A 111761-nucleotide genomic window follows, 5' to 3' on the forward strand; every position below is an offset into this window, starting at 1 on the left:
CTCCTACCTCCTACGCCGACCGGGCACACCCGTAAAATCGAGCTCAGCGCATAGCGACAAGCGCCATTTGTAACTGCGGCCAGAGTTTCAGACCCGTCCTACATCTATCCAATGCCCTTTGATATAGCGTCCGCATCGCTTTCAAAGATGGAACACGGACGCTCATGGCTCGAAAAACAGACATACCTCGGGTTCAAAACCCACCGTCAGGCGACGGGCACCACATCACCAGCCGCTACATGACCGCCACTGAACTGGCAGAGCGCGAAGCCAGACTAAAATCCCATGACGACATGCTGGCCCGGCAGCAGGCGTATGAAGACCGTTTTGTCAGACAGCCTCAACAGCCAGGTCAATCCAGCGTCAAGGGTTGCGTGTTCGCCAAAAGCTGCAACCTCCCCGACGGCGTAATCAACCACGACAATCCAACCGGGTTTGTCCCGGTCGAGAAATTGACCGACTACGGAAAATTCTCGCTTTTAGGTGGCCGTGAAAGGGATGAAGCAGGAAACATACCTCTCAAAAAAATCAGTGGTAGCGCATTACCTCGCTCATTCGGAACACTGATTTTAGGTGGCGTAGGAGCTGCTGGCTCCGGGGCGGCTGCAAGCGGGTGCGGGGGTAGTGACGACTGGTGTTGTTGCTGGCGCTTTGGCGGGAATCGTTGCGTTGCTCTGGCCATCGACGCTCGGGGACAGTTCCCTGTATTCGGAAGAACAGCTCAAATCACTCAAAGAAGGTCGCACCCGAGTTCGCCTGCATATTGACCACTACACTATGACTCTAGCGGTGCTGATGTCGCCGGAATGAATAGGTTGCGAGCTTGTTAGGCTAGCCGGGCCTCGTTGGCCCGAACGGGCGACCTCTCAAATCACGCCACTTCATACCACAGCTTAGCTGGCAAGCGATGACTCGAAAGCAAAATGAATTGAACACAACCCCTCTCCTCCCCGCCGGCGAGGTCAGCCAAGTGCTGACAGACGTCGCATTCGGCATACGCACTATGACTAGCCACTGTCGCAGTTGATTGGCTGGATGCTTCACACCAAAGACTCGAGTTCGAGCACCTGATCTCGTCGAGGCGAGACCAAGTTACCAACAGCTCATGCACACACAAGCTTTAGCCAAGCGGGATAAGCACTCTCAGTACGACCTTTGGTAGCTGCCTCAACACAGCCGGCCAGGCTAGCGAAGTGGACGGGGCGACCGACAAGACCGGGTGCATAATGAGCAAATTTCGCAGAGTTGGTCATCACGTTCTTGGCCGTCGGGGGGATCACTGGCTCACCAAGCATGCACCAACAAGTGTCATTCACAATCTGGGCGCCGAATCGCTCGACCTCGGCTACATAGCCGTTTTGTATCGCCTGTTCGTATATAGCACGCCCACACGTAATGACCATTGCTGTACCAGGAGCCTTTACCAAGCTTTTGCACAGTTTCGCCAGGGTCTGGAATTCAGTCAGTGAGAAATGCGGGTTGCCCAACGACACGATATCAACGCGTGGTTCGCTTGCGCTATTCAGGCTGTTCCAACTTTGAAGCAGGTCGACCGGAGCAATAGTCAGCACTTCTAGACCGGAGCCCAAAAGATCGGGTTTATCGGTAACCAATGCTTCTGGCGTTACGCCCGCGATATGAAATAGCGGAGCTCCTGATGTCGTGCCGAAAGCTGCTGAGAAAGCTTTCAAATTATCCAGGCTTGGAGCCGCGCCTTCTAGCCCAAACACAACGGGGATACGCTTCCCTGCCAGCAAGCCGACGTGATAACCAAGTAGAGGATAAAAAGCATCGTCTAGCTCATCAGGTAAAGTCACTTGGATTTTCAACTGAGGCTTCCGGTGTTCATCTAAATGACATCCGGAAAGGGGTGCTCGCCCAGTGATTGCGATGCAGATATCCAAGTAATCTGGGTACTTCAATGTCCGGGCCGCAAGAACACTATTCGCATACACGACCGCGTTGGACTCAGCCCAGACAATTTGCTCCCCCGCTTTAGGCGCCGATTCGAGCAGGTACGGCGCGCAGGTGTAACTCATGCGCGCCCCCATTGCCATGTAGGCACTTCCCACAGCGCTCGCAGGCTCGCCGAATTCTGGATCTACACCGAGAGTCCTCCATCGACGCTGATCGACGGAAATCGAGTTAAGCGTCGTAGGAACAACAACCTTGGCACCCCACTCGACCAACTGCTCTGCGAATTTCAGGCTTGCAGGCCCAGTGTAAATGCATCCATCAATATGAGCTTGGGTGACATTGATGAGTTCAGAGGCACCTTGTAAATCGGCCATCCTCAAGACCACCTGCATAGCAACCTGGGCAGCTTTGCCTTGATCACCTGCTAGCATTTTTCGATCTTGTTCTGAAAGAGCGATTGGGTATGCAGAAAAGTCGAGCGTACCGTTGGGCTTGCTGGGCATAAAGCCATCTTGGGGCAGGCTACTGAGTGTCCTTACAGACTCGTCGCTAACACGTGCATAGGAGCTACCACGAAGGGATGCGAACGCTTCCTTACCAATGCTGATCACGGGTAATGAGCGGTCATAGATCATCTCCGCCAGCAATACTCCAAGTGTCAGGATCTCATCCACCTCTGCAAGGATAAGTGCTGCAGGCGCATGGCCGGAGCTGATGAGTTCCATCATCACACTGCTTCCAGTGCAAGACCCTCGCCCAGAGGGAATCGCCAGGACACGACCTGCTAAGTTCTTCCCTGCGAGCGGGTGATGCTGGTCGATTACGTCTCCAGTGAATGAATTGACTCCTCCCCAGAAGCTAAGCCCTACGTCAGCGAAAAGCAGTTCGCCCTCCGCAGAGCCGCCAACCAGGCTAAGGCCTGGGAGAATCTTATCCTCGTTCGTCATCAGTAACCTCGGCACTCAACGTTACCTTCGGCGCCCAATCGGACGCCGAAGGCTGTCATTTAGCTGTTTTTAGAGTTGACCGGCTGCACGGTAAAGGAGCGCTTAATTTTGTAGAGCGTACCCTCGCACAGCCACTTATCAAAATTGTCTGCATTTCACCAGAGCTCTCCATGTCACGAAGCGCCTGGTTGACCGCATCAAGCAAGGCAGGCTCGCCCTTCTTCACCCCGATGCTCCAGAACTCATGACCAATGGGTGGGTTCAACACAGCATATTTGCTAGCGTCAGCGCCTAGCCGGCTGATTAGCTTCTGAGTGGCTTCCTCGGAGGTACTAAACGCTTCCACCTTACCTTGGACAAGAACGGTGAAGGCAGTGGAAATATCGTCGTAACCGACAGGTTTGGCGCTAGGTAGCTTTTCTCGGATGAATGGTTCGCTGTTGAATGCGCCAGTGCTTGATCGTCGTTACTGTCCTGTGTACGGTTCTGTGAGCAGCCGAGGGGTGAGACTCCCTTCGGCTGACTCGACTCCGCGATTCGCGTAAAGGCGTAGCGGCCAGTGCTCAACTTTACAGCTTGGTCGAGACCGCCAAAGCCAACCGCCAGAAGCCCTATGTGTGGCCGCGCCACGCACTTGAACGCCTGCCACAGGCAACCTCGGTTGTAGATTACGAAGCCTTACTACCTTGGAACTGCTCGCCCGCATCGCCTCGCTAAGCGCGCCGCATATTCTTGAACAGGAAGGGTTCATGGAGCGCTCTCAAAGGAACTCAAGTCCCGTATGATAGATATTTCAACTCTTCCCATTGAGGTGAGCGCCCGACACTACGAAGCCAATCCAAGGCCGCATAGCCGCTCCCGCACATCTGCGCAACATCCAACATTGATCCACGAGCTTTGTCGTATACCAAAGATTTCCATTCGATAAATCCTCTGCAATATAGGTAATCGAATACGCTGGAACAGTTGCTTCGTTCAACCGAGCGAAAAGTCAATTGTTCGAACGCCTCCAACATATCCCCATTGCTCGGAAAAGCGAAGCGCTTTTCGTCTGCGCGAATGGAGCTCACATCGACATCCTTAGTAGGGATATTCATATACCGATTACGCGGGTATGTTAAAATAAACTCACTTCAAAAAACCGCAAAATTACTACCCTATCGCAAACAAGTCACAAGACCAGAGCAAATAGGATAGTAATTAGGCGGCGGCAAGAAAACAAGCCGATCATTCAATCACAAATACGCCATAAAATGGCGACTTGCAAATCAGACAAGGTTTTGTCGCAGAGGAAACCTTTCATTCATCACGCGCGCACCAATATAAAATTCGCGCATCTTCTCACAATGATCAACAAGCTCTTCCTTGCCTGTAAGCTTTGCTACGGAACAAAGATTTTTGTAAATATCACTTACTGGAGACTCGAATCTCAGCTGAATCTCCGTTAGGTTAACCATGATTTGCTCTGCGTCGTCTTTTTCACGGAATCGCTCGGACAGAAACTCCAAATAGTCGTCGAGATCTTCTGACTCCAAATGTGAACGAGCGACAAGCGCAGGAGTCACAGTTTCATCATGGATCGATTTATCTTTGAAAATGAGGGAGTAGTGCGGATTAGATATGTCTGCGTATTGAAAGTCGATACTTAAAATTCGACGATTGTCGGATGCTAGATTGATTGCACTATGGGGCACTGAGGACTCAAGAATCCAGATATCCCCCTTACGCATCCTGAATACCCCGAAATTTTCTTCGGTATGATAAGAGTCGAGGCATGTTTCAAGAGGAATTAAGATTCGAACATACCGATCTTTGTCTTCTGATAACTCCAGAAAATCCGTGTGCGGTACAACCAGCCCGTTCACCAGATTCCGCACACGTGCCATGCGCATATGCTCCGTATCGAAATACTCTTCAATGATCTTGCTAAGATACGAAGTTGCAGTCCCGATTTGGGTTCTGACTGCAGGATAATCATAATCGCTATATGTCGTATCTGTCCACTCCCCCGTACTATTCCACAAAGAGTGGTTGATCCAAGTGCCGGAGCTGAACTCATCATACTGTTCTTTAATGATGGGTAACTCGGAGAGGATCTGAAGATCTTTTTTTAGTAGTTCATTGTCAAACTTTATGCGTCCCACGAGACGGGTTCTGCTCGCCATTTTCACATCCTTTGATTGTAAAGTTCCAAAACAATGTTTTGAAAGCATATCAACTCCTTGACATTATGCGCCTGGAGCTCTGACTCCAAGGGAGACGATGCACCACGGATCATCTGGATCATCTCCCGAGAACTATAATTACTTAGCCCTTGAGCTACAGGCCTATCCGCATGATCACGAACCTGGATCATTTCGTTGCAATTGAAATTGCCGAGAACATCCAAAACCCCACGAGATGAAATACCGCCACCTCTCATCTCAAAGGCTTTCGCCGCTTCAGCATCAAGCACTAAGGTGCCTCGTGTTACTAGATGCCCCGCGAGCCATTGTTTACGTTTTATCAACCGTTTGACACCGGGCAACAACTCAATCCCAGCGGCAAGTCCTGTTCGAACACTATCCAGGACATTGGCAGCATCTCCAGATACAACACTCGTTACACCACCTGAGAGAGCGAACATTTTTGCGGCTTTAATTTTGTTTAATAATTTTTTTTGATATCGCTCACTCACTCCGCCGACAAACCTCAACAAACTTTCGTCATCTGCAGAAGAGATTTTGATGCAGTTTTCCACCGATAACGCGAAAGAGCCTCTCGAATGGATAGTCTGTCGATCAGTGATAATAATGAGCCGATCCGCGCCCATCATATTTGCGACCAGGGCCGCAATCATATCGTTATCGCCGAATCGAATCTCCTCCGTACTGACGGTATCGTTCTCATTAAGAATTGGAACCACTCGCAAATCCAGCAAGGTTTGAAGTGTATTCTTGATATTCATATAACGCTGACGATTTGCAAAATCTTCGTGTATCAACAATATCTGCGCGGCTTGGATGCCAACAAGTTGGAAACTCGTTTCAAACTCCTGGACTAACCCTGTTTGACCAATAGCCGCTGCCGCCTGCAGGTGAGGCATATTAATGGGCCTATCCCCCCAACCCAATCGCCGCAATCCCTCAATGATCGCCCCCGGAGAAACGAGAACAATCTCCAGCCCTTGTTGATGCAGTTGAGCAATTTCCTTAACCCATCGCGTGAGCGCTTCACTTTTCCCGGCGATCATGGAGCTATCTATTTTGATAACCCAACGAGTCACGCATCCCTTAGCATTTTGAGATTGGTTACTTTCCATTGAAGCCTCATACATCAAAAAACCAATACACATCGTTAGACCGAGATGTTCATTGGAGATCAGCGAGGTATTGATTGTGACTCAACAGGCTTCTCTAACGTAGGGACTCGTTTTTTGGACAAGACGAGGGTAAAAACAATACCTGCAATTAACCCCCAGAGTGCTGAGCCTAATCCTAAGAAGGACATACCTGACACCGTCACCAGGAATGTAATGACGGAAGACTCTCGATGGTTTTCATCTGACAATGACACTGTAAGGCTCGACACAAGTGTGCCAAGCAGAGCCAGCCCTGCAAGGGTCGTTGTAAGCCCATCCGGCAACCGCGCAAAAAGTGCGACGACGGATGCACCAAATGCGCCAATGCAAAGATACCCCAGTCCACAGACAACACCCGATATGTATCTCCGTTTGGGGTCTACGTGACACTCAGAACTCGCACACATAGCACCCACGATTGCTGCCGGATTGATACCCGAGTTCCCAAAGAGAGCAAGCGGAATTGACATTAGGCCGCTGGTGCCAACCACTGATTTCGGCGATATGTCATAACCAGCACTTCGCAAAATATGGATGGAGGTCGCGTGCTGGGTAAGCGCTAAGAGAAATAGTGGAACTCCCAATCCAATTAGCGAGTCGAGTGAGAAACTTGGGAGGGTGAGAACCGGCTGCACAAGAGTAAGATTCACATCGTGCATTTGAAAGCTTGCGCCTGGCAAAGTGAGGAGCACGCCGGCTAGTAATGCCAGAGCGACGGCATAACGAGGAATCAACCGACGGCAAACGACGTAGGCGACAATTACTGGGAAAACGACCGCCGGAGACGACTGAAGCGATAAGAATATCTTCGCGCAGAATGCGAAGAGAACACCAGCAATCATCGCGGAAAGCAGGTGCTGCGGCAAATACGATACCAGCCGGGTGAACAAGCCCGAAATGCCCAATAGGGCAACAACGATGCCGGTCACCAGATAACATCCAATCACATCGCCGAAGGGAAATTGAGCGAGTCCTGTGATCAAGAGCGCAACACCAGGTGTTGACCACGCGCCAATGACCGGCATTTTATAACGTATGCTGAGCCACAGTCCAAGCGCCCCAGCGCCGATCGAAACCGCCCATATCCAAGTAGATAACAAATCATATGAGAGTTGCCCAGCTTGCGCCGCCTGGACAACGATTAAAACAGGCCCGCTATAGGTCGCCAACAACGCAATTAGACCGGCGATGGCAGCTGACGCAGAAAAATCCTTGCGAATTCTAGATATCATTTCATTCCTTGAAATATCGTGTTGTCGCTCTCAGCGCTTGACTCTATATGATGGAACGCCAAAAAGATACAAGTCGGCATCATAATAGTCGCGGCAGATATAGGGCTGTGGGAGATTTTTTCTGAGTCTCAGCATGCCCTCCTCGCATTGATAATGGGCTCCACCGCCCCAGAATAGCAAGATTTTTAACATGTCAGCGGTGATACGAGGCCCGTCCTAGACGCCCACCGACCTGCTCTGGCGTGCCTAGCCAGTTAGGAATGTGCGCAAACAAAAACGTTCGGCGGGGCCCGTCTCACAATTGGCCTCATCGAGCTTCATTCGACGAGCGAGATAAAGCGCCAAGCCTTGGTCGCGCCGGACTACAGCTCAATTTCGCAGGGGAGCCCTATCCGCTATAGAAAAGGCTCGCAAGGGCATTTTGTACTCAAACCAAAATCACTCGGTCAGCCAGGACTCGACGGTGTCGGAACCGTATTTCGCTTTCCAATCTTTCAGAGTTTTGTGGTTGCCGCCTTTGGTTTCGACAACTTCACCGCTGTGCGGATTTTTGTAGACCTTCACCTGACGCGGTTTGCGAGTCGTTGATTTGAACTCAGCAACGGGTGCGCGACGACCGGCCTGTGGATCAAGCAGGTTGATCACGTTCTTCAAGCTGTAGCCGTACTCACCAAGCAAAGCACGCAATTTGCTCTCAAATTCCATTTCTTTTTTCAGGCCGGAATCGCTTTTCATGGACTCAAGCTCCGCCAATTGGGCGGCCAATTGCTGTTCGAGTTTGCGGTATTCAGCCAGACGAGACATCGGTCATTTCCTTCAATTTGGATAACACGTAGTGTAGGGCACATAATAGATCGTTTTACAACCCCAAATCTCTTTGGAGTTGCTCCTCTTGGATCTCCTCAGTTGCATGCCCACCCTTCACCAGATACCACTGGAGCTGAGAGCGTAGGTGGTCTTTGAGTCGAGACCTCAGTTCAAGGTAACCAGGAACATCAACACAGGATTCAGGATGAAGCCCTCGTTGCCGCAGCACTGCACGCAGTACCTGAACACCTAGCGGGCCAATGTCGGAGGTATGCAATCGCACTAGAGGATCAAATCCAGGACGCCTCTTGAAGCTATCCACAATTCGCTGGATTAACGCTTCAAACGTTTTGGCATCGCATGTTTGCTGAACCGATAGCCACACTTCAGATTCGAGTTCACTGTCCATTCACAGCTCTCTCCTCGCCCACCAGGAGCTCCCATCCAGATGTTGTCCGACATGGGTATTTTTTCAAAAAAATAGCTCGTTGTTTGAAATCAAACCTGAAAGCAGCGGCTTACGCCGCACAGGGGCGATTTTGCTATGCCCATTGGGCAGCCACACCGCAGCGTCAGCAGGATAAATCGAAGGAAAAAGGCCAGAGGCAGAAGCACTGCAAAAGCAAAAACCAACACCGTTTCCCCAGCAGGAACGGCGGAAGGAGGAGCGCCGAGATCGCTGCTTTTCTGTTGCTCTCAAATTAAAAGATCCGTCGCTCAAAAATTTTTTCAAGGGGTCTTCTGAAAAAATATTTTTGTTGACGCGACTGGTTGGTGAATCCCATCTGGTCAGCTACCTATTCAGCCTCACAACAATCACTGCCTTTTTTCCACAGGTGCCTCGCTCGCACAAATCTGAGACCGCTAATTCACTGCAGACTGTTAGCATTAGCAGCGTTGTTCGAAAGTGTATGTGAAGAAAGTGCCGGGGAAGACTTGATGGATACGGAACTGAAAATCCTATGGCAACGGGAGCGTAATCGACGCGAAGCATTATGGGAGCTGGAGCGCATACGCCCAGGCGCCGGCGAAGCCAAACCGTACTTGGCGTTGCTCAACGATATTGATTACCAGGATCGCATTAGCCCAATCGGCGAGACTGGCTCGATGACAATTGAAGAGCTGCGTGAATCCGTCCTCGAAACTCCGTTTGAGGGAACGGATGGCTATCCGTTCGTGATAGTCCTTGACCAACACATCCCCCAGCCTTGGAGGGCAAGGTTTGAAGCTGCCTGCATGCTTTCTACTCGCTTGCGCGAGGGGGCCTATGCCAGTGATTGGCGCCGTTTTTTACGACTGTGGCAGCGGGAGATGGAGCACCTTTCTGCGCACAGGGCGGCTATATCCGTGTGATTAGAATTGATTCGAACCGATCGTATCGGAGTTGCTTTTAGGCATTGCGGGCGCTTTGGGTTGGCGGGAGATGGACTGAAGAAGCTGCACGTTGGGATTCCTCTGAAAGCCCGTATTGATCACGTATCCTGACAGTCGACTCGTCCGCTATTGCGGGTTGTGCGCTCGACTATCACGCCTCTTGCAATGCCCCTTCTCCCCCGACTTGCGACGAGAAAGCAGATCCTATGACAGGTATGAACGACGCTTCAGTCGTGCCTGCCTATATTCTGAGTTAATTACGAGCCAAAGTAAGAAACAAAAGCCTAGTGAGCCTATGACATCCATGCTGAACTGGTCAGCTTGAAAGGCTCCTCTCTGCCCCATCTGCTCAAGCTCCCAGCCAAGTGATCCCCCAATGTAAATCATTGCAATCGCTGCCGCCCACTGGGCTATGTAGACTGAGCGGAAGACATTCAGGATTCGTTTTCGTAGCTTGATGAACCAATGCTGGCGCAACCAAGTTTTTTTGAATGGCACCCTTTTCGAAAACTTTGAAATGACCGCTACAAGAAAAACAAAAAGAGCCACTGCCGACATTGCACTCAGCCAGTGCTCTACCAGACTCTGCTGCCCAAACCCGAGCTGCTTGAACACATCATTGAGCTCAACATTCAAACGGAATCGACTCACGAGTGCTAGCGCGCCGGCCCCTATACCTACGATCCCTGCAAAAGCAAAAAGCTTGATCGGAAATCCTGATCGTCCCATGTCTCCCCCTTATAACCCTGATGTTTGTGGAGCGCAGCTTTCAAAAAGCTCATTGCCCTTTTGGCAACACGCTACGAGCAAAATAATGCTTCCACTTAGAGCTTTGTGCGAGCGATTCACGTGTATTTTCCACTGACTCTCTCTCCTCAAGCACTTTCTCGTGTCAGGAATAATGATTCAGCTGACTCAAGATACGGGGAAGAACTCTCAACTTCATGACAGCGGGCAAGCTCGCGTGCTTTCGGGAGCCCCGACCGGCCAGGATGTACAGCTTGTCTTTGCTCTCAAAAAAGAAATCGTTAGCAGGAAGTAGATCAATCACATCAACTCCCACCTGCGAAACGTGTCTTCGAGACACCTGAGCGGAATCATCGGTGACTCGCTAAATCAAAACCAGAAATCACCCTCCCAACACATAAAAACCCCGCCATTTCTTCTAACAGAGATGGTGGGGGTCGCCATTTCAGCCCCCACCCAACAAATCAATCTTCCCGCGTCAGCACTTCCAGCAATTCAATCTCGAAAATCAGATTCGAATTCGGCGTAATCGCCCCCATCGACCGCTCGCCGTAGGCCAGGTGCGCCGGCACCAGCAGCTTGCGTTTACCGCCAACCTGCATGCCCATGATTCCCTGGTCCCAGCCCTTGATCACCCGCCCCGTGCCAATCACACACTGGAAAGGTTTACCCCGGCTGTAGGAAGAATCGAATTCGGTGCCGTCTTCCAGCCAACCTCGATATTGGGTGGTGATCAGTGCGCCTTTGACGGCGGCTTTGCCGTCGCCCACTTCAAGGTCGATTACCTGCAACTCATCATTCATGACATTCACTCTATCTGTGCGCCTGCCCCGAGCGGGCTTGATGGGCGCCGTTTTCCCAGAAATGCAGGCCATTGGCAACCGTTTCGCTCTGTATCCGGCAGTGGTCGTGAACTAATATACCCGCCACCTCCCCCACGGTTTGATACACCATGAGCGCAATTCCTCAATGAGTCAGCTCTGGATCGATATCACCATCGGCTCACTGACCTTTGCGCTGATCATCGCGCTGATCTGGCGCGATCGTTCGTTGCAAAAGCAGTTGGCCGAGTGCCGCGCGCTGATCGACAGCCTCACCGAGGGACAAAGTATCCACCAGGAAGGCGATGCCGAACGCTTCAAACGCAGCCAATACTTCGCCCGCATCGGCACCTGGGACTGGGAAGTCGATACCGACAAGCTGTATTGGTCGGATGCAATCTACGGGATGTTCGGGTTCAAGATCGGCGAGGTGACGCCCTCCTACGCCCTGTTCTGCGCCTGCGTACACCCGGACGACCGGGTCAAGGTCCGCGCCGGTGAATTGCGTTGTCTGGAAACTGGCGAAAACCACGACGAGGAATACCGCGTGGTCTGGCCGGATGGCAGCATCCGCTGGCTGCGGGAGACCGGCAATGTGGTCAAGAATGAGCATGACGCAACGATCAAGATGATGGGCGTGGTGCGCGACATCACCGAAGAAAAAGCCTCCGCCAGTTACCTGCAACACCTGGCCCATTACGACCCGTTGACCGGTCTGCCCAATCGACTGGTGCTCGAAGAACGCCTGTCCGATGCGCTGGAACATGCCCGCCTCAGCGCCACGCGGGTGGCATTGGTGTTTGTCGACCTCAATGGGTTCAAGGCGATCAACGACCACTACGGCCATGCGGCCGGCGACCGCGTGCTGGTCACCACTGCGACACGCCTGAAGAAAATCCTGCGTTCAACCGACACCGTCGCCCGGATCGGTGGCGACGAGTTCGTGGTCATCCTCCAAGGCCTTCCCCAAGGCAACAGCCTGCAAGACGAAGCCCGCAGCATCTGCCAGAAAATCTTCATCGAACTCGCACCGCCGGTGACCATCGGCAACGACCAGCGCCACATCGGCAGCAGCCTTGGGGTCGCGGTGTTCCCGGACCATGCGCCGAGCATGGACCGGTTGATTCATATTGCCGATCTGGCGATGTATGAGGCCAAGCGCAGCGGGAATAATCAGTATCGGTTGGGGAACATCAGCCCGATACGCGTTCACAGCGAATAGCCTTGGGCAAACGCCGAATCTCTGGAGGTCGGCAACATTGATCCGCTTCATGCATCAATACATACCAACTATGCAATTAACATATTGATGTCCCTGTTCCACTATCCACCCCAATAAGAACCGTGCACCGCGTCCAGGCAGTGCACGTCATAAAAGCGGTGGAGTACACGTCAATGACAGCATCAATCCATTCCGGTCGCTCCCGGACCAGTGCGATTTTCCGAGTGACCTCGGGCAACTTCCTCGAGCAATTCGATTTCTTCCTTTTCGGCTTCTATGCCACGCAGATCGCTGCCGTATTTTTCCCTGCCAGCAGCGAGTTTGCGTCCCTGATGATGACGTTCGCGGTGTTCGGCGCGGGCTTCCTGATGCGTCCGTTGGGCGCCGTGATACTGGGCGCTTACATCGATGATGTGGGGCGCCGCAAAGGGCTGATCGTCACCCTGTCGATCATGGCCAGCGGTACGATTCTGATTGTGCTGGTGCCCGGATACGAAACCATCGGGCTGTTTGCCCCGGCCATCGTGCTGATCGGCCGATTGTTGCAAGGCTTCTCGGCCGGTGCGGAACTGGGCGGTGTATCGGTGTACCTCGCGGAGATCGCCACTCCCGGCAACAAAGGTTTCTTCACCAGTTGGCAATCAGCGAGCCAGCAAGTGGCGATCATCGTCGCGGCGGCTTTGGGCTATGGTCTGAACCAATGGATGGCGCCGACGATGATTGCCGATTGGGGATGGCGGATTCCGTTTTTCGTCGGCTGCATGATCGTGCCTTTCATCTTCTTCCTGCGCCGTAACCTGGAAGAAACCGAAGAGTTCGCCGCCCGTAAACATCGGCCAGGCATGGGCGACGTGTTCCGTACCCTGGGGCAGAACTGGGTCATCGTGTTCGCCGGGATGATGATGGTCGCCCTGACCACTACCGCGTTCTATCTGATCACCGTGTACGCGCCAACCTTCGGCAAAACCGTGCTGCACCTCAATACCTCCGATGCACTGTTGGTGACCTTGCTGGTGGGCGTTTCGAATTTTTTCTGGTTGCCGATTGGCGGCGCGCTTTCAGATCGCATCGGTCGTCGCCCGGTACTGATCGCCATGGCGTTGCTGACGTTGGCCACGGCCTACCCAGCGCTGACTTATCTGGTGCAAGCACCGAGCTTCATCAACATGCTGTTGGTGCTGCTGTGGCTGTCGTTCATTTATGGCTTGTACAACGGCGCAATGATCGCCGCGCTGACGGAGATCATGCCGGTCGAGGTTCGGGTCGCAGGTTTCTCCTTGGCTTATAGCCTGGCGACGGCGGTGTTCGGCGGTTTCACACCGGCCATATCGACCTTCCTGATCCAGTACACCGGCGATAAGGCCGCACCCGGTTACTGGATGAGTTTCGCCGCGTTCTGTGCCCTGTGCGCGACGCTGTTTCTCTATCGCCGTGCCTCTGGCCGCCTGCAACCGGCCGTGTCGTGAACCACCCAACCTCTAACTGCGAGAGCTATTTGATGAAAAGGTTTTTCAACTTTACCGCCCTGGCCCTGGTGGCCAGTCTCGGTCTGAGTTCGATCGCCCAGGCTGAAGAAATCCGTGTAATGACGTCCGGTGGTTTCACGGCGGCCTACAAAATCCTCGGTCCGAAATTCGCCGAGTCTAGCGGCAACACCCTGGACACCGCCCTCGGTCCATCCATGGGGAAAGCCCCGGAAGCGATTCCCAATCGTCTGGCCCGCGGTGAGAAAGCCGACGTGGTCATCATGGTCGGTTATGCCCTCGACGACCTGATCAAGCAAGGCAAAGTCGATCCCGCTTCACGGGTCGAACTGGCGGATTCGCGGATCGGCATGGTGGTGCGTGAAGGCGCGCCGAAGCCGGACATCAGCTCGGTGGAAGGCCTGAAAAAAACCCTGCTCGACGCCAAGTCAGTCGCCTACTCCGACAGTGCCAGCGGCGTGTATATCGAGGATCAACTGTTCAAGCGTCTGGGCATCGAAAACCAGCTCAAACCCAAATCGAAGATGATCCCGAAAATCCCGGTGGGCTCGGTGGTTGCCACCGGCGATTATCAACTGGGCTTCCAGCAGGTCAGCGAATTGCTACCGGTGCCTGGGGTGAGTTTTGTGGCGAAAATTCCGGAATCGGTGCAATCGGTCACCCGTTTCGCCGCCGGTATTCCGGTCAATGCGCAACACCCGGCCGAGGCCAAGGCGCTGCTTGAGTACCTGGCCTCCAGCGCAGCCCAGCCGGACGTAAAAGCGACGGGGCTGGACTCAGTCAGCCACTGACCGAAGGTTGCTGGACTTTCATTTCCACCACCAGGCGCTCCAACGCCAATGCCGCCGGGGTTAACGTACGACCCCGGCGCTTGATCAAACCAACACTGCGCATTACCTGCGGATCGGTCAACGGTACCCGCGTCAGGATCGGATGATCCGCCGCCGGCATCGCCATCAACGGCACGGCAGCCACGCCCAACCCGGCCTCCACCAGACCGATCATGGTTGTCACATGACGGGTTTCGCAGATGCTCGGCCGCTGCGGCACCACGCCAGCCAGCGCTTGATCCAGCAAAAAGCGATTGCCCGAAGTCTTGTCCAGCGAGATGTAATCCTGCTGATAAAACTCATCCCACGTCACGCTGCTGCGTCCCGCAAGGGGGTGATCTCGTCTGCACGCCACCACATAACCTTCCTGCACCAGCGGCTCGAATTCGACTTCGGCCTCCAGGGTGCCCATGAAGCTCAGGCCAAAGTCCGCTTCACCGTTGACCACGGCACTCAATACCTCGTGAGCACTGGAGTCGAGCACCTTGACCTTGATCCGCGGAAATTGCCGATGGTAGTGGGCGATCACGCGCGGCATGAAGTAGTAGGCCGCCGACGGCACACAGGCGACGGTGACATGCCCGAGCCGGGTCGAGGCGACTTCGCTGATGCCCAGTAGCGCCACGTCCAGGTCATCCAGCAGGCGCTCGACGCTGGGCATGAAACCACGCCCGGCCTGAGTCAGGCTGACCCGGCGAGTCGTGCGCTCGAATAATTTCACGCCCAGAGCGTCTTCGAGCTTTTCGATCCGCCGGCTGAGGGCTGGTTGGGAGATGCGTACGGTGTCCRCAGCCTTGCGAAAGCTGCCCTGCTCCACCACGGCGCGAAAGGCTTGCAGATCGTTAAGGTCGAAGTTGATGGCCATGGTACGCACTCGGGAACGAACAGATTGATCAGCTTATCCTATGAATGTCACTAATTGATGCTAAATGTAACGACATCTTGGGTGCCTGCAAAACTGCCATCGCGAGGCCCAAACATTTTCGTTCATGGCTGACGCATCCGGCTCCAGCCTTTATCCTTATCGCCCCCGCCGTATCGAGTTTTTGGAGTTTCGCATGCCCCACGAAGGCAACCTGTTACAAGCCGCTGTCGTCTTTTTGTTCGCAGCGGTGCTCGCCGTTCCCTTGGCCAAGCGCCTGCAACTGGGGGCGGTGCTCGGCTATCTGTTTGCCGGGGTGATCATCGGGCCGTCGGTGCTGGGTTTGATCGGTAATCCACAAAGCGTCAGCCACATCTCCGAACTCGGGGTGGTGTTGTTGCTGTTCATCATCGGCCTCGAGCTGTCGCCGCGTCGTTTGTGGGTGATGCGCAAATCGGTGTTCGGCGTGGGCCTGGCGCAGGTGCTGTTGACCGGTTCGGTGATTGGCGTGCTGGCGTTGTTCGCGTTTGGCCAGTCCCTGAACAGTGCCATCGTGTTGGGCTTGGGCCTGGCGTTGTCGTCCACCGCGTTTGGCTTGCAAAGCCTGGCCGAGCGCAAGGAACTGACCAGCCCCCATGGGCGGTTGGCGTTCGCGATTTTGCTGTTCCAGGACATCGCCGCGATCCCGTTGATCGCGATGGTGCCGTTGCTGGCCGGCGGTGATCACACCAGCAGCGCGGCCGAAGATTTGAACCATGGCTTGCGGGTGCTGGGCAGCATCGCGGTGGTGGTGATCGGCGGGCGTTATCTGTTGCGTCCGGTGTTTCGCGTGGTGGCCAAGACCGGTCTGCCGGAGGTGTCCACCGCCACCGCGTTGCTGGTGGTGATCGGTACGGCGTGGCTGATGGACCTGGTGGGCGTGTCCATGGCACTCGGTGCGTTCCTCGCCGGCCTGCTGCTGGCGGATTCCGAATACCGTCACGAGCTGGAGGCGCAGATCGAGCCGTTCAAAGGCCTGCTGCTGGGGCTGTTTTTCATCAGCGTCGGTATGGGTGCCAACTTGAGTCTGCTGCTCAGTGCGCCGGTCGTGGTGCTGGGGCTGACCCTGCTGCTGATCGCCATCAAGCTGCCGCTGCTGTTTGTGGTCGGTCGACTGGCCGGGGGCTTGGGCAAGGTTAATGCGATTCGTTTGGGGATCGTGCTGGCGGCCGGTGGTGAATTTGCCTTTGTGGTGTTCAAGATCGGTCGGGATCAGGGCTTGTTCGAGCCGCGCCTGTACGACTTGCTGGTGCTGACCATCACCCTGTCGATGGCGCTGACGCCGCTGTTGCTGCTGGCCTGCGCACGCCTGGTCAAACCCAAGGTGCAACCGGTGGAGGTGCCACAGAAGTTCCGTGAAATCGACGCCGATACGCCCCGCGTGGTCATTGCCGGCATGGGCCGTATGGGGCAGATCGTGGCGCGGATTCTGCGGGCGCAGAACATCAAGTTCATCGCCCTCGACACCTCGGTGGAAACCATCGAACTGTCCCGCAGTTTCGGCGGTGTGCCGGTGTTCTATGGCGACCCGATGCGCCCGGAAATTCTCAGCGCGGCCAAGGTCGAGCAAGCGGAGTTCTTTGTGATCGCCACCGATGATCCAGACACCAACATCAAGACGGCCGAGGTGGTGCACAAGCTGTATCCGCACATCAAAATCATCGCCCGCGCCCGTAACCGTCAGCATGTACACCGTTTGGTGGATGTCGGGGCGCAGGCGGTGCGGGAAACCTATTACTCCAGCCTGGAAATGACCCGTCGTACCTTGGTTGGACTCGGGCTGACCCAAGCCCAGGCGGATGCGCGGATCAAGCGCTTTACCCATCACGACGAACAGGTGCTGGAGGCTCAGCACGCGGTGTATGACGATGCGGCCAAGGTGATGCAGACGGCCCAGGAAGCGCGGGCGGAACTGGCGAAGTTGTTTGAGTCGGATCAGCTGGAGGAGCAAGCGGGTAAGGTTTGAGGTGACGGTGATGGCCTCTTCGCGAGCAAGCCCGCTCCCACATTGACCGAGTCAGCCGCACATTTTGTGGCTGACATAGACCCAATGTGGGAGCGGGCTTGCTCGCGAAAAACGATAACGCGGTATCCAGGCAAACCCGAATTATCGCTGACGCTCGTTGACACCCGCACCAAAGCCCTTGGGCAGCATGCGCGTGAGCGTGTTGTCGCGAACCCAGTAGTGATGGACCAACCCCGCCGCCGCGTGCAAACCGATCAGCCAGTAGCCGGCACTGCCGAGCCACTCATGCCAATGCTTGAATTGCTTGGCCAGCACCGGATCAACCGCCACCGGCGCCGGCAGGAAAAACTCGAAATACGGCATCGACTTGCCCCCGGCGGCCAGCATCAACCAGGCCAATAGCGGCGTTGCGATCATCAGCACATACAACGCCAGGTGCATGAGGTGCGAGGCGCCGGTCTGCCAGGTGGGCAGGGCCGGAGTAATCGGTGGCCGGGGTGTGAGGCGCCCGAGCAAGCGAACCCAGACCAAGGCAAAAATGCTCAATCCGAATAAGCCGTGAAGCCCCAGGAAAAGGCCCCTCGAATCACTTCCACGGGGCAGTAGCCCTTTGATCTCGATGCAGCCATAAACGCCGACGAACAGCGCCAGCATCAGCCAGTGCAAGGTGATCGAGAGTTTTCCATACCGGTGTACTGCTGAATCTCGGGTCATACAGGGCCTCATGAAGATCAGTGGTGGCTGCCGATTCATTTCGTGCAGCCTGGATCCGGTTGCGTCGAACCGACCGGCGCCACCCTGCCCGTCCAGCCTTAAGACAATCTGAAGATAGCCTTCAGACTTCGTTAAGAATCACCTTCGATACTCCTCCCAAACTGACTCGGGGAGGCGTTCTTACCCATGCACGATTTTGACTGGAACATCCCTCTGCCCCTGCACTTCGGCCAAGCCGAAACCCCGCAGATGAGCCTGGCCAGGGCCTTGCCGGACGATGCCCAGCGCCCCGTCTTCGAAGCATTTATCCAGCAGCGGTTTCGCAAGGCCCACGGCGCCGATATCCGCCATTTCATGCCGCAACTGTTCGGCATGAGCGATGAGTCCGGCACGCTGTGTGCGGTAGCCGGCTTACGACTGGCCAGTACCGAACCCTTGTTTCTGGAGCGTTACCTGGACGAGGCGATCGATCCGCTGATCAGCGCCGCTGCCGGCCAACCGGTGGACCGGGCCGGGATTGTCGAGGTCGGTAACCTCGCCGCCAGCGATACCGGCAGCGCGCGACTGAGCATCATCGCCATCACCTACCTGTTGGCCATGGGCGGGCTGGAATGGGTGGCGTTCACCGGCAATATCGGGCTGGTGAACAGTTTCCATCGCCTGGGCTTGAAGCCGGTGACGCTGTGTGCCGCCGACCCCGAGCGGCTGGGAGAGGACCGTCACCACTGGGGCAGTTATTACGAGAGCCAGCCATGGGTGCACGTCGGCAACATCCGCGCCGGTTTCATTCATCTGCGCAACATCGGCCTGTTCAATCGCCTGGGGCTGCCAACGTCCCTTGAGGAGTCCAGCCATGTCGCCTGAAATGGAGCGTTTCAAACAAACCCTGCGCCATCACGCCGAACACAAAGGCAACGCCGTCGCCCTGTGGGGCGATCAGTTGAAACTCGACTACGCCACGCTGTACGCCGAGGTCACGGATCGCCAACAGCGTCTTCGTGATGAGCACGTCAAAGTGGTCGCGCTGGCTCTGGACAACGGCACCGAGGCAATGCTCTGGGACCTGGCCATCCTGTTCGAAGGCCTGACCTGCCTGACATTGCCGCCCTTCTTCAGCCCGGCACAACGCATCCATTGCCTGGAACAGAGCCAGGCCGAACTGATGATTGCCGAGCCGGAACTGGAAGCTGAACTGCAAGGGGCCGGTTATGAACACGCAGGGGAATTCTGGCGCCGTCCCTTCAGCGGTCCGAACCGGATACCCGAAGGCACCGCCAAACTGACCTTCACCTCAGGCACCACCGGCACGCCCAAAGGCGTGTGCCTGAGCGCCGAAAGCCTTTTGCGGGTGGCCCGTGAGCTGGATCAGGCAAGCAAACCCACCGATCCACGGCACCACCTGGCGTTGCTGCCCCTGGCGATTCTGCTGGAAAACCTCGGCTGTTATGCCGCGCTGTATGCCGGCGCGACCCTGAGCGTGCCTAGCCAGAAAACCCTGGGCATTCAGGGGGCCAGCGGTGTCGATGTGCCGCGCTTGTTGGGGTGTCTGGCCTCCCGCGCGCCCGAGAGCTTGATCCTGGTGCCACAGTTGCTGCTGATGCTGGTCAGCGCCGCCGAGCAAAAAGCGTTCAACCCCCAATCGTTGCGGTTCGCCGCCGTGGGCGGTGCGCGGGTCAGCGAAGAGTTACTGCATCGTGCCCAACGCATCGGCATGCCGGTGTACGAGGGTTACGGATTGTCGGAATGCGCGTCGGTGGTGTGCCTCAATCGCCCGGGAGCACACCGCCCCGGCAGCGTCGGCCGGCCCCTGCCCCATGTCGAAATTCGCCTGGCCGACGACGGCGAAGTGCTGGTCAAGGGCTCGACCCTGCTCGGCTATCTGGGGCAAGCGCCCTACCACGATGAATGGTGGCCGACCGGCGATCTCGGCGAGTTCGACCCGGAAGGTTTTCTCTACCTCAACGGGCGCAAGAAGCATCAGTTCATCACCAGTTTCGGCCGCAACGTCAACCCGGAATGGGTCGAGGCCGAACTCACCCAGCGTCGCCACATCGCCCAGGCGTTCGTCTACGGCGAAGCGATGCCGAGCAACCACGCCCTGCTCTGGCCCCATCGACCGGACTGCACCGATGAAGAGCTGGCCACCGCCGTGGCCCTGGCCAATGAGGCCTTGCCCGATTACGCCCAGGTTCATCACTGGACCCGTCTCGATCAACCGTTCACCCCCGCCAACGGCTTGCTGACCGCCAATGGCCGACCACGCCGCGACGCCATCTTCGAGCGTTACCGGGCGCAGCTCACCGAATCCGTTATTTCCGAGGAATCTGCACCATGAGTTTTTTCGACACGCTGCAAGAAGCCACCTATCAAGAACGCCACGAGCTGTTCAATCTGCCGATCATCCGCGATGCCCTTGAGGGCAACGTTAGCCTGGACAGCTACCGTGCCTTCCTCACCCAGGCCTACTACCATGTGCGCCATACCGTGCCGTTGATGATGGCGTGCGGCGCACGTCTGCCGCAGCGTCTGGAATGGTTGCGCAAAGCGGTGTGCGAGTACATCGAGGACGAATACGGCCATGAACAGTGGGTGCTCGACGACATCGCAGCCTGTGGCGGCGACAAAGACGCCGTGCGTGACGGCCGTCCATCGCTGCCAATCGAGTTGATGATCAGCTTCCTCTACGACCTGATCGCCCGGGACAACCCGGTGGGCCTGTTCGGCATGGTCAACGTGCTGGAAGGCACCAGCATTGCCCTGGCCACCCACGCGGCCGGCAGCATCCGCGAACGCCTGGCGCTGCCGGAAACCGCCTTCAGCTACCTCAGTTCCCACGGCTCGCTGGATATCGAACACATGCAGACCTACCGCCGCTTGATGAACATGCTCGAAGACCCGGCCGATCAGGCCGCGGTGATTCATGCCTCGAAGGTCGTGTACAAGCTCTACACCGACATGTTCCGCGGCCTGCCGCGTGATGGGGAGAATCTGCATGCGCCCGTCTGAGGCTCGCGTGGTATTGACCGGAGCCAGTGGCGGTATCGGCCTGGCCATCGCCAGCACCCTGTGTGCCAGTGGCGCCCATGTATTGGCCGTGGCCCGGCATCGGGAGTCGCTGGAGCCCTTGCTCGAACGCTACCCGGAGCAGCTGCACTGGGTCGGTGCGGACCTGACCCTGCCCGACGACCGGCGCAACGTGCTGGCCGCGGCCGAAGCCATCGGCGGCATCAACCTGCTGATCAATGCCGCGGGCGTCAATCACTTCGCCATGCTCGAACAGCTCGATGACAGCGAGGTCAACGCCATGCTGGCAGTGAACGTCGGCGCACCGATCTGCCTGACCAAGTTGTTGCTGCCGCTGCTCAAGCAGGCCGAGAGTGCCATGGTGGTGAACGTCGGTTCGACCTACGGCTCCATCGGCTACCCCGGTTACGCCAGCTATTGCGCCACCAAGTTTGCCCTGCGCGGTTTCTCCGAAGCCCTGCGCCGGGAACTGGCCGATACCCGGATCAACGTGCTCTACGTCGCCCCCCGAGCGACCCGCACCAGCATGAACAGTGCGGCGGCCCAAGCGCTGAACGATGCGCTCAAAGCCAATGTCGACGACCCGCAAACCGTTGCCTCGGCGGTCATCCACGCCATTGCCGGTGACCGTCGCGACTTGTACCTGGGCTGGCCGGAACGCTTTTTCGTGCGCCTGAACAGTCTGTTGCCGCATCTGGTGGACCGTGGCTTGCGCAAACAATTGCCGCTGATCCGTCGCCTGAGTCAGAAGCCCGATAAGGAGAGCCTCAAACCATGAAGAAAATCCTCACCTGCTTGTTGCTCGCCGTGCTGAGCCAAAGCGTCTGGGCGCTGGAAGCCGCCGATCAGCAGCGCCTCAATGTCATTCAACAAAACTGGGCGCACATCCAGTACGAATTGCCCGCCGAACAGCGCAGCGCCGCCTTCGAAAAACTCGCAGCCCAGGCCTCGGCGTTCACTCGGGAACGCCAGTCCCTGGCCGAAGCGTGGATCTGGTCCGGTATCGTCACCAGCAGTTGGGCCGGCGCCCAGGGTGGCCTCGGTGCCCTGAGCAAGGCCAAGGCGGCCAAGGTCGATCTGGAAAAAGCTCTGGCCATTGACCCCAAGGCCCTGCAAGGCTCGGCCTACACCAGCCTCGCGGCGCTGTACGATCGGGTGCCCGGCTGGCCTATCGGTTTCGGCGACGCCGACAAGGCCGAAAAACTGTTGAAGCAGGCCCTGGACCTGAACCCGACCGGCATCGACAGCCTGTACTTCTGGGGTGATCACCTTTACCGTCAAAAGCGCTATGGTGAAGCTCGGGACGCGCTACAAAAAGCCCTGCACGCCGCGCCCCGTCCTGGCCGGGAAAGCGCCGACGCCGGGCGTCGCAAAGAGATCGAAGCATTACTGGGTGACGTGAACAAGAAACTCGACTGACAGGAGTCCCGTGTGCGCTTATTACTGATCGAGGATGACGTGGCCCTTGGCGAGGGTATTCATCAGGCCCTGGGCCGTGAGGGTTACACCGTCGACTGGCTGCAGGACGGCAGCAACGCCTTGCATTCACTGCTCAGCGAAACCTTCGATGTGGCGGTGCTCGACCTCGGCCTGCCGCGCATGGACGGTCTGGAAGTGTTGCGTCGCTTGCGTGACAGCGGCTCGAACCTGCCGGTGCTGATCCTCACCTCCCGGGATGCCACTGAAGACCGCATCGCCGGGCTGGATGCCGGCGCCGACGATTACCTGGTCAAACCCTTCGATCTGGCCGAGCTCAAGGCCCGCCTGCGGGCCTTGTTGCGCCGCAGTGCCGGTCGCGCGCAAGTGCTGATCGAACACGCCGGCATCAGCCTGAACCCCGGCACCCAGCAAGTCAGCTATCAGGGCGAACCGGTGGCGCTGACGCCCAAGGAATATCAACTGCTCCACGAATTGCTCTCGCCTCCGGGCCGGGTCATGACCCGCGACCACCTGATGCAACTGCTTTACGGCTGGAACGAAGAAGCCGAAAGCAACACCCTGGAGGTGCATATCCATCACCTGCGCAAGAAGTTCTCCACCGACCTGATCCGCACCATTCGTGGGGTGGGTTATCTGGTGGAGGAACGTCGATGACTTCGATCCGGCGTCGCACCCTGACGCTGATCATCGGCCTGATGCTGACGGGGTTGGCAATCCTCAGCGTGTTCAACCTGCACGACAGCAATCACGAAATCGCCGAAGTCTACGACGCCCAACTGGCGCAGAACGCCCGGCTGCTGCAGGGTGTGATGCGCATGCCGCTGGCCAGCCATGAACACGCCGAACTGTATCAGGCATTCAACAAGGCCTTGAGTGAAGCGGTGCCGGGCGTCGATGGTCACCCCTATGAAGGCAAAATTGCCTTTCAGGTGTGGAATAACAAAGGCGAAGTGCTGGTGCACACCGCCAGCGCCCCCTCCTTCACCGTGCCGCCGACGACACATGGTTTCAGCGATGTGGTGGATTTGAGCAGCCGTCATTGGCGGGTGTTCATGCTCGAAGACAAGCAGAATGACCTGCGCATCTGGGTCGGTGAACGGGACGATGTGCGTGCAGACCTGGTCGACCGGATCGTGCGTCACACGCTGTGGCCCAATGTGCTGGGCAGCCTGATTCTGGCGGCCATGGTCTGGCTGGCCATTGGCTGGGGGCTCAAACCCCTGGCCGATATGGCGGCAACGTTGCGGGCACGGCACAGCGGTTCTCTGGAGCCGTTGCAACTGACCCCGTTGCCCAGCGAACTGGAACCGATGCAAGCGGCGCTCAATCGGATGCTCGCGCAAATTCAAGAGGTGCTGGGTCGTGAGCGGCGCTTCATCGCCGACGCCGCCCACGAATTGCGTACACCGCTGGCCGTGTTGCGGGTGCACGCGCAAAACCTGCTGGAGGCCGGCACGGAACAGGAACGTCGTGAGTCCCTGGCGTTTCTGATTGCCGGGGTCGACCGCGCCAGCCGTCTGGTCAATCAATTGCTGACCATGGCGCGTCTCGAACCCAAGGCCGTGGTGCCGGTGCTGCACAACATCGACTTGAGTGAAACCGTGCGCGCCAGCTTGGCCCAGCTCACACCCTGGCTACTGAGCAGAAACCTGGAACTGGCTTTCGACGCCGAGGACCGGCCTTTCAAAGTCCTCGCCGATGCCGGCGCCATCGATATTGCCCTGAACAACCTGGTCACCAACGCGGCGAATTTTTCACCGGAGCATGGCGTCATCACCGTGCAACTGAGCCAGGACGACGGGTTCTACAACTTGAGCGTCCAGGACCAGGGACCGGGCATCGACGAAGCGGATCGCGCACGGTTATTCGAACGCTTCTACAGCCGTGGAAATACCGGGGGCGCGGGCCTGGGGCTGGCCATCGTCAACACCATCGCAACGCGGCTGGGTGGGCGGATTACTCTGGTCAATCCGCCGGAAGGCGGGTTGCGGGCGACGCTGTCGATTCCTGTTGACCAGCACCATTGAACACTCTGTGGCGAGGGAGCTTGCTCCCGCTGGACCGCGCAGCGGCCCCAAAAAAGGGACCGCTGCACAGCCCAGCGTCAGTTACCCACTCACCACCGCAAGCGGCGCCTACTTGGGCAGATCAATCTTATCCAGCACCCGGTTCGCGGTGATCTCCGCCACCATGATGCTGTTTGAAATGCCCAGCAGGGCGTAGCGCGACTCACCCTCCAGATGATCCACCAACTGATGGACCATCACATCGACTGAGGCCAGTGTTTCGACCAGAAAAACCGCCAGGGTTTCGGCCGTCGCCTCTGGGGCCACGGCAAACAATTTGCTGGGTTTACGCGTGGTGGCTTTGATGTCGGCGTTCGACGGGAAGTGGAAGTCGAGAGCGCGTTCGGCGGCCTCATTGAGCTTCTTTGAATCGGGTTCGTACGGGGAGACCGGATCGGCGTCCGGCGGATTGGGTGTGACCTTGAACATAAGCTGGCTTCTCTGATTGGGTGCCACCCTCCTGCGACTAAACGAGAGGGAGGCAGCTGTACGCAGGTTAGTCGACCGGGGAAGCTAGCAAAGCCGGCGCGCCCGAAGGCGCCCTGCGCACAACCACCATCAAGTGCAGGCATGGGAATGCCCGACTGACAAGAACTTGTGCACCTTGCTTATAACCCCGGGCGACTAAACCCGATCACTGATGGGCAGTGACGGGAATCAAGTTACCGAGCGGGCCCAAGGCGCACAAGCCGGCGGATTCTGTCTTACGTGTAGGGGGTGGCGCAAGGCGTTGTAGCCTTTGGATGGTAACGGCAAGCTTCATTTAAACGATCGCGATTTTTCTTGTTTAAACGGGCTTTCCCAGCAACAACTCCTGCTCACGCTCACACAACCCCACCACGTAATCCCACAACACCCGCAGCCGCACCGACTTGTGCAGCTCGCGCCGCGTACTGATCCAATAGCTGCGCTGGATGCTTTCGTCCGGCAGCAACGACACCAGTTCAGGATCGGCGCTGGCCATGTAGCACGGTAGCACGGCGATCCCCAGGCCCGAGCGTGCGGCCTGTTGTTGGGCGATGACGCTGGTGCTGTGAAACACCACCTGGGGGTTGCGGCAAAAGCTGTTGAGGAACATCAGTTCCTGGCTGAACAACAAGTCGTCGACGTAGCCGATCCACGCATGGCGGCCGAGGTCTTCGCGGCTGCGTAGTGGTGGCGAGCGGTCCAGATAGGCCTGGCTGGCGTAGAGCGCCAGTCGATAGTCGGTGAGTTTGCGGGTGACCAGCATGTCGGCGGCCGGGCGTTCCAGGTGAATGCTGATCTCCGCTTCACGGTTGAGGATGCTGACGAAGCGCGGCACCGCCACCAGTTCCACTTCCAGCCCCGGGTAGCGTTCGAACAAGCCGTTCATGCGGCTGGCGAGGAACATGATGCCCAACCCCTCCGTCACCCCGACGCGGATCTTGCCCAGCGGCGCGGTGGATTGGGTGATTTCTTCCTGGGCCAGCAACGCGACGTTTTCCATGGCCTCGGCATGCTTGAGCAGCGCTTCGCCGGCCGGGGTCAATTCGTAGCCTTGGGCATGCTGGACGAACAGCGCGGTGCCGAGGCTTTTTTCGATGGCCTCGATGTGCCGGGCCACGGTGGCGTGGGTGGTGTTCAAGCGGCGGGCGGCGGTCAGCAAACGGCCGCTGCGCTGCAATTCGAGAAAAAACCGCAGGTCATTCCAGTCGAACATGAACCATCCTTGAGGCGATGCCGTTAACCACACTGTTTAAAAACGCACAGCGGCTGCGTAAAAACTAACATTCTTTTAACGAAAGCTAACAACTAGGATGACCGACAACAAGAACAACAATACGAGGTCAGGGATGCAGACTTCCCTTGATGAATACGACTACATCGTGGTCGGCGCCGGGCCGGCCGGGTGTTTGCTGGCCAATCGACTGTCGGCCAACCCGCAACACCGGGTGTTGCTGCTCGAAGCCGGCGGCCGCGACAACTACCCGTGGATTCACATCCCCGTGGGTTACCTGTTCTGCATCGGCAACCCGCGCACCGACTGGTGTTTCAAGACCGAGTCGCAACCGGGCCTGCAAGGCCGTGCCCTGAGCTACCCGCGCGGCAAGGTGCTTGGCGGCTGTTCCTCGATCAACGGCATGATCTACATGCGCGGCCAGGCTGGCGACTACGATGGCTGGGCGGCCGAGGGTAATCCTGGCTGGGGCTGGCAAGACGTGCTGCCGCTGTTCAAACAGAGCGAAAACCATTTTGCCGGCGATTCTGAATTTCACGGTGCCGCCGGCGAATGGCGGATCGAGCGGCAACGCCTGTCGTGGCCGATTCTCGATGCCTTCCGCACCGCTGCCGAACAAAGCGGCATTGCCAGCATCGATGACTTCAACCAGGGCGACAACGAAGGCTGCGGCTATTTCCAGGTCAACCAGAAAGCCGGGGTGCGCTGGAATGCGGCCAAGGCGTTCCTCAAACCGATCCGCCACCGTGCCAATCTCACAGTGCTGACCGATGTTGAAGTCGACCGCGTGCTGCTGGAAAACGGCCGTGCCTCGGCGATCAGCGCCCGTTGGCAAGATCAGGCGAAAACCTTCAAGGCGCGCAAGGAAATCATCCTGTGTGCCGGCTCCGTCGGTTCACCCGGCATCCTCCAGCGTTCCGGCATCGGCCCTCGCCCGCTGTTGCAACAACTCGGCATCGGCGTTGCCCACGAACTGCCCGGCGTGGGCGGCAACCTGCAGGATCACCTGCAACTGCGGCTGATCTACAAACTGGAAAACGCCCGCACCCTGAACCAGATCGCCGGCACGCTGTGGGGCAAGATGGGCATGGGCCTGCGTTATCTGTATGACCGCAGCGGCCCATTGTCCATGGCCCCAAGCCAACTCGGCGCCTTCGCCCGTTCGGGGCCGGAACAGACCTCGGCGAACCTCGAATACCACGTGCAACCCCTGTCGCTGGAGCGCTTTGGCGAACCGCTGCACGCCTTCCCCGCCTTCACCGCGTCGGTCTGCGATCTGCGTCCGCAAAGCCGTGGCCGCATAGACATTCGCTCCGCCGACCCGCGGGAAGCGCCGCTGATTCAGCCCAACTACTTGAGCCATCCCGAAGACTTGCGAGTGGCAGCCGATGCGATCCGCCTGACTCGTCGCATCGTTCGCGCCCCCGCCCTGCAAGCGTTCAAACCGGTGGAATACCTGCCCGGCGACAGCTTGCAGAGCGAAGAACAATTGCACGAAGCCGCCGCCCGGATTGGCACCACCATTTTCCACCCGGTGGGCACCTGCCGGATGGGCAACGATGCGGACGCGGTAGTCGACGCTGAGCTCCGCGTGCATGGCATCCCCGGCCTGCGCATCGCCGACGCCTCGATCATGCCGCGCATCACCTCGGGCAACACCTGCTCGCCGACGCTGATGATCGCCGAGAAAGCTGCGCAACTGATCCTCGAAACAACCGCAAGGAGTTTTGCCCCTGACGAAAAAGCACTGACCGCAGTCTCTTGAGCAAAGGAATAGCGGCACCCGCCCACAAGGCTGGCGTCGACAGTGGAACAACAAAAACAATCACTGTGAGGGATACCGATATGTCAGAACATGTTCAGCCCCTGGAAGCCGTCCGCAGCGCGGGCACCAGTCAGGAAACCCAGAAAGTCATCTTCGCCTCGTCCCTGGGGACGGTGTTCGAGTGGTACGACTTTTTCCTCTACGGCGCCCTCGCGGCGGTCATCAGCAAACAGTTCTTCGCCGGGGTCAACGACACCACGGCGTTCATCTTCGCGCTGATGGCCTTCGCCGCCGGCTTCATCGTGCGCCCGTTCGGTGCGTTGGTGTTCGGACGGTTGGGGGACATGATCGGGCGTAAATACACGTTCCTCGCAACCATCGTCCTCATGGGCCTGGCGACGTTCTGCGTCGGTTTGCTGCCGACCTACGCGAGCATCGGCATCGCTGCGCCGATCATCCTCGTGGTGCTGCGCATGCTCCAGGGCCTGGCGCTGGGTGGTGAGTACGGCGGCGCTGCCACTTACGTCGCCGAACACGCACCGATCGGCAAGCGCGGCTTCCACACCAGCTGGATTCAATCCACCGCTACCCTCGGCTTGCTGCTGTCGCTGCTGGTGGTGCTCGCCTGCCGTTACTTCACCGGCGACCAGTTTGAAGTCTGGGGCTGGCGCATCCCGTTCCTGTTTTCGATCGTGCTGCTGGGCATTTCCACCTGGATTCGCCTGAGCCTGCACGAGTCGCCTGCGTTCGTGAAAATGAAAGAGGAAGGCAAACTCTGCAAGTCGCCACTGCGCGACTCCTTCGGCAAATGGGAAAACCTTAAAGTGGTGCTGATCGCCCTGTTCAGCATCAACGCCGGGCAAGCGGTGACCTTCTATGCCGCGCAGTTCTACGTGCTGTTCTTCCTCACGCAATTCCTGAAAATGGACCCGGCCCTGGCCAACAGTCTGCTGATTGTCAGCGTGATCATTGGCGCACCGTTCTTCATCTTTTTTGGCTGGCTGTCGGACAAGGTCGGACGCAAACCGGTGCTGATGATCGGCCTGCTGCTGGCGACTGCACTGTACTTTCCGATCTTCAAGTCCATCGCCCACTACGCCAACCCAGCCATCGACCAGGCCAGCCGCCAGGCACCGATCACCGTACTGGCCGACCCGGCCACTTGCACCTTCCAGTTCGACCCGGTAGGCAAGGCGAAATTTGATAGCCCGTGCGACAAGGTCAAAACCTTCCTGGTCAAACAAGGCCTGCCCTACAACAGCGAAGCGGCCCCGGCTGGCAGCGGTGTGCAGGTGAGCGTCGGTGACGTGAAGCTCGACGGCTTTGACGAAGCCGCCCTGCGCGGCGCAGTGACCCTGGCCGGGTATCCGTCAAAAGCCGATATCCAGCTGATCAACAAACCGATGATCGTGGTACTGATCGTCGCGCTGATCATCATCTCCGCCATGTGCTACGGCCCGCTGGCGGCGCTGATGGTCGAACTGTTCCCGACCCGCATTCGCTACACCTCGATGTCCCTGCCCTATCACATCGGCAACGGCTGGTTTGGTGGGTTCCTGCCGACGGTGTCGTTTGCCCTGGTGGTGTACACCGGGGATATTTTCTACGGGCTGTGGTACCCGGTGGTGATTACCGGGGTGAGCCTGGTGGTGGGGATGATGTGTTTGCGGGAGACGAAAAACGTGGACCTCGATAAAAACTGAGCGCTAACGGGAGGTTAGTTTGTGGCGAGGGTGCAAGCCCCCTCGCTACAAAATGCTTTCTGCACATCAGGTCTTGAGCACCTCAAACGTCACTTCGTCAGGATAGAACGCCACATACCCGCCAATTTGCTCGACGGACACCTTGGGGTGCTCATAACTCCACACCGCATTGGCACTTTCATGCCCGGGGATTTGCAGGCTGTAGTAGCTGGCATCGCCCTTGTACGGGCAATAGCTGGTGTGGTCGGTGCGGGCGAAATACTGTTCGGCGATATCCTCCCGCGGGATGTAGTACACCGGAGGATAATTGGTCTCATGCATGACCAGCGCCCGAGTGGACGACGCCACTTGAATGCCATGGAACTTCACCACCACGCAGCCGGGTTGGGGGACGATGGAGATGGGACTACCGGCACCTGGGACTTTCATGAAGTAGGTTCCTCTGTTGCTGTTGTGCGGTTTCCGCGCCCCAACAGGTATACCCCATGTTCCGCTATCGCAAGCACTTCACAGCCGAACGGAGCGTGCTTCAGTCGCTGGATTGACCGCTGTCATCAACGGCAACAGCTCAAGCTGTACATCCATACAGATAAAGATTGCTCCATCGCTCATCACCCGCCATTCTGTGCACCTCTCGAACACTGATCGACGATGGTGGTTATGCGGCTGTACCTCTGTGAAAAACCTTCCCAAGCCAAAGACATCGCGGCCGTGCTGGGCGCCAGGCGTCGGGGCGACGGCTGCTGGCTGGGAACGGACGTCACGGTGACCTGGTGCATCGGCCACCTGCTGGAAACCGCGCCGCCAGATGCCTACGACGCGCGTTACAAGCGTTGGGTGCTGGCGGATCTGCCGATCATTCCCGAAAAATGGAAAATGACCGTCAAGCCGCGCACGGCCAGCCAGTACAAGGCAGTCAAACGCCTGCTCGGCGAGGCCAGTGAACTGGTGATTGCCACCGACGCCGACCGTGAGGGCGAGATGATCGCCCGGGAACTGGTGGAGCATTGCCGTTATCGCGGGCCGATCCAGCGGCTGTGGTTGTCGGCGCTGGACGATGCGTCGATCCGCAAGGCGCTGGCGGCGCTCAAGCCGGGGGCCGAGACGTTCAGCCTCTATCATTCGGCGTTGGGGCGCTCCCGGGCCGACTGGTTGATCGGGATGAACATGAGTCGGCTGTTCACCCTGCTGGGGCGTCAGTCCGGCTATCAGGGCGTGTTGCCGGTCGGTCGGGTGCAGACGCCGACTTTGCGCCTGGTGGTGGATCGCGACCGCAGCATTGCCAATTTCGTCCCGGTGGCCTACTGGGCCATCGACGTGCAACTGCTGCACGATGGCACTGCGTTCACTGCCCAGTGGCGCGCGGCGTCCGATGCTTGTGACGATCAGGATCGCTGCCTGAACCAGGCGCTGGCCCAGCAGGCGGCTGCGGCCATTGGCAACGCGGCGAGCGCTCGGGTGATCAAGCTACGTACCGAGCGCATGCGCGAAGTCGCGCCGCTGCCGTTCGACCTGGGTACTTTGCAGGAAGTCTGCTCGAAAAAACTCGGGCTCGGCGCCCAGGAAACCCTCGATATCGCCCAGGCCCTGTATGAAACCCATAAAGTCATCACCTACCCGCGCAGCGACTGCGGCTACCTGCCCCTGAGTCAGCACAGCGAAGCGCCGGGTATTCTGGCGGCGCTCCGGCAAGCCGATCCGGCCCTGAACGCCTTGCACGATTATCTGGAGCCACAACGCCGCTCGCGGGCCTGGAACGATGCCAAGGTCAGCGCGCACCACGGCATCATTCCGACCGCCGCGGCGAAGAATCTCGACCGACTGGTGGGCAAACAACGGGCGGTCTACACCCTGATTCGTGCGCGTTACCTGGCGCAGTTCCTGCCCAATCATGAATACGACCGCACCCAGGCCGACTTCGACTGTGCCGGTGAAGCCTTGCGCGCCGTGGGCAAGCAGATTGTCGAGCCCGGCTGGAAACGCGCCCTGCCCGAAGCCCTCGCGCCTGCCAAGGGCCGCGAAGCACCGGCACCGCAAACACTGCCGACATTGGCCGAAGGGCGTGACTGCGCGGTGGCTGACGTGAAACTCAAGGACCTCTGGACCCAGCCGCCCAAGCCATTCACCGAAGGCGATCTGATCAAGGCAATGAAGAATGTTGCCAAACTGGTGGAAGATCCGCTGCTCAAGCAAAAGCTCAAGGACACCACCGGCATCGGCACCGAAGCCACACGCGCCTCGATCATCCAGGGCCTGCTCGACCGCGGTTATCTGATCAAGAACGGCAAGGCCCTGGCCGCGACGCCGGCGGCTTTCAGCCTGATCGATGCGGTGCCGCGCGCGATTGCCGACCCCGGCACCACGGCAATCTGGGAACAGGCGCTGGACATGGTGCAGAGCGGTGAAATGAGCCTGGAAGAATTCGTCACCAAACAGGCCGCGTGGATGAGCAAGCAAGTGGCGCGCTGCGCCGGCCTGAACCTGACCATCAGCGGGCCGGCAAGCCCGGCCGGGCGTGGCGCCACACCGTGGAAAAACAAACGCAAACCCGCCAAACGCAAGCCTTCGACTGGCACCAAGCGCGCGGCGAAACCGGCGGGCAAGGTTTGAAGGCAGCGAATCGAAATGGTCTAGTGTTCTTCAATGTCAGTTAAGACACGGAAGGTACGACCATGGCGACAATCAGGAGCCAGCCCTCGATAGAACTGCACGCCGCCCAGCGCGACGAACTGGAAACCATCGAAAACCTGATGCAGTTCTACATGTACGATTTCAGCGAATGGCTGCCGCTGAAGCTCGGGGAGAATGGTTTCTTCAACATCCAGCCCAGACTGGACTACTGGCGCAACCCGGCAACCCGGCCGTTTCTGATCAAGGTCAACGGCGAGCTGGCGGGCTTCGTGACCGTGGATAACGAAACCCATATCGTCGGCGCCGAGTACAACATCGGCTACTTTTTTGTCAGTCGACGCTTTCGTGGCCAAGGTGTCGCGAAGTTTGTCGTCTCTGCCCTCTTGAGCCGTTTCCCCGGTCAATGGCAGATTTTCCACATCGATGCCAACCAGCCTGCGCGGCTGTTCTGGGCCAGGGTGATGCCCGATCTCACGGGCGGAGCGTTCACCGTGCATCAGCTGCCGATTGACGGTTATCCATGCACCGTTTACCGCTTTGAAAGATCGCAGCCTTCGGCGACGCCTCCGGGGCTGGGGTAAGCGCTGCCAAAGACTCCAAGCGCTGGCCACGCTGACTTTCTAATTCCAAAACCACTTTGTCCGACAATATGTAGTGAATAAAAATAATCACTACAAAACCGTTGACGCCTCCGATTTGCCCTTGCATGATGCAGACGTCTCCCCGATCGGGAGTACAGGCAACACGTTTGAGCAAGTTCGTCTGACCGCCGAGCTGTTTTTCCCGGATACACGCTGCCCACAAGGCAGATTGAAGAAGCTGACCTGGCCTGAACGTCCAGTACAAGGGCGAGAAACGCTGGCGATCAATCCTCATGAAGCTTGTGGCCGACCCTGAAAACGTCGGCAGTGGCCTCCAGGTTTTCGCTGCTTCTCTTCGTTGTGACGCTATTGCGTAGCAGTTATTCAACACGACTACATGCAACAGATGCGCGACCCCGTCGTATTGACGGTCGACCGCTGACGTCCTGGTTTCGGTGCCAGGGATCAACTAACCGATGGGCTACCTGTATTAGCGAATCAACTTTGAAAGATCACCAAATGGTCAAGGGGCTTACAATGAATCTGAACAATCAACCTACTATCGATGAACTGGCTCGCTTGTTCGCTGCGCAAAAAGACAGCCATGACAGCCATATTCTGTGGATCAGCAAATCGGGCCAGGTCCATATCGACTGCCTGTCGCCCCATGCCCACGAAGAAGAGTTCGACAAGAACAACCAGAACCTGCTGGCCCGCATGAAGATGTACCGTCGCGGCCAGGGCTATGTCGGCAAGAAAGCCGCGGCCGACAAGGACTTCATCGGTAATGTGCTGCAAACGCTGACACAGGCGTGGGCCTCGCTGCAGAACCAGAATGAAGTTCGGGTGATTGATCGGTTGTACTGATCTCTCCCGAACACAAGAAGGCCCCGCTCGTTTATCGAGCGGGGCCTTTTTTTGTTTCTTGTTTTTGCACCTCTAACTTCGCACCGGGTCAAAAGAACAGGGCTATGGTTAACAGTGCGCTGGACATCGGTTTATCCGCTGGAGGTCTGCGATGAAAACAACCCTGACATTCATGCTACTGGCATTGGCGAGTGCAGCCCATGCGAACAGTCTCCCCGGCATTCCCGCCTTCGATGTGGACTGTCCCGGGAAAATCATGGTCCACGCCGACCAGGATGGTCCGGTGATGATCAACAGCAAAGAAGCCCAGACCAAAATGATCAATGATCGCCTTTTCGAGGCCAAGGGGCCGGATGTGACGATCTCGATCAGCATCGCGGATGACGACACGGTAGCCGTGACCTATACCAGCAAGAAAGCCGGCAATGGCATCTGCCAGTCGGTGGATGATTGATTCACACGCTGGTGCTGCCGGCCATCACCAGGTTCGCGAACGCCACAGACGCGGCACTGTGATAGTTGTTCTTCCTGCGTAGCAATGCCGCGGCGCGCCGGGGTGCCTCGCCCTGTAATTCAATCCGGCGCAATGCCCGTTCCGCCGTGGCGATGGGCTCCGGGAGGATGGTGGCCATCGGCGTGTGGCGAATGACCTCCAGCAACGTACTCACCGAATTCACCTCGATCGCCACCTTGGGCGTGRTGTTCTGCTGCCGAAAATACTCGTCGATCAAGGACCGGGTGACGAAGTCCGGGGTCAGCAACGCGAACTGCAGTTGCGCCACCTCCTCTGGCGACAGCGGATTCTGGCGTTCATACAATGGATGGCCGTGCCCGACCATCAGCCCCAAGGTCTCGACAAACGCCGGCAGGCACTCAATGTCGGGGCTCCTCACCGGGGTAAAGGCAATGGCAATGTCCAGCGAGTCATCGAGCAGCCCCGCCTCGATGTCATCCATCGACAACTCGAAAATATCCAGGTGGATGTTCGGAAATTTCGCTCCATAGTCGCGCACCAGCGGCCCCACCAGATACGCCATGAAGGTGGGCGTCATGGCCAGTCGCAAGGTGCCGCGAGACAAGTCCTTCACGTCATGCAGCGCGCGTTTGCCCGCTTCCAGTTCCACCAGCACCCGCCGGGCGCATTCGATATAGACCTGCCCCGCGTCGGTCGCTCTGACCGTGCGTGAGGTGCGGTCGAACAGGCTGACACCCAGGGTTTCCTCCAATTGCCGGATCTGCTGGGACAGTGTCGGTTGGGAGACGTGCAACGCCTCGGCGGCGCGGGTGAAGCCGCCGTGGTCGGCGACCGCCAGCAGGTAGCGCAAATGTCGGAGCAGCATGGGGGCTCATCATCTATAGGCAAGGCTTATGCAAAGCATTGTATATCGATCTTGGACGCTATGGATCAATCAACCGAAGATGGCTCCACTTTCCAGCCACAACCGATAGGAGTCACACCATGCAACAGTCCCACGCTTACCAGGACCCAAGTCTGACCCTGACCACTTCGATCCTCGATGCCAAGGCGCGCAAGAATCTGTCCTGGCAGGATCTGACCGACGGCACCGGCCTGGGTCTGGCCTACGTCACCGCCGCCCTTCTCGGCCAGCATCCACTGCCGGAAGCCGCCGCCAGAGTGATCGGCGAAAAACTCGAGCTGGACGCCGACACCGTGGCCCGCCTGCAAATCATCCCGCTGCGCGGCAGCCTGTCGGGTGTTCCGACCGACCCGACCATCTACCGTTTCTACGAAATGATCCAGATCTACGGCACCACGCTCAAAGCCCTGGTTCACGAGCAGTTCGGCGACGGCATCATCAGCGCGATCAACTTCAAGCTTGACCTGAAAAAAGTCGAAGACCCGGAAGGCGGCTCCCGTGCCGTGATTACCCTGGACGGCAAATTCCTGCCGCTGCGTCCTTTCTAAAACAACCGCTCAGCACCCCATGTAGCAGCAGCCTCGCAGGCTCGGCAGCTGCTACGCCCCCTCATTCATTGCAAGGAAATCCGCCATGAAAGCGCTCATCGAAGGTTTATTGAAGTTTCAGAAAGAAGCGTTTGCGCAACGTACCGACCTGTTCAAACACCTGGCCACCACCCAGCATCCCGGCACCTTGTTCATCACCTGTTCCGACAGCCGCGTGGTACCGGAACTGCTGACCCAGCAAGAGCCCGGCGAACTGTTCGTGGTACGTAATGCCGGCAATATCGTGCCCTCTTACAGCCCGCATCCGGGCGGCGTGTCGGCCACGGTGGAATATGCGGTCGCGGTATTGGGCGTGACGGATATCGTGATCTGCGGGCATTCGGACTGTGGCGCCATGACCGCCATTGCCCAGTGCAAATGCATGGATCACCTGCCCGCCGTCAGCGGCTGGTTGCAGCACGCCGAGTCGGCCAAGGTGATCAACGAATCCCGCCCTCATGCCAGCGACGCGGACAAGGTCAGTTCGATGGTGCGGGAAAACGTCATCGCTCAACTGGCGAATATCCAGACCCACCCGAGCGTGCGCCTGGCCCTGGAAAAAGGCCTGTTGAACCTGCATGGCTGGGTCTATGACATCGAAACCGGCTCGGTCGATGCCCTGGATGCCGGCAGTCACAGCTTCGTGTCGCTGGCCGAACACCCCGGCACTTGCGCCGTGCATGGCAAAACGGTCGAAGCCGCCTGAACCTCAAGGTGTCGACCGCACAAGCTACAGCAGGCTTGGCAAAGTGGACAGGCGCGCTACTGCGCCCGTCCTCGTTTCCCGGCCGGGAATGTGACACTCACACGATCGCCCTGGTTATTTGTCGTCCGTCTTGGCTGACGATTGTGGCCGACGTTCAGGTGTGTCTTCAGCGTTGGGCGCTTCTGGAAAACTGCCAGGGGTGAACACATGAGTGAGCAATTCGCTGGCATCGATGTTGACGACACCAGGAACCGAACGGGCCAGAGCAACAGCCTGCTCACACTGTCTATGGGTATTCACACGACCGCTCAATGCCACCGTGCCCGCATGGGTTTTGACATGGACATTCAGGCCAAGGGTGGTATCGGCCAATGCCAGGGCCGACTTTATCCGGGTGGTAATCCACGTGTCGTGAACGACCGTTTCCAGACCATGGGAGTAATGTTGGAAGTCATGAAGTTTCATGGCGCAATCCTCTCACACGTAATCAGATGCGCTGCCCGTCCCCGCGCAGGCACGGACACACAATAAGTATAGTGCGCGCCGTTGTCTGCGGCCGGGGGCTCCTGATGAGCGACGAAAATCCTGTGGGAGCGTGGCTTAACTTATCGCTGTCAGCGTTTGACCGACAGATCCACCTGGGTCATGCGGCTGCGGATCGTGAACACGCCATCACCCGAGAGAATCGCGCTGCGTGCAAACAGACGCCCGCTCTCCCAGTTCGAAAGCCCCAGTTCCGGCTTGTTCAGCGCGTACTGTCCGTCGACCCAGCGGGTGATCCCGTTGCCGACAAAAGGCGCGTTGACCGCGTTGTAGAAACGCGCCTGCGCCTGGGCATCTTCACTGATCAGCGACACGGTGAATTGCGGGCTGTAGCGGTTGAACAAGGCAATGGCCTGATCCAGATCGTCGACGATCTTCAGGCTGACTTCCGGGGTTTCTTCCCATTCCCACTCGCGGCCCAATTGGTCCTCGGGCAACGGTTCGGCCTGTGCTTCGGTCTGATAGCCTTCGGCGCGGTACACCTCGACGCTCGCGGTGCGCCAATCGCTCGGCAAATGCTGCTCGCTGCCCTCGACGATGTGCAGTTTGCAGCCCTGGCCCCGCGCGGTGCCGGCCTGTTGCAGTGCATCGAGAAACAGCGGCACCAGTTCGGCTGCTCGGTCGCGGTGGATCAGGCAAACGTTCAAGGTGTTGCAGACTTTGCGGTCCAGCGAATTGCGCACCACGGCGGCGAAGCGCTGGGCATCGGCATCTTTATTCGCGATCAGCCAGGCGCCACCGGTGCCGTGCAGGCTGACGGCGGTGCCGGCCTGTTGCGCGATGCTGCCCAACTGGCTGACCGCACGCCCCGAACCACGGGCCACGGCCAGCGACAGGCGCCGGTCGGCGAACATTGCCCAGCCGGCGGCGTGATTGACGCTTTCGACCAGCGACACTGCACCGCTCGGCAACCCGGCATCGGCCAGCGCCGGATTCAATGCATGGGTGACGATGGCCTGGGCGGTGCCCAACGCGTCGCTGCCAATGCGCAGCACCGCGGTGTTACCGGTACGCAATACACCGGCGGCGTCGGCGAAGACATTCGGCCGGCCTTCGAACACAAAAGCGACGATGCCCAGCGGCGAAACCACCTGCTCGACTTTCCAGCCGTCGTGCTCGACGCAGCTCACGACTTGGCCGCGGGTGGCCGGTGCATCGCGCCAGGCCCGTAGGCCGGCAATCATGTCGCGGCGCATACGCTCATCGGCCAGCAATCTTGTGGTGGAACGCCCGCGCGCCTTGGCCCGCTCGATGTCGGCCAGGTTGGCGGCCGCAATCAAGGCCCAGCACTCCGGGGTTTCCAGGCGTTGCGCGAAGCGATCGAAGAACTCGCTGATGGCGTGATCCGAAACGCTGGACATTGCGGCAAACGCCGCTTCGGCGCGCTCGATGGCGATCGTCGCCGCTTGCTGATCCACCACAGGGATCAGCAACAACTCGCCGCTGACCTGCTCCACCAGCAAATGGTCGCCGGGCTGAAAGCGCGCCGCCAGTTCGGGGCTGACGACCGTGACACGATTACCGGCAAATGGGATCGGCGTGCCAGCGACTAGACGTTCGAGCGCAAGAGACATGAAGCGGTTTCACCATGCAGGGGACGGTCGGAAAATGTATAGGAAAATCCGTGGAGCGTCATTCACCGGGACGCGGTGGTGGTTACTTTTTCGCAAGTCGAAATACGTCCTGCTCCAGTCCATTGCTACCTTGTTTACGCTTGTCCGAATTCACGTCATAAACCACCAGCAACAAGGGCTCTTCTACGCCATCGGTGCCTATAAAGGTCATCCCTTCGGCATGATCGCAGCCTTTATCTTCTCCTTGCCCGTAAGGAACCTCTAGGACCGACGTCAATTGTTCGCTGAAAACGAAACCTTCATCTGCTGGCCTGGCGCCGTCGCGCCATCGAAATACAGTGACGGGCCCGTCGAGGTCCATCGTCGGTCCAGCCAGGACCAACATATCGTCACCATCGAGGCATAAGTCCCTGACGCCGAGTCCATTCAGCTGGAAAAAATGCTTTCGATACTTTCGCCCACCCGGCCCGATTTTCTTCAGCCTCAGTGTGTGAGCAACCTTGGGATGGTCTTCGGGTTCGACCTCCAGAATGATTGCCCATCCCCGCAGCACAGGTCCTCGCAACCCGATAAAAACACGCTTGCCGTTGACCTCGAGGCCTTCGGTATCGAACCCGTTGTCCTTGCCGGGAATGTGCAGGAATGCCCCAACATGTTCGTCGTCCTTGAGTTCATCGAGCAATTCGTTACCCAGTTGATTGCCGGCCAATTGAGCGGCGACTCGATCATCGCTGGTGCTGCTCTTCACCAAAGTGAACGTCCCGTTTTCTTCGACCAGCGGAATCCGGGCCAGGAGAAAACGATTGCCATCACGGCTGACAATGGCCAGACGTTCGGCGTTTTTCTTCAGGGACTTGGTGCTATCGGGCTTTTTCCGTTTCAGGCTGTGAGAGCCCACGATCCAGAGATACCCTGTGTCGCGGTCGTAACTCATGCCTTCCAGGTCGGCTTCAACGTCTTCTTTGCCAACGTCCGGCATGACCGGCAGCGTCAACAGGGATGCCAACGGGAACCGCTTCTGCTGATCAAACAGAAATTCGCCCGGGCTGGCGCGCTCGCGCTGGGTGAAACGTTCAAGGCTCAAGGATTCATCATTGGCGACCCACAGGGTATTGCCGACCTGCACCACGGCAGACAACCCGTCGCGCAAATGAGCGTCCGCCTCATTGAAGACGAGAAGCGCGGAACCGAACTTCATCATGGAATCACCCGCGCCTCCACCCGATCGGGTGAGCAGTCAAAAGATCTACTTCACGTTAGCGACCACCCGGTGCAAGTCAAGGAGCGCCATCAGAACACCGACCAGCCAATCCGCTGGCTCAACAACTCCAGCGCCGCCATGCCAGCGAGCGAGTTGCCGGCAGCGTTCAATTCCGGGGACCAGACGCACACCGTGAATTGCCCCGGCACCACCGCGACGATGCCCCCGCCCACGCCGCTCTTGCCCGGCAGACCGACGCGATAGGCAAAGTTGCCCGCTTCGTCGTACAGCCCGCTGGTGGCCATGATCGAGTTGACTTGTTGGGTCTGGCGGGCGCTGAGGATCTGTGCGCCGCTGTGTTTGCAGAAACCGTCGTTGGCCAGGAAGCAGAACGCCCGGGCCAGGTCCACGCAACTCATGCGCAACGCGCAATGGCTGAAGTAGCTGCGCAGCACCGCTTCGACATCGTTATGGAAGTTGCCGAACGACTGCATCAGATACGCCATGGCCGCGTTACGCGCGCGGTGCTGGTATTCGGACTCAGCGACCTTGCCGTCCACCATGATGTTCGGGTTGCCGGACAAGCGCCGGACAAAATCGCGCATCGACAGCGCTGGAGCGGCAAAGCGCGATTGATTGATGTCGCAGATCACCAGCGCACCGGCATTGATGAAGGGATTGCGCGGGCGCCCGCGCTCGAATTCCAGCTGCACCAGCGAGTTGAACGGCTGGCCGGACGGCTCGTGGCCCAGGCGTTCCCAAATCGCTTCGCCGGAGTGTTCGATGGCCTGCACCAGGCTGAACACCTTGGAAATACTCTGCACCGAGAACGGCGTGTCGGCGTCCCCCGCGCAAAACAACTCGCCATCATTGCCATACACGGCAATGCCCAATTGATTGCCCGGTACCTCGCCGAGGGCGGGAATGTAGTCAGCCACTTTGCCCTGACCGATCAACGGTCGGACTGCGTCAAGGATCTCGTTCAACAGCGCTTGCATGCCGGGTTCCGAAGTCTCGCCCCATGGGATTGCGGGGACACTGTCGCTAGACGCCGCTGGGCGGCGCTGAATCACAGTTTTGTATGGGAATGTATTTGTCACGGTCCGGGATACACCAACTTGCACCCGGCGGCGTTTCAGACATATCGCCAATACAGCTGATTGCAACACTTCTGGCGTCCGCTGACTACCGGTAGACACTCGCAATGAATGCCCGGAGACCAAAACCATGACCACCTCTCTCTCATCAGCCGTCCAGGGCCTGCACCTGAACCTCGACCGCGTCGGCAACTGGATCGCGCCCCTCACCCTGCGGCTGTTTCTGGCCTGGGAGTTTTTCGAGTCAGGCCTGGAAAAATGGAACGGCCAGAACTGGTTCGCCGATATCCAGGACCGCTTCCCGTTTCCCTTCAACCACGTTCCCGCCACGCTGAACTGGGAACTGGCGATGTGGGCCGAGCTGATCTGCGCCCTTACCTTACTGGCAGGCCTCGGGACACGGCTCTCGGCGATTATTCTAGTGGTGGTCACAGTCGTCGCGACCGCTGCCGTCCACTGGCCGGCCGATTGGTCTACATTGAGTGAACTTGCCCAGGGTTATGCCATCAGCAACAAGGGCCACGGCAACTTCAAACTGCCGTTGATCTACCTCGTAGCCCTCATGCCGTTGTTGTTCTCGGGGGCCGGCAAACTCAGCATGGACGCGTTGTTGGCTCGACTCTTCTGGCGGCGCAGTCACCGCTGAGACGCCAGCGTCTCGATACCCCATCCAACTTGTGTAAAGGAGCCATCATGAGCGTAACCAGCCAATGGATCGAAATCAGCAGCCCCGAAGGCACCTTCGGCGCTTACCTGGCCATCCCCCACACCCGTAAAGGGCCGGGGATCGTACTGATTCAGGAAATCTTCGGGGTCAACGAACACATTCGCTCGGTTGCCGAGCAATACGCCGCCGATGGCTATCTGGTCATAGCGCCGGATCTGTTCTGGCGCCACGGCCACCGTATCGAACTGGGCTACGACGAAGCCGGCTGGAAACGCGCCGTCGAATTGATGAACGCCACCGACCGCTATAAAGCCCAGGCTGACATCAAACTGGCCATCGATACCCTGAAGACACATACCGGGCTGGACGGCAGGATCGCCTCCATCGGTTTCTGCTTCGGCGGCATGCTGTCGTACAACACCGCAGCCAACGGTTTCGTCGACGTGGCGATCGCCTATTACGGCGGCGGCATACAGAACCAACTGGATCGGGCCGGTGAAATCAAAGTGCCGCTGCTGATGCACTTCGGCGAACAGGACAGCCACATCCCCATCGACGCCGTGAAGCAAATCGCCGAGCGTTTCGAGTTCAACGACGACGTCGATATCGAGGTGTATCCGGGGGCCGAACATGGCTTCAACTGCTCGCACCGTGACAGCTACAACCAACGGGCTGCGGCCGAGGCGCATGGCAATACGTTGATCTTTTTAAGTCAGAACCTTTGATGGCCGGGGTTGGCGCTATCAATAATCGGTGAGTATTCAACCCGGAAACCAGCATGGACAACCTCGCAAAACCCACGCCAGCCTCGATGCGTATCCCCTCCACGGTCTGGGCCCTGGGTTTCGTCAGCCTGTTCATGGACCTGTCTTCCGAGCTGGTGCATAGCCTGCTGCCGGTGTTTCTGGTCACCACTTTGGGCGCCAGCGCCTTGACCGTCGGGGTGATCGAAGGCATCGCCGAGGCGACTGCGATGGTGGTCAAGATATTCTCCGGCGCCATCAGCGACTTTATCGGCCGGCGCAAAGGCCTGCTGTTGATGGGCTACGGTCTGGCGGCGTTGTCGAAGCCGCTGTTTCCCCTCGCGCACTCGGTTGATGTGGTATTTACCGCGCGGTTTCTGGATCGCATCGGCAAAGGCATTCGTGGCGCGCCGCGCGATGCGCTGGTCGCCGATGTCGCCCCGGCCGAAATTCGTGGTGCCTGCTTCGGCTTGCGCCAGTCGATGGACACCGTGGGGGCGATTCTGGGTCCGGTTCTGGCGATCGTGCTGATGCTCTGGCTCGGGCAGATCCATCTGGTGTTGTGGTTTGCGGTGATCCCGGCGGTGATATCGGTGGCGCTGATTGTCGGTGGCGTCAAAGAACCGACCGATGTCGCCGGGAAACACACCTTTCGCTCGCCTATCCACTGGAAGGTACTGCGGGAGTTTTCCCGGGGTTACTGGTGGGTGGTGATCGTCGGCGGGCTCTTCACGCTGGCCCGTTTCAGCGAGGCCTTTCTGGTCTTGAAAGCGCAGCAGACAGGTCTGACGGCCACTTGGGTGCCGATGGTGATGGTGGTCATGTCGCTGTTGTATGCGGTGTCCGCCTACCCTGCCGGCTGGCTGTCCGACCGGATCAGCCGCACCAAGTTGCTGTGTGTCGGCATGGGGCTGCTGATCCTGGCGGACCTGCTGCTGGCGCAAGCGGATTCAATCATGACCATGATGGCGGGCGTGGCCTTGTGGGGTCTGCATATGGGGTTCAGCCAGGGCATTCTCGCGACGCTGATCGCCGACACCGCGCCCGAACATCTCAGGGGCACGGCGTTCGGCCTGTTCAATCTGATCAGCGGCGTGTGCCTGTTGATCGCCAGCGTACTGGCTGGCGCGCTATGGGAAACCTCGGGTTCCGCCAGCACTTTCATCGCCGGGGCGGTGCTGGCGGCCGCGGCGCTGTTGTTGCTTGTGCTGCGCAAGTCCTAGTCCGCGATCGCGGCGAACCCGCGTTGCAAATCCTCAATCAACGCGTCGACATCTTCCAGGCCAATGTGCAACCGCAGTACCGGGTTCAATGCGCGATCTGCCGCACTGTTGCGATCCTGGGTGTCGGCGACGGTGACCAGGCTTTCATAGCCGCCCCAGGACGCGCCCAGACCAAACACCTGCAACGCATCGATGAAGCGCTCTACGTACGTAGCGTCGGCATCGCGCAGTTCGAAGGACAGTAAACCGTTACTGCCCGTGAAGTCCCGCCGCCACAGTGCGTGATGGGGATGATCGGTCAGCGCCGGATGGAATACCCGTTTCACCTGCGGTTGCGCTTGTAGCCAATGAGCGATTTCCAGGGCCTGGCGTTCGTGGACCTCCAGGCGTGGCGCCAGGGTTCGGGCGCCGCGCAGCACCAGCCAGGCGTCGTCAGGGCTGACGGCGATGCCAAAGGTGTCGCTCATGGACGCCAGCGGCTGCCAGACCTCTTGCCGGGTACAGACGCTGCCCATGACCACATCGCTGTGGCCACACAGATACTTGGTCAACGCTATGATCGAGATGTCCGCGCCCAGGGTCAGCGGCCGGTACAGGTAGCCCGAGCCCCAGGTGTTATCGACGGCCAACAGGGTGCCCCGTGGTTTGCACAATGCGGCGATGGCCGGCAGGTCGCAGAGTTCATACAGCAGCGAGCCGGGCACTTCGGTGTAGACCATTTTGGTGTTGGCTTGCAGTTGCGCTTGCAGCCCGCTGCCGTCAGGCGCGAAGTAGCTGACCTGGATGCCGAACGGCCCAAGCAGCTCCCGGGCCAGACGCCGCACGGGTGCATACACCGCGTCGGTGATCAGCACATGATCGCCGGGCCGCAGGTAGGCCAGGAACGTCTGCGCCACCGCCGCCAGTCCGGTGCCGAACAGTCGGGTGCGGTAACCGCCCTCCAGCTCCGTCACCAGGTCTTCCAAGGCAAAAGCGGTCGGATTGCCCCGGGCGCCATAGCTCAGCACCCGTTCGCGATCACGACGAGCACGGGCATCGCGCATTTGCGCCAGGTTGTCGAACAGCACCGTGCTCAAACGAGTCACGGGCACGTTGACACCTCGACTGCCACTGCCCTTTTCGGTACGCGCCGCCTGCACCAGACGGGTACGCACCCGCGCATCACGAGTCGCTTGAGACGGCGCGCGCAGCGGTTTCAGGCTGGCGATTTCGTCTGCGCTCATTTGCGCCAACAGGCCGATTTCCCAGGCCAGGTACTGACGCGCCGCGTCCTTGTTACCGGCGTGGCGATCATGGGTAAAGAACAGAAAATCGATGCACTGCTGATCGGGCGGCGTGTTGGCATCCTCTTGCACGGCAAACCCCGCGGTACGCCAGGCGTCGACGCCACCGTCCAACAGCCGGGTTTGCGCACGCTGAACATCGGACAATTCCAGCGCCGCGAACGCTGCCAGCTGCGGGTCATCGGCCAGCAACACCAGAGGTCGCTGTTCACCGGCCACTTCACTTGCCAGCAACGAACGGATCGACCAGCGCGAGCCGGCGATATGGCCTTTGCGGAAGGTCATGCTCGGGCGCAGGTCAATCAATGCCACCGCGCTGTCCTTCAACGCATCGGCCAGGGCCTGCGCAGTGATCACGGGCAATGTTTCGTGAACGGATACCTCAAGCGCGGGCAATGCCAGACCGCTACTCACCCCACCTTCCAGCACATAAGCTTCATGCCCCAACTGCCGAAGCCAACTGGCAACGATCGGCGCCCGTATGCCATCGCTGTCGAACAGCACCAACCGCGCCTGACGTAAGCCGATATACAGATCGGTAGACTGAATCAACTGCCCGCCCGGCGTGTGTTGCGCACCGGGCAAACTGCCGGCGACAAACTCCTCGGCGGTGCGCACATCGCACAAAAACAAACTGCGTGCGGCCTCCCCGGCCCACTGCTCGACCTGCGCCGCCGCAACCGTTTTTACCCCGGCCCGTGCGGCCAGTTGTGCCGCGGCGAGGCGTTGTTGCGGCAAGGTCTTGGATGACACCTCATCGGCGTAGCGGCGGGTGCTGCCATGTTCCAGCCGGAAATCTTCCAGGTACCAGCCCTGCGTACCGTTTTCCAAGGCGTAGACCGGGTTCTTCAACCCCAGATTGATCAGGGTCTGGGCGCCAATAATGCTGCGGGTTCGACCGGCGCAATTGACCACGATCGGCGTGCTGTCATCCGGCACCAGATCCTGTACGCGATAGCCCAGTTCGCCATTCGGGCAGCAGACAGAACCGGGGATGGTCATCTTGCGGTATTCGTCGAACGGCCGACCGTCCAGCACCACCAGCGGCTCGCCCCGGGCTTGCCATTCAGCCAGCTGCCTGGCGGTGACATGCGGCGTATCACTGGTCTCTTCCACCAATTCGCCAAAGGCTTTGGACGGCACATGCACACCCGCGAACAGTTGCAGGCCTGCCGCCTGCCAGGCATCGGCACCGCCGTCGAGAATATGCACGCGGCTGTACCCCAGCGCCTGCAAACGCCGAGCAGAACGCGCCGCGACGTCCCCGCCGTTCTGGTCATAAATCACCAGCCGCACCTGAGGATTCGGCGCCAGGCGTCGGACCTCCAGCTCCAGGCGACTGTAGGGCAGGTTCACCCCGTGAAACAGGTGGGCTTCGCCATATTGGCCGTGCTCACGCACATCAAACAGGGCAATTTCCTGCCCGTCGAACAGCCATTGCTGCAGTTGCCCTGGGGTTACGGTCCGATTCATGCGTAGGCCTTGATCGACGGCGCCATTTGCGAGGCGTTGTAATTGAGGATGCGCCCGTCGGCCTCGACCCCGTAACGGCCGTTGAGCGACTCCAGCGGCAAGCCGTACAGGTGAAAATGCAGGGTCGGCTGCTCGCCTTCGACACGGATGCCATGCAGGTCCTCACCGAGAAACGAGATCGACGTGCCGGGTTGCACGATCACTTCCTTTTCCAGGTGCAACGTGGTGAACCCAGGCTCGCGGCCCTCGTCATCACGGGCGTAGACGTAGTTGATTTCCTGGCCTTCGATGGCGCTGATGATCGCCCAGGTTTCGTGGTTGTGCGGGATCGTACTTTTACCCGGCAGCAATGAGTTGAGGTACAGCGTCGGCGTGTCGCCATCGTCGTTGAGGCGGTAGCGGAACGCGGTGCTGCCCTGCCCCGGCACGGGCGCCGGGAACGCGTCGAAATTAAACAGATCACGGCGCTCGGCCAGGGTTTCGAGCAAGGCGACGATCTCCGTCAACGCGGCGCGGTCAACGCCACGCTGATGGATGACGCGGATTTTCTTGAGGAAATCCTCGATGACGACGGCACGGTTATCGGTACTCATGAACAGACTCCTCGGTATTAGACGGACAGGCTGTAGCGGCTCAGGTTGCTCAACAGATACGGATCGTTGGCGACACGGGGACGGCGTCCCGGATCGCCCAAGGCGTGACGCAGGAACTCCTGGGTCCGCTCGCTGGTGGGGTGCTGGAAAATCTGCTCAGCACTGCCGTGTTCAACGATCACGCCGTTTTCGGTGAAGTAGACGATGTCGCTGATCTCTTCGGCGAAGCGCATTTCGTGGGTCACCAGCACGCAGGTCATGCCCTCTTCAGTCAGCTCGCGAATCACCGTCAGCACCTCGCCAACGGTTTCCGGGTCGAGGGCAGAAGTCACCTCATCGAACAGAATCAGTTCCGGGCGCATGGCCAACGCACGGGCGATCGCCACCCGCTGTTGCTGACCGCCGGAAAGTTGCCCCGGATAAGCATCGGCCTTGTGCTCCATGCGCACCTTGGCCAGCAAGGCGCGGGCATCTTTCTCGGCCTCGGCGCGGTTGCGCCCCAGCACTTTGCGGGGGGCGATCACCAGGTTCTCCAGCACCGACAAATGCGGGAACAGGTTGTACTGCTGGAACACAAACCCCACACGCTTGCGCAATTCGATACGCTGGCTTTCCTGGGCCAGGCTGTGAACCTCGGTGGCGCCGACGCGGATGCTCCCGTGCTGGGGCTGCAACAGGCCGGTGATGCAGCGCAGGATCGTCGACTTGCCGGAGCCGGACGGGCCGATGATCGACACGGCCTGACCACGGTGCACGTCGAGGTCGATGCCCTTGAGCACCGGGTTGCTGCCAAATGACAGGTGCAGGTCGCGCAGGCTGACCAGAGGCTCGGCGACGGTTTCAGTAGAAGGCATAACGTCGCTCCAGGCGTTGGGTGAGTCGGGAAATCGGGTAGCAATAAGCAAAGAACAGCACCAACAGGCTCAGGTAAATCACCACGGTGAAGCCGGTGAGGTTCACCGTGTTGCTGGCGATTTGCGCGGTGTCGATCACATCATGCACGCCCACTAAAGACGCCAGTGCGGTGCCCATGGTGATCACCGCGTAGAGGTTCATCCACGGCGGCAACATGCGCTTGAAGCACTGCGGCAGGATGATCGAACGAAAAATCTGCCCGCGAGTGAAGGCCAGGGATCGCGCCGCTTCCCATTGGGTACTGGGGATCGAGGCGACGGCGCCACGGAAGATCTCCGCAACGTTGGCGCTCGCCGGCAACGCCAGGCCAATCGTGACCTTGACCCAGTCCGGGAACGGGACATAAGTGCTGCCGATGTGGATCTCGAACGGGAACACATAGGTAGTGAAATAGATCAGCACCAGCCACGGCGCGTTGCGAAAAATCTGCACCCAGATCCGCGCCGGCAAGCGCAGCAGCCACAACGGCGACAACGCCAGGGCACCGACCAACAACCCCAACAGCGAGCCCAGCCCGATCGCCACCAGACTGATCAGAATGTTCTGGCCAAACCCGACGACCAAGGCCGGCGACCATTGCAGCAAAGCCTTGAGTACCGGGCTGTGCGGCGCGAAATACACCAGCCAGAACACGGCCCCCGCCAACAGCAGCAACTTGCCGACATGCCGACGCGGCCAGGCCAGCGGCGCGGTGACGGACGATTCAATGGCCATAGCCGGGCATCCTCAGGCGCGCTTCGAGCAGGCGCCCCACACAATTGACGGTAAAACTCAGCAGGCCAAAAAACGTCAGGATCAGAATCATCAGCTCCAACACGTTATCGCTCTGGGTCCAGATCATGATCGCCGCGTAGGTGATGTCGCCGACGGCAATGGCCGAGGCGACGGCGGTCATTTTCACCAGGTCGATCAGGTTGTTGATCAGCGACGGCAAGGCAAAACGCAAGGCCAGTGGCAGTTGCACATTCCACAACAACTGGCGGCTGCTGAACGCCAGCGAACTGGCCGCCTCCATTGTCACCGCCGGCACGGCTTCGATGCCGGCGCGCAAGGCTTCGGCATGGAACGCGCCTTTGTGCAGCGAAATCACGATCACCACCCAGGCGAACGGCGTCAGCGGGTTGGCTGCGCCGACGGCCTGGGTCAGCAGCATGTTCAGCACCAGGAACGCGCAATACAGCTGCACCAGCGTTGGCGTGTTGCGGGTGACTTCGACAAACACCCGCGCAGGTTTTGCCAGCCAGGGTTTGCCCGAGGTCAACATCGCCGCCAAGCCGACACCCGCCAGCAGGCTGCCGACGATGGTGAGCAGGCACAGCAGCACCGTCGTCAGCGCACCCTGCTCCAGGGTTCCGCGCTGATAAGCGTCCAGCAGAAAGCTGTAGTTCAGGCCGAACCCGGCGGCCCAGTGGACGAACAGTTCCATCCGGTGATTCCTTGAACGACCGCCGAGCCAGCCGACGGTCTAGTGAAACGATGAAGTGAACCGCTCACGCGCCGTTGGCCTGGAACTGTTTCTGCAACTCCACCAAGGCCGGTGACGCGGGCGTGATGCGGTTGCGGGTCTGGGCGTCGATCAGCCAGCCGCTGCGATGCAGTTCCTTGACGATGGGGTCGAGTCGGGCCTGGGTATCGCGTTCGCCAGGTCGGGTCCAGATCACCGAAGGGGCCGGGTTGAGTTCCGGACTCAGCGCGCGATAGCCCTGCCATTCGGCGTTGTCGGCGATCAACGGGTTGATCAGCGTGGCGTCATGCACCGCCGCGACGCAGTTGTTGCCACGTAGCGCGAGCAAGGATTCCGACGAGCTCTTGAACGCCTTGATCTCCACGCCCAGCTCGGTGAGCGGCTTGATGTAGCTACTGCCCTGGGAGGTGCAGACGGGCTGGCCCTTGAGGTCTTCCCAACGGCTGATCTTGCTGTCCTTGAGCAGCGCCGCGGTACCGCCGACACGGTAGAACGGCGTCGGCACAAAACCGAGGATCTCACCGCGTTCGGCGGTCCACTCCATGTTGGCGATCAGCAAATCCACTTTGCCCTGCTGCAAAAACTGCACGCGGTTGGCGGGCAATACCGGCACCAGTTGCACCTCGGCGCCCAACTGCCGACCGAGTTCCTGAGCGAGGTCGACATTCAAGCCCCGTGGTTTCTGAGTACCCGGATCGATACTGCCGAAGGGGCCGCCGGACAGTACGACCCCCACCGTCAGCACATGCCGTTGCTGGATCTTGTCCAGCGTGGCATCAGCCTGAGCCCCGGCACTGGTAGCCAATGAGATCAAGGCGCCCAGCATCACAGGCAACCATCGTTTTACAGGTGAGCGCTCAAGCAACATGGATTTCCCCTCATGGATGATCGGCGTTCCCCGACCTGATGAGGCGGCATCCTAGGTACAGTCCTGAAGTAACGGAAATTCAAATATCTAATATCGTTATAACTTGCTGTGTTTTCTCCAAGTAACAACCCTTACGACTCCCGTATTTACTGACACTCTCGACCAAAACACTAAAATTTCGCCAAAAACACATAAACAAATGTAATGTTTATGTTTGCAGCCTTGATATAAAAACAGCCCCGGGAATGGCCATGTCGACCTCACCTACCCTCGATCTCGAATTACTGCGCACCTTCATTGCCGTGGTCGATCACCACAGTTTTGCCGAGGCCGGCGCGCAACTGGCCCGCACACAATCGTCGGTCACCCAGCACATGCAACGCCTGGAACAACAAGTGGGGGTGAATCTGTTCGAGAAGCGCGGGCGTCAGAAGCAACTGACTGAAGCCGGTTTACAGCTGTTGCGTCATGCGCGGCAGATGCTCTCGCTCAACGACGATGCGCTGAATTCCCTGCGCGAAAGCAACTTGAGCGGCGTGCTGCGGATCGGCTCGCCCCACGACATCGCCGACACCATCCTGCCGCCGATCCTCAGCCACATCGCCCGCTCGGCCCCGCGCTTGCGCCTGGAGATCGATGTCGGCCGCAGCCCGTTTCTGATGGACGACCTGCACCGAGGCAAGGTCGACATGGTGATCTCCACCCGTGAAGACCCGACGCTCGAAGGCTTCGCCTTGCGCACCTCGCCGGTGTGGTGGATCTGCTCGGCACAGTACATTCATACACCGGAAGAACCCTTGCCGCTGATTCTGGTGGATGAACCGAGTATCTATCGTCGCTACGCCCTGGAGGCGCTGGAACGCGCCAACATTCCATGGCGCCAGGCGTACCTGGCGTCGAACCTGATCGGCATCAAAGCCGCAACGCGTGCCGGGCTGGGCGTCACGCCCAGAAGCATGGAAATGCTCGGCCCGGACATGCGCGTGCTCGGCGAAAACGATGGCCTGCCACGGTTGCCGGACGTGACCTACCACTTGTGGATTCGGCCCAACACCGTGAACCCGCTGGTGCGTCGGGCCTATGAGTTGATCAGGAGTAGTCGGGGGCTTTGACGCGGCCACTCATAAGAACCAAAGAGTATTAATAAATACAAAATCAGTATTTATGGTTATAAAAATATCCGCGTACTCTCAGCTCATCCCGTCATTCATCACCACAGTGAAGTGCCCCATGAATCCGACTGACAACCTCATCGACTTCGCCAGCTACCGCAAACGCAAACAGGCTCAACAACGGGCACGGGCCATGTGGGAAATGTACGCACGCAACGCCGGCCTGCAGGCTTTTCAGTGGGTCCAGGCCGCCCAATCGACCGAGACCCGTCACGCGTGAACGCGCAGCAACCCTCGCGTTTTCTGGTGAGCGCGGACGAACCCGTGACGGACTTGAATAACCTCGAACAACTGGAAGAAGAGCCGATCTGCGAGCGGGTCGCGCAGAACCTGCAACGGCTGCGGGGCAAGCGTCATCTGTCCCTCGACGCTCTGGCCCGGCAATGCGGCGTGAGTCGGGCGATGCTGGCGCAGATCGAATCCGGACGCAGCGTGCCGTCGATCAAAGTGCTGTGCAAAATTGCCAAAGGCTTGAAGGTTTCGGTGGCGGCGTTTCTCGAGCACCGGGCTTTCGAAGGTGTGGCCGTGCTGTCGGCGAGCCAGAGCAAACGCCTGGTCAGCGCCAGTGGCACCTTCGTCAGCCGCGCGCTGTTTCCGTTCGACGTGGCACGCCAATCGGAATTCTACGAACTGCGTTTGAGCCCGTTGGGCGAAGACCACTCCGAGGGCCATGGCCCGGGTGTGCAGGAGAACCTGGTGGTGTCGCAGGGCGTACTGGAAATCAGCGTCAACGATGAACGCTACCTGCTATCCACCGGCGACTCGATCCTGTTCTACGCCGACCAGCCCCACCGCTATCGCAACCCCGCCGACAGTGAGGCCGTGGCTTATCTGGTGGTGACCTACCCGGAACGCCTGGACTAATCCCCCTGAAGCCCGCTCCCACAGGGATTTGGGCTCGACGCGGGGCTGGAATGAAAAAGCCCCCGCAACCATCAGGTCGCGGGGGCTTTTAAATGTCTGCTGCCAGGGATCAGCAGGTGCAGCACATCATTGGCATGCCGTTGCAGCTCATCATCATCGGCATGCTGCAATCGTTCATCATTTTCATCATCAGGGCGCAGCAGCTTTTCATCATGTCCATGTTCATGCCGGCCATCGGCATGATTTTGCACATCATGCCGTCGGCCATCATGGTGCATTCCATCACGCACTTCATCGACGGCATCGGCATACCCATCATGGGCATGCCCATCGTAGGCATAGCCATCATCATGTTCATCATCGGCATGGCCATGCCTGCCTGAGACATGCACATCATGCTCATGTTGCCGCAGTGCATCATCATCGGCATGCCGCAGTTCATCATCATCTGCATCATTTCAGCGCTGTTCTTGAACATCGCCATGTCCATGCCAGCGGCCGGCATCATTTTGCACATCATGCCGTCGTCCATCATTTCGCAGCTCATGGTCGCCATCATCATCGGCATACCCATCATCGGCATGTTGGCGTTCATCATCGGCATTGGCATCTGCATGGCGTTCATCATGGTGTAACTCCCTAAGCGATTCGATAGTTGGACGAAGCTGATGGGGGCGGATTCTAAGGACTGGCGAAGGGACGACAAGATGATGGCCGAGCAGCAGAAATTGATGTTGAAACCGCTTTAGTGCCGTGGCGGGGACGCCGTTGTCTGCTGTAGCGCCCCTATGGAATTCATCGCATACAGAATCAAAGCGAAGACGTGGTTTTATCGGTTATGGATATTCGACCCAGCGCTATATAAAGAACCGAAAGAAATAATCGATCTAAACAGCGCAGAGTTTTTTACCCGTGCCAGGAGCTAGCAAGGCTTGTGCATTCGCAACCAGGCCTGCTGGCGCTGTTGCGGTCAGGAGCATGCAGCAGTACACCGACCTGACCCGCGAGCTGTTCTTTGAGAACAATAATGTCAAACGATTCAAAACCCTTGTTTCGATGAGCAACGTGAAGCTGGGTTTGAATATCCCGTTGGGGCGCTGAATAACCTACGGTGCAGTGGAAGCGTCAGCGACCAAGACTATCCGCCAATCTCTTGGCCTGTTGAGCCGCAACCTCACGCGCGCTGAGGTCAACCTCTTCCCCCAGGATGGTTTTCTCAACAATCACCGAGTGCACATCCGTCACGCCGATAAATTTCAACCAGGCTTCCACATAGGGCTTCTGGAAGTCGAAGCGCTCTGCCGAGGTGATCGACTGCGCCGAAAAATCCAGGCCGCGGGCATACATCACGACGGCGGTTTTGTTGTGCAGCATGCCTTCCAGACCGCGCTCCGGATCGAAGCTGAACAGGATGTCTTTCTGCGACACCAGGTCGATGAAGTGCTTGAGTTTGTACGGGATGCTGAAATTCCACAGTGGCACGGACATCACCAGCACATCCGCGCTGTGCAGGTGCGCGGCCAGATCTTTCAAGGTGTTCCAGGCGTCTTGTTGTGCCGGGGTCAAGGGCGTGCCATTGAGTCCGGCGTATTTGGCCTCCATGGCCAGATCATTGAACTCCGGCAACGCCATGTTCCAAAGGTCGAGGGTGATGATTTCGGTGTCCGGGGTGTTTTCCTGATAGCGCGCAATGAAGCCGCGGGCGACCTCAAGGGAGGCCGAGCGCTGTTTGCGCGGGGAACATTCGATATGCAGAAGAGTAGTCATGGCACGCCTCGGGTGATGTGTGATGGGTGACGGCAAACATTGCAACATAGTTTTATATGGAATATAAATCGTAAATAAACAAGCCATTAATCACATATCAAACTATGTTCGATGCTCTGCTACTCAAGACATTTGTCACGGTCGTCGATGAAGAAGGCTTCAGCCGTGCAGCCGAGAAGCTGCACCTGACCCAGTCCGCGGTCAGTGGGCACGTGCGGCGACTGGAAGAACAGATTGGTAAACCCCTGTTGAGGCGTACCACCCGTTCCCAACAACTGACGCCCGATGGCGAACGCCTGGTGGCTTATGCACGCACCATCCTCGCGCTGAACCGTGATGCCTGGGCAGAACTGACGCGCACGCCGTTTCACGGGCGACTGCGGATCGGGGTATCCGAAGATTTTGTCGAGTCGCGATTAATGCGCACTTTTCAGGATTTCGCGGCGCAGTACCCGGGGATGGAGATCGACGTGCAGGTGGGCATTCCGGGCACGTTGCTGGCCTTGATGAAGCAAGGGCATCTGGAGCTGGTCATCGGCTCGCTGTGCGAAACCAGCGACACGGGGCTGCTGCTATGGCAAGAACCGCTGGTGTGGGCCTGGTCGGTGCAGCCCGTCACCCAGTTACCGATCCCGTTGCCGCTGGCCCTGTTCCCCGAGCCGTGCCCTTATCGCGAGGAGGCCCTGACACAACTGGCTCGGGCGGGGATCGCCCAACGAACGGCGATGTTGTGCAGCAGCACGGCCGGATTGCGAGCCGCGGCGCTTGCTGGCTTCGCGGTAGCGCCCATGCCAGTCAGCCAGTTGGGGCAAGGACTGGCGGTTCTTGGTGCGGAACAAGGATTGCCGGATTTGCCGGATGCGCAGTTTCGGTTGTTCAGCGCTCCTGAAGCGGATCAGGCGATTGTGGCAGCGGTCACTCAACTCATTGTGGAGTATTGCTCTACGCGCAGGGCTTAAGAATCATACCTTGTTGACCCCGTTACTCACTGCTCAGGGAGAGCACCATGTCTGTAGAAATCCAGCTTTCGGAAAATGCGACTGAAGAAGAGCGACTAGGCATTTTGACCCCATTGCTGGCCCATAACCTGGCCAACGGTGGCGACGACGCCTATGAAACTTTTGCTCTGTTGCTACGAGACGCTGACAGTAACGAAGTTATTGGTGGGCTGTACGGCAAGATCTCTTATCGATGGTTGCTCATCGACCTTGTCAGCGTTCCCGAGTCAATGCGCGGTCAGGGTATCGGAGAACGGCTAATGCGCATGGCTGAAGAAGTCGCGCAGAAAAAACACTGCATTGGTATCTGGCTGGAGACCTTCAGTTTTCAGGCTCCCGGTTTTTATCGAAAACTGGGTTACTCCGAATTCGGACGCCTGGCAGACTATCCACCAGGACATACCCGGCTCTATTACCAGAAGTCGTTGTGCTGACCGCGTTTTCGATCCAGGGCCGATAGCTGCGCTTCGTAGCGGACGGCTATCGGCCAAAAGCGAACCTTAACGATCATGAATCAGTCTTCACCTTCATGCGCTCATTTGCCAATCCGGTGCCGTGCAGCTACTGTCAGCTTCATGAATCAGCCACGAATTGCCTTGACCACGACTACCACGACCGCCAGAGGCGGGTCGTGAGAGGTGTCGTGAGCCAATAACACACGAACTTCAAAGGCCCGCCAGCGATGGATAGGGCCTTTTCTTTTGCCCTTGTGTCGCTGGTCCAAACGCAAGGAAAAGCACTATGTATGCACTCTTGATTCTCGATATGCAGGTTGGGTTGTTTCATGGCCCGGAAAAACCATGGGCTGGCGAAGCGCTGCTAGACACGTTGAATAACCTGTTGAGTAAAGCCCGGCGTGCAGGTGCGCCGATTTTTCTCGCACGCCATATTGGTCCACCTGGTTCGCCTATCGAGTCCGGAAGTCCGTTGACGCAACTGGTGCAGGAACTGGAGCTACAGGGTGACGAAGTGATCTTCGAGAAAAGCCGACCCAACGCCTTCACCAAGACTGCTCTGGCCGATCAGCTACGAGCTTGTGGCGCTCAGGGCGTGGTCATTACCGGAATGAAGACCCAATACTGTGTCGACAGCACCTGCCGCGCTGCACGGGATTTTGGATTCGATGCTGTGCTCATCGCCGATGGCCACACCTGCAACAGCACCCCTGCGCTGAAGGCTGAAGAGATTGTCGCTCATCACAATGCGACTCTGGCGGGACCATTCTGTCGCGTCGTATATGCTGAGGACTGGTGTTTCTAACCGCCATCGACAGACCGGCCCGAGTCAGGGCCGATCTGCCCGTTTTGGGTCGACAGCAGTCGTCGCCGAGTGGCAACGGTCGTGGCCCGCCCCTATCGCCCTCCTGCTGCGCCCTCTTCACGCTCACACCTGATCCATAGCCTCGACCACTCCCTGATCCTCACCCAGAAACCCGCCGCTTTGATGCTGCCACAGCCGCGCATAGATGCCGTTCTTCCCGAGCAATTCGGTGTGGGTGCCCTGCTCGATGATGCGTCCGTTGTCCATCACGATGAGCCGGTCCATGGCCGCAATGGTGGACAGCCGATGGGCGATGGCGATCACAGTCTTGCCCTGCATCATTTCATCGAGGCTTTCCTGTATGGCGACTTCGACTTCCGAGTCCAGCGCACTGGTGGCCTCGTCAAGAAGCAGGATCGGGGCATTCTTGAGCATCACCCGGGCAATCGCGACGCGTTGGCGCTGGCCGCCCGACAGCTTGATGCCGCGCTCACCCACAAGGGTGTCGTAACCGGTATGGCCTTGCCGGTCGCTCAGTTGGCTGATGAACTCATCGGCCTGGGCATTGGCCGCGGCGCTGCGGATTTGCGCGTCGGTCGCATCGGGGCGGCCGTAGGCGATGTTGTCGCGAATGGAACGGTGCAGCAGAGAGGTATCCTGCGTGACCATACCGATGGAGCCGCGCAGGCTGTCTTGCGTCACTTTTGCGATGTTCTGGCCGTCGATGCGAATCTCCCCGCTGTCGACGTCATAAAAGCGCAGCAGCAAGTTGATAAGCGTGGATTTTCCGGCGCCAGAGCGGCCAACCAGACCGATCTTTTCGCCCGGACGGATGTGCAGGCTCAGGCCATCGAGCACCTGACGTTCGCCATTGTAGTTGAAGCTCACCTTATCGAAGGTGACCGCGCCGCCGGAGGTCACGAGCACGCCCGCGTCCGGCGCATCCTGCACCTTTGGGCCGCGGGTAAGGGTTGCCATGCCATCCTGCACGGTGCCTATGCTCTCGAACAGCGAGGTCATTTGCCACATGATCCAGTGCGACATGCCATTGATGCGCAGCGCCATGGCGGTGATTGCCGCCACGGCACCTGCGCCGACCTCACCCTGGTGCCATAGCCATAAGGCATACCCCCCCGCCGCCATGATCAACGCCACCACCAATGCCTGATTGACGATCTCGAACTGGCTTACCAGGCGCATCTGGCGAAAGCCGGTTTGTTTGAAATCCTCCATCGCTGCACGCGCGAAATGCGCTTCACGATTGGAGTGGGAGAACAGCTTCACCGTCGTGATGTTCGTGTAGGCGTCTGAGATACGCCCGGTCATCATCGACCGCGCATTGGCCTGTTCCTGCCCGACTTTCCCCAGGCGAGGCACGAAGTACCACATGGCCAGCCCGAACAACACGACCCAGGCAATAAAAGGCAGCATCAGTTTCAGGGCGAAGCCGCCGGCCAGTGCGATGATCGCGATGAAATACACCCCGATCCCGGGTACGATCTCGATAAGGGTGAATAGCATGTCGCGCACCGCTAGCGCAGTCTGCATCACCTTGGTAGTGACCCGGCCGGAAAACTCATCGGAAAAAAACGAAAGGCTTTGCCGCAGCATCAAGCGATGGAAGTCCCAGCGCAGCCGCAACGGCAAGTTAATCGCCAATATCTGGTGCTGCACCATGGTGCGCAACGCCACCAGCCCGACACTGGTCACCATTACGATGCCCATGCCCCACAACACGCGACTTTCCTGCGCAGCCGCTTCACCGCCTGCCTGCCAGGTCGAGAGCAGGTCCACGACCTGCCCGAGGAAGGAAAATAGCCAGGCTTCGTAAATCGACACACCGGCACTGAGCAGCGCAAACACAAGGATGTAACCGCGGGCTCCCCGCGTGCAGGCCCACAGGAAGCGAGCCAGGCCGTCGGGTGGCGGTGGTACCTCGTCAGGAGGAAAGGGATCGAGCTTTCGTTCAAACGCACGAAGCATGGTGTTCTCCAAAACGATCAAGTTGAGGAGATTCTGCCATTGAACGGTTGCTTTGAGGGGGTTGTGAAGTCAGAGGTATGGCGCTTAGGCAGGTCGCGCTGAGGATTGGGCTGCCGGGGGCGGCCTCTTATACGTTGCCAGAGATCCGGTCGGCAGGGATAAATTTGCCGGTATCGAAGAGGGCTGGCCAAGACCGGACGTTCATCTAAGGACCGTTTTCTACCTGTCACAGTCGGGAGAAAACGACCCATAGCAGGTGGTCAACGAGGTGCGAAATCACGTCTGTCCGCCAGGTCTTGAAACGCACGGGGCCGCACAATCAGTCCGACGCGGTGGCAACAAGTGCTCCGCTCACCAGCAGGCCAGATGTCTCTCGATCAACCTCGCCACTTCGGCTGCGTGAGTAAAGCCCAGACTGTGATCGGCGCCAGGGAAAACGTGTAGTTCAGCACGGGGTAACAGTTGAGCAAGGCGCTGGCCGACGCGAACGGGGCTGATCGGATCAGAATCTCCCCAGAGGAGCAGAACTGGCATGCGCAACTCTATCAACTGGAGCGTAAGGTCGGTGCGGTCGTACAGAAACCAACTCGGCAGTGTCGGGTTGGCGGCAGCAAAATCCGGGCGCCAGTCATGCGCGCCCAGAGCAGACATATCTACCCCGCCAGAGGTGACGGTCAGCGTCAGGTGCGTGATCAGCTCAGGGCGTTCAAGCGCTGCAAGCACAGCGACTATGCCGCCCATGGACTGTGCCACCAGCGCTGTGGGCCGGTCGATCTCGGCCAGCACGCGAGCCACCAGATCATCCATGCCAGTCACGCCAGGCAAGGGTGGAGTGTCTCCAAAGCCGGGCCAGCCGATATGGACCTGCTGCGCCGGGTGGGTCAAGCACTCAGCAACCGGATGCCAAAACCGGGTGTTACCTGAGGCTCCGGGCAGGAAGAGGAGTTTGGCGGGGGATGCGATCACAGGTTCGGTCCTTGAAGGTGGGATTGAAAGAGAGTCAGCAGGAGGGAAAAATGGATGCTACGAGGTTCGATAACCAATTCGAAACGAGAGCCGCCGGTAGAGAAGGGCAACTCGCGACCCAAAGCTGCCCTTCGCAGGGGGCAGATAGCGGCCAAAAGCAGTCAAATGCCTCAAACCTGTCTTGAATAGGTGGACAGCGGCACTCGACACCCAGGGTTCTGTAGAGACACCCGCACTCGTACGCGATGAGGTACAAGCATGTTGACGCCGACACCGAATTGACCCACGTGCCGAGGCAAGACTGACCCATCTCCAGACCTGCACAAATCCAGCACAGTCAATGATTCGCGAGGAGTCAGACTTGATCAGTGAAATCTCGGCAACGGGGGCAATTTGGCGTCGGCGCGAATATCCGGGTATTCTCAGCTAATATGATTCCGAAAAACGGCTTTTCTCAATTTCTGCGATTTATGTTCTCGGGCCGTTACTGATGGCAGTTGCTGAAACGACATCGTGAAAAATTATCTTTGGAGAAACTTTCAGCAAGGACTCGAAACACTTGATTTTGTTTTGCACAGACTCAGAATTCATGTGAGTTTCCCAAGCAGCCTTATCTTCATAGTATTCGTAGAGAACGAACGTGTCTGTCTCTACTTGGGGGCGTTGAACAGCGTAAAAAAGAGTACCTGGCTCATGTTCTGCTAACGCAACTAAAGATCGCAAGAGGCTTTCGAGTTCTTCGGATCGTCCTTGATCCGCTTGAAGCTCCACTAACAATACAAACATGATGTAATTCCTAAAAATTATGGACTCAGTGTTCCTAGGATGCCGGCTTTTCGGAGCGGGGTATTGTAAAAATGCGTCTTGGTGCGTGCGACTCGTAAGTGCTGGTACGGTGCAAGGCCCACTCGGCGCTGAAAATCATGAATGAAATGTGCCTGATCATAGTAACCACACGCTAGAGCTCTATCTATTGTCTCGGCTGAAGGCTCAAGCATCAAACTCCGGATAGTCTGCTGAAATCGACTGAGACATTTGGTTTCGTTGGGAGATTGGCCGGAGAACATTTTCCATCGACGCTCAAGTTGTCGACGCCCCAAACTTAGTGTGCTGGCAAGCGATTCAATCGATATTGTTGAACACCCCCGATAGAGCGTGGTCATGGCTTGTTCGACGAGCAAGTCTGTTGATGGTCTTAGATGATCGGCCAAAAAAGACTGGATAAGTGCGATTCTTTCTTGGCGATCAATAGCATAGGATAAATGCCGGAGCAGTTTTGTGCCCGCCCTCCCCCAAATGTCTTCAACGGAGAGCTGGCAATCCGCTAATTCGTTTGCCGGGATATCTGTAAAACGTTGCAGCATGCCAATCTTAAAACGGACAGCGATAAAACCAATACCTGAGATGGGCGAGAGATTGATGGGCCTGCTGCGAATGCAGAACAGGTGACCGGGACTGACTGTGAAAGAGCAATCCTCTTTGGCTTTTATCCGAAATGGCTCCCCATAATGAAAATACAACTCCGCCCCCGTGCCCGGGAGCAATGTCGGGAGGTGGACGACTTCCGGTGACTCACTCTCCCACCCCCAGAGGCGATCAATGAACGGGCGAAGTCTCAAAGCCGGATATTGATTGAAAATATTCATTAGGAAAACCCTGAAAAGGCCCGATTTTTACACAATCGCAGGGCCTGTATGCCGCATCGTTACTGGATTTCATTTTTTGAAAACCAGTCTTCGCGAGAAAACTATGGCCGACTTTTTCAACAGAATCGGCCGTTAACTTCCCCTCATGAAAGGCAGCTTTGGGTTGTGGATTTCTACCCTTCGCGAAAGGCAACAACCGGCAAGTAGCGGTCGCATTCGACAGGTGAACTTCTGAGCCCCTCGCTCAGATATGCAGCCAAGCCAGCGAACCCAACATGACGCCAACACCCGCGGCCCCAAACGAGAGCCGCTTGAGCCATTCCTTACGCGTCAGCAAGGTAATGGCCGCCAGTGAAATTGCTATTTGAATCGCTGTCATTGCCTGGGCCCAGCGGTGATGCTGATGCAACGCCTGCTCTGACTTCTCGTCCCACTCTCTTGCCCTTTGTTCGAATGCTTCAGCCTTCTTGCGCGCCTCCTCCTTCTGTTCCCCGTACCGCCGCGCCTCAGCAACATAATGGGCGGAGTCCAGCCCAGGGAGATGGCTTGCCAGATCCGACAGGTTCTGCCGGCTGGACTTGGCCTGGTAATAATTCCACTCGTTGGCGGCTTCGGTTTTCTGGATAGCGGCGTTGTTTTTGTCCATGGCCGCCTCATTCTCCGTTGAGCCGGCCTGATAGCTCATCAGGGCGCCGACGGTCGCCATGACGGCTGTCATCACCGCAATCTTGCTGGCAAAGCTGTCGCCCTGTGCATGCGCATGATGGGTGGTGTGCTCAATGTGTTGCTCGTGTGGGCTGGGGACTTCGAACTCTGCAGGCATGGGTGTCGATCTTGGAGGCGTTAGTGGAGATGGACAGCATTATGAATTGTCCCTGATTCTTTGGACACAATTGACTGGCAGCCAGTGGTCCAAAGTGTGTAAAAAGCCCCTGATCTCGATAACGCTGTGCAAGACTCTTATTTCGATGGACGTTGAGGTCACAAGCGACCTTAGCTCTTAGTACATCTCACCCGTGACGGTCACCGTCCACAGGACTCGCGAGGAAACACATGATCGATGGTTCCGCCGTTTTGACAGTCTTTTTGGTCTACTTGGCCGGCGTCGTTATCCCCGGGCCAAATTTCGTTGCGGTGGTCCATAAAGCGGTGGCTGCTACGCGGTCAGAAGCTCTGGCTTTGGTCGCGGGCATCGTACTGGTCAACTTGTTCTGGTCCACCTGTGCAATTGCAGGTCTCGGGGTTGTATTTGCTGCGCTCCCTTGGGCTGCGCTTGTTGTAAAGGTTCTGGGCGCCGCCTCCCTGATGTGGTTCGGATTCCGACTGCTGATCAACGCAGGGAAGAATGCGCTTGGCCCGCTAAATGATGCCATCGCCGGCAGTTGCCGGCAGTCCTTCATTCAGGGTGTGGTTACCAATATTGGCAACCCCAAGTCCATGGCTTTCTATGCCGCTGTCTTTTCAGCCGCAGCCCCCGCCCACGTTTCGCCAGGCACGTTTTTGTCGATGCTGGCAGTTGTCGTGGTGGTTTCAATGACCTGGTATGGAATGGTCGCAATCGCTCTTTCGCAACCCAAGATCGCTGCCGGGTATCAAGGGAGGAAAAAAGCAATTGATCGACTGTGCGGTGGGTTGATTTTGTCTTTGGGGGTTCGCCAGCTGGTTTAGCAATCCTCTCCTTTATCCGAGAAGAAGGAGACACACTTCGCGATGTCTTTCCCGCTCCCCTCCCCGGCTGCGTACAGTTCTTCTCGATGGGTCAGGGCCTGGAGCCCGCGTCCATTTCGCAGGCCCGCGTCAGCGCTTGCGTATCGATATACTCCCGGATGTTCGTCAGCTTTCCATTTCGCACGGTAATGGCGAAGACCCAATCGTCCTCCCACGTTTTATTCGTGGCTTTGATTCTCCCCTTGGCGAAGCCGACGACCAGAACCCGGTCACCCTGCGCCACGTATTCGTGGAACTCCATGACAGAGGTTTCCATCTTTTCGGAAGCCTTCTGAAGCAGATCTTCCAATCCCGCGTGCCCGCGATGCGTGCCAGCCAGCGGCCAGTCCTCGCCCGGAATGATCCATTCAATATCTTCGGAAGTCAGCGCCGTTAGACCTCGCCTATCGCTGCGGCCCATTGCTGTAAAGAAGTCCTTAACAACCTGAACATTCTTTTGTGTGTTCATCGAAATCTCTCCACTTCTCTCGCATCTGATCGCGTCCGGTCTAATCAGATACCTTGTGGACCTGCCGGTGAGGAGCGTGGTGTCGGAGACTCAGCCGATATCGACTTTCAAGGCGATGTCCCAAGTACCGGCGCCGTTTTTCGCCAGGCCGATCATCATCAGGCCGAGCGCCTCGAGCGTCTGGGCCATGTGCAGGCCACCAACATCCAACGGACGCAGCCCGAGACTTTCGATGAACGTCGAGACGCGTGCCTTGGCCTGCGGATCGTCGGCGGCAATGAACGCATCGAAGGGGCCTCCCTTGGCAAGGACGTGGCCGAAAAGGGTGTTGAATGCCTTCACGACATGCGCGCTGGCGGGGGCGATCCTGGCGATCTCCTGCGCACCGGAACTGCCGGCGGGAGAGACGAGGCCCGTGAGGTCCGGCGAGGCCGTGTTGGTGATGTCGATGATCACCTTGCCGTCGAGCGCGTCCCCGTAATCGGCCACCACCGAGGCCGCACCGGTGTAAGGCACGGCGAGGATGACGATGTCGCCGGCGGGCGCGGCCCCATAGGTTCCTGTGGTCGCTCCTGCTGCGAGCTTGTCGACCAGCGCCTGCGCCTTGGCGGGGTCGCGGCTGATAACCTCGACGGTGTGTCCAGCTTTGGCGGTACGACCGGCGATGGCCGCGGCCATGACTCCTGAACCGATGATGCTGATAGTGCTCATGTGTAATCTCCAAATGAGTTGGGGTCTTGCCCGCAGTCTCTGAACGGGCTTCCCCCGGTTAATATCCCGTGGGTGCCGGGCTCGTTGCGACCCGGCGAACAGCCTCAGCTCACTCAGGCGACAGGAAAGTAGTGGCCGTTGTCCATATCGGCAAACAGGCCGGGCTGCGTTGGTGTCCAGCCGAGCATCCGGCGCGTGATATCGTTCGACGCCGGGGTATCCAGCGTCACCAGGTTCGCGAGGAAGCCGAAGAAACCCGGCCCCATCATTACGTCCGCAGGAATGGGCACGACGGGAAGGTTCAGACGGCTGCCAATGGCCTGCGCGATCTCGCGGTACGGGATCGCCCCTTCAGCAACCGCATGCCAGGATCTGCCAGCGGGCCCCTTCTCCAGCGCCAGGCGGAACAGGGTAGCGAGGTCGCGGGCATGCACTGCCGCCCACCGGTTGGAGCCGTCACCGGGGTAGCCAACAACGCCCTTTTCCTTTGCTTGCCCGATGAGGACCTGAAGGAATCCGGCCTTGTCGGTTGAGCTGTGCATGATTTCAGAAATGCGCACGACCGAAGACCGCACGCCCCGCTCTGCGAGACCGATGACGGTAAGCTCCACGATGTTACGAACCCGCAGGGAGCCCTTATATTGATCGCCAGCCGGAGAAAGAGCCGGATCCTCCTCGGTCGCCGGTCGGCTCTGGAGCGGCCCAGGAACCGGCCAACCCTCGTTAGTCGGCGAACCGATGCTTCCCGACACGACCAGCGGCTTCCCCGTTCCAGCCAGTGCATCACCGTATGCGTGCATGATCTGAACCTCCGCTGCGGCAACAGCGTCGATCCCGCCGACCGCAAGCAGGTCTTGTCGGTGCGCGACATGGATCACGCCGTCGGCGGCTGCAGCCGCCTCCTTGAGCCCCTCGAGATCATCGAGATCACCGCGACGCACCTTTGCGCCGAGCGCAGTGATCGCCTGCGCCGCACTGTCCGACCGGGCCAAAGCGGTGACCTCGTGGCCGGCGGCGATGAGGTCGGAGATGATGTACGGACCGGAATGGCCGGTCCCGCCAGTAACGAAAACGCGCATGTTGGTGTTCCTTGTAAGTGAGATAAAAAAATGGTGCTGCGGGTGCGGTCAGCCGAGAAGGCTGACGCCGATTGAGAAGTGGGTGTGCTTGACGGAGTGGGCGATGAGGCCCAGCGAAAGCAGGCAGGCGTGCTCCAGCGTTCGCGCCATGGGCAGCGGCCCGATGTCCATCGGACGTAATCCGAGGCTCTCGATGAATGCCCAGACGCGTGCCTTCGCCTGCGCGTCGTCTCCAGCGATGAACACGTCCAACGGGTGGCCCTCGACAGGACCGGCAGCCAGGACGTGGGAGAAGTGGGTGTTGAACGCCTTGATGACTTCGGCGTCGGCTGGGGCTGCTTTGGCGATTTCCTGCGCGCCGAAACTATTCTCAGGGGTCACAAAGCTTGTGAAGTCGGGGGCGACGGGGTTGGTGATGTCGACAAGAAGCTTGCCTGCCAATTCTTCGCCGTACTGCTTCACCACGTCGAGAGCGGCTGAATAGGGAACCGCCAGGATGACAATATCCCCGGCCGGCGCGGCGCCGAACGTTCCTGTCGTCGCGCCGGCTCCGATCTGCTCGGCCAGCGCCCGCGCCTTGGCGGCGTCACGACTCATCACCTCCACGGTGTGTCCGGCTTTGGCGGCAAGGCCGCCGATCGCTGCGGCCATGCCACCTGAGCCGATGATGCTGATAGTGCTCATGTGCAGTTTCCTTACAGATATGGGTTGATCATTCAAGGACTGCCGACACGATCCGGCGACCGCATTCAACGTACGAGCCATGCTGGTCTCTTCACTTGCAAAAAGCAAGTGACTTGCGAGAATTTACTTGCGCTATGCAAGCAATATTAAGATCCAGCCATGAAAACACCCTCTAAAGAAGACGTTCGGTCCCATTGCGCAGCGAACTATGGCGTGGAGATTTTCGGCGACCGGTGGTCGCTCTTGATCATAGGGGTTGGTGGTTCGATTAAGTCGAAGCCCCAGGTAGGTCAACGAAGAGGTGAAGGCGCTGGTCCGCAATGGCGGATGTATCTTTCCCGAGATTAAGGAATGAACCAGACGGCAAGCAAAAACGAGATCAGAAACCTCGCGACCAGAATGGCCTTGTCCAAGCCACCTGGTCGACTGCTACTACCTACCTTCCTTCGTCCCACTTGACTGGCGAACATGAAGACGGCGTCGTGACCTGTCAGGGCTTCACGAACCGATAGGCGAAGCGATCGGTCTCGCCCTTGATGGCGGGATCGAACGCCTTGATCGAGTGCGGATCGTCCTTGTTCGCGAGCAGGGTGCTTTCCGCGTCCAGTACGAAGCCGGCCGCTTCCACCTCCTCGCGAACGGATGCGGGCTCAATCCGATGCAGCGACTGGGCATCGCTGGTGCCCGCTCCGACGGCGGCGGCGTGGTCGATGATGACGTAGGACCCGCCAGGCTTCAGCTGCTCATAGACGGCTCGATTGAAGTCGGCGGCCGTGGCGCCCCTGGCCTGCATCAGCGCGGTGTGGAGATCGTGGTAGAACAGGTGCAGCCACAGGACATCCGCGGGTTGCGTGGCCTCCGGCATCGCGGCAAGGTCGGCGGAGACGGCTTCGACATTCTCCCGGCCCGGCTCTTTCGCGAGCGTCTGCATGCTGCCGAGCGGATCGTTCTTGAAGTGGGCGACTTCGGCCGGCACGAAGCTGTAGACCCGCCCTTCGGGTCCCACGGTGTCAGAGAACAGACGGGTCCAATCGCCGTCGCCTGGGTAAACGTCGATGACGGTGGAGCCTGCATCGACGCGTGCGAACCGGAGCAACTCGGATAGCTTGGTTGTGTCGTACATGGGGATCTCCTTTACGGCTGGGTATTCGGCGAGCGCGCGCGCCTTGGCAGCGTCACGACTCATCACCTCGACGGTGTGTCCGGCTTTGGCGGCAAGGCCGCCGATTGATGCGGCCATGTGTAGTTTCCTTGCAGATATGGGGTTGATCATTCAAGGACTAGCGGCGCGTTCCGGCGACTGTCCTAGCCATGCTGGTCGCTTCACTTGCAAAGCGCAAGCGAATTACATGAATTTACTTGCACCATGCAAGCGATGTTAAGATCCAGCCATGAAAACCACATCTAAAGAAGATATTCGGTCCCATTGCGCAGTGAACTATGGCGTGGAGATCTTCGGCGACCGGTGGTCGCTCTTGATCATTCGCGACATCGTTTTTGCTGGTAAGAAGACGTATGGCCAGTTCCTGAAGTCGGAAGAAGGAATCGCGTCCAATGTCCTTGCTTCCCGCCTTGCCTTTCTTGAGGGACAAGGAGTTCTCTCGAAGGCACCCAACCCCGACGACAGGCGCAAGGATTTCTACACGCTGACAGAGAAAGGCCTGGACCTCATTCCCATCGTGCTCAACATCGTCCTTTGGAGCGCGAAGCACGATTCGAAGTCATACGCACGGGACCTCGAGGAATTCGTGACCCGATTAACTCAAAACCCCACGCAGGTGAGCGAAGAGTTGAAGGCGCTGGTCCGCAGTGGCGGATGCATGTTTCCTGAGAGCAAGGGATGAGCTAGACGCAAGCGCGCCCTGGCACATTGCACGAACCATGTGCACACACCCCCGGCTAAAAGATGCAGCGAATGGCGGGGCCGATGTCCGAAACAGTTCTGGAAGGCGCCATTAGGGTTTTACCTACCCCAGCGGCTGTTCAGGGTCGATTTCAGCCGGTTGGCAATGGCCGAGGGCTTCCTCTGGCCTTCGCGCTTGAGCGGGCGCCTGTATCTCATAAATGCGGGGCATCTGTGTCTATCGAAAGGATCACTGGATGGGTACGGTTCACAGACACCCTTTCATTGATGAGGCAACCATGTACCTAACCGCTATGCCCTTTGGTACGACCGATTGGTCGACTGTCGAACCTCTGGAGTATGTTGGACAGACGGGTACCGCCTATTGGCGAACCTGCCAGTTTGGTTCGACGCGTGTGCGGATGGTTGAATACAGTCCTGGCTATCTGGCCGATCACTGGTGCTGGAGAGGTCATATCCTGTTGTGCCTGGAAGGCGAGTTGCACACGGAGTTGGAGGATGGTCGTCAGTTCACACTCACCGCGGGGATGAGCTATCAGGTGGGCAGCAACGCTGAGGGGCATCGATCTTTCAGCACTACGGGTGCCAAGTTGTTCATAGTGGATTAACGCTGGAATTGAAGCCAGAAGCCGACACTAGATAACAAACCTCAAAGAGGCCGAACAATGAGGTCGTCGGCTATTTAAGCCGCGGAGCCCTAGAACTTTTCTCTATTTATCGGTCTATGTGGACAGGCACATCCTCGGTAAGCGCGACCTCGCAGGCTTCCCGCAGTCAGATGGCCACACGTCCATTGTCAATCAGAGGTTGTCTTCGCTCATGAAATTCCATGACCCACGGATGGTGCTCTTCGGCCTGTTCGCGCTCGCGGCAGTGGGCTCCGCATCAGCAACACAAATGAAGACCTCAACCCCTGTTTTCGCAACTGAAGTGGCAGCCGTTCAGGCTCCGGTCGAGGCCGCCGGCAACCCTTGGCCAACCTTGGCCAGTATGGCTGGCAAACAGCCAGGCCCCTTGCTGGCCCATGACGACCGATACTGGCATGACGGCCGTTGGCACGATCGTAGAGACGATTGGCGCCGAGACGAATGGCGTAGAGAACAGTGGCGTAGAGAGCAAGTCCGTCGAGAAACTGAACGCCATCGTTATTGGGAGCGCCACGATGATCGGCCCATGCGGCACCGCTACGAGGACGATCACCGCTACTATCGTCGCTAGGCTGGGAATAGAGCTCGATGATGCCTTGGGAATGGCGGAACAAACGGAAGTCTGACCATTCAATGCGACGGTCGAAGCTGGACCGTCGCGCCCCGCCAGAAGACACTCGGAAACTCAACCGTGTACCAGATAGGCTCCCAACGGAACCCGATGCCGTAGCTTCTTGCATTTGCCCGGTGGGGGCTGATGCCCGGGCGGGCGATCAGGAAACCAGATTCGGCATTTACCCGGAGGCGGCCAATGGCCGCGGGGAATCTCAACGCCATCGTACGTGGGCACTGGCTCGGCGGAAGCCGATTGCAATTCTCCTTCGGGCATTGTGCGAGCGAAGTTGCCAGCAGCGCGCCCAGTATCCGCAGCGGCTTGTTCAGCAGCGGCCATTTCTGCTTCGCGGAGCCTTTGGGCCTCCTCTTCGAGCCCCTTCTGTACTGCAACCTGGTCCTCTTTGGCGTTGGGTGAGGTGCTCGAAGCGTTAGCCTGCTGCGCCGCCTGGATCAATTGGAAGTTGCGGTTGCGTAACGCTACGTTGCTACCGACTCTCATGTTCGAGCGCACCGCCAACGTTTCTGCCTGCTGGTACTGCCCCTGCTGAAGACGCAACACACCGAGATAATGCAGCGTCGCGGGATTATTCGGCTGGATATGCAGGGCACGCTCCAGCGTGGCAGCGGCTTGGTCCAACTGGCCATCTCCATACTGCCGCGAGGCGGTTTCGATCAAGGTGGTTGATGCGCTGTTACTTTGCGAGGGCGCCCTTCGCTCGGCAGCAACCGAACAAAGCGACGCGACGGCGCAGAACGCCAGGATAAGACCCGGCAGAAAATTCTTGGTTGGCATCAGGGGGYGGACTCGGCTGATCTCGGACGGCACTGTCGTAAAACAGGCCACCAGCACTGCTCGGCATCTGCGACACAGGGCCCCCATTGACCTGACCTGTACCCTGAAGTTCCCGCCACAACGGCCACCGCGGATGGAATCCGCAGGCCATCGCACCGGTATCAATTTTTACCTGAAATTTTAAGCTGGTATCATTCAAGCACTGACAAACCGAGCAGAAAACATGAATCGTCGTAAAAAAATAAATCAGTTATTAAAGGCTAACGCCAAAAAGGCCAGCGCCAAATTGGCACCGAAAAGCAAGACTAAATACATTAGTAAAGCTGACCGATTGAAGCTGGCGGCTGAAGCCGGTCAGGACTCAATCACTTGCGCTGAGAGCTGATCTACCTAGCCTTCGCGACCGACCGCTTCCGCCCCAGAGCCCACTTCCCTGCCCAACCGATCTGACAGATCGCGCGGACGCCAAAACTGCTACAGCGGTTTTTTTGTTGAGCTGCAGCAGTCCCCGTACCACGAGTTTACAAACTTGCTTCTTTGTAGGATGACTGAAGAAACTCTGCTATCAGCGATGTGATCTGCTGTTGAATCACCCCACGTGGGCGACCGCTGTCACCATCCCGGCAAATGATGCCATCGCCTGGTACATCTTCTTCGAGCAATGCCTCCGCGCCAGGTTTGCACATCGACAAGAAGCTGAAATGGCTTGCGTCGCTGATTTCGACGTAACGGCTTGACGCCGCAGGCAAGCGTTTGGCCAGGTTGGCAGACTCCAGTTCAGCAGGAAGATCGTGCGACGGTACGCCGGCAGCGATCACCAGCGTTGGTACCGGCAGCGCCGCCAGGCTTTCATCGGTCATGCCCCGTGAAAGGCCAATGTCCAATGTAACCACAGCAGTGACGCGTTTATCGCGCAAATCGGCGGCCAACGCGGCCTTTGATTCTGAGGTACTTGCAGGGTTTATCTTTCCATAGACGGTGCAACTTGCTAACTGCGGGTGGGCTTTGCAGTCATGGGCGAAGCGGTCTGGATCGAAACGAGCACCGGCGATCTCCAGGGCGGTCCAGCCGCCGAGTGAATGGCCCACTACTGCAATTCGGTCATTGGCGACCAAGCCGAATTTTTCTGGTTGAGTCGTGACCCTATCAATGGCTCGGCGTAAATCAACGGGGCGCTGCCATAACTGCGCCGCAGCTTGAGGGCTACGGTCATGAGTGGTGGTGCCAGGGTGATTGATAGCGGCGACGATATACCCCCTATGAGCCAGAGCACTGGCCAGCCAGATCTGGTTGCTCCAGTTACCTCTGTATCCGTGGGAGAGCACCAACAATGGATGCTTGCCAGCAGCGGGCGGCGCGTCACGAACGGCAGAAGCCCCGACGAACACCGCATCATCGCCGATCAATTGCGTGGCGGCGCTAGTTGCACTGGGGTACCAAACGACCATCTCCAGTGCGCGGTCACTGTGCGAGTCCGCCAGTGTGGAAGAGTGGAAGCCGACAGGGTTCTCGTCAGCGAGTGCGATAGAAGTCAGCCAGGTGAACAACAGGACGCCGAAAGCTATTTTCAATGTCGTTTCTTCCTTGATTAGACAAATGCATGGCAACCTGAACCCGCCGTCAGGCGAACCCACCTTCGTCCGGAGTCGAAGCTAACGTGGCTGCATAGTGAGCACGGACATTAAAGCCCACAATCGAACCGACGGGCATAAATTTCATCGTTAACTCTGTTCGCGGTCTTTAGTGAGAGGACTGAACGCCCCCCTTTTTCGACATAGACCCCTACCGTTAAAATATGAGGTTCATGGATCGCTTAATGAACATGAACTCGATGAGACCTGTTGAATACGAGCGGAGCAACGATCATGGAATATGACGACAAACTGATTGAAGAAGCCGTGCTTGCCCTGTTGGCAACCTTCAGTTTTGACAACGGCAATGCCTGGAAAGGGTTCGACTTCGAGACCATGAACCGATTGCATGAACAAGGTTTCATCAGTAATCCGGTGAACAAGAACAAATCGATTTGGTTGACGGCCGAAGGGCTGGAGCAAGGTCGGCAGATAGCCGACCGGTTGTTTAGGGTGTCCCGTCCTGAATAAGGTTTACACCTGTTTCAGGACTAGACAGCACTTGTTACTTTTCTGGTTTGTGCGTCGGTAGCGTCGGATGTTTCGGTTTGTTTGGAGGGTTAACGTGGTGCCTTCTGTCATCTTTTCCATCATCACGTTTTGGTTTTGGGCCTGGCTTGATGTGAGTTGACATACTTGTCTCGATATCCAAGTGGTTAATTTTCAGGGGGGGCAGCTAGCAACCGACGATACGGTACCTAGGCGCGCACAGAAAAGTTAGAACCAATTCACGAGACTTCAAGGGGAGAGAGCTAGAAAAGAGTTCTACCTATCACGTCTATAATCCCTCCCCCAAAAACCGAAGTTAAAAACGCAAACTAGACGGCCGAAGGAAACTCACCAAAACCATCTCAACCCAACTGAAGACCCCAAACCGCCGCAAGCTCATACGCAGCCTTATCAGGCAACACCGTCGCCCCACTCCGACGAACCATCCCAACATAATCAGCAAGTCCTTCAACAAGCACAGCCCATTCCGGGCGCGGGTCTTTGACGTAGTCCCACCCCAATCCCAACCACGGGCATCGCCCACCGATCCAGGCCTGCACAGCCGGGGTTGCTTGCATGACGTAGTCAGGGCGCGCGGGCGCATCCGGTCGGGGTTGGCGCGCCTTTACGGCCGGCACGTGTAGTTGCAGAACGCCATTCGCCTCGACGGTCACTTGCATCGCGCCAAGTAGTGCGATGTCAAAGGGAACCGGTTGACCATGGGTAACATAGAAATACGCCATGCGCCGGATGCTGTCGTAGTCGGCAACGGCGCGATACAGGTAGGCGCAGATCACACCCAGCATGGGATCCGCGTGCTTTTGGTTCCGCAGGTCGGCGGCGAGCCGGTCGATGCTGTCGGCTTGGAGCCGGCCGGCGGCGAAATCGTCGATAGCACCGAGCATCCCTTGATAGCTCTCAGGAGCATTGCGCGTGCCATAGGCCTGGAAAACGTCGCCGGCGGTGCTGGGTGTCACGACGGTGTACAGGTCATCGTACGGAACGACCGGTGTAAATGTGCCATCGGCCAACTCAACCAACACCGGCATCCCCTGTGGATCGCCCTTGATGCGGTACGTCTCGAACCCGGGTGTTGCGCCCAGTCGCTCGATCGGCTCCCGGGACAAAAGCTTCGCTTGACTGCCCCAGACGATCACGTTCGCCTGGCCTGGGTCGTTGACCTGTTCCAACCTGCGCCGAACCTCTCCAGCCGCAGTCTTGCGGACATCGGCAGCCGCATCTGCCTCCAGTCGCTGAACCAGTGACTGTACCTTTTGCGTTTTTTCAGGCGTATGAGTGGTCTGGTGCCGCAGCTCGAACAGATCCTGAAGCAGATCCTTACTGTCGTCGGGGATGGTGATGAAGTGGTCGGCCGGCACCGCCAGATCGCGCCCCTTGAAGCCAAAACCGGTGCCGAGGATCTGCTCGCGAAAGTCCGTGTCGGTATGCACCCGCTCAAGAATTTGTTCGGCGGCACCTGGTGCGCCACCCGCCTCGACAGCACCCAGGGTGGTGGCATTCCCCGTACGCGGCCAGGGCTGCAATTCGGCGACGCCCTGTAGTGGATTGGCGGCGTTATAGAGCACGGCCGGTTCCGGGTCGACCAGGCACTGCGGGTTGAGCTTCAGGCGATACTCTTTCGCACGCTCGGTGGTGCGCGACCGCACGCATTTGCCCAGTGTCTCCGTGGTGATCACACCATCGATGATGGCGGCTGGCTCGATGCCCCAGAGCGCGTCGGCGATCACGCCAGAAAACACACACTTGCCCGGAGCGCCGGACATCGGATCAGACACCATATAGCCGAGTTGTCCGTCCTGGCAGGAGGCCAGACGATCAAACCTGGGGCTGTCGACTTGTGTGCCCTGCACGACGATCCCGCGCACGGCATCGAGGCGCATCAGGTCGATATTCTTCGGCGCTTCGCGGCATGCATCGGTAATCAGCGTGATGCGCTGCACGCCATGCAGTAACAGTTCGGTGTAGAACAAGTCGGCCAGAACACGGTACTTCAAGCGCAGGGAATCGCTGAACAGCCAGGAGATCGAGCCGATATTCGCATCGGTGAGGCCATGGCCACAAAATGCCAGGATCAACTGCTCGACCACCTCGGCACCGCTCGGAAACAGTTCATCGACCGCTTGCTGCACCCGTTCACGGGTGACCGGAATGTCGCCGGCGAGGCCGTCGTCGACGATTCTTACGTTGCTGGCGCCGAAGCCCGAGCGGAGCGCCCAGTCGCCGATTGAGCGGGCGGCTAGCACCGCTCCGTCCAGGTACGCGAAGCGCAGCGACTGGTTTGAGGTCGGAGTCAGCGTGCTGACCCCGATCGCCAGACAGGCCCGCCTAGTCATGCGGGCGCGCCGCCTTTCGCGCAGTGAAGACAGAGCCAGGATCAAGTTGGGGGAAAATCGCCGGCCAACGCCAGCGCGGTCGATCCGCGGGCGTCAGGCGCTCAGCCAGCATCATTGCGCCTGCAAACAGCATGATCGGAATGTGCCACGCCCCGCCAAGCAGTGGCACCAGCATCCACGCCCAGCACGACGCAATGCACCAGAGACCATGCGTCATGCCGAAGATCAGGCAATCCCTGTCGGCCGCCCAACCGAACAGACCGATCCGCCGCATTCGGTGGCCACGATTGAGCGCCACGCGGTGCCACGGGCTGGCACTCCACAAACTCGCAATCAGCAGTGCCCCGGCAAGGGCCGCCTCTGCGACGGTGAGCTGCAACAATAAAGCGAGAACGGTCAGGATCGGCCCGGCGGCCATCCATAGCGCACCGTAACCGAGCAAGAAGCCGACTGATGCGCGCAGGCGTCTGCGTGGCAGGCTGGAACGCCAGACATGCATGAGCGGCATCGCCAGCAGCGGAGGCATCATCGCGACGAGCATCAGCGCCCAGTCAGCCAGCAAGCGGTTCAGTGGATTCAGGGCGAACTCGGCCTTTAGCACGGTGGGCCAGAGCATGACGATAGACAGCCCCGCCACCGAACTGCAGAAGGTCGGATGCGCAGCGTGCCCGGCGTTGTAAATGCTCAGGGCCAGACCGAGCCCAGCCGTCGCGAACAGCAACGGCCAGGGCGCCAGGGTAAAGCTGCGCATTACCGAACCTGGCTGCATGAGCGGGTACTCAACTCACGACGCCACTTCGCTTGAGAACGCTGATTCGGTCCACGGTCACAGGCTTGGCTTCCGATATCTGCTCGCCCGGAACAAGGGTCACACGCAGATGGTTCGGATCGAAGTCGCCAGCATCCGTCAGCCGCTGGGCCAGGTCAGTAATGTCGATCGTATAGCCAAGCCCATTGCCGCCGTGGCCGCCGTCTGGCCGCGAGGCGACGTTCAGGCCGAACAGCGTCAGGCTGCCGGCATGGCACTCGGGGTGGAGTTGTGGATCGACGCCTTCCGGCAAATTGACGTACACCTCCAGCAGAGGAGAAGGCGCGGAGCCGCGCACCGATTCAAGCGCCAGGTAAAGCCGGGTCACCTCCCTGCCCGGCTCCATCGCGCCCATGGCGGCGATGCCGGCGGTGGTGGCTTGCTGGTCGAGGTTGACTTGCGTGCGCACCGGCGCACCGCCGACCCTGACCATTGCCGCATTGGCACCGATTGGCTCGATGCTTTGTTGATCCGGCGCACCCATTTTGACCCGTGCCACAGCTTCTGCTCCAGGTGTTACACCGGTGCCGATGCGCAAGTCCGCATAGCTACGGTGCAATTTGCCATCTTTCAGTGTGTCGCGGCCGGAGAACTTCATTCCAGCAGCGCCGCCGGGCACCGGCATGATGAAGGTGCGGTCAGCCGGGCCGTTGAGCCAACGCGGATCATGAACCATCGTCTTGCCCGGCGTGCTCATCCATGCTTCCCAGAGGCGGTCGATGTTGCAATGGTGCAACCAGAAGATCGGGTCCAGGCCCGCGAGATACGGATTGGCCATGAATCCCTGGTCGCCGCCGATGAGACGATGGACCGTATTGTGCGGGTTGTTCTCCAGATCGCCGGTCCAGCGGGCGAACTGAACGAAATCGCCGGTGACGCCGCCGCCGAATCCGATGCTGCCGTCATTGCCGACCTGGAAATCATTCTCCTCCATCGCGGCGAGGCTGAACGCATCGCGTGGGCCCGGCCGTAGTTTGGTAAGTCCTTGTCGACGGGGGTATTTGCTGAGTGGGTTCGGGCTGCCGTCGGGCAAGGTTTCCTCCAGGAAAGCATCTGGAACACGCCGCGCATCCGGGTTGCCGCTGTTGAGGTAGTTCCAGTACGGCAGCGCCCATTCGTCGCCGGTCAGTTCCTTCACTTTCGCGGCGACGATCGCCTCGAATGCATACACATAACCGCGGTGCCAGGAAAGGAAATACCAACTGCCGTGCTGGCACTGACTGCCGTAGGTATAGTTGGTCAGATCCTTTGGAATCGGGTCGTCCACACCCAGCACGTTTTCGTCAATCCACAATTGCCTGTCGAACCCGTGGATGGCGCCCAGGAATTTCCAACTGTTGTGATCGGTGATCGGCAGCTTGTCCAGCTCGCGCATCGCCAGCGCATAGTTGAGCAGGACCTTGTTCCATCCAGAACCAAGTGTTGCGACATCTTGTCGAGCCGTACTCATGACCGCACCCTCCCTTGCAACATTTCGCCGCGTGGCGACTGTGTCGTCACACCGATTGCAATCCTTTGCAGTTCGCGACGTCATGTTAAGGGCGGAACTGCGCTCAAGAGGCTCGCTGAGTTGCGGTGATGCGCGCCTCTGCGAGATTCAGTATAGAAGCTCGGCAAAATGGTCATGGCGAATTCACCTGATATTTGCCGCAGGCGATGAATGGCAGTCACCACCACTAAGCATCCTGCAATTTTTCACGCAGAAACTCGATGAACCGTTGGGTTTTCGCCGGAAACAGTCGCGTCTCGGTGAGGGTATAAACCGTGACGGGCGAAGCCTGCCACTGCGTCGAGACTCTGCGCAGCGTGCCATCGGCGAGGTCTACCTGTGGGAGCACCGCCGCTCCCACAGGGATGAGTCGCTACATCTCAACCTGCGTACCCAGCTCAATCACACGATTGAGCGGCAAATTGAAGTATTTGAGATTGCTGTTGGCGTTCTTCAGCAAGAACGCGAACAGGGTCTCGCGCCAACGGGCCATGCCGATACGCTTAGTCGGGACGACCGTCTCGCGGCTGAGGAAATAGGTGGTGCGCATCGGGCTGAAATCCAGCTCTTTCAGATGACACAGGCTCAATGCCAGCGGCACATCGGGCTCTTCTATAAAACCAAAGTGCAGACTGACACGGAAGAAGCCTTCACCATAGGACTCGACCTCGAACCGCTGGTCCACAGGCACACGCGGGCGGTCTTCAGACACCACGGTGAGTAACACCACCTGCTCGTGCAGCACCTGGTTATGCAACAGGTTGTGCAACAAGGCATGGGGGACAGCATCGGATCTGGCCGTCAGAAATACCGCCGTACCCTGCACGCGATGAGGTGGTTGAGCGCGGATGCTGCTGATGAACAACGGCAGTGGCAGAGCGGTTTCGTCCAGTCGCTCGACAATGATCTTGCGGCCGCGCTTCCAGGTGGTCATCAAAATGAACAAGGCAATACCGGCAATCACCGGGAACGCACCGCCCTGGAAGATCTTCGATATGTTGGCGGCGAAGTACAGGCTGTCGACCACGAGAAAACCCAACAGCATCGGAATCGCCAGCCAGCGCGGCGTTTTCCACAGCAGCAAGACCACGGCCGAGGACAGGATGGTCGTGATCAACATGGTCCCCGTCACCGCCACGCCATACGCTGCCGCCAGCGCACTGGACGACTCAAAGCCGATGACCAGCAACACGACGCCGACCATCAGCGCCCAGTTCACGATACCGATGTAAATCTGTCCCTGCTCCTGACTGGAGGTGTGCTGGATAAACATACGCGGCACGTAACCCAGCTGAATGGCCTGGCGAGTCAGAGAGAACGCTCCGGAAATCACCGCTTGGGAGGCGATGATGGTGGCCAGTGTCGACAGCGCGACCATCGGCAGCAGCGCCCAGTCGGGTGCCAATAGATAGAATGGGTTGCGTACCGCTTCCGGGCTCCCGAGGATCAACGCACCCTGGCCAAAGTAATTGAGCACCAGGCCGGGCAGCACCAGCATGAACCAGGCACGGGCAATCGGTTTGCGACCAAAATGCCCCATATCGGCATACAGCGCTTCAGCACCGGTCAATGCCAACACCACGGCGCCCAAAATGGCGATGCCAATGCCCGGATGAACCACGAAGAATCGCACCGCCCAAGCAGGATTGAGCGCTTGCAGCACTTCCGGGCGTTGCAGAATGCCGAATGTACCGAGAATGCCCAACACCACGAACCACAACACCATGACCGGGCCGAACAGGATGCCGATACGCGCCGTGCCATGTTTCTGGATCAGGAAAAGTGCGACCAGAACGATAACGGACAGTGGAACGACCCAATGCCCGATGCCCTCGAACGCAAGTTGGAGACCTTCAACTGCGGAGAGCACCGAAATGGCCGGGGTGATCATACTGTCCCCGTAAAACAGTGCCGCGCCGAACAGCCCGAGTAACACCAGGATCCGGCTCATCTTCGGATACGGCGCCGAGGCCCGACGTGCCAGTGCCGTCAAGGCCATGATGCCGCCCTCGCCCTGGTTGTTGGCGCGCAGGATAAACAGCACGTACTTGATCGAGACGACCCAGATCAGCGACCAGAAAATCAACGACAGAATGCCCAGTACACCGTCCTGATTGGCCTGGACGCCATAGTGGCCGGCGAACACTTCCTTGAGGGTGTAAAGCGGGCTGGTACCAATGTCCCCATAAACCACGCCGACCGCGGCGACGAGCAAGCCCACTCCTGATGTTTTGGCGTGGGAGTTTTCATCGGCGGGGATCGCTGTTTCGCTCACGGGTAGCTTCTCTGAGATTGAAGGAAATAAATGGCATGCCACCTTCGAGCAAGAGGGTTTGCGGGGCTACCGGGTAAACATTGAAACTCAGCCATGAAACCCCACCGCTTGATAATGAGATTAGTCCATGGGTGTCATGCCGTTCGTTAAGGCGACCTGGAGGGTTTTGCAGGCCTGTCGACGATCAAAAAAACGCGACAAGTATCCTCGCAGGGGAAAACACCTACCGTAAAGAAAGCGTAAAAATGTTCGGGCATCAGTGATGCGAATTTCCATCAAGTTTCTTGTGCGCGACAAAAAATAGTCCTTAATTAGAGGCGAGGTTCTTTCCGGGACCTGACCACATCGCTATATCCTGTATTTCAACCCGAATCACCTGAATCGAGTGCCAAGGCACCACCAGCATGGAGTTTGCGAATGAGCCAAGGGCCTGTCCATGAGGACGACACCGCTATTGGACCTACCTGTACACCCTCAGAAGGTAGCGAGCAAACCTCCCCGTCCCTTCACGACCTGGGATTGAGCGATGTTCTTGAGGCACTGCCCGAGGCCATCTACACCACCGATGCCAAGGGTCTGATCACCTTTTACAATCGTGCAGCGGTGGCGCTGTGGGGAGTGACCCCGGCGCTTGGGGAGAGCACCTTTTGCGGCTCCTGGAAGCTCTATTGGCCTGACGGCACGCGGCTGCCCCACGATGAATGCCCCATGGCCATGGCATTAAAGGAACAACGTCCTGTCCGAGGGGTTGAAGCCATCGCCGAGCGTCCGAATGGCACACGCGTTCGTTTTCTGGCGTGCCCCTCGCCGATCTTCGATGCAGAAGGCGGCCTGATAGGCGCCGTTAACATGCTGATCGATCGGACCGACCAGACCGTCGCCGACGAAGCCGCGCTGATCCATGACGCGCTGGTCGAATCGTCCGCCGACGCAATCATCGCCAAAGACCTGAACGGCACGATTACCAACTGGAACGCTGGCGCCCAGCGACTCTTCGGTTACACGGCCGAAGAAGCCGTCGGCCAGCCCATTGACATGCTCATTCCCCTGGATCGGCAGGATGAGGAGCCCCACATTTTGGCGCGCATTCGTCGAAGCGAGCGCATCGAACACTATGAAACCCTCCGGCGGCGCAAAGACGGCAGCCTGGTCGAGATCTCTCTCGCCGTCTCCCCCATCAGAAATCGGCAAGGCCGTATTGTCGGAGCGGCCAAAATCGCTCGCGATATCACCGAGCGCCGACAGGCGGAAGAACAAAAGAGCCTGCTCATCAGAGAGATGGATCACCGGGTGAAAAACCTGTTCACCCTGGCGAACAGCGTGGTCTCACTGAGCGCCCGTTCGGCAACGACCCCCGGTGAACTCGCCTCTGCCGTTTGCGCACGGCTGAACGCATTGGCGCGAGCGCATACCCTGACCATACCGCACGGTTTGAGCAACGAGCAGCCCACGACATTGCATGCACTCATTCAAACCATTCTCGCGCCTTATGCCGGTGGCGAGGATAACAGCCAGGCACGCGCCTTCGTGACCGGCCCTGACATAACGATTGACGGTGCATCGGTCACCAGCTTCGCTCTGCTGTTGCATGAGTTTGCAACCAACGCCGCGAAATATGGGGCGCTCTCTTTGCCTGAAGGGCTTTTGGATATTTCCTGCAGCGAGAGTGAGGAGCTGTTCACCGTTGTCTGGAGCGAAAGGAATGGCCCTATCATTGACCGGGAACCCGACGGCACCGGGTTCGGCACACTTCTCGCAAAAGCGACCGTGCAGGGACAGCTTCACGGCGAAATCCGCCGTGACTGGAAGCGCGAGGGGCTGACCATCACCGTAGCGTTTCCCACCCGTAGCACTCGCGGCCAGTAGAGGGTTGGCTCCAGGTGGTGTGAAGCGATTCACACCCGTAGCACTCGCGGCCAGTAGAGGGTTGGCTCCAGGTGGTGTGAAGCGATTCACACCTACTTTGCCGTTCCGCCACCAGGCTTATAGAACAGAAATTTCGGGGTCTCGCCTGTCTTGATGTACTGCTTCGCCCAGTCGGGCTTCACCGTTCTGTCGTGGAAATACAAAGCGCCATGGGTGCGGTCCGTGAGTTGCTTGTTGAGTGCCTTGCGCGCGATTTCCTTGGCAAGGGTATATTCGTCGTCTTCCTTTACCTGATCTGCACGCCCGTCACACCACCATGAAAACTGGCAGGCGTGCTTTTCAGAACCTTGCTTGACCACGCCGCACACCGTATCCGGAAAACCTTCATGGCCCAGCCGGTTCATGACCACACCGGCGACGCCCTCCATGTCAGCATCCGTCACCCCTTTGGCTTCCCAGTAGATGCTGCGTGCAAGGCATGTAATGGCATCCTCCAGCGGCGCCGTGCCCGCCGGATCGACCGCCTGTGCTTCAGAGGTGGTGATGGTCTCGGACTTGGGTATCGGAACTTCACTCCCCTTCTCTGCCGCTTTCTGCTCCAGGACCTGTGCCTTGTCTTCAGCCACTTCCTTTTTTTGCTCCTGATCAGTCGCCCACACCTGGCCGCACAGAAGGATGATTGCGAAGCAGGTGGCTACCCCTTTAAATCGCATGTTCCGATCCTTCTGATTGAAACCGATGTGAACAACGAAACGATCGCAGACCTGAGTTGATTGTAGTCGGCGGAATTCATGCCAACAGGCAGGCAGTAAACTGCATTTGGGCGCGAAAAGGCATTGCATAAGGAGGGGTGACATCGCGCATCATGGGCAGGGTCCATTCAAGGGAGATTTTCATGCGCAGCCTGTCATCCGTTTTGCATCTTGGCGTGTTGTCATTCGGGTTGGTGTTCAGCGTCATCGCGTCGGCGGCCGATGAACAACAGCTGGTCGAGTCGATCAACGTTTACCGCAGCCAGGTGCAGCGCTGTGCCGGTCAGGCGTCGTCGGAGTTGCCACCGCTGGCCAGCGATCCGCGCCTGGTGCTGTCCGCCAACAGCATCGGCGACCTGCAGCAGGCACTGGCCCGCGCGGCGTATCCGATGGTTAATGTGCAGGCGATCAGCTTGTCCGGCCCGCGTGATGCACCCGCCGCGATGAAGGCGATTCAGGAGAGCTTCTGCCGGGTGGTGCTGGACCCGCAATTTGTCGATATCGGCGTCAGCCGGGAGGGCCGCGAGTGGCGCATCGTGCTGGCGCGCCCGCTGTTGACGGGGCGCTTGGGCGACTGGCAGGCGGAGGGACAGAAACTCCTTGAAGCGATGAACAGCGCCCGCACGCAAGCGCGCCAGTGCGGTGCCCAATCCTTCGCCGCTACCACGCCGCTGGCCTGGAACGCCACGCTAGGGTCAGCCGCCGAGGGCCACAGCCGGGCCATGGCCAACCATAACTTTTTCGATCACAAGGACCGCGACGGCCGCACGCCGGGTGATCGGGCCGAACTGGCGGGTTACGCCGGCCAGCAGGTCGGTGAGAACATCGCTGCCGGGCAGGACACGGTGCGCAAGGTGGTCGATGGCTGGCTGGCCAGCCCGGGCCATTGCGCCAACCTGATGAACCCGCAGTTTCGCGAACTGGGTGCAGCCTACGCAGTGGACCCGAAGAGTGACGCAGGCATTTACTGGACGGCGATGTTTGGCACGCCGTAAAGGCGGCTGCTTGATTGTGCTGCGTTAGCGCATCAAGACACTATCAATGACGTTGCCGTTGCCGCTGTAGCTCGGTCTTCAACCAGAGACCGGCCGGTTGTATGCCTGCCGCACAGCGCACTTCATAGGCGCGGCCACTCATGCTGCTTTGAGTGGCCGCCAGCTCAATGAAGTCTTCGGCGCTGTTCACCCTGTCCTGTTCTTCAAGGTACTCCAGCTTCTTCTCCAGATGCGCCCGGGCTTGAGGGCCGCCGTATTCGCTTCCGTTGCGTACAAACCGGCACTCACTGTGCTCGACAAAGTCCAGCAAGCTGTTTATTTCTTGAGTGGCTTGAGGTGGGATTTGTGCCTGTGCATTGAACACCACGGCGGTCAGGCCGATACCTGCCGCCATCAGCCATTGAGTGAGGGGCGTAGCAACATACCCAGTCAGCCTTCGCATGGTTATTCCTCAGAAAATCAGAGCGGTGATAGCCGCTCTGGAGCTGGCAGGAACAGGTCAATCGTCGTCTCGGTCGTCATGATCGCGGTGCCGACGGCGATCATCACGACGATCGTAATCCCGGTCATACCCTCGATCATTACGGTAATCATAGCCACGGTCATGGTCGCGACGGTATTCACGGTGATCCCGATCGTACCTGTCTCCCTCTTCCCAGTATGGCCAGCAGCCTCCCAGCAGGAGAGTACTTGCAATGGCCAGGGTCATTATCGCGGTGCGCTTCATTTGAACGTCCTAAAAGGTCAGAGCTACGGGGATGAGGTGACGCTCCCTGTGAATTCAATCGCAGTGCGTTCAAGCCCATAGATACGACCTTCCAGCCGATCAATGATTCAGTTATCGCCGGTCCTTATAGCGTCCTTTGGCTGTTACCGATGGTTTTGGCTTTTTCGATGGCCCACTCCATCGCCGCTTCCATATCCAGCAGATGCGGCGAGGGGTGTTTGTCCTCAACGATGGCCGAACCATCCGGCCAATAAACGCCGATGAACATCCCCAGCGAACCATCTCTCAATATCTCGGCCTTAACTTCGATACTGCATCCATTCGATAGCGTTTCCGAGTGGATCATGTGGCGCTCAGTCATGACTGCATTCCTCCCGTCGTTGCTATCAGCGTAACCCATGGCTATCAGCGTAACCCATGCAGCGCCGGGCGCGATGACGCTCAGGCGTCTGCCTGCACCACCTCGATCCCCAGTTTTTGATAATCCTCGACATTGCCCGAAGCCATGTGGCGTTCAGTGATCAGCGTATGCACACGGTTACAAGGCGCAACCACAAAGGGCTCCACCGCCCCCAGTTTGTCCGCGGTGGTCACGGCAATCACATGGGAGGCGCTGGCGAGCATCGCCTGCTTCACCGGCACTTCATCGAAATGCAGCGAGCTGAGGCCGACTTCCGGATGAATGGCACAGACTCCGGTGAACACCAGGTCGGCCTTGATGCCTTCGATCAGCCGCAGGGTTTCATGCCCGCTGGAAGACATCGTCGCAGGGTTGAGCTGACCACCGGCGACGATCACCTTGATGCCTTTGTATTCGGCCAAGATGATCGCAATCATTGGCGACGCGGTGACGGCCGTGATGACAATGTCAGTGGGCAGCGAGCGTGCGATCTGCAGCGTGGTGCTCCCGGAATCGAACATCACGATCTGGCCGTCTTTGACCCGGCGCGCGGCAAGTTGCGCCAGCCGGGTTTTCACCTCGTCGGTTTCGCTGACCCGGGTGAAATAATCCTTGCCCGTGTCCTTGGGCCGTGGCAACGCCCCGCCATGCACCCGCTGCACCAGCCCGGCACTGGCCAGCTCCGACAGGTCCCGGCGAATGGTGTCTTCGGACACGGCGAAATGCTGGCTCAGCTCGGAAGCCATGACCTTGCCGTCACGTTCGAGGATCAGCAGGATTTTTTGGCGGCGCAGCTGGGGGAGTTCGGCGGAGGAATGCTCGGCATGCATGGTTGTGCCTGTTTTTGCGTGTTTGTGCGAGATTAGCCAAACACCACAATGAACACAAGGTGCGGAACCTGTGGGAGCGCTCTGCCCAGAGCATCGACATCTCGTTTATGCTTTTGCCTATGGTGTGGGGAAACACTCCGATGCGCGCTGGGGCGACCGCTACGGGGCAACTTACGTTGCGCGATGAGGTTGCTGCGGATCAGTCGGGCTTTGCCGCTCACATCGGACAGGCGACACACTCGTTGTAGCAGATCGCAAACACGAAAAAGCCCGCACAAGGCGGGCTTTGGAAATCGATGTAGGTGGCCAGCGCTGGTCTCTGGCTTACAAGGTTTATCGGGCCTCTCACAGAACAGGATTTTTAGCTTTAGGCTGTTCTGCCTCACACGGCATAAGGGCTGGATCTCAGCGCGGAGATCTTTCTAACCGTGTACCCTTGGGAGCGCGCCCCACGCCTCCTCGCTATCCCTTTGCGCATCAGTCTGCGTCTTCACCTACAACTTCAGAATAGCAAACCATTCGAAGTCTGGGTCGGGGTTTTTAGACTGATTATTTTCAAGGGAAATGATGGGTAAATGGAAAAATACTAACGCCGCGAGACGGACTTCCGTGCCGCCTCCAACACCGCCAAAAGATCGCAGGCTGAGTAGGAGCTGCCGAAGGCTGCGATCTTTTGATCCTGACACCCGTAAATCCCGTAGTGATCTGCACTCACTCCCGCTCACTACGAACGCAACACCCCTATCGCCCGCCGATACTTCTCAACGCGCTCCAGATCCTCCCAGGATGGCTGGGCAATCCGCGACAAGTCGCTGTTCTCTTCCAGATCCGCCAGTTTCACCACCCGCCCGATCGGGTTCTGCGCCGCGCGTTCGACGAACGCCTCGTAAGACTCGCCCGGCACCTTGGTCACCGACGCAATCGCCGTCAGCACCGTTTCGCTGAAGCCTTCCTTGCGCAGATCGTCGACGCTGATGCCGCAGTCCTCGACCACATCATGCAACACCGCCACGATCCGCTCTTCCAGTGTGTTCACCCGCAGCATGACTTTCAGCGGATGCAGAATGTAAGGCGCCCCGCCCTTGTCCACCTGCCCCTCATGCGCCGCAGCGGCGATGGCAATGGCGCGTTCCAGTGACTGACTCATGGGATTCTCCTCGGGTTGAATGCCGTAACGGCGCGGCCAGGATTTTGAAGTCTGCAAAATATGTAGGAATCTGCCCGTTGTGGCGAGGGAGCTTGCTCCCGCCGGGCTGCGAAGCAACCCCAAACCCTGCTAGCCCGCTTCCTCAGACACACTGCGATGCCCGGTTTTACTGCGTTTGCGCCATAGAGTGGGGAAAAGCCACTTTGCGAAATGACCATCCGAGTGTCCTACACCCCGGTTGCGGCTACCAAAATCGCTGCCTAGAGTGGGTCTGTCGCTGACATCGGTTGGCGATAGGGCTTCGCAGCCCTTAAGATTGACACCTTGTTCCGTCAAGCACGGCCGGCTCCCGGCTGAGCATCACTTTATGGCGGTTGTGCGTGGGAGACCTTCGGGTCTGCCGGGTCCTGGTGTTAATCCTCCGGTCTGCGAACCCGCGCATAGCTGCCACCCATTTTGTTTCGCAGCAGAACGGTGGCAATTCTACTTTTATAAGGATTGACACCATGACGACTCAAAACCCGCTCCGCCACTACAGCCCCATGTCCCACTTCGCCACCGACCACCCCGTCCTCCTCATCGACGCCGACGCCCCACTGCGCGAACTCCACAGCTGCCTCAGCGAACGCCTAAACGCCGTCCTCAAATACCTCAACCTCATGGCCTGCACCAGCCTCCCCGACTACGCCGAACACGACATCAACACCGTCACCAACATCGCGCGGATCATGGTCCAGGATGTGAGCGATGTGTTTCGGGTGATTGAGCAGCGTGGGTTCGATACGCCCAAGGGGCAGTGATTAAATTTCAGTCGTAGAAAAACCGCATCACTGCGGTTTTTCTGCTTCCTGCTCCAACTCTGACAACAACAATCAGTAAACCTGCACCCGCCACAACTCCCGCGACGAAGAACCCGTCGACATCGGCAGCCGCCCATGCAACGTCCGATAGTTGTCGATCAGCACCAGATCCCCCTCACTCCATTGATGAGCAATCAGGCACTCCGGGTCATAAACCAGCGCGTTGACCTGTTCCAGCAACGCCTGTTGAGCCTGCTCGTCATGGTCCTGCACCGATTGGCTCAAGGTCTGCAATGTCGAGTCGGTGCCCTCTTGGTAGCGCAGGATGAGCTCGCCGCTGCGGGGGTGGTGGTCCACCAGGCTGTACATGCGCGGCGAGCCGCCGAAGTAGGTCATTTTGGTGTAGTAGGTGATGTTCACGCCCTGCCATTGTCGGGCGACTTGCTGCCCGACTTTGCGCAGTACGTTGCGGCTGTCGACGATGGTGGTCTGGCCCTCGCCCGGCTGCGGCGCGGTCTTGCAGTACAGCATGAATTTGCTGGCGCAGAATTTCGGGTTGCGCTGAACCTGTGCGTCGCTGTCGGGCAGCATGTTCAGGTCCCAGTGCAACGGTGTTTTCTCCAGCGAGTGCACCACGCCTTGGGGTTTGTCCGCAGGCTTGACCACGTGGACGGCACCGAAGGCCCATTCGTAGAGCGTGCCGAAGCGTTCGCAGCTGCGAGCAAAGCTATCCTGGTCGTCGAAACGGCAGCCTTTGAGGCAGACGAAACCGAAGGTTTCCACCAGTGCTTCCAGCAGGCCGGTGGACAGTCGTTCGAAACCCAGCCCCAACGGGTCTCGCACCACCAGGCCAAACAGCGGAAGTTTTTGCAATTCGTACTCGAAGCCTTGGGCCTGCGGGTTTTCTGTTTGATGGTAGAGCCATGGCCGCCCCTCATAGGTGACCAGCACATGGTGGTCGAGGTCGACCTGGGCGCGGGCGCGAAGGGTTTGGCTGCCATCCAGGTTGCACACCGGCACGGCATGCCAGGGGCTGTCCGCGCGAGTCAGCCCTTCGGCCAGGCCGAAGGTGAATTTGGGTCCGGCATTGCTGTATTGATGGACCGACAAGCGAATGTCATCGCCGAAGAAACGGTCCACTGCCGCGTTCAATGCGTGCCCGCGATACATCATTTGGTAGGCTTTGAAGTTGATTTGTTGCAGGTACTCGTCCTCGCTCTGCCCTTCTTCACGGCACAGACGCAGGTCGTTGTAGAGGTGACTGCAGAGGTTGTCATGCGCCCGGCTGAGGGACTCATCGTCGCGGCTCTGCTCGATCAGCTCACCAAGGTTTTTCCACGGTAGACGGGCCTGCTTGATCAGGCTGGCGCGAACCGACTCGGCACTTTGGGCCTGGGGAAACAGGTCTTCCATGCTGACCCACTCAATCGTGTGGGTGGTGCACAGTTCACGCAACGCCCGGTTGTAAGCGGCGCGAACGTCGTCGGCCACGCCGACGATGTCATTGAAGGTCGTGCCGTCGCTGAGGATCGACACCACGCAGCCCGGTGCGTGCAACGCGGCGATGGCTTGGCCGAGTTGGTCGAGGCGCTCGATGGCCATGACCTCACCGTAATCCGGCAGCACGCCGAAGGTCTGGTCGCTGGCGTTTGGCGACTTGCAGGGAAAGCCTGGCAAAACCAGACGCACTGGCAGGTCCTGATCGAAGCAGTGCCCCAATCGAAGCGCCAGATGTGCCCTGCCTTGTGTGTCGAAACAATCATCCGTGCCTTTGAGCAGATAACCGGCCAGCAAATCGCTGACGGCAGCGATCCAGGCATCTCTATGTTCCATAGAACAATTTCCTTGAGGGTGTGTGTGTGTATCAATAGGATTTAACGGTGTCGCCATGCCCGGTGAACGCATGCGCAGCCCCGCAGGCTTGCTGCAAAATGCGCAGCAATTCGGCCGGGTGTTCACAGCACAAGTTCGGGGCCTGGGCCTGCAATGTAGGGGTCATGCCATACCCCCAAGTGACCGCCGCCGAGTGCATGCCTGCGGCACGCGCGGTTTGCAGGTCGATCTCGGTGTCACCGACGAACAAGCAGTGGTGCGGATCAATCGACAATCGCCGGGCGGCTTCCCATGCCACCTCCGGTTGCGGTTTGAGCGCCCTGCCCGCGCGATGCCCCAGAATCGTCCCGAAGGTATTCTGTGGAAGCAGTGCATCGGCGACTTGCCGGGCCATTTTGTCAGCCTTGTTGGTGACGATAGCTAGAGGCACTTCCAACTGGCGACAGCCTTCGAGCAATTCCAATACGCCGCTGAATGGCCGGGAAAATTGAACCAGGTTGTTTTGGTAGAGCGCTACATAGCGCTGGTGCATGGCGAGCGCATCAGCGACACCAAACTGCGTGGCTACTCGCTCGATCATCGCCGTGGTGCCGCCGCCGATGTAACCGCGCACTGTTTCCGAGGTCAGCGCCGGACAACTATGTTCGAACAGCACTTGGTTCAAGCACCAGGTGATGTCAGGCAGGGTGTCTACCAGGGTCCCATCCAAATCGAAGAGTACGGCTTCGACCCGCAACCGAGACGCCATCATTGAGCACTGGCGTAGTGACAAGGACGCCCCTTGCGGAACACCAGGCGGTGATAGCGCTCATCGACATTGCTGCGTTTTTCGAGGGTGACCACACCCCGCCGCTTGATGGCCACCGAATGCCAGGGCGTACGCCACAGGTCACTGGTTGGCACCAACCGGATACCGATCTTCGTCGAGACCGCCAACTGCGGGTGAATCGACAGGCGCAGGCAATGCGGGTAACGCGCCTGCAACAGCGCCCCCCAGGCTTCACTGCGCTGGATCACCCGCTGCGAGGCCGGTTTGGCGACCTTCTTCACCGCGTTGAGGCTCATGCCGGCGAATACTTTCAGTCCCGAGTAATCCTCGGAAAGAAAGCGATGGATGCCGCAGTACATCAACATCATGTGCGGATCATCCTTGAAGCGCTGCTGCAACAAGATCAATGACTGACCGTGCTCGATCATCATCTCCTCACGCATGGCGTCCAGACAATCCAGCTGAGGGTAGGCATCCCGGAGATCGAAATGGGCGAACGTGCCGGGATAGTGCTGTTCGGCGTAGTCCTGGATAGCGTCGGTGTAGGCCTTGACGTCCGCATCGGGAACATGCACCAAGTCAGAGAACACATAGCCATCGGAGCAGATATGAATCAGCGCCCCCGGTGCGTAGATCTCCTGGATCTCTGTGCACAGGCGGTTTAACTCATCGATAGCATGATGTTCAGCAAGATCGGGCAGATGACTCAGGGTTTTCTTGCGGCTGGGCGATTTGCCGGGAAAGGCTGGCAAGACCATTTCAATCTTGCGACCGCTCTCGACCGCCTGCATGACCTTGGTCAGATGGGGTTCCAGCACCTGCGACGACAGTTCGGGATCCTGCCCCGGGGCGAGGCTACGACGGCGAAACAGGCATTCGAGAATTTGCTCGGCAATGTTCATGTGTGGGGTGTTCTGATGCTCGTGCACCAGCTGACCGCACACCTGTTGAGCGACGGTGTTTGAACCTTGCATAGACAATCCTTTGTGTGGTGAACAACGGCCATCTTGTGGCCATCGGCAGATATCCCTTACCTGCGGGCGGCTAAATTCCTACAAGTCGTGAGGACTGTCAATCGTGGCAATCCGGAATATTACGGGACCGAAATCATCGAAAAACCCTCACACAGGCTCATGCAACGTCCAAATTGGCAAAGCCATCCTGCGGCCACACGCATGCCGTGGAACAAAATTAAAGCAGTGTTTTTTTTGTGGCTACACTCATGACTGGTAGCTATTGGCTACCAACGTGATGGGTCTCAACAGGAATTACAAATAGAAGGGAATCTGATGAACACGTTAAAAGCCCCCCCGTTTGTTTTTTTTGTGGCTACACTCATGACTGGTAGCTATTGGCTACCAACGTGATGGGTCTCAACAGGAATTACAAATAGAAGGGAATCTGATGAACACGTTAAAAGCCCCCCCGTTTGCCTGCGCTGCATTGTTGTTTTTCGGCGCTCATTCCATGGCTCAGGCTGCCGACATTCTGGATCAGGGATGGAGTGACACTACCCAGTCCAATTGGCTTGAACTTTCACAAGGATCGAGAATTCTCCCTCTCTCCTGGGCGCTTGCATTGGAAGAGCCTGGTTCAGAGGAGAAGTTCATGAGTGACAAAACGATCTCCGCCTACGGTTACACGCCTTATCGTCCGTCTTATAACGGTAAGCGCTTTACGTTGCCGATGGGTTTCGTTTTGGATGACAGTCACGACAGCAAGTTGTCTTTCACGAAACTCCGCTGGTTTTTTGGACAAGGGTCGAGAGAGCCGTGGGTGGGGATGAACTGTTCTGCTTGTCACACGGCTCAGATCAAATTTGAAGAGCAGAATCTTGTGATCAATGGCGGGCCAACGAACGCCGACTTTCAAAATTTCTTTAAATATTTTAGAGAGGCCTTAAGCAAAACGGCTTCCGACCCTGGAAAATTTGAACGCTTTGCAAAGAATGTCCTGGGTGATGACCTGTCGAAAGGGAATCGCCAACGGCTGAAAAAGTCCCTGGATAGCTTGAATGCATTTTATGCCCAAAACGAGACATTGAATGCCACAGATCTGCAATATGGCCCAGGTCGCCTTGATGCAGTGGGCCACATTCTCAACAAAATCAGTCAAGTCACCCAAGCGAAGCCGCCTACCCCTAACCCCTCTGATGCGCCGGTGAGTTATCCATTTCTCTGGAATACGCATCAACACGACTTCCTCCAATGGAACGGAATGGCCAAAAAAGACCAACTCCCCTCGATTAAAAATGACGGTGGCCTGGATGCTGGAGGTCTGGGGCGTAATGCTGGAGAGGCCATCGGTGTGTTCGCCGACATTCGACCGGTTAAAGAAAATCCGGCCAAGGCAGGATTTGTCTCCAGTGTGAATGTGAAAAATCTGGATGTTCTAGAACGCTCTCTTTATACCTTGAAGCCTCCACGGTGGCCTGGGCCGTTACCAGAAGACCTCACGCCGGGCGCCAAATTATTTGCGGACAATTGTGTCGGCTGCCACGCTAGCCTTCCTAGAAACGAGCTCGACACACCCATCAAAGCGGTCATGGTTCCAATCTCTGCGAATGAAAACTTGAACCCTCGGGGCCCAAATGACAGGACCATTAGCACGGACCCCTGGATGGCGTGCAATGCCTATCAATTTAAAGCGGATGCTGGAGTGTTGTCGGGTTATCCCAGAGTCGATAATCCAAAAGAGACCATTCAGTCAAATGACCTTCTCTACAACATGCTGGGTGTGACCGTCCTTGAGACATTACTTGGTAAAGGACGCGATGTCGCCAAGTTGGCTCTTGATGGATTTTTGGGAATAGAGCCTCAACCTGAAAAAGTCCCTGGTTTCAGGAACCGTGCCTTGTTCAGTAGTGCTGATGAGAAAGCGCTACGGCTATACAACTGCTACCGTGCCAGCCCAACCGTTCCTCTTCTCGCCTATAAAGCAAGACCCCTCAGCGGCATCTGGGCCACCGCTCCCTATTTGCATAACGGCTCTGTACCGACTCTCAACGACCTTCTCCTTCCACCCCATCAGCGCCCCTCGACTTTTTATACAGGGACCAATGAGTTCGATGACAAAAAGGTTGGATTCAAGACCGAGAAATCGGACAAGAACTGGTTTCTTTTCGACACCAAGCTTGAGGGCAATAGCAACGCCGGCCATGACTATGGCGTGGGCAAGCTCAATGATATCCAACGGTCACAGCTTCTCGACTACTTGAAGTCACTTTGAACGGCGTCGCGGACGCCCTCACCTGAGGCATGGAGTGGTAATCGCTGGTAGGGGCGACCGAAAGTAGTGGTCGCCCCGCCGGAGGTAGTTACAGGTTTAATGTTTGCTTTAGATATCAGAAGTTAGCCGGGGTGTTGGCGCTGATGATTTCCGCCTCATCCGCCCCAATATTGCGAAACCGATGCGGCAGCGTCGTCGGGAAGTAATACCCATCCCCGGCATTCAACACACTACTCTGCCCATCCACCGTCAACTCAACCGTGCCACGGGTTACGAGCCCACACTCCTCCCCTTCAGCATGCACAATCGGCTCTTCCCCAGAGCTCGCCCCAGGCGCGTATTGCTCGCGCAACAACCGCATCTGCCGACTCGGCACCGAAGCGCCAATCAGCAACAACCGCAACCCATGACGCCCGAGATCCGGCTGTTCATTGGCGCGAAACACGTACTGGTGCTCGCGTGGCGGTTGGTCGAAGGTGAAGAAGTCCGCCAAGGACATGGGGATGCCTTCGAGCAGTTTTTTGAGAGAGCTGACGGAGGGACTGACGCGATTCTGTTCGATCAGGGAGATGGTGGCATTGGTGACGCCGCTACGCCGGGCCAGCTCGCGCTGGGACAGTTTGTAGCTTTCGCGTACTAATTTGAGTCGTGAGCCCGTGTCCATGACAGCCTTATGTGAGAACTACTTAAGGGGTAATGGGGGTGGGTGGCGGGCGACTGGTGGCCGCGGATTACGCCGTTTCCCGTCCCGGAACCGTGGAAGGCGGGTATTAAATCACGTTTGTTGGTGCAGCTCAGCAGGTTCGATAAACGGCTGGCAAAAAAGCCGATGGTGCGGGAATTGTGGGAGTGAGTTTGCTCGCGATGGCGGTGCGTCAGTCGATAGAGATATCGACTGTGCGGCCGTCTTCGCGAGCAAGTTCAGCTCCTACAGGGATTGCGTCAGGTTTAGATACCGAAACGATCTCGCAAAGCGTAATACGCCGCGCCCATGGCGGTGAGTGGGGCCTGGAAGGTGCGGCCGCCGAGCATGGGCATGTGTGGCAGGGAGGCGAAGGCGTCGAAGCGTTCGGCGTCGCCGCGGATCATTTCCGAGATCAGTTTGCCGGCCAGGTGCGAGCAAGTGACGCCGTGGCCGCTGTAGCCTTGCATGTAATAGGCGTTTTTCTCGATGCGGCCGAATTGCGGCATGCGCGACATGGTCAGCAGGAAGTTGCCGGTCCAGCGGTAGTCGATCTTCACGTCCTTGAGTTGCGGGAAGGTCTTGAGGATTTTCGGGCGGATCAGTTGTTCGATGTCGTCCGGCTCGCGGGCGCCGTAGACCACGCCGCCGCCGTACAGCAGGCGGTTGTCGGCGGTGAGGCGGTAGTAGTCGAGCAGGTAGTTGCAGTCTTCGACGCAGTAGTTATTGGTGATCAGGCTGCGGGCGACCTTCTCCGACAACGGCTCGGTGACGACGATCTGCGAACCGCAAGGCATGCTTTTGCGGGTCACGCGGTTGTCGAGGTCTTGCGGCAGGTAGGCGTTGCCGGCGATCAGCAGGTACTTGGCCCGCACCACGCCTTTGGCGGTGCGCACGGTGATCGGTTCGCCGTAGGAGATGTCCACGGCGGCGGATTGTTCGTAGATTTTGCCGCCCAGGCGAATGATCGCAGCGGCTTCGCCGAGGGCCAGGTTCAGCGGGTGGATGTGGCCGCCCTGCATGTCCAGCAAGCCGCCGACGTAGTTGTCGCAACCGACTTCGCGCTGGATGTCCGAGGCGTCGAGCATTTTCAGGTTGTTGTTGCCGTAGCGTTCCCAGTTACGCTTCTGCTCGGCCAGGCCATTGAGTTGCTTCTTGTTCAGCGCTGCGAAGATGCCGCCGGGGCGGTAGTCGCATTTGATGTCGTACTCCTTGATGCGCGAACGGATGATGTCGGCGCCTTCGAAGATCATGCTGCCGAGCACTTCGGCGGTCTTGTCGCCGTAGCGCTCTTCGATTACATCGACGTCGCGGCTGTAGGAGTTGACCAGTTGGCCGCCGTTGCGACCGCTGGCGCCGAAGCCGACTTTGGCGGCTTCCAGCACCGTAACCTTATAGCCGGCTTCGGTCAGGAACAGCGCCGAGGACAGGCCGGTGTAGCCGGCGCCGATGATACAGACATCGCAATCCACGGCTTCTTCCAGGGTCGGGAAATCGATGGCTTCGTTGCGGGTGGCGGCGTAGTAGCTGTTGACGTGCTGTTGTTTCATAACGTTCTCCGAGGGCCGCCGGCATATACCGGCGACCGCCGCTGCAAAAGTGTTAGAGCTTGATCCAGGTCGCTTTGAGTTCGGTGTACTTGTCGAACGCGTGCAGCGATTTGTCCCGACCGTTACCCGACTGCTTGAACCCGCCGAACGGCGCGGTCATGTCGCCGCCGTCGTACTGGTTGACCCAGACACTGCCGGCGCGCAGGCCGCGAGCAAAGGTGTGGGCCTTGCTGAGATTGCTGGTCCACACACCAGCAGCGAGGCCGAAGATGCTGTCGTTGGCGATCTGCAGCGCTTCTTCGGCGGTGTCAAAGGTGATCAGCGACAGCACCGGGCCGAAGATTTCTTCACGGGCGATGGTCATGGCGTTGGTCACGCCGTCGAAAATCGCCGGCTCCACGTACAGGCCACCGGAGCCTTCGAGGGCACGATTGCCGCCAGCAATCAGTTGCGCGCCCTGGTCTTTGCCGACCTGGATGTAGCGCAGCACATTGTCCAATTGGCGCTGATCGACGACGGCGCCGACGGTGGTTTCAGGGTCGAGGGCATGCCCCGGTTTCCAGGCTTGCAGTGCCTCCACCAGCAACGGAATGAACTGCTCGCGGATCGAGCGCTCCACCAGCAGGCGCGAGCCGGCGGTGCAGACTTCGCCCTGGTTGAAGGCAATCGCACCAGCCGCTGCCTGAGCGGCTGCGCGCAAATCCGGCGCGTCGGCGAACACCACGTTCGGGCTCTTGCCGCCCGCCTCCAGCCAGACGCGTTTCATGTTGCTTTGCCCGGCGTAGATCATCAGTTGCTTGGCAATCGCGGTGGAGCCAGTGAAGGCCAGCACGTCGACGTCCATGTGCAGCGCCAGCGCCTTGCCGACGGTGTGACCGAAACCCGGCAAGACGTTGAACACGCCTTTGGGGATGCCGGCGTCGAGGGCCAGTTGCGCGATGCGGATCGCCGTCAGCGGTGACTTTTCCGAAGGCTTGAGGATGAACGAGTTGCCTGCCGCCAGGGCTGGAGCGAACTTCCAGCTGGCCATGATCAGCGGGAAGTTCCACGGCACGATCGCGGCGACCACGCCTGCGGGTTCGCGGGTGATCAGGCCCAATTGGTCGTGCGGGGTGGCGGCGACTTCGTCGTAGATTTTGTCGATGGCTTCGGCGCTCCAGCGGATCGCGTTGGCGGCCGCTGGAATGTCGATGGCCATGGAATCGCTGATCGGTTTACCCATGTCGAGGGTTTCCAGCAGCGCCAGTTCTTCCTGGTTGACCAGGATCAAGTCCGCGAAGCGAATCAAGATGCGCTTGCGCTCTGCGGGTGCCAACCGCGCCCAGATGCCGGATTCAAATGCACGGCGCGCGACGGCGACTGCCGCATTGGCGTCGGCTTCGTCGGTGCTGGCGATGTTCGCCAGAAAGCGGCCGTCGACCGGGCTGATGCATTCGAAGGTGGCGCCACTGAGTGCCGGGCAATATTGGCCGTCGATGAATGCGCGGCCTTCTAGTGTCAAGGACTGGAAGCGTTGCTCCCAGTCGCTGCGAGTGTTTGTCATGGTTGTGACTCTACGCAGAGGAATAGGTGATCGTCAGGCTGACACCCGTAGGAGCTGCCGAAGGCTGCGATCTTTCGATTTTGGTTGCCTTGAAGCCGCCGAAGGTCAAGATCAAAAGATCGCAGCCTTCGGCAGCTTCTACAGGGGGTATTCATCAGCCATTAAAGATGTGCCGATACGGGTATCAAACCGTGTGCAGGTACCAGTTGTACTCAAGGTCTGAAATGGAGTTCTCGAACTCGGCCAGCTCGCTTTCCTTGCACGCCACGAACACGTCGATGTACAGCGGGTCGATGTAGCGCGCCATGACTTCGCTGTCGTCCAGTTCGCGCAATGCATCGCGCAGGTTGTTCGGCAGGCTTTGCTCGTTCTGCTCGTAGCTGTTGCCTTCAACCGGGGCGCCCGGCTCGATTTCGTTGGTCAGGCCGTGGTGAATACCAGCCAGCACCGAGGCCATCAGCAGGTATGGGTTGGCATCGGCGCCGGCGACACGATGCTCGATGCGCACGGCATCCGCCGAACCGGTGGGTACGCGCACCGCTACGGTACGGTTGTCGATGCCCCAGCTTGGCGAGTTCGGTACGTAGAACTGCGCGCCGAAACGACGGTAGGAGTTGACGTTCGGGCAGAGGAACGCCATCTGCGCCGGCAGGGTCTCGAGCACACCGCCGATCGCATGTCGCAGCGCGGCGTTCTGCTCGGGATCCTCGCTGGCGAAGATGTTGTTGCCTTGCTTGTCGAGAATCGAAATGTGCACGTGCAAACCGTTGCCCGCCTGACCCGGATATGGCTTGGCCATAAACGTGGTGTCCATCTCGTGGTCGTAGGCGATGTTCTTCACCAGACGCTTGAGCAGCACCGCGTAGTCGCAGGCCTTTATAGGGTCGGAGACGTGATGCAGGTTGACTTCGAATTGCGCCGGGGCGCTTTCCTTGACGATCGCGTCAGCCGGGATGCCCTGCTCTTTCGCGCCTTCGAGGATGTCTTGCAGGCAGTCGACGTATTCGTCCAGATCGTCGATCAGGTACACCTGAGTCGACATCGGACGCTTGCCTGAAACTGGCGAGCGTGGCGACTGCGGACGACCGTTCACGTTGTCCTGGTCGATCAGGTAGAACTCCAGTTCGAACGCCGCGCAAATGGTCAGGCCCATGTCATCGAACTTGCTCACCACCTGACGCAGCACTTCGCGCGGGTCAGCAAAGAACGGCTGGCCTTCGAGCTCATGCATGGTCATCAGCAACTGCGCGGTCGGGCGCTTCTGCCAGGGTTCGATGCTGAGGGTATCGGGGATGGGATAGCAGATGCGATCCGAGTCGCCGATGTCCAGACCCAGGCCGGTGCTTTCCACCGTGGAACCGTTGATGTCCAGGGCAAACAGCGACGCCGGCAGGTTGATGCCTTTTTCGTAGACCTTGTGGAGACTGGTGCGCTCGATACGCTTGCCGCGCACCACACCGTTCATATCCGCAATCAGAAGGTCGACGTACAAAACCTCAGGATGTTGCTTAAGGAATGCGTTTGCTTCGTTGAGTTGAACGGCACGCAGAGGGACCTACATGATGCACCTATTAGCTGTTAATTATTATGTTCACTTCACTTGCGAGAGCCAGTCAACCCGAACGGCAAAGTGAAGTCAATAGCGAACACATGGCCTTTCAGCCTTTATTTTCTGGCCTTTTTTGGGCCATAGAGTGCCATATCAGGCTTACACACCGCGTAGACCCTCAGCATCGGACGTTCGGCGTTTAGAATTTTTTACATGAGAGTTGTTAATTAAAATCAACAAGGCTAAGCTCCGGAAAAGCTCGTTCAAGTGTGAAACTTCGAGGTGATAAAAATGGCATTCAAGCCATTGATCGGCGTTACTGCGTGCGTCAAACAGATTGGCCTGCACCCCTACCACGTCAGCGGCGACAAGTACTTGCGTGCTGTCAGCCTCGCGGCATTGGGGCTGCCAGTGGTCATTCCTTCCTTAGGCGACCTGACCGAAACCGATGCGCTGCTCGCGCAGCTCGACGGTCTGCTGCTGACCGGCTCGCCGTCGAATGTGGAGCCTTTCCACTATCAAGGCCCGGCCAGCGCTCCCGGTACGGATCACGATCCGCAACGGGACGCCACCACCCTGCCCTTATTGCGCGCAGCCATCGCCGCCGGTGTTCCGGTGCTCGGCATCTGCCGGGGCTTTCAGGAAATGAACGTGGCGTTCGGCGGCAGCCTGCATCAGAAGGTGCACGAACTGCCCGGCATGCTCGATCACCGGGAAGCGGACTGTCCCGATCTGGCGGTGCAATACGCACCGGCCCATGCAGTGACTGTGCAACCGGGCGGTGTGTTCGAAGCACTGGACCTGCCACAGGTATTCCAGGTCAATTCGATTCACAGCCAGGGCATCGACCGACTCGCACCCGGCCTGCGCGCTGAGGCGATCGCGCCGGATGGTTTGATCGAGGCGATCTCCGTCGAGCACAGCAAGACCTTCGCCGTCGGCGTGCAATGGCACCCGGAATGGCAGGTGCTTTCGAATCCCCCTTACTTGAGTATTTTCCAGGCGTTTGGCGAGGCGTGCCGACAACGGGCGGCGCTGCGCAATACGCGCTGACTTCAGACATTACCAATCGATTGACTGCCTCCGTGAGTCTGGCGGGCGTGCCTTTGCGCGCCGGTGGCTCGCGTAATAGATGAACCGCAATAACAACAAGTACGACCAGGCAGCCAGGACGGCGGTGCCGAATAAGCCCGAGCGCCAGCGCATCGCCCGGCCCGGGTTTGCAATCCACTCTTAAGTCAGGCCGTGTTGGCCCGACGACTGAAACCTGTTGGGAGTTTCATATGGCAAACGCCTCCAGCATCTACAGGAAGGCTCTTGATGGTCACCAGGCACCGAAAAAGGTGCTGGTGAAAGTCGACCGCGTCACCAAGAAATTCGACGAAACCACCGCCGTGGACGATGTGTCCCTGGAGATCCATCAAGGCGAAATCTTCGCCTTGCTCGGTGGTTCCGGCTCGGGCAAATCGACGCTGCTGCGCATGCTCGCCGGCTTCGAGCGCCCGACCGAAGGGCGGATTCTGCTCGACGGTGTCGACATCACTGACATGCCGCCCTACGAACGACCGATCAACATGATGTTCCAGTCCTATGCGCTGTTCCCGCACATGACGGTGGCGCAGAACATCGCCTTCGGTCTCAAGCAGGACCGTTTGCCCGCCAGCGAAATCGACGCCCGTGTCGAAGAAATGCTGCGCCTGGTGCACATGACCCAATACGCCAGGCGCAAGCCGCATCAGTTGTCCGGCGGTCAGCGTCAGCGTGTGGCACTGGCGCGTTCGTTGGCCAAGCGGCCGAAGCTGTTGTTGCTCGATGAACCGATGGGCGCACTGGATAAAAAGCTGCGTTCGCAGATGCAACTGGAGCTGGTGGAAATCATCGAGCGGGTCGGCGTGACCTGCGTGATGGTGACCCACGACCAGGAAGAAGCCATGACCATGGCCGAGCGCATCGCGATCATGCACCTGGGCTGGATCGCCCAGATCGGCAGCCCGGTGGACATTTATGAAGCACCGGTCAGCCGCATGGTCTGCGAATTCATCGGCAACGTGAACGCCTTCGACGGCACCGTCGTGGAAGACCTGGAAGGTCACGCGATCATTCACAGCCCCGACCTTGCCCAGAAGATTTACGTCGGCCACGGCGTGAGCACCTCGGTGCAGGACAAGTCGATCACCTACGCCATCCGCCCGGAAAAAATGCTGGTCAGCACCCTCAAGCCCGAAACCCGCTACAACTGGTCCGAAGGCAAGGTGCACGACATCGCCTACCTCGGTGGCCACTCGGTGTTTTATGTGGAGTTGCCTGGCGGCAAGATCGTCCAGTCGTTCATGGCCAACGCCGAACGCCGTGGCGCGCGCCCGACCTGGGACGATCAGGTCTATGTGTGGTGGGAAGACGACAGCGGCGTGGTACTGCGCTCATGAGAACCTTCAATCAGCAGTTCCTGCGCCTGGTGCCCAGTGGCCGCAAAATGGTCATCGGCATTCCATTCCTGTGGCTGTGCCTGTTTTTCCTGCTGCCGTTCTTCCTGGTGATGAAGATCAGCTTCTCGGAAGCAGCCCTGGCCATTCCGCCCTACTCCGAGATTTACACCTTCGCCGAACAGAAATTCCAGCTGCTGCTGAACCTCGGCAACTACTCGCTGCTGACCGAAGATGAGCTGTACATCTCGGCTTACTTCGGCTCGTTGAAGGTCGCATTCTTAAGCACGCTGATGTGCCTGGTGATCGGTTTCCCGATGGCTTATGCGATCACCAAGGCCAGCAAGGAAGCGCAAAACGTCTTGCTGCTGTTGATCATGATGCCGACCTGGACCGCGATCCTGATTCGCGTGTATGCGTGGATGGGCATCCTCAGCAACAACGGATTGCTCAATGCGTTCCTGATGTGGACCGGGCTCACGTCGCAGCCGATCGAGATCCTCAACACCAACACCGCCGTGTACATCGGGGTGGTCTACGCGTACCTGCCGTTCATGGTGCTGCCGCTGTACGCCAACCTGGTGAAGCACGATGGCAGCCTACTGGAAGCCGCGTCGGACCTGGGCTCGAGCAACTTCAACAATTTCTGGAAAATCACGGTTCCGCTGGCCAAGAACGGGATCATCGCCGGCTGCATGCTGGTGTTCATTCCGGTGGTCGGTGAGTTCGTGATTCCGGAACTGTTGGGTGGCCCGGAAACCCTGATGATCGGCCGCGTGCTGTGGCAGGAGTTCTTCAACAACCGCGACTGGCCGGTGGCGTCCGCCCTGGCGGTGGTGATGCTGGCGATCCTGATTGTGCCGATTTTGCTGTTCAACCGTAGCCAGGCCAAAGAGATGGAGGGACGGGGATGAACCGTTTCGGATTTTCACGATTGATGCTGGTGCTCGGCCTGTCGTTTATCTACCTGCCGATGCTGATTCTGGTGATCTACTCGTTCAACGCCTCGAAACTGGTAACGGTGTGGGGGGGCTGGTCGGTGAAGTGGTACGTCGGCCTGCTCGACAACACGCAACTGATGGGCTCGGTGGTGCGCTCGCTGGAAATCGCCTGCTACACGGCGATTGCCGCGGTGGCGCTCGGCACATTGGCGGCGTTCGTGCTGACCCGCGTGACGCGCTTCAAGGGCCGTACGCTGTTCGGTGGCCTGGTGACGGCGCCGCTGGTGATGCCGGAAGTGATCACCGGTCTGTCGCTGTTGCTGCTGTTCGTGGCCATGGCGCAGATGATCGGCTGGCCGCAGGAACGCGGCATCGTCACCATCTGGATCGCTCACACCACGTTCTGTGCCGCGTATGTGGCGGTGGTGGTATCGGCGCGCTTGCGTGAGCTGGATTTGTCGATCGAAGAAGCTGCCATGGACCTCGGTGCACGGCCGCTCAAGGTGTTCTTTTTGATCACCATCCCGATGATCGCGCCGTCACTGGCAGCCGGCGGCATGATGTCGTTTGCCTTGTCGCTGGATGACTTGGTACTGGCGAGCTTCGTGTCGGGGCCAGGTTCGACGACCCTGCCGATGGAAGTATTCTCGGCGGTGCGCCTGGGCGTGAAGCCTGAGATCAATGCGGTGGCCAGTTTGTTTCTGCTGGCGGTGTCGCTGGTGACCTTCCTGGTCTGGTACTTCAGCCGCAAGGCCGAAGCCACCCGCAAACGGGCGATTCAGGAAGCCATGGACCAGACCGCCAGCGAATCCTGGCAGCAACCGAAAAAGCAAATGGTAGAAGCGACGGCCTAGGCCGTCGCGTTTCACAGCGTTGCGTTTTTGAAAAACAAGAAATGGAGTTGTACCGATGAAAATGTTTGGCAGGACTCTGCTGACACTGTCCTTATTGGGCGCAATGACCGCTGGCGCCCAGGCCAATGACAAGGTTCTGCGCGTCTACAATTGGTCGGATTACATTGCCCCGGACACCGTCAAGAAGTTCGAGGACGAGACCGGTATCCGCGTGACCTACGATGTGTTCGACAGTAACGAAACCCTTGAGGCACGGCTGCTGGCGGGAAAATCCGGCTATGACATCGTGGTGCCGTCCAACAGCTTCCTGGCCAAGCAGATCAAGGCCGGGGTCTATCAGGAACTGGACAAATCGAAGCTGCCGAACTGGAAGAATCTCAACCCGGTGCTGCTGAAAAACGCCTCGGCCAGCGACCCGGATAACGGCCACGCCTTCCCGTACATGTGGGGTTCGATCGGCATCGGCTACAACCCGGCCAAGGTCAAGGAAGTGCTGGGCACTGACGCCCCGGTGAATTCCTGGGACTTGCTGTTCAAACCGGAAAACGCCGCCAAGCTCAAAGCCTGCGGCATCAGCTTTCTTGATTCACCGACAGAAATGCTTCCGGCTGCCCTGCACTATCTGGGCTATCCGGTGAACTCCCGGGACAAGGCGCAAATCGCCGAAGCCGAAGCGCTGTTCATGAAGATCCGGCCGTCGGTGGCCTACTTTCATTCGTCGAAATACATCTCCGACCTGGCCAACGGCAACATCTGCGTCGCCGTCGGTTACTCCGGTGATGTGCTGCAAGCCAAGGCCCGCGCCCAGGAAGCCGGCGACAAGGTCAAGATCGAGTACAGCATCCCGAAAGAAGGCGCCGGCAGCTTTTACGACATGGTCGCCATCCCTCGGGACGCCGCCAACGTCGACAACGCCTACCTGTTCATGAACTTCCTGATGCGCCCGGACATCATCGCCGAAGTCACCAACAGCGTCGGCTACAGCAACGCCAACGCAGCGGCCACGCCGTTGGTGGATGAAGCGATTCGCGACGACCCGGGGTCGTATCCGCCGCAAGCGGTGATGGCGACGTTGTATGCCATTCCTGACATGCCGATTGCCACCCAGCGGATCATGACCCGGGGCTGGACGCGGGTGAAGCTCGGTAAGTAACCCCCACTGGCATCGCAAACCCGCCTGATCGTTCCCACGCGGAGCGTGGGAACGATCATCGCTTTCCCTTTTCCGTTCACGCAGCGCCTTACCACCGCTGCACTCCTCTCAGAGGAACGGCCTCACCTGGCTTCCTCGGTCAAGGTGAGTTTCGGGCGTCCTCGGGCGCCTTTTTTTGTGGGCTTATGAAGCGACCAGCGGCCACTCGGCCAGCGCTATGTATCGGCCTTTACGGGACTCGAACAGGCTGAAGCGATCGGCGCGCAGGTAAAACTCGGGCGGCGTCGCGGATTCGGGGACCGGCGCGCGGTAGTCGCGCATCAAGGTCAAATGCGGGCGGAATTCCCGGCGGGTGTCTTCAAAACCGAACGGCAACATGGCCTGCTCCAGCGCATACACCAGGCGCAGCAACTCCGGCGCAGCCTGCGCGGGTGCCAGCAGCAACACCCCGGAGCGACGCCAGACGTCCAGCCGATCCAGCACCACCGTCAACGGCACGCCAGACGTGCGAATATTGGCGGCGGCCTTGCAGACACCCGCTATTTGCGCAATGCCCACCGTGCCGAGAAACAGCAGGGTCAGATGAAAGTTTTCCGCCGGCACCGGGCGCCCGACGTTGAGCCCCAGTGCGCTGCGCCATTGGGCAATGGCCCGGCGTTGTTCGGGCGCACAGTTCAGGGCGAAGAACAGCCGTTTGAACGGCTCACGGGTTTCATCGCTCATGTCTGGCACCTCACGGCTCGGGGACCCTCTGATTTTACAAAGGGATACCACGCCGGCAAGCCCATTTCTGGCACCTGTCGGCATGCGCGTTATAGTTGAAGCAACCGAATCGACGGGAGGACGCCATGCGTCAGGTCATCAGCAAAGAGCCGTGGTGGGCCGTGCCACCGAAGCCCGGCCAGGATGAGTCCGAATTGGAATGGGGCTGGCTGGTTCATTACAACGAGGGCGAGCCGCGCTTCGAGTTCATCAAGGAGCGGCCGTCGGACAGCGAGATTCGCAATCGCAAAAGCTGCAGGATCACCCCGACGCCGGAGTGATCCTGGCGCCTCTTCAGGCTTTGACGAGCATTTCGAAACCGCCAAAAATCGCCCGCTGGCCGTCGAACGGCATCGGATTGACGTCCGGTTGCATTCGCGGATCGCTCATCAGTTTTGCCATGCCGGCGTCGCGGGTGGGCTTGTCCGGCCAGACGATCCAGGAAAACACCACGGTCTCGTCTTCCTTGAGTTTGACCGCCATGGGAAACGACGTCACTTTGCCATCAGGCACGTCGTCGCCCCAGCATTCGGCGAGGCTGAGCGCGCCGTTTTCCTTGAAAATCGCGGCGGCGGACTCCGCGTGTTTCTTGAATTTTTCGCGGTTGGCCTTGGGTACTGCTGCAACAAAACCATCAACGTAAGCCATGATCATTCTCCTCGGGTTATGGGTTGATCTGCTGGATAGTCGATCCAGCGTGGCTCCAATCGACAGATCCCGCACCCAAGCCGACCGACGGTTCGACGGGCTGTTCGAGGGGTTGTGCAAGGGGCTGTGCAACGGGCTGGGCCAGGCTGCCTTCGATTTGCCCGGCCATGTACAACGTTCCGGCCATGACGCCGGTTGTAGGGTTTTGCACCAGCTTCAGCCATGCCTTGTCGAATGAGTCGCCCAGGCTGCTGCGCATCAGCGCCTCGCTATCGGGTCGGTCGTTGGCCTGAATAACCGCGCGCACCCCCGCCACTCCCAGGGAAATCAACGCCCCGGCCAGTTTCCCCGCCGCTGCYGCCACGGCACCGGCCGCGCCTCGTGGAGCCATTTCGGCTTCCATCCGCTTGCTTGCGCGTTTGGCCACCGGCGTCATGCCGGCGTCCGTCGAGGCGATACCCTTCTCGCCGCCTGCCGTGTGAATCTTGTCGATCAACGCCGCGTAGGCCGGCAACGTAGTCAGCGACTCACTGTGCACCACCTGATACAGCGACGCGTCACGGGCAGGCGGCGGACCCAGCGAAATCGCCGGAATCTTCTGGATACGTTCGTTGAGCTGCGCCATCGGCACGCCATGACGGTGGGAGATGACCTGAAGTTGCTGGCCGAGAGCTTGCACGTAATACGCTGTCGCCTGCCCGAGGATCTCGTCGGGATCGATCTCCACCGCAACAGGGTCCAGCACTTTGTGGTGATATTGTTCCAGCAGATAGGCCGCCAGGCGTTTGGCTGAGGCATCCTGTTCGCCCCCGGCACTGATGGTGTACCAGCTGACCTTCATCGACAGCCATTCCTGGGTCCAATAGCTGCTGAACCACGGAATGAAGACTTCTTCGGTCTGTTCGTAAACCCGCGTGCGCCAATGCTCCATGGACCCGCGGGCATATACCCTGGCCTGTTCGGTGGCCTGCTGCGAAGCCGCGACAATTTCCTGGTCCACCTGCTGCCAGGTGCTTTGGGAAACCACTACCGGCGCCACGGCTACCGGGGCACGCGCAGTCGTTACGCATCCCGCCAGTACCACCAACACAGCGACGATCAGCGAACGCAGGTTCAAGATCGCGGTGTCCTACAGTCTGCGTCGAACGGAGTGTTCGACGCGCAAAAGCATGTTGATTTGAGTATAGGCCGGGGCCGGCGGCCGTCCGTCAGGAAACGCGGTTGCGCCCTAAAAAATACCTTCGCGAGCGGGCTCGCAAGACCACCGGAGAACGCCACCATCATCCACGTCGATATTCACCATCGCCGCGAATGCCTTCCGCAAAAAAAACTGCCAGGTGCAGGATCACCTCATCGCCACTCAAACCCCGCATCGGAGGGGTACATCATGATTTATTCCGTCAGCCTCGCGTTCAGCTTTCCGGTATTCGGCAGCAACTACTATTCGCAGCAGGTTGTCTCTCGCAAAGCCGTCGCGCTGGTGTTCGACAAACAATTCGAAACCTTGCTGATGCCGGCAGCCACCAACCACTTCAGTAACGAAGTGGTCGGGCTCAACGATCAGTTCCGCTTTTTGAATGATGTGCTGGTTGAGCATCTGCTGGAGACCGAGATGACTCAGCGTCCATCACGGTCGGCGCAAGCGTTCACCTTCTGACAGGATGGGTCACACTGGCTGATGGCTGGTCAGCGCGGGCCGCCACCGGGACCACCGCCGAAACCTCCAGGATGGCCGAAACCACCACCACCACCACCACCACCACCACCACCACCCGGCGGGAAGAACATCCAGCAACCCGACAAGGACGACAACAAGGCGAAGACCACCGCCGCTTTTACAACTTTGTTCAACTTCATTACGTCACTCTCTGTTTAGGCGAGAAAAACTACCTTTCTCGCCCTTTCAGACAGTGTTTGCGGGGCTTTGAGCACTGTGCCAACGTAAAGAATGGGTAATGGTTGTATCGTAAATAACTCATATTCCACAGTCATTTCAGGGGCCGGCCCAATCGGCTATTTCCGAGTTCCCCCCGTAGGACACAGCCCCAAACCGATCTCGAACAGCGGCAGTCACACTCACTGTCTCTGCAAGCACTCTGATACAAAGCCGCTTTATAGTCGCAGCCTTTCATTCAGGTCGGCGCACGGCCCTCACCTTCCCGCTGTTGCCGCCGCCACAGAAAAACCGGTCCTGGCCATCGAACTCAAGCCCCGACACGCCGACGCCAGCCGGCATCTGGACGCTCTCCAAAACCTCGCCCGTGGCCGGATCGACTCGTCGCAGCTCGCTCTCGTCACCTTCCCAGGTGCCGTGCCACAGATCGCCCTCGACCCACGTCACCCCGGTAACGAAGCGATTGGACTCGAGGGTGCGCAGCACCGCCCCGGTCTGGGGGTCGACCTGATGGATCTTGCGCTCGCGATACTCACCGACCCAGAGCGTGCCTTCGGCCCACGCCAGCCCCGAGTCACCACCGCCACCGGGCGCGGGGATGGTGGAGAGGACGCGGCCGGTCTGCGGGTCGATTTTCTGGATGCGATCCTCGGCGATCTGAAACAGATGCTGGCCATCGAAGGCCGTGCCGGCATGGGCGGCGACATCGATCGAGCGCAGAGTCTTGCCGCTGGCCGGGTCCAGGGCGTTGAGTTTGTCGCCGGAGGCAAACCAGACGCGTTGACCGTCATGGGTGACGCCGTGCACATGGTCGATGCCCGGAAAAGGCCCGTATTCGCGGATGATTTCAGCCGTTGAATGTTTCATCTCTTGCTCCTCGTTTACTGACTGCGTTCACTGGGGTAGTGAAGAGGATGCTAATCACTGGGCAGCAACGCCGTGAGTAACAATCCCGTCGCGAATCCAGGTACCGGCGGGGTCATCCAGCGGCGGGCCCGGCCGTGACCGAACGACTGCACCTTGTCGGTCGCCGCCAACGTGTCGAGGGCCCGTTGCACGGTGCGTTGACTGGCGCCGAGCGCCAACGCCAGGGCCGAGCTCGACCACGACTCGCCGTCAGCGAGGAAGGCGAGCAGCGTCGCATGCGGTTCTTCGACAGGCCGCGCCAGCACCACGACGTCAGGCGCAATGCGTGGCACCAGTGCAAACCCTCGTGGGGTCGCGACCACGTCGGCGATCAGGTGCAGCGCCCCGCGTAGCCGCCCGAGTTCGACGCGCAACCGTGCGCGATGGGACTCATCCGCGTGCTTCATCCGAAAGGCTCGGGCGATCAGCGCTTCCCTCGGCACGTCGGCCGGCCACGCTTCGCCCAGCGCCCGGGCGAGCGCAAACAGCACCGGACGCCGAGCGAGCGAAACCGACGCGCCTGCGTCGCGCACGACGTACCGGCAGGCGTCCACCACCAGCGTGGGGGATGCCAATAACGCTTCAATTTCATCGAGCAGCAGCGGCTGTTCCTGCCCACCGATAATCAGCCGCGCCGCTGGTGTATCGAGGATATGCGAGGCGCATTCGACCTCGGCGGTGAGTGCCGCAATGCCCGCGTGCTGCGCGGCTTGCCCGGCCCGTCCGAGTGCCGCGCGCGCCGCCTTCGTTTGCAGACGACGCATCGCGATGCCCGCCAGAACCAGTTCGTAAGCGGCCCTCGACGCGGGCAGTAATGGCGTGGGGTCGAGTTCGGCAAGACGGCCCTCGGCCTCGTCGAGATGCCCGATCAACAGCAAGCGGCGAATCTCGAGATAGCGCGCATGGGCGGCGTTGACCCAATCGCCGTRGGCCTGAAGCGTCGCCCGCGCGGTGTCGAGTGCCTTAACCGGCCAGTTCAGGTCACGGGAGGCGAGCGCGATCTCGGCCTCGGCGACGACACACCGCGCGCGGGCCAAGGCCTCCTTCGCACCGAACGCCCGCGCGGCACTTCGCACCAGCGCCTTCGCTCGCACAAGGTCACCCAGTTGCGCCATCGCGATGCCTCGAAGAACGAGTGCAGGCGCGTCGTTGCGCAGGGCGATGCGGTTCAGCGCGCCGAGCGGATCACCCGCCGCGAGCGCACGCGCTGCTGCGGTGATCAGCGAATCCATGTGAACTGCGTCACTTGTGACCCCCACCGTTCGATGTCCGCTGATCAGTCTATCTCACGACTGCTTAGCCGCATGCCGGGTTTGGGGGACGCTTCGCCACAGAGTTGCGCGCCGACCGATCCCTGTAGGAGCTGCCGAAGGCTGCGATCTTTTGATTTTGTTTTTCAAGGTCAAGATCAAAAGATCGCAGGCTTCGCCAGCTCCTACATCGATTGCGACGGATCCGTGAATGCGTTCGTTGAAGATTGATGTGGCTGAAAGTGTTTAGCAGGTGATACACAACAGAACGAACGGCCCGACGATGAGGCTGTAAACTGGCCGCGCAAAAAAAGGCGCTGTGTCATTGAATACCCCGGCGCCCCTTCACCCCCGCAAACAAGAGATCCCCATGGCAAACCACGACATCACTTTCCTCCCCGATCCCGACGCGGAATCCATCTCCTCCGACGTCGCCGGTTTCGGCGGCCTGCTGGTCTCCACTCAAATTCCTACCCGCGCCGACGGCAGCCTGGAGCTGGGCGACATCACCCTGCAAAGCGAGTGCACTCTGCAGGCGCTCAAGGTCGCGCTGGAGAACGCCGGCAGTTCCATGGACCGGGTGCTGCATCTGACCATCTACCTCACCGACATGGCCGACCGCGCCGCGTTCAACGAGGTCTACCAGCGCTTCTTCGCCAAGCCCTGGCCGGTTCGCGCCGCCGTTGGCGTGGCCGCTTTGGCGGTCGAAGGCATGCGCGTGGAAGTCACCGCCATGGCAGCCAAGGGCTAACTCGGCGAATGTGTCCGGCGGCCCTGCTCGGCGAGCGGCCGCCGCCGGGCAGGCTGGCGAGTGGATATCTGCGCGAAGCCGATTATGCTTCAAGAAACCCTTGCAGCGATGCGAGGCCGTCAGCCTGTGTGCAATACGTAATCCGACGACATCAGCCCTTGGGCCTGGGTGCGGTAAAAAGGTAGTGAGGTACTCCGGCCTACAACAAGAACGACGGAGAAGACTCATGGCCGCAATCGACAACACATCCACGGGCAGCGCGCCCCACCACAGCATCACCAAGGAGGAGCGCAAGGTCATTTTCGCCTCGTCCCTRGGCACTGTGTTCGAGTGGTACGACTTCTACCTTTACGGCTCCCTTGCCGCCATCATCGCCAAACACTTCTTCGCCGGCGTCAATGAAACAACGTCCTTCATCTTCGCCCTGCTGGCGTTCGCCGCAGGCTTCGCAGTGCGACCCTTCGGCGCCATCGTGTTCGGCCGACTGGGCGACATGATCGGGCGCAAGCACACTTTTCTCATCACCATTGTGATCATGGGTGTCTCCACTGCCGTCGTGGGCTTTCTGCCCGGCTACGCGACAATCGGGGTGGCGGCACCGGTCATCCTGATCACGCTGCGTCTGCTGCAAGGCCTGGCCCTGGGCGGTGAATACGGCGGCGCGGCGACTTACGTGGCCGAGCATGCGCCCAAAGGCAAGCGCGGCTACTTCACCTCGTGGATCCAGACCACCGCGACCCTCGGCCTGTTTCTTTCGCTGCTGGTGATCCTCGCCTGCCGCACCCTTCTGGGCACCGAAGCCTTCGAGGCCTGGGGCTGGCGGGTTCCCTTCCTGGTGTCGATCCTGCTGCTGATTGTCTCGGTGTACATCCGCCTGCAACTGAGCGAGTCACCGGTGTTCTTGAAGATGAAGGAAGAAGGCAAGTCCTCCAAGGCGCCGCTGACCGAATCCTTCGCCCGCTGGGAAAACCTCAAGATTGTGATCATGGTCCTGCTCGGTGGCACTGCCGGCCAGGCCGTGGTCTGGTACACCGGGCAGTTCTATGCGCTGTTCTTCCTGCTGCAGACGCTGAAGATCGACCCGCAGACCGCCAACTTTCTGATTGCCGGCTCGCTGCTGATCGGCACACCGTTCTTCATTGTGTTCGGCAGCCTGTCCGACCGTATCGGCCGCAAGGGCATCATCATGGCCGGGTGCATTCTCGCAGCGGTAACCTACTTTCCGATCTTCCATGCGTTGACCGAGTTCGGTAACCCCGACGTGTTCGCCGCGCAGGCGAAGAATCCAGTCACGGTGGTCGCCGATCCCGGTCAGTGCTCGTTCCAGTTCGACCCGGTGGGCAAGGCCAAATTCACCAGTTCCTGCGACCTCGCCAAGACTGTGCTGGCGAAGAAGGCCATCCCCTACAATAACGAGAAAGCCGCGCCTGGCGCCGTCGCGCAGGTCCGCATCGGCGACAAGGTCATCCCGAGTTTCGAAGGCACCGGCATGCCGGCCGCCGACTTCAAGACCCGCAACGACGCCTTCACCGCCACCCTCGGCACCGCCCTCAAGGACGCCGGCTACCCCGAGAAGGCCGACCCGGCGAAGACCAACTACCCGATGGTGCTGCTGCTCCTGACCATCCTGGTGATCTACGTGACCATGGTCTACGGCCCGATCGCCGCCTGGCTGGTGGAGCTCTTCCCGGCGCGCATCCGCTACACCTCGATGTCGCTGCCCTACCACATCGGCAATGGCTGGTTCGGCGGCTTTCTGCCCACGGTGGCGTTCGCCATGGTCGCGGCCACGGGTGATATCTACTACGGGCTGTGGTACCCGATCGTGATCGCGGTGATGACGGCCATTCTTGGCACGTTCTTCCTGCCGGAAACCAAGGATCGGGAGATTCATCACACGTAAGCGTTTAGGCCATACAACAACGGTGTTTAAGCCGGGTGTTTAAAGACACCCGGTGTTACTTCATCAAGGCTACAACGCCTTGCGTCGTTGCCTACGACTGCGCCAGAATCCGCCGGCTTGTGCGCTTTGGGCTCGGGTTTTATCGTTTCCCGGTCACTGAAAAACAGTGATCGGGTTTGGTAGCCCGGTATTTCCAGGCGCATAGCGCCGCCTTTAGCAGAGGTTGATTTTCATCTCTGTTTTTATGGTGGCCATGCGTAGGGCTCCTTCGGGCGCGCCGGGTTCCTGGACCGGTCTACCAACCTGTGCATGGCCGCCACCCTTCGTTTGGTAGCAAAGGGTGATGGCTCCTCAAATAGTTTTCCCAGGAGTTTCATCCATGTTCAAACCTACACCCAATCCGCCTGCCACAGACCCGATATCCCCCTACGAATCACTCGATTCAAAAAAACTCCACGAAGCCGCCGAACGCGCCCTCGACCACTACCTCAACCCGGCCGCCCAGATCATGGCCACGGCCAACGAACCCGAGCCCATGTACCTCGCCAACCCGAAGTACAACACCGAATCCCTGCTGGCCAACGCCAGCGAAACACTCGGCTCGGCCGCCCTCATGCTCAACAATTTCGCAGCATTGCTGGAGACCTCACATCGCAAGACCCTGCTGGGCATTGCGCAAGTGGTCATGCTCGGTGAACTGGCGGTGAACCAGGCACTGGATCACGTGGAACCGAAGGAATAATCGACAGGATCTGTGGCGAGGCGGTAGCACCTCGCCACATTCAACGCCACCCCGCCAAGACGTAAGCAACAGACAAACCTCACCAGCCTCCGCTCACCGAAACTTGCGCACAGCAACAGTAGGCTAAGCTTTCAGCAGCTTATTGCTCACGATGCTCGCGTCTGCAGGTTTGGATTTTTTCTGGAGAGCGTCTGCAA

112 protein-coding genes and 3 pseudogenes are annotated in these 111761 nt (G+C 58.7%); 52 read left to right on the forward strand and 63 right to left on the reverse strand.

Annotation, left to right across the window (positions count from 1 at the left end; translation table 11 throughout):
* The first annotated feature begins 239 nt into the window (after nt 1–239).
* Nucleotides 240–767 (forward strand): hypothetical protein, encoded by a 528-nt coding sequence (locus AC1D2Q_RS00005; protein WP_477811774.1) that lies wholly within the window; start codon nt 240–242, stop codon nt 765–767.
* 336 nt (nt 768–1103) lie between these two features.
* Here AC1D2Q_RS00005 and lhpI read toward each other — a convergent pair whose 3' ends face one another.
* Nucleotides 1104–2864 (reverse strand): cis-3-hydroxy-L-proline dehydratase, encoded by a 1761-nt coding sequence (gene lhpI / locus AC1D2Q_RS00010; protein WP_477811775.1) that lies wholly within the window; start codon nt 2862–2864, stop codon nt 1104–1106.
* Nucleotides 2865–3398: 534 nt separating this feature from the next.
* Here lhpI and AC1D2Q_RS00015 point away from each other — a divergent pair.
* Nucleotides 3399–3581: pseudogene (locus tag AC1D2Q_RS00015) on the forward strand (transposase domain-containing protein); the annotation flags it as partial.
* Between the two features lie 551 nt (nt 3582–4132).
* Here the strand turns inward: AC1D2Q_RS00015 and AC1D2Q_RS00020 are convergent.
* The 6 genes from AC1D2Q_RS00020 to AC1D2Q_RS00045 all read right to left on the reverse strand — a co-directional run bounded on the left by AC1D2Q_RS00020 (nt 4133) and on the right by AC1D2Q_RS00045 (nt 8976).
* Nucleotides 4133–5029, reverse strand: a complete 897-nt coding sequence (locus AC1D2Q_RS00020) for an aspartyl/asparaginyl beta-hydroxylase domain-containing protein (protein WP_477811776.1) — start codon at nt 5027–5029, stop codon at nt 4133–4135.
* A gap of 2 nt (nt 5030–5031) precedes the next feature.
* Entirely contained in the window at nt 5032–6165 is a 1134-nt protein-coding gene (gene proB / locus AC1D2Q_RS00025) for a glutamate 5-kinase (protein ID WP_477811777.1), read from the reverse strand.
* 59 nt (nt 6166–6224) lie between these two features.
* The gene (locus AC1D2Q_RS00030; protein WP_477811778.1) at nt 6225–7436 is read right to left on the reverse strand and encodes a benzoate/H(+) symporter BenE family transporter; all 1212 of its coding nucleotides are present in this window, start codon (nt 7434–7436) and stop codon (nt 6225–6227) included.
* Between the two features lie 438 nt (nt 7437–7874).
* The gene (locus AC1D2Q_RS00035; RefSeq protein WP_477811779.1) at nt 7875–8240 is read right to left on the reverse strand and encodes a histone-like nucleoid-structuring protein, MvaT/MvaU family; all 366 of its coding nucleotides are present in this window, start codon (nt 8238–8240) and stop codon (nt 7875–7877) included.
* 55 nt (nt 8241–8295) lie between these two features.
* Entirely contained in the window at nt 8296–8652 is a 357-nt protein-coding gene (locus AC1D2Q_RS00040) for a hypothetical protein (RefSeq protein ID WP_477811780.1), read from the reverse strand.
* Nucleotides 8653–8715: 63 nt separating this feature from the next.
* Complete coding sequence (locus tag AC1D2Q_RS00045) at nt 8716–8976, reverse strand: hypothetical protein (protein ID WP_477811781.1); 261 nt, start codon at nt 8974–8976, stop codon at nt 8716–8718.
* Between the two features lie 206 nt (nt 8977–9182).
* On the opposite strand from AC1D2Q_RS00045, the gene AC1D2Q_RS00050 reads away from it, so the two are divergent.
* Nucleotides 9183–9596, forward strand: coding sequence for a hypothetical protein (locus tag AC1D2Q_RS00050; RefSeq protein ID WP_477811782.1), 414 nt, complete (start codon nt 9183–9185; stop codon nt 9594–9596).
* Nucleotides 9597–9821: 225 nt separating this feature from the next.
* Here AC1D2Q_RS00050 and AC1D2Q_RS00055 read toward each other — a convergent pair whose 3' ends face one another.
* Together AC1D2Q_RS00055 and AC1D2Q_RS00060 are read right to left on the reverse strand one after the other, a co-directional pair.
* A complete protein-coding gene (locus tag AC1D2Q_RS00055) occupies nt 9822–10346 on the reverse strand; it encodes a hypothetical protein (RefSeq protein ID WP_477811783.1) in 525 nt (174 codons plus the stop codon).
* A 482-nt stretch (nt 10347–10828) separates the two neighbouring features.
* A complete protein-coding gene (locus AC1D2Q_RS00060) occupies nt 10829–11167 on the reverse strand; it encodes an FKBP-type peptidyl-prolyl cis-trans isomerase (protein ID WP_477811784.1) in 339 nt (112 codons plus the stop codon).
* Between the two features lie 166 nt (nt 11168–11333).
* Between AC1D2Q_RS00060 and AC1D2Q_RS00065 the strand changes: the two genes are divergently transcribed.
* The 3 genes from AC1D2Q_RS00065 (at nt 11334) to AC1D2Q_RS00075 (ending at nt 14682) form a co-directional block, all read left to right on the forward strand.
* Complete coding sequence (locus AC1D2Q_RS00065; RefSeq protein WP_477811785.1) at nt 11334–12407, forward strand: diguanylate cyclase domain-containing protein; 1074 nt, start codon at nt 11334–11336, stop codon at nt 12405–12407.
* Nucleotides 12408–12580: 173 nt separating this feature from the next.
* Nucleotides 12581–13873 carry a tricarballylate/proton symporter TcuC gene (tcuC, locus tag AC1D2Q_RS00070; RefSeq protein WP_477811786.1) on the forward strand — a complete coding sequence of 431 codons (1293 nt, stop codon included), beginning with the start codon at nt 12581–12583 and terminating at the stop codon, nt 13871–13873.
* A gap of 32 nt (nt 13874–13905) precedes the next feature.
* Nucleotides 13906–14682 (forward strand): substrate-binding domain-containing protein, encoded by a 777-nt coding sequence (locus AC1D2Q_RS00075; protein WP_018929737.1) that lies wholly within the window; start codon nt 13906–13908, stop codon nt 14680–14682.
* Here AC1D2Q_RS00075 and AC1D2Q_RS00080 read toward each other — a convergent pair.
* Nucleotides 14672–15586: a LysR family transcriptional regulator gene (locus AC1D2Q_RS00080; RefSeq protein ID WP_477811787.1), complete on the reverse strand. Its 915-nt coding sequence runs from the start codon at nt 15584–15586 to the stop codon at nt 14672–14674. The genes AC1D2Q_RS00075 and AC1D2Q_RS00080 overlap by 11 nt on opposite strands.
* 193 nt (nt 15587–15779) lie before the next feature.
* Here AC1D2Q_RS00080 and AC1D2Q_RS00085 point away from each other — a divergent pair, with 193 nt between their 5' ends.
* Nucleotides 15780–17588, forward strand: coding sequence for a monovalent cation:proton antiporter-2 (CPA2) family protein (locus AC1D2Q_RS00085; protein ID WP_111453477.1), 1809 nt, complete (start codon nt 15780–15782; stop codon nt 17586–17588).
* 141 nt (nt 17589–17729) lie between these two features.
* Here the strand turns inward: AC1D2Q_RS00085 and AC1D2Q_RS00090 are convergent, their stop codons facing one another.
* Nucleotides 17730–18302 (reverse strand): cytochrome b, encoded by a 573-nt coding sequence (locus AC1D2Q_RS00090; RefSeq protein WP_477811788.1) that lies wholly within the window; start codon nt 18300–18302, stop codon nt 17730–17732.
* 186 nt (nt 18303–18488) lie between these two features.
* On the opposite strand from AC1D2Q_RS00090, the gene AC1D2Q_RS00095 reads away from it, so the two are divergent.
* From AC1D2Q_RS00095 to AC1D2Q_RS00125, 7 genes are read left to right on the forward strand one after another with little or no spacing between them, the layout of a single operon-like run.
* Nucleotides 18489–19166 carry a thermostable hemolysin gene (locus AC1D2Q_RS00095; RefSeq protein ID WP_477811789.1) on the forward strand — a complete coding sequence of 226 codons (678 nt, stop codon included), beginning with the start codon at nt 18489–18491 and terminating at the stop codon, nt 19164–19166.
* Nucleotides 19156–20637: an AMP-binding protein gene (locus tag AC1D2Q_RS00100; protein WP_477811790.1), complete on the forward strand. Its 1482-nt coding sequence runs from the start codon at nt 19156–19158 to the stop codon at nt 20635–20637. The genes AC1D2Q_RS00095 and AC1D2Q_RS00100 overlap by 11 nt, the downstream gene beginning before the upstream one ends.
* The gene (locus AC1D2Q_RS00105; RefSeq protein ID WP_477811791.1) at nt 20634–21308 is read left to right on the forward strand and encodes a TenA family transcriptional regulator; all 675 of its coding nucleotides are present in this window, start codon (nt 20634–20636) and stop codon (nt 21306–21308) included. The genes AC1D2Q_RS00100 and AC1D2Q_RS00105 overlap by 4 nt, the downstream gene beginning before the upstream one ends.
* Nucleotides 21295–22104 carry an SDR family oxidoreductase gene (locus tag AC1D2Q_RS00110; RefSeq protein ID WP_477811792.1) on the forward strand — a complete coding sequence of 270 codons (810 nt, stop codon included), beginning with the start codon at nt 21295–21297 and terminating at the stop codon, nt 22102–22104. The genes AC1D2Q_RS00105 and AC1D2Q_RS00110 overlap by 14 nt, the downstream gene beginning before the upstream one ends.
* Nucleotides 22101–22745 (forward strand): tetratricopeptide repeat protein, encoded by a 645-nt coding sequence (locus AC1D2Q_RS00115; protein WP_477811793.1) that lies wholly within the window; start codon nt 22101–22103, stop codon nt 22743–22745. Before AC1D2Q_RS00110 ends, AC1D2Q_RS00115 begins: the two co-directional genes overlap by 4 nt.
* A 12-nt stretch (nt 22746–22757) precedes the next feature.
* Nucleotides 22758–23420 (forward strand): response regulator, encoded by a 663-nt coding sequence (locus AC1D2Q_RS00120; protein ID WP_477811794.1) that lies wholly within the window; start codon nt 22758–22760, stop codon nt 23418–23420.
* Nucleotides 23417–24793: a sensor histidine kinase gene (locus AC1D2Q_RS00125; RefSeq protein WP_477811795.1), complete on the forward strand. Its 1377-nt coding sequence runs from the start codon at nt 23417–23419 to the stop codon at nt 24791–24793. The genes AC1D2Q_RS00120 and AC1D2Q_RS00125 overlap by 4 nt, the downstream gene beginning before the upstream one ends.
* A gap of 108 nt (nt 24794–24901) precedes the next feature.
* Here the strand turns inward: AC1D2Q_RS00125 and AC1D2Q_RS00130 are convergent, their stop codons facing one another.
* Nucleotides 24902–25261 (reverse strand): DUF6124 family protein, encoded by a 360-nt coding sequence (locus AC1D2Q_RS00130; protein ID WP_477811796.1) that lies wholly within the window; start codon nt 25259–25261, stop codon nt 24902–24904.
* 358 nt (nt 25262–25619) lie between these two features.
* Nucleotides 25620–26513: a LysR family transcriptional regulator gene (locus tag AC1D2Q_RS00135; RefSeq protein ID WP_477811797.1), complete on the reverse strand. Its 894-nt coding sequence runs from the start codon at nt 26511–26513 to the stop codon at nt 25620–25622.
* A 133-nt stretch (nt 26514–26646) separates the two neighbouring features.
* On the opposite strand from AC1D2Q_RS00135, the gene AC1D2Q_RS00140 reads away from it, so the two are divergent.
* On the forward strand, nt 26647–28296 hold the full coding sequence (locus tag AC1D2Q_RS00140; RefSeq protein WP_477811798.1) for a GMC family oxidoreductase: 1650 nt from the start codon (nt 26647–26649) through the stop codon (nt 28294–28296).
* An 80-nt stretch (nt 28297–28376) separates the two neighbouring features.
* Nucleotides 28377–29999 (forward strand): MFS transporter, encoded by a 1623-nt coding sequence (locus AC1D2Q_RS00145; RefSeq protein WP_477811799.1) that lies wholly within the window; start codon nt 28377–28379, stop codon nt 29997–29999.
* 66 nt (nt 30000–30065) lie between these two features.
* Here the strand turns inward: AC1D2Q_RS00145 and AC1D2Q_RS00150 are convergent, their stop codons facing one another.
* Nucleotides 30066–30428, reverse strand: a complete 363-nt coding sequence (locus AC1D2Q_RS00150) for a DUF427 domain-containing protein (RefSeq protein WP_477811800.1) — start codon at nt 30426–30428, stop codon at nt 30066–30068.
* A 231-nt stretch (nt 30429–30659) separates the two neighbouring features.
* Between AC1D2Q_RS00150 and AC1D2Q_RS00155 the strand changes: the two genes are divergently transcribed.
* From AC1D2Q_RS00155 to AC1D2Q_RS00170, 4 genes are all read left to right on the forward strand, one after another.
* Complete coding sequence (locus AC1D2Q_RS00155) at nt 30660–32609, forward strand: DNA topoisomerase III (protein WP_477811801.1); 1950 nt, start codon at nt 30660–30662, stop codon at nt 32607–32609.
* A 62-nt stretch (nt 32610–32671) separates the two neighbouring features.
* Nucleotides 32672–33211 carry a GNAT family N-acetyltransferase gene (locus AC1D2Q_RS00160; RefSeq protein WP_477811802.1) on the forward strand — a complete coding sequence of 180 codons (540 nt, stop codon included), beginning with the start codon at nt 32672–32674 and terminating at the stop codon, nt 33209–33211.
* Between the two features lie 537 nt (nt 33212–33748).
* Entirely contained in the window at nt 33749–34078 is a 330-nt protein-coding gene (locus AC1D2Q_RS00165; protein ID WP_018929754.1) for a hypothetical protein, read from the forward strand.
* A gap of 151 nt (nt 34079–34229) precedes the next feature.
* Entirely contained in the window at nt 34230–34532 is a 303-nt protein-coding gene (locus AC1D2Q_RS00170) for a hypothetical protein (protein ID WP_477811803.1), read from the forward strand.
* A gap of 1 nt (nt 34533) precedes the next feature.
* Here AC1D2Q_RS00170 and cynR read toward each other — a convergent pair whose 3' ends face one another.
* Entirely contained in the window at nt 34534–35418 is an 885-nt protein-coding gene (cynR, locus tag AC1D2Q_RS00175; RefSeq protein WP_477811804.1) for a transcriptional regulator CynR, read from the reverse strand.
* Between the two features lie 119 nt (nt 35419–35537).
* Here cynR and cynS point away from each other — a divergent pair, with 119 nt between their 5' ends.
* Nucleotides 35538–36005: a cyanase gene (gene cynS, locus AC1D2Q_RS00180; RefSeq protein ID WP_477811805.1), complete on the forward strand. Its 468-nt coding sequence runs from the start codon at nt 35538–35540 to the stop codon at nt 36003–36005.
* 85 nt (nt 36006–36090) lie between these two features.
* Nucleotides 36091–36750, forward strand: coding sequence for a carbonic anhydrase (locus tag AC1D2Q_RS00185; RefSeq protein ID WP_477811806.1), 660 nt, complete (start codon nt 36091–36093; stop codon nt 36748–36750).
* A 114-nt stretch (nt 36751–36864) separates the two neighbouring features.
* On the opposite strand, the gene AC1D2Q_RS00190 is transcribed toward AC1D2Q_RS00185, so the two are convergent.
* From AC1D2Q_RS00190 to glsB, 4 genes are all read right to left on the reverse strand, one after another.
* The gene (locus tag AC1D2Q_RS00190; protein WP_477811807.1) at nt 36865–37215 is read right to left on the reverse strand and encodes a BON domain-containing protein; all 351 of its coding nucleotides are present in this window, start codon (nt 37213–37215) and stop codon (nt 36865–36867) included.
* A 149-nt stretch (nt 37216–37364) separates the two neighbouring features.
* A complete protein-coding gene (locus tag AC1D2Q_RS00195) occupies nt 37365–38867 on the reverse strand; it encodes an aldehyde dehydrogenase family protein (protein ID WP_477811808.1) in 1503 nt (500 codons plus the stop codon).
* Nucleotides 38868–38949: 82 nt separating this feature from the next.
* Nucleotides 38950–40068, reverse strand: a complete 1119-nt coding sequence (locus AC1D2Q_RS00200; RefSeq protein WP_477811809.1) for a DUF3616 domain-containing protein — start codon at nt 40066–40068, stop codon at nt 38950–38952.
* A gap of 89 nt (nt 40069–40157) precedes the next feature.
* Nucleotides 40158–41066 carry a glutaminase B gene (gene glsB, locus AC1D2Q_RS00205; RefSeq protein WP_018929762.1) on the reverse strand — a complete coding sequence of 303 codons (909 nt, stop codon included), beginning with the start codon at nt 41064–41066 and terminating at the stop codon, nt 40158–40160.
* 229 nt (nt 41067–41295) lie between these two features.
* Between glsB and AC1D2Q_RS00210 the strand changes: the two genes are divergently transcribed.
* Genes AC1D2Q_RS00210 through AC1D2Q_RS00220 form a run of 3 tightly spaced genes read left to right on the forward strand, consistent with a single transcriptional unit; the run spans nt 41296 to nt 43798 of the window.
* A complete protein-coding gene (locus tag AC1D2Q_RS00210) occupies nt 41296–41811 on the forward strand; it encodes an HvfX family Cu-binding RiPP maturation protein (protein WP_477811810.1) in 516 nt (171 codons plus the stop codon).
* A 47-nt stretch (nt 41812–41858) separates the two neighbouring features.
* On the forward strand, nt 41859–42557 hold the full coding sequence (locus tag AC1D2Q_RS00215) for a dienelactone hydrolase family protein (RefSeq protein ID WP_477811811.1): 699 nt from the start codon (nt 41859–41861) through the stop codon (nt 42555–42557).
* Between the two features lie 53 nt (nt 42558–42610).
* Nucleotides 42611–43798 carry an MFS transporter gene (locus tag AC1D2Q_RS00220; RefSeq protein WP_477811812.1) on the forward strand — a complete coding sequence of 396 codons (1188 nt, stop codon included), beginning with the start codon at nt 42611–42613 and terminating at the stop codon, nt 43796–43798.
* Here the strand turns inward: AC1D2Q_RS00220 and metC are convergent.
* The 6 genes from metC to AC1D2Q_RS00250 all read right to left on the reverse strand — a co-directional run bounded on the left by metC (nt 43795) and on the right by AC1D2Q_RS00250 (nt 50395).
* Complete coding sequence (gene metC / locus AC1D2Q_RS00225; protein ID WP_477811813.1) at nt 43795–46554, reverse strand: cystathionine beta-lyase; 2760 nt, start codon at nt 46552–46554, stop codon at nt 43795–43797. The genes AC1D2Q_RS00220 and metC overlap by 4 nt on opposite strands.
* Nucleotides 46551–47147 (reverse strand): cysteine dioxygenase family protein, encoded by a 597-nt coding sequence (locus AC1D2Q_RS00230; RefSeq protein ID WP_477811814.1) that lies wholly within the window; start codon nt 47145–47147, stop codon nt 46551–46553. Before AC1D2Q_RS00230 ends, metC begins: the two co-directional genes overlap by 4 nt.
* 17 nt (nt 47148–47164) lie before the next feature.
* Complete coding sequence (locus AC1D2Q_RS00235) at nt 47165–48001, reverse strand: amino acid ABC transporter ATP-binding protein (protein WP_477811815.1); 837 nt, start codon at nt 47999–48001, stop codon at nt 47165–47167.
* The gene (locus AC1D2Q_RS00240; protein WP_477811816.1) at nt 47988–48776 is read right to left on the reverse strand and encodes an amino acid ABC transporter permease; all 789 of its coding nucleotides are present in this window, start codon (nt 48774–48776) and stop codon (nt 47988–47990) included. Before AC1D2Q_RS00240 ends, AC1D2Q_RS00235 begins: the two co-directional genes overlap by 14 nt.
* The gene (locus tag AC1D2Q_RS00245) at nt 48766–49488 is read right to left on the reverse strand and encodes an amino acid ABC transporter permease (RefSeq protein ID WP_477811817.1); all 723 of its coding nucleotides are present in this window, start codon (nt 49486–49488) and stop codon (nt 48766–48768) included. Before AC1D2Q_RS00245 ends, AC1D2Q_RS00240 begins: the two co-directional genes overlap by 11 nt.
* A 64-nt stretch (nt 49489–49552) precedes the next feature.
* Nucleotides 49553–50395: a transporter substrate-binding domain-containing protein gene (locus tag AC1D2Q_RS00250; RefSeq protein WP_204125658.1), complete on the reverse strand. Its 843-nt coding sequence runs from the start codon at nt 50393–50395 to the stop codon at nt 49553–49555.
* A gap of 251 nt (nt 50396–50646) precedes the next feature.
* Here AC1D2Q_RS00250 and AC1D2Q_RS00255 point away from each other — a divergent pair, with 251 nt between their 5' ends.
* From AC1D2Q_RS00255 to AC1D2Q_RS00265, 3 genes are all read left to right on the forward strand, one after another.
* Nucleotides 50647–51507: a LysR substrate-binding domain-containing protein gene (locus AC1D2Q_RS00255; RefSeq protein ID WP_477811818.1), complete on the forward strand. Its 861-nt coding sequence runs from the start codon at nt 50647–50649 to the stop codon at nt 51505–51507.
* A gap of 118 nt (nt 51508–51625) precedes the next feature.
* On the forward strand, nt 51626–51787 hold the full coding sequence (locus AC1D2Q_RS00260; RefSeq protein ID WP_230172414.1) for a hypothetical protein: 162 nt from the start codon (nt 51626–51628) through the stop codon (nt 51785–51787).
* A gap of 53 nt (nt 51788–51840) precedes the next feature.
* Nucleotides 51841–52431 (forward strand): helix-turn-helix domain-containing protein, encoded by a 591-nt coding sequence (locus tag AC1D2Q_RS00265; RefSeq protein WP_477812191.1) that lies wholly within the window; start codon nt 51841–51843, stop codon nt 52429–52431.
* A gap of 109 nt (nt 52432–52540) precedes the next feature.
* On the opposite strand, the gene AC1D2Q_RS00270 is transcribed toward AC1D2Q_RS00265, so the two are convergent.
* On the reverse strand, nt 52541–53059 hold the full coding sequence (locus AC1D2Q_RS00270; RefSeq protein WP_477811819.1) for a hypothetical protein: 519 nt from the start codon (nt 53057–53059) through the stop codon (nt 52541–52543).
* Between the two features lie 335 nt (nt 53060–53394).
* Here AC1D2Q_RS00270 and AC1D2Q_RS00275 point away from each other — a divergent pair.
* Nucleotides 53395–53532, forward strand: a pseudogene (locus AC1D2Q_RS00275) (AsnC family transcriptional regulator); the annotation flags it as partial.
* A gap of 24 nt (nt 53533–53556) precedes the next feature.
* On the opposite strand, the gene AC1D2Q_RS00280 reads toward AC1D2Q_RS00275, so the two are convergent.
* On the reverse strand, nt 53557–54198 hold the full coding sequence (locus tag AC1D2Q_RS00280; RefSeq protein ID WP_477811820.1) for an FMN-dependent NADH-azoreductase: 642 nt from the start codon (nt 54196–54198) through the stop codon (nt 53557–53559).
* A gap of 104 nt (nt 54199–54302) precedes the next feature.
* Here AC1D2Q_RS00280 and AC1D2Q_RS00285 point away from each other — a divergent pair, with 104 nt between their 5' ends.
* The 3 genes from AC1D2Q_RS00285 (at nt 54303) to AC1D2Q_RS00295 (ending at nt 56456) form a co-directional block, all read left to right on the forward strand.
* Complete coding sequence (locus tag AC1D2Q_RS00285; protein ID WP_477811821.1) at nt 54303–55157, forward strand: LysR substrate-binding domain-containing protein; 855 nt, start codon at nt 54303–54305, stop codon at nt 55155–55157.
* A 47-nt stretch (nt 55158–55204) separates the two neighbouring features.
* Nucleotides 55205–55630 (forward strand): GNAT family N-acetyltransferase, encoded by a 426-nt coding sequence (locus tag AC1D2Q_RS00290; protein WP_477811822.1) that lies wholly within the window; start codon nt 55205–55207, stop codon nt 55628–55630.
* Between the two features lie 307 nt (nt 55631–55937).
* Nucleotides 55938–56456: a cysteine hydrolase family protein gene (locus AC1D2Q_RS00295; RefSeq protein WP_105345673.1), complete on the forward strand. Its 519-nt coding sequence runs from the start codon at nt 55938–55940 to the stop codon at nt 56454–56456.
* 123 nt (nt 56457–56579) lie between these two features.
* Here the strand turns inward: AC1D2Q_RS00295 and AC1D2Q_RS00300 are convergent, their stop codons facing one another.
* From AC1D2Q_RS00300 to AC1D2Q_RS00320, 5 genes are all read right to left on the reverse strand, one after another.
* Entirely contained in the window at nt 56580–58439 is a 1860-nt protein-coding gene (locus tag AC1D2Q_RS00300; RefSeq protein WP_477811823.1) for an ABC transporter ATP-binding protein, read from the reverse strand.
* A gap of 351 nt (nt 58440–58790) precedes the next feature.
* Nucleotides 58791–59405 (reverse strand): alpha/beta fold hydrolase, encoded by a 615-nt coding sequence (locus AC1D2Q_RS00305; protein WP_477811824.1) that lies wholly within the window; start codon nt 59403–59405, stop codon nt 58791–58793.
* Nucleotides 59406–59873: 468 nt separating this feature from the next.
* Nucleotides 59874–60191 carry a putative quinol monooxygenase gene (locus AC1D2Q_RS00310; RefSeq protein WP_477811825.1) on the reverse strand — a complete coding sequence of 106 codons (318 nt, stop codon included), beginning with the start codon at nt 60189–60191 and terminating at the stop codon, nt 59874–59876.
* Nucleotides 60192–60208: 17 nt separating this feature from the next.
* A complete protein-coding gene (locus tag AC1D2Q_RS00315) occupies nt 60209–61051 on the reverse strand; it encodes a helix-turn-helix domain-containing protein (protein ID WP_305480701.1) in 843 nt (280 codons plus the stop codon).
* A gap of 244 nt (nt 61052–61295) precedes the next feature.
* Nucleotides 61296–61874, reverse strand: a complete 579-nt coding sequence (locus tag AC1D2Q_RS00320) for a DUF4337 domain-containing protein (RefSeq protein WP_305412351.1) — start codon at nt 61872–61874, stop codon at nt 61296–61298.
* A gap of 230 nt (nt 61875–62104) precedes the next feature.
* Here AC1D2Q_RS00320 and AC1D2Q_RS00325 point away from each other — a divergent pair, with 230 nt between their 5' ends.
* Nucleotides 62105–62719, forward strand: a complete 615-nt coding sequence (locus AC1D2Q_RS00325; protein ID WP_477811826.1) for a LysE family translocator — start codon at nt 62105–62107, stop codon at nt 62717–62719.
* Between the two features lie 91 nt (nt 62720–62810).
* Here AC1D2Q_RS00325 and AC1D2Q_RS00330 read toward each other — a convergent pair whose 3' ends face one another.
* From AC1D2Q_RS00330 to AC1D2Q_RS00350, 5 genes are all read right to left on the reverse strand, one after another.
* Complete coding sequence (locus AC1D2Q_RS00330) at nt 62811–63227, reverse strand: nuclear transport factor 2 family protein (RefSeq protein WP_477811827.1); 417 nt, start codon at nt 63225–63227, stop codon at nt 62811–62813.
* Between the two features lie 90 nt (nt 63228–63317).
* Entirely contained in the window at nt 63318–63938 is a 621-nt protein-coding gene (locus AC1D2Q_RS00335; protein ID WP_477811828.1) for an NADPH-dependent F420 reductase, read from the reverse strand.
* Nucleotides 63939–64051: 113 nt separating this feature from the next.
* Nucleotides 64052–65017: an SDR family oxidoreductase gene (locus tag AC1D2Q_RS00340; protein WP_477811829.1), complete on the reverse strand. Its 966-nt coding sequence runs from the start codon at nt 65015–65017 to the stop codon at nt 64052–64054.
* A gap of 48 nt (nt 65018–65065) precedes the next feature.
* Nucleotides 65066–65701: an NADPH-dependent F420 reductase gene (locus tag AC1D2Q_RS00345; protein WP_477811830.1), complete on the reverse strand. Its 636-nt coding sequence runs from the start codon at nt 65699–65701 to the stop codon at nt 65066–65068.
* Nucleotides 65702–66191: 490 nt separating this feature from the next.
* Nucleotides 66192–66941, reverse strand: a complete 750-nt coding sequence (locus AC1D2Q_RS00350) for a class I SAM-dependent methyltransferase (RefSeq protein WP_477811831.1) — start codon at nt 66939–66941, stop codon at nt 66192–66194.
* Nucleotides 66942–67092: 151 nt separating this feature from the next.
* Between AC1D2Q_RS00350 and AC1D2Q_RS00355 the strand changes: the two genes are divergently transcribed.
* The 3 genes from AC1D2Q_RS00355 (at nt 67093) to AC1D2Q_RS00365 (ending at nt 68783) form a co-directional block, all read left to right on the forward strand.
* Nucleotides 67093–67545 (forward strand): winged helix-turn-helix transcriptional regulator, encoded by a 453-nt coding sequence (locus AC1D2Q_RS00355; protein WP_477811832.1) that lies wholly within the window; start codon nt 67093–67095, stop codon nt 67543–67545.
* Nucleotides 67546–67843: 298 nt separating this feature from the next.
* Nucleotides 67844–68173, forward strand: coding sequence for a DHCW motif cupin fold protein (locus tag AC1D2Q_RS00360; protein ID WP_477811833.1), 330 nt, complete (start codon nt 67844–67846; stop codon nt 68171–68173).
* A gap of 211 nt (nt 68174–68384) precedes the next feature.
* Complete coding sequence (locus AC1D2Q_RS00365) at nt 68385–68783, forward strand: hypothetical protein (RefSeq protein WP_477811834.1); 399 nt, start codon at nt 68385–68387, stop codon at nt 68781–68783.
* Nucleotides 68784–68897: 114 nt separating this feature from the next.
* Here the strand turns inward: AC1D2Q_RS00365 and AC1D2Q_RS00370 are convergent, their stop codons facing one another.
* Nucleotides 68898–69620, reverse strand: coding sequence for a tetratricopeptide repeat protein (locus tag AC1D2Q_RS00370; RefSeq protein ID WP_477811835.1), 723 nt, complete (start codon nt 69618–69620; stop codon nt 68898–68900).
* A gap of 223 nt (nt 69621–69843) precedes the next feature.
* Between AC1D2Q_RS00370 and AC1D2Q_RS00375 the strand changes: the two genes are divergently transcribed.
* Nucleotides 69844–70005, forward strand: a complete 162-nt coding sequence (locus tag AC1D2Q_RS00375) for a DUF2986 domain-containing protein (RefSeq protein ID WP_018930247.1) — start codon at nt 69844–69846, stop codon at nt 70003–70005.
* A gap of 136 nt (nt 70006–70141) precedes the next feature.
* Here AC1D2Q_RS00375 and AC1D2Q_RS00380 read toward each other — a convergent pair whose 3' ends face one another.
* Nucleotides 70142–71191, reverse strand: a complete 1050-nt coding sequence (locus AC1D2Q_RS00380) for an alpha/beta hydrolase family protein (protein WP_477811836.1) — start codon at nt 71189–71191, stop codon at nt 70142–70144.
* Nucleotides 71192–71485: 294 nt separating this feature from the next.
* Here AC1D2Q_RS00380 and AC1D2Q_RS00385 point away from each other — a divergent pair, with 294 nt between their 5' ends.
* Entirely contained in the window at nt 71486–71722 is a 237-nt protein-coding gene (locus tag AC1D2Q_RS00385) for a DUF6429 family protein (protein ID WP_477811837.1), read from the forward strand.
* A 380-nt stretch (nt 71723–72102) separates the two neighbouring features.
* On the opposite strand, the gene AC1D2Q_RS00390 is transcribed toward AC1D2Q_RS00385, so the two are convergent.
* The 5 genes and pseudogenes from AC1D2Q_RS00390 to AC1D2Q_RS00410 all read right to left on the reverse strand — a co-directional run bounded on the left by AC1D2Q_RS00390 (nt 72103) and on the right by AC1D2Q_RS00410 (nt 78666).
* Nucleotides 72103–74094 carry a hypothetical protein gene (locus AC1D2Q_RS00390; RefSeq protein WP_477811838.1) on the reverse strand — a complete coding sequence of 664 codons (1992 nt, stop codon included), beginning with the start codon at nt 74092–74094 and terminating at the stop codon, nt 72103–72105.
* Nucleotides 74087–74863 (reverse strand): copper chaperone, encoded by a 777-nt coding sequence (locus tag AC1D2Q_RS00395; protein WP_477811839.1) that lies wholly within the window; start codon nt 74861–74863, stop codon nt 74087–74089. The genes AC1D2Q_RS00390 and AC1D2Q_RS00395 overlap by 8 nt, the downstream gene beginning before the upstream one ends.
* Before the next feature lie 10 nt (nt 74864–74873).
* Complete coding sequence (locus tag AC1D2Q_RS00400) at nt 74874–76352, reverse strand: tyrosinase family protein (protein WP_305412336.1); 1479 nt, start codon at nt 76350–76352, stop codon at nt 74874–74876.
* Nucleotides 76353–76578: 226 nt separating this feature from the next.
* Nucleotides 76579–76725, reverse strand: a pseudogene (locus AC1D2Q_RS00405) (LysR family transcriptional regulator); the annotation flags it as partial.
* Nucleotides 76726–76764: 39 nt separating this feature from the next.
* Nucleotides 76765–78666 carry a potassium transporter Kup gene (locus tag AC1D2Q_RS00410; protein WP_477811840.1) on the reverse strand — a complete coding sequence of 634 codons (1902 nt, stop codon included), beginning with the start codon at nt 78664–78666 and terminating at the stop codon, nt 76765–76767.
* A gap of 519 nt (nt 78667–79185) precedes the next feature.
* Between AC1D2Q_RS00410 and AC1D2Q_RS00415 the strand changes: the two genes are divergently transcribed.
* Entirely contained in the window at nt 79186–80532 is a 1347-nt protein-coding gene (locus AC1D2Q_RS00415) for a PAS domain S-box protein (RefSeq protein ID WP_477811841.1), read from the forward strand.
* A gap of 92 nt (nt 80533–80624) precedes the next feature.
* Here AC1D2Q_RS00415 and AC1D2Q_RS00420 read toward each other — a convergent pair whose 3' ends face one another.
* The gene (locus AC1D2Q_RS00420; RefSeq protein WP_477811842.1) at nt 80625–81245 is read right to left on the reverse strand and encodes a cell wall hydrolase; all 621 of its coding nucleotides are present in this window, start codon (nt 81243–81245) and stop codon (nt 80625–80627) included.
* A gap of 182 nt (nt 81246–81427) precedes the next feature.
* On the opposite strand from AC1D2Q_RS00420, the gene AC1D2Q_RS00425 reads away from it, so the two are divergent.
* Nucleotides 81428–82279 carry a CAP domain-containing protein gene (locus AC1D2Q_RS00425; protein ID WP_477811843.1) on the forward strand — a complete coding sequence of 284 codons (852 nt, stop codon included), beginning with the start codon at nt 81428–81430 and terminating at the stop codon, nt 82277–82279.
* Nucleotides 82280–82322: 43 nt separating this feature from the next.
* Here AC1D2Q_RS00425 and AC1D2Q_RS00430 read toward each other — a convergent pair whose 3' ends face one another.
* The 5 genes from AC1D2Q_RS00430 to AC1D2Q_RS00450 form a co-directional block, all read right to left on the reverse strand.
* Nucleotides 82323–82721, reverse strand: coding sequence for a YfeK family protein (locus AC1D2Q_RS00430; RefSeq protein WP_477811844.1), 399 nt, complete (start codon nt 82719–82721; stop codon nt 82323–82325).
* A gap of 57 nt (nt 82722–82778) precedes the next feature.
* Nucleotides 82779–83006 (reverse strand): hypothetical protein, encoded by a 228-nt coding sequence (locus AC1D2Q_RS00435; protein ID WP_477811845.1) that lies wholly within the window; start codon nt 83004–83006, stop codon nt 82779–82781.
* 124 nt (nt 83007–83130) lie between these two features.
* A complete protein-coding gene (locus tag AC1D2Q_RS00440) occupies nt 83131–83367 on the reverse strand; it encodes a hypothetical protein (RefSeq protein WP_477811846.1) in 237 nt (78 codons plus the stop codon).
* Nucleotides 83368–83447: 80 nt separating this feature from the next.
* Entirely contained in the window at nt 83448–84236 is a 789-nt protein-coding gene (locus AC1D2Q_RS00445) for a DeoR/GlpR family DNA-binding transcription regulator (protein ID WP_477811847.1), read from the reverse strand.
* Nucleotides 84237–84960: 724 nt separating this feature from the next.
* A complete protein-coding gene (locus tag AC1D2Q_RS00450; protein WP_477811848.1) occupies nt 84961–85383 on the reverse strand; it encodes an HD domain-containing protein in 423 nt (140 codons plus the stop codon).
* A 506-nt stretch (nt 85384–85889) separates the two neighbouring features.
* Here AC1D2Q_RS00450 and AC1D2Q_RS00455 point away from each other — a divergent pair.
* Nucleotides 85890–86183: a fructose-bisphosphate aldolase gene (locus AC1D2Q_RS00455; RefSeq protein ID WP_477811849.1), complete on the forward strand. Its 294-nt coding sequence runs from the start codon at nt 85890–85892 to the stop codon at nt 86181–86183.
* Between the two features lie 72 nt (nt 86184–86255).
* Here the strand turns inward: AC1D2Q_RS00455 and AC1D2Q_RS00460 are convergent, their stop codons facing one another.
* Genes AC1D2Q_RS00460 through AC1D2Q_RS00470 form a run of 3 tightly spaced genes read right to left on the reverse strand, consistent with a single transcriptional unit; the run spans nt 86256 to nt 89759 of the window.
* Entirely contained in the window at nt 86256–88016 is a 1761-nt protein-coding gene (locus AC1D2Q_RS00460) for an isocyanide synthase family protein (protein ID WP_477811850.1), read from the reverse strand.
* 31 nt (nt 88017–88047) lie between these two features.
* The gene (locus tag AC1D2Q_RS00465; RefSeq protein WP_477811851.1) at nt 88048–88764 is read right to left on the reverse strand and encodes an HAD family hydrolase; all 717 of its coding nucleotides are present in this window, start codon (nt 88762–88764) and stop codon (nt 88048–88050) included.
* Nucleotides 88764–89759, reverse strand: a complete 996-nt coding sequence (locus AC1D2Q_RS00470; protein WP_477811852.1) for an L-tyrosine/L-tryptophan isonitrile synthase family protein — start codon at nt 89757–89759, stop codon at nt 88764–88766. The genes AC1D2Q_RS00465 and AC1D2Q_RS00470 overlap by 1 nt, the downstream gene beginning before the upstream one ends.
* A 430-nt stretch (nt 89760–90189) precedes the next feature.
* On the opposite strand from AC1D2Q_RS00470, the gene AC1D2Q_RS00475 reads away from it, so the two are divergent.
* A complete protein-coding gene (locus AC1D2Q_RS00475; RefSeq protein WP_477811853.1) occupies nt 90190–92013 on the forward strand; it encodes a di-heme-cytochrome C peroxidase in 1824 nt (607 codons plus the stop codon).
* 115 nt (nt 92014–92128) lie between these two features.
* Here the strand turns inward: AC1D2Q_RS00475 and AC1D2Q_RS00480 are convergent, their stop codons facing one another.
* The 4 genes from AC1D2Q_RS00480 to AC1D2Q_RS00495 form a co-directional block, all read right to left on the reverse strand.
* On the reverse strand, nt 92129–92677 hold the full coding sequence (locus tag AC1D2Q_RS00480) for a cupin domain-containing protein (RefSeq protein ID WP_477811854.1): 549 nt from the start codon (nt 92675–92677) through the stop codon (nt 92129–92131).
* Between the two features lie 284 nt (nt 92678–92961).
* Entirely contained in the window at nt 92962–94245 is a 1284-nt protein-coding gene (locus tag AC1D2Q_RS00485) for an NAD(P)/FAD-dependent oxidoreductase (RefSeq protein ID WP_305480655.1), read from the reverse strand.
* Between the two features lie 52 nt (nt 94246–94297).
* Nucleotides 94298–95788, reverse strand: a complete 1491-nt coding sequence (locus AC1D2Q_RS00490; protein WP_477811855.1) for an aldehyde dehydrogenase — start codon at nt 95786–95788, stop codon at nt 94298–94300.
* A gap of 184 nt (nt 95789–95972) precedes the next feature.
* Nucleotides 95973–97253: a glutamine synthetase family protein gene (locus tag AC1D2Q_RS00495; RefSeq protein ID WP_477811856.1), complete on the reverse strand. Its 1281-nt coding sequence runs from the start codon at nt 97251–97253 to the stop codon at nt 95973–95975.
* A 375-nt stretch (nt 97254–97628) separates the two neighbouring features.
* Here AC1D2Q_RS00495 and AC1D2Q_RS00500 point away from each other — a divergent pair, with 375 nt between their 5' ends.
* From AC1D2Q_RS00500 to AC1D2Q_RS00520, 5 genes are all read left to right on the forward strand, one after another.
* Nucleotides 97629–98390, forward strand: a complete 762-nt coding sequence (locus tag AC1D2Q_RS00500) for a gamma-glutamyl-gamma-aminobutyrate hydrolase family protein (protein ID WP_477811857.1) — start codon at nt 97629–97631, stop codon at nt 98388–98390.
* Nucleotides 98391–98620: 230 nt separating this feature from the next.
* Complete coding sequence (gene potA / locus AC1D2Q_RS00505; protein ID WP_477811858.1) at nt 98621–99763, forward strand: polyamine ABC transporter ATP-binding protein; 1143 nt, start codon at nt 98621–98623, stop codon at nt 99761–99763.
* 29 nt (nt 99764–99792) lie between these two features.
* Nucleotides 99793–100674, forward strand: coding sequence for an ABC transporter permease subunit (locus AC1D2Q_RS00510; protein WP_167331203.1), 882 nt, complete (start codon nt 99793–99795; stop codon nt 100672–100674).
* A complete protein-coding gene (locus AC1D2Q_RS00515; RefSeq protein WP_477811859.1) occupies nt 100671–101555 on the forward strand; it encodes an ABC transporter permease subunit in 885 nt (294 codons plus the stop codon). The genes AC1D2Q_RS00510 and AC1D2Q_RS00515 overlap by 4 nt, the downstream gene beginning before the upstream one ends.
* A gap of 55 nt (nt 101556–101610) precedes the next feature.
* Complete coding sequence (locus AC1D2Q_RS00520; RefSeq protein ID WP_477811860.1) at nt 101611–102708, forward strand: polyamine ABC transporter substrate-binding protein; 1098 nt, start codon at nt 101611–101613, stop codon at nt 102706–102708.
* Between the two features lie 183 nt (nt 102709–102891).
* On the opposite strand, the gene thpR is transcribed toward AC1D2Q_RS00520, so the two are convergent.
* A complete protein-coding gene (thpR, locus tag AC1D2Q_RS00525; protein ID WP_477811861.1) occupies nt 102892–103431 on the reverse strand; it encodes an RNA 2',3'-cyclic phosphodiesterase in 540 nt (179 codons plus the stop codon).
* Nucleotides 103432–103556: 125 nt separating this feature from the next.
* Here thpR and AC1D2Q_RS00530 point away from each other — a divergent pair, with 125 nt between their 5' ends.
* Complete coding sequence (locus AC1D2Q_RS00530) at nt 103557–103751, forward strand: hypothetical protein (protein ID WP_018930099.1); 195 nt, start codon at nt 103557–103559, stop codon at nt 103749–103751.
* Between the two features lie 13 nt (nt 103752–103764).
* Here AC1D2Q_RS00530 and AC1D2Q_RS00535 read toward each other — a convergent pair whose 3' ends face one another.
* Nucleotides 103765–104118 (reverse strand): DUF1428 domain-containing protein, encoded by a 354-nt coding sequence (locus tag AC1D2Q_RS00535; protein WP_305412295.1) that lies wholly within the window; start codon nt 104116–104118, stop codon nt 103765–103767.
* A gap of 16 nt (nt 104119–104134) precedes the next feature.
* Nucleotides 104135–105235 (reverse strand): hypothetical protein, encoded by a 1101-nt coding sequence (locus tag AC1D2Q_RS00540; protein ID WP_477811862.1) that lies wholly within the window; start codon nt 105233–105235, stop codon nt 104135–104137.
* A gap of 270 nt (nt 105236–105505) precedes the next feature.
* Here AC1D2Q_RS00540 and AC1D2Q_RS00545 point away from each other — a divergent pair, with 270 nt between their 5' ends.
* Nucleotides 105506–105775, forward strand: a complete 270-nt coding sequence (locus AC1D2Q_RS00545; RefSeq protein ID WP_477811863.1) for a hypothetical protein — start codon at nt 105506–105508, stop codon at nt 105773–105775.
* 29 nt (nt 105776–105804) lie between these two features.
* Here AC1D2Q_RS00545 and AC1D2Q_RS00550 read toward each other — a convergent pair whose 3' ends face one another.
* The 3 genes from AC1D2Q_RS00550 to AC1D2Q_RS00560 form a co-directional block, all read right to left on the reverse strand.
* Entirely contained in the window at nt 105805–105975 is a 171-nt protein-coding gene (locus AC1D2Q_RS00550; RefSeq protein ID WP_477811864.1) for a hypothetical protein, read from the reverse strand.
* A gap of 271 nt (nt 105976–106246) precedes the next feature.
* A complete protein-coding gene (locus tag AC1D2Q_RS00555; protein WP_477811865.1) occupies nt 106247–106879 on the reverse strand; it encodes a Vgb family protein in 633 nt (210 codons plus the stop codon).
* A gap of 50 nt (nt 106880–106929) precedes the next feature.
* Nucleotides 106930–108150: a helix-turn-helix domain-containing protein gene (locus AC1D2Q_RS00560; protein ID WP_477811866.1), complete on the reverse strand. Its 1221-nt coding sequence runs from the start codon at nt 108148–108150 to the stop codon at nt 106930–106932.
* 388 nt (nt 108151–108538) lie between these two features.
* Here AC1D2Q_RS00560 and AC1D2Q_RS00565 point away from each other — a divergent pair, with 388 nt between their 5' ends.
* The 3 genes from AC1D2Q_RS00565 to AC1D2Q_RS00575 all read left to right on the forward strand — a co-directional run bounded on the left by AC1D2Q_RS00565 (nt 108539) and on the right by AC1D2Q_RS00575 (nt 111564).
* Nucleotides 108539–108919, forward strand: coding sequence for a RidA family protein (locus AC1D2Q_RS00565; protein ID WP_019580252.1), 381 nt, complete (start codon nt 108539–108541; stop codon nt 108917–108919).
* 226 nt (nt 108920–109145) lie between these two features.
* A complete protein-coding gene (locus tag AC1D2Q_RS00570; RefSeq protein WP_477811867.1) occupies nt 109146–110822 on the forward strand; it encodes an MFS transporter in 1677 nt (558 codons plus the stop codon).
* Between the two features lie 379 nt (nt 110823–111201).
* The gene (locus AC1D2Q_RS00575; RefSeq protein ID WP_477811868.1) at nt 111202–111564 is read left to right on the forward strand and encodes a DUF6124 family protein; all 363 of its coding nucleotides are present in this window, start codon (nt 111202–111204) and stop codon (nt 111562–111564) included.
* Nucleotides 111565–111761: the final 197 nt, after the last annotated feature.

The sequence above is a fragment of the Pseudomonas sp. P1_A1 genome, from assembly GCF_056406935.1.

Coding starts and splice junctions, on each gene's coding strand:
- AC1D2Q_RS00490 (WP_477811855.1), bottom strand. CDS start 95,788: ATGACAAACACTCGCAGCGACTGGGAGCAACGCTTCCAGTCCTTGACA.
- AC1D2Q_RS00085 (WP_111453477.1), top strand. CDS start 15,780: ATGCCCCACGAAGGCAACCTGTTACAAGCCGCTGTCGTCTTTTTGTTC.
- AC1D2Q_RS00440 (WP_477811846.1), bottom strand. CDS start 83,367: ATGACTGAGCGCCACATGATCCACTCGGAAACGCTATCGAATGGATGC.
- AC1D2Q_RS00495 (WP_477811856.1), bottom strand. CDS start 97,253: ATGAACGGTGTGGTGCGCGGCAAGCGTATCGAGCGCACCAGTCTCCAC.
- AC1D2Q_RS00200 (WP_477811809.1), bottom strand. CDS start 40,068: ATGATGAAGTTCGGTTCCGCGCTTCTCGTCTTCAATGAGGCGGACGCT.
- AC1D2Q_RS00250 (WP_204125658.1), bottom strand. CDS start 50,395: ATGTTGCTTGAGCGCTCACCTGTAAAACGATGGTTGCCTGTGATGCTG.
- AC1D2Q_RS00145 (WP_477811799.1), top strand. CDS start 28,377: ATGTCAGAACATGTTCAGCCCCTGGAAGCCGTCCGCAGCGCGGGCACC.
- AC1D2Q_RS00350 (WP_477811831.1), bottom strand. CDS start 66,941: ATGGCCGCATCAATCGGCGGCCTTGCCGCCAAAGCCGGACACACCGTC.
- AC1D2Q_RS00155 (WP_477811801.1), top strand. CDS start 30,660: ATGCGGCTGTACCTCTGTGAAAAACCTTCCCAAGCCAAAGACATCGCG.
- AC1D2Q_RS00030 (WP_477811778.1), bottom strand. CDS start 7,436: ATGATATCTAGAATTCGCAAGGATTTTTCTGCGTCAGCTGCCATCGCC.
- AC1D2Q_RS00370 (WP_477811835.1), bottom strand. CDS start 69,620: ATGCCAACCAAGAATTTTCTGCCGGGTCTTATCCTGGCGTTCTGCGCC.
- tcuC (WP_477811786.1), top strand. CDS start 12,581: ATGACAGCATCAATCCATTCCGGTCGCTCCCGGACCAGTGCGATTTTC.
- AC1D2Q_RS00050 (WP_477811782.1), top strand. CDS start 9,183: ATGGATACGGAACTGAAAATCCTATGGCAACGGGAGCGTAATCGACGC.
- glsB (WP_018929762.1), bottom strand. CDS start 41,066: ATGCAAGCGCTGTTGAACGAGATCCTTGACGCAGTCCGACCGTTGATC.
- AC1D2Q_RS00550 (WP_477811864.1), bottom strand. CDS start 105,975: ATGAAGTTGAACAAAGTTGTAAAAGCGGCGGTGGTCTTCGCCTTGTTG.
- AC1D2Q_RS00295 (WP_105345673.1), top strand. CDS start 55,938: ATGTATGCACTCTTGATTCTCGATATGCAGGTTGGGTTGTTTCATGGC.
- AC1D2Q_RS00230 (WP_477811814.1), bottom strand. CDS start 47,147: ATGAGTACCGATAACCGTGCCGTCGTCATCGAGGATTTCCTCAAGAAA.
- proB (WP_477811777.1), bottom strand. CDS start 6,165: ATGGAAAGTAACCAATCTCAAAATGCTAAGGGATGCGTGACTCGTTGG.
- AC1D2Q_RS00090 (WP_477811788.1), bottom strand. CDS start 18,302: ATGACCCGAGATTCAGCAGTACACCGGTATGGAAAACTCTCGATCACC.
- AC1D2Q_RS00130 (WP_477811796.1), bottom strand. CDS start 25,261: ATGTTCAAGGTCACACCCAATCCGCCGGACGCCGATCCGGTCTCCCCG.
- AC1D2Q_RS00445 (WP_477811847.1), bottom strand. CDS start 84,236: ATGCATGCCGAGCATTCCTCCGCCGAACTCCCCCAGCTGCGCCGCCAA.
- AC1D2Q_RS00335 (WP_477811828.1), bottom strand. CDS start 63,938: ATGAGCACTATCAGCATCATCGGTTCAGGAGTCATGGCCGCGGCCATC.
- AC1D2Q_RS00115 (WP_477811793.1), top strand. CDS start 22,101: ATGAAGAAAATCCTCACCTGCTTGTTGCTCGCCGTGCTGAGCCAAAGC.
- AC1D2Q_RS00280 (WP_477811820.1), bottom strand. CDS start 54,198: ATGACTACTCTTCTGCATATCGAATGTTCCCCGCGCAAACAGCGCTCG.
- AC1D2Q_RS00515 (WP_477811859.1), top strand. CDS start 100,671: ATGAACCGTTTCGGATTTTCACGATTGATGCTGGTGCTCGGCCTGTCG.
- AC1D2Q_RS00220 (WP_477811812.1), top strand. CDS start 42,611: ATGGACAACCTCGCAAAACCCACGCCAGCCTCGATGCGTATCCCCTCC.
- AC1D2Q_RS00290 (WP_477811822.1), top strand. CDS start 55,205: ATGTCTGTAGAAATCCAGCTTTCGGAAAATGCGACTGAAGAAGAGCGA.
- AC1D2Q_RS00520 (WP_477811860.1), top strand. CDS start 101,611: ATGAAAATGTTTGGCAGGACTCTGCTGACACTGTCCTTATTGGGCGCA.
- AC1D2Q_RS00260 (WP_230172414.1), top strand. CDS start 51,626: ATGAATCCGACTGACAACCTCATCGACTTCGCCAGCTACCGCAAACGC.
- AC1D2Q_RS00215 (WP_477811811.1), top strand. CDS start 41,859: ATGAGCGTAACCAGCCAATGGATCGAAATCAGCAGCCCCGAAGGCACC.
- AC1D2Q_RS00240 (WP_477811816.1), bottom strand. CDS start 48,776: ATGGCCATTGAATCGTCCGTCACCGCGCCGCTGGCCTGGCCGCGTCGG.
- AC1D2Q_RS00460 (WP_477811850.1), bottom strand. CDS start 88,016: ATGGAACATAGAGATGCCTGGATCGCTGCCGTCAGCGATTTGCTGGCC.
- AC1D2Q_RS00150 (WP_477811800.1), bottom strand. CDS start 30,428: ATGAAAGTCCCAGGTGCCGGTAGTCCCATCTCCATCGTCCCCCAACCC.
- AC1D2Q_RS00555 (WP_477811865.1), bottom strand. CDS start 106,879: ATGAAACATTCAACGGCTGAAATCATCCGCGAATACGGGCCTTTTCCG.
- AC1D2Q_RS00005 (WP_477811774.1), top strand. CDS start 240: ATGACCGCCACTGAACTGGCAGAGCGCGAAGCCAGACTAAAATCCCAT.
- AC1D2Q_RS00060 (WP_477811784.1), bottom strand. CDS start 11,167: ATGAATGATGAGTTGCAGGTAATCGACCTTGAAGTGGGCGACGGCAAA.
- AC1D2Q_RS00100 (WP_477811790.1), top strand. CDS start 19,156: ATGTCGCCTGAAATGGAGCGTTTCAAACAAACCCTGCGCCATCACGCC.
- AC1D2Q_RS00340 (WP_477811829.1), bottom strand. CDS start 65,017: ATGCGCGTTTTCGTTACTGGCGGGACCGGCCATTCCGGTCCGTACATC.
- AC1D2Q_RS00185 (WP_477811806.1), top strand. CDS start 36,091: ATGAAAGCGCTCATCGAAGGTTTATTGAAGTTTCAGAAAGAAGCGTTT.
- AC1D2Q_RS00095 (WP_477811789.1), top strand. CDS start 18,489: ATGCACGATTTTGACTGGAACATCCCTCTGCCCCTGCACTTCGGCCAA.
- AC1D2Q_RS00500 (WP_477811857.1), top strand. CDS start 97,629: ATGGCATTCAAGCCATTGATCGGCGTTACTGCGTGCGTCAAACAGATT.
- AC1D2Q_RS00390 (WP_477811838.1), bottom strand. CDS start 74,094: ATGACTAGGCGGGCCTGTCTGGCGATCGGGGTCAGCACGCTGACTCCG.
- AC1D2Q_RS00450 (WP_477811848.1), bottom strand. CDS start 85,383: ATGAGTCAGTCACTGGAACGCGCCATTGCCATCGCCGCTGCGGCGCAT.
- AC1D2Q_RS00055 (WP_477811783.1), bottom strand. CDS start 10,346: ATGGGACGATCAGGATTTCCGATCAAGCTTTTTGCTTTTGCAGGGATC.
- AC1D2Q_RS00245 (WP_477811817.1), bottom strand. CDS start 49,488: ATGGAACTGTTCGTCCACTGGGCCGCCGGGTTCGGCCTGAACTACAGC.
- AC1D2Q_RS00400 (WP_305412336.1), bottom strand. CDS start 76,352: ATGAGTACGGCTCGACAAGATGTCGCAACACTTGGTTCTGGATGGAAC.
- AC1D2Q_RS00395 (WP_477811839.1), bottom strand. CDS start 74,863: ATGCAGCCAGGTTCGGTAATGCGCAGCTTTACCCTGGCGCCCTGGCCG.
- AC1D2Q_RS00165 (WP_018929754.1), top strand. CDS start 33,749: ATGAATCTGAACAATCAACCTACTATCGATGAACTGGCTCGCTTGTTC.
- AC1D2Q_RS00480 (WP_477811854.1), bottom strand. CDS start 92,677: ATGGACACGGGCTCACGACTCAAATTAGTACGCGAAAGCTACAAACTG.
- lhpI (WP_477811775.1), bottom strand. CDS start 2,864: ATGACGAACGAGGATAAGATTCTCCCAGGCCTTAGCCTGGTTGGCGGC.
- AC1D2Q_RS00075 (WP_018929737.1), top strand. CDS start 13,906: ATGAAAAGGTTTTTCAACTTTACCGCCCTGGCCCTGGTGGCCAGTCTC.
- AC1D2Q_RS00565 (WP_019580252.1), top strand. CDS start 108,539: ATGGCAAACCACGACATCACTTTCCTCCCCGATCCCGACGCGGAATCC.
- AC1D2Q_RS00345 (WP_477811830.1), bottom strand. CDS start 65,701: ATGAGCACTATCAGCATCATCGGCTCAGGTGGCATGGCCGCAGCGATC.
- AC1D2Q_RS00545 (WP_477811863.1), top strand. CDS start 105,506: ATGATTTATTCCGTCAGCCTCGCGTTCAGCTTTCCGGTATTCGGCAGC.
- AC1D2Q_RS00455 (WP_477811849.1), top strand. CDS start 85,890: ATGACGACTCAAAACCCGCTCCGCCACTACAGCCCCATGTCCCACTTC.
- AC1D2Q_RS00375 (WP_018930247.1), top strand. CDS start 69,844: ATGAATCGTCGTAAAAAAATAAATCAGTTATTAAAGGCTAACGCCAAA.
- AC1D2Q_RS00330 (WP_477811827.1), bottom strand. CDS start 63,227: ATGAACACACAAAAGAATGTTCAGGTTGTTAAGGACTTCTTTACAGCA.
- AC1D2Q_RS00320 (WP_305412351.1), bottom strand. CDS start 61,874: ATGCCTGCAGAGTTCGAAGTCCCCAGCCCACACGAGCAACACATTGAG.
- metC (WP_477811813.1), bottom strand. CDS start 46,554: ATGAATCGGACCGTAACCCCAGGGCAACTGCAGCAATGGCTGTTCGAC.
- AC1D2Q_RS00465 (WP_477811851.1), bottom strand. CDS start 88,764: ATGGCGTCTCGGTTGCGGGTCGAAGCCGTACTCTTCGATTTGGATGGG.
- AC1D2Q_RS00105 (WP_477811791.1), top strand. CDS start 20,634: ATGAGTTTTTTCGACACGCTGCAAGAAGCCACCTATCAAGAACGCCAC.
- AC1D2Q_RS00385 (WP_477811837.1), top strand. CDS start 71,486: ATGGAATATGACGACAAACTGATTGAAGAAGCCGTGCTTGCCCTGTTG.
- AC1D2Q_RS00470 (WP_477811852.1), bottom strand. CDS start 89,759: ATGCAAGGTTCAAACACCGTCGCTCAACAGGTGTGCGGTCAGCTGGTG.
- AC1D2Q_RS00575 (WP_477811868.1), top strand. CDS start 111,202: ATGTTCAAACCTACACCCAATCCGCCTGCCACAGACCCGATATCCCCC.
- AC1D2Q_RS00435 (WP_477811845.1), bottom strand. CDS start 83,006: ATGAAGCGCACCGCGATAATGACCCTGGCCATTGCAAGTACTCTCCTG.
- AC1D2Q_RS00485 (WP_305480655.1), bottom strand. CDS start 94,245: ATGAAACAACAGCACGTCAACAGCTACTACGCCGCCACCCGCAACGAA.
- AC1D2Q_RS00365 (WP_477811834.1), top strand. CDS start 68,385: ATGAAATTCCATGACCCACGGATGGTGCTCTTCGGCCTGTTCGCGCTC.
- AC1D2Q_RS00285 (WP_477811821.1), top strand. CDS start 54,303: ATGTTCGATGCTCTGCTACTCAAGACATTTGTCACGGTCGTCGATGAA.
- potA (WP_477811858.1), top strand. CDS start 98,621: ATGGCAAACGCCTCCAGCATCTACAGGAAGGCTCTTGATGGTCACCAG.
- AC1D2Q_RS00135 (WP_477811797.1), bottom strand. CDS start 26,513: ATGTTCGACTGGAATGACCTGCGGTTTTTTCTCGAATTGCAGCGCAGC.
- AC1D2Q_RS00310 (WP_477811825.1), bottom strand. CDS start 60,191: ATGTTTGTATTGTTAGTGGAGCTTCAAGCGGATCAAGGACGATCCGAA.
- AC1D2Q_RS00530 (WP_018930099.1), top strand. CDS start 103,557: ATGCGTCAGGTCATCAGCAAAGAGCCGTGGTGGGCCGTGCCACCGAAG.
- thpR (WP_477811861.1), bottom strand. CDS start 103,431: ATGAGCGATGAAACCCGTGAGCCGTTCAAACGGCTGTTCTTCGCCCTG.
- AC1D2Q_RS00360 (WP_477811833.1), top strand. CDS start 67,844: ATGTACCTAACCGCTATGCCCTTTGGTACGACCGATTGGTCGACTGTC.
- AC1D2Q_RS00125 (WP_477811795.1), top strand. CDS start 23,417: ATGACTTCGATCCGGCGTCGCACCCTGACGCTGATCATCGGCCTGATG.
- AC1D2Q_RS00170 (WP_477811803.1), top strand. CDS start 34,230: ATGAAAACAACCCTGACATTCATGCTACTGGCATTGGCGAGTGCAGCC.
- AC1D2Q_RS00195 (WP_477811808.1), bottom strand. CDS start 38,867: ATGTCTCTTGCGCTCGAACGTCTAGTCGCTGGCACGCCGATCCCATTT.
- AC1D2Q_RS00420 (WP_477811842.1), bottom strand. CDS start 81,245: ATGCGATTTAAAGGGGTAGCCACCTGCTTCGCAATCATCCTTCTGTGC.
- AC1D2Q_RS00300 (WP_477811823.1), bottom strand. CDS start 58,439: ATGCTTCGTGCGTTTGAACGAAAGCTCGATCCCTTTCCTCCTGACGAG.
- AC1D2Q_RS00355 (WP_477811832.1), top strand. CDS start 67,093: ATGAAAACCACATCTAAAGAAGATATTCGGTCCCATTGCGCAGTGAAC.
- AC1D2Q_RS00140 (WP_477811798.1), top strand. CDS start 26,647: ATGCAGACTTCCCTTGATGAATACGACTACATCGTGGTCGGCGCCGGG.
- AC1D2Q_RS00425 (WP_477811843.1), top strand. CDS start 81,428: ATGCGCAGCCTGTCATCCGTTTTGCATCTTGGCGTGTTGTCATTCGGG.
- AC1D2Q_RS00190 (WP_477811807.1), bottom strand. CDS start 37,215: ATGAAACTTCATGACTTCCAACATTACTCCCATGGTCTGGAAACGGTC.
- AC1D2Q_RS00035 (WP_477811779.1), bottom strand. CDS start 8,240: ATGTCTCGTCTGGCTGAATACCGCAAACTCGAACAGCAATTGGCCGCC.
- AC1D2Q_RS00235 (WP_477811815.1), bottom strand. CDS start 48,001: ATGCCTTCTACTGAAACCGTCGCCGAGCCTCTGGTCAGCCTGCGCGAC.
- AC1D2Q_RS00430 (WP_477811844.1), bottom strand. CDS start 82,721: ATGCGAAGGCTGACTGGGTATGTTGCTACGCCCCTCACTCAATGGCTG.
- AC1D2Q_RS00325 (WP_477811826.1), top strand. CDS start 62,105: ATGATCGATGGTTCCGCCGTTTTGACAGTCTTTTTGGTCTACTTGGCC.
- AC1D2Q_RS00270 (WP_477811819.1), bottom strand. CDS start 53,059: ATGATGAACGCCATGCAGATGCCAATGCCGATGATGAACGCCAACATG.
- AC1D2Q_RS00315 (WP_305480701.1), bottom strand. CDS start 61,051: ATGAATATTTTCAATCAATATCCGGCTTTGAGACTTCGCCCGTTCATT.
- cynS (WP_477811805.1), top strand. CDS start 35,538: ATGCAACAGTCCCACGCTTACCAGGACCCAAGTCTGACCCTGACCACT.
- AC1D2Q_RS00110 (WP_477811792.1), top strand. CDS start 21,295: ATGCGCCCGTCTGAGGCTCGCGTGGTATTGACCGGAGCCAGTGGCGGT.
- AC1D2Q_RS00535 (WP_305412295.1), bottom strand. CDS start 104,118: ATGGCTTACGTTGATGGTTTTGTTGCAGCAGTACCCAAGGCCAACCGC.
- AC1D2Q_RS00255 (WP_477811818.1), top strand. CDS start 50,647: ATGTCGACCTCACCTACCCTCGATCTCGAATTACTGCGCACCTTCATT.
- AC1D2Q_RS00475 (WP_477811853.1), top strand. CDS start 90,190: ATGAACACGTTAAAAGCCCCCCCGTTTGCCTGCGCTGCATTGTTGTTT.
- AC1D2Q_RS00210 (WP_477811810.1), top strand. CDS start 41,296: ATGACCACCTCTCTCTCATCAGCCGTCCAGGGCCTGCACCTGAACCTC.
- AC1D2Q_RS00160 (WP_477811802.1), top strand. CDS start 32,672: ATGGCGACAATCAGGAGCCAGCCCTCGATAGAACTGCACGCCGCCCAG.
- AC1D2Q_RS00040 (WP_477811780.1), bottom strand. CDS start 8,652: ATGGACAGTGAACTCGAATCTGAAGTGTGGCTATCGGTTCAGCAAACA.
- AC1D2Q_RS00020 (WP_477811776.1), bottom strand. CDS start 5,029: ATGGCGAGCAGAACCCGTCTCGTGGGACGCATAAAGTTTGACAATGAA.
- AC1D2Q_RS00065 (WP_477811785.1), top strand. CDS start 11,334: ATGAGTCAGCTCTGGATCGATATCACCATCGGCTCACTGACCTTTGCG.